General features: G+C 63.9%; 110 protein-coding genes and 1 tRNA gene (2 of these 111 cut by a window edge). 58 read left to right on the top strand and 53 right to left on the bottom strand.

Annotated features, from left to right (window positions below):
- The 5 genes from MUO32_RS10145 to MUO32_RS10125 form a co-directional block, all read left to right on the top strand.
- Positions 1-848, top strand: partial view of an amidase gene (locus tag MUO32_RS10145; RefSeq protein WP_257948098.1) — the 3' portion only. It extends 583 nt beyond the left edge of the window; 848 of the gene's 1,431 nt are visible here — the last part of the coding sequence; the start codon falls outside the window, past its left edge; it ends in the stop codon at positions 846-848.
- A 253-nt stretch (positions 849-1,101) separates the two neighbouring features.
- Positions 1,102-3,153, top strand: coding sequence for an ROK family protein (locus MUO32_RS10140; protein WP_257948096.1), 2,052 nt, complete (start codon positions 1,102-1,104; stop codon positions 3,151-3,153).
- Between the two features lie 138 nt (positions 3,154-3,291).
- Positions 3,292-4,416 (top strand): PLP-dependent cysteine synthase family protein, encoded by a 1,125-nt coding sequence (locus MUO32_RS10135; RefSeq protein ID WP_257948095.1) that lies wholly within the window; start codon positions 3,292-3,294, stop codon positions 4,414-4,416.
- A gap of 78 nt (positions 4,417-4,494) precedes the next feature.
- Positions 4,495-4,830 carry a hypothetical protein gene (locus MUO32_RS10130; protein WP_257948094.1) on the top strand — a complete coding sequence of 112 codons (336 nt, stop codon included), beginning with the start codon at positions 4,495-4,497 and terminating at the stop codon, positions 4,828-4,830.
- Between the two features lie 266 nt (positions 4,831-5,096).
- Positions 5,097-5,528 carry a cytochrome c gene (locus MUO32_RS10125; RefSeq protein WP_257948093.1) on the top strand — a complete coding sequence of 144 codons (432 nt, stop codon included), beginning with the start codon at positions 5,097-5,099 and terminating at the stop codon, positions 5,526-5,528.
- A gap of 39 nt (positions 5,529-5,567) precedes the next feature.
- Here the strand turns inward: MUO32_RS10125 and MUO32_RS10120 are convergent, their stop codons facing one another.
- Together MUO32_RS10120 and MUO32_RS10115 are read right to left on the bottom strand one after the other, a co-directional pair.
- Complete coding sequence (locus tag MUO32_RS10120; RefSeq protein ID WP_257948092.1) at positions 5,568-7,070, bottom strand: amidohydrolase family protein; 1,503 nt, start codon at positions 7,068-7,070, stop codon at positions 5,568-5,570.
- 74 nt (positions 7,071-7,144) lie between these two features.
- The gene (locus MUO32_RS10115) at positions 7,145-7,993 is read right to left on the bottom strand and encodes an AraC family transcriptional regulator (RefSeq protein WP_257948091.1); all 849 of its coding nucleotides are present in this window, start codon (positions 7,991-7,993) and stop codon (positions 7,145-7,147) included.
- A gap of 131 nt (positions 7,994-8,124) precedes the next feature.
- Between MUO32_RS10115 and MUO32_RS10110 the strand changes: the two genes are divergently transcribed.
- Entirely contained in the window at positions 8,125-9,063 is a 939-nt protein-coding gene (locus MUO32_RS10110) for a phytanoyl-CoA dioxygenase family protein (RefSeq protein ID WP_257948090.1), read from the top strand.
- 41 nt (positions 9,064-9,104) lie between these two features.
- Here MUO32_RS10110 and MUO32_RS10105 read toward each other — a convergent pair whose 3' ends face one another.
- The 6 genes from MUO32_RS10105 to MUO32_RS10080 all read right to left on the bottom strand — a co-directional run bounded on the left by MUO32_RS10105 (position 9,105) and on the right by MUO32_RS10080 (position 11,962).
- The gene (locus MUO32_RS10105; RefSeq protein ID WP_374708626.1) at positions 9,105-9,383 is read right to left on the bottom strand and encodes an amicyanin; all 279 of its coding nucleotides are present in this window, start codon (positions 9,381-9,383) and stop codon (positions 9,105-9,107) included.
- Positions 9,380-9,901: a DUF4142 domain-containing protein gene (locus MUO32_RS10100; protein ID WP_257948089.1), complete on the bottom strand. Its 522-nt coding sequence runs from the start codon at positions 9,899-9,901 to the stop codon at positions 9,380-9,382. Before MUO32_RS10100 ends, MUO32_RS10105 begins: the two co-directional genes overlap by 4 nt.
- 76 nt (positions 9,902-9,977) lie before the next feature.
- Positions 9,978-10,493 (bottom strand): RNA polymerase sigma factor, encoded by a 516-nt coding sequence (locus tag MUO32_RS10095; protein ID WP_374708625.1) that lies wholly within the window; start codon positions 10,491-10,493, stop codon positions 9,978-9,980.
- A 219-nt stretch (positions 10,494-10,712) separates the two neighbouring features.
- Positions 10,713-11,003: a DUF6522 family protein gene (locus tag MUO32_RS10090; RefSeq protein WP_257948088.1), complete on the bottom strand. Its 291-nt coding sequence runs from the start codon at positions 11,001-11,003 to the stop codon at positions 10,713-10,715.
- Complete coding sequence (locus MUO32_RS10085; RefSeq protein WP_257948087.1) at positions 11,000-11,467, bottom strand: group III truncated hemoglobin; 468 nt, start codon at positions 11,465-11,467, stop codon at positions 11,000-11,002. The genes MUO32_RS10090 and MUO32_RS10085 overlap by 4 nt, the downstream gene beginning before the upstream one ends.
- A 45-nt stretch (positions 11,468-11,512) precedes the next feature.
- A complete protein-coding gene (locus tag MUO32_RS10080; RefSeq protein WP_257948086.1) occupies positions 11,513-11,962 on the bottom strand; it encodes an Rrf2 family transcriptional regulator in 450 nt (149 codons plus the stop codon).
- Between the two features lie 406 nt (positions 11,963-12,368).
- Here MUO32_RS10080 and MUO32_RS10075 point away from each other — a divergent pair, with 406 nt between their 5' ends.
- From MUO32_RS10075 to MUO32_RS10055, 5 genes are all read left to right on the top strand, one after another.
- On the top strand, positions 12,369-12,959 hold the full coding sequence (locus tag MUO32_RS10075) for a DUF4360 domain-containing protein (RefSeq protein WP_257948085.1): 591 nt from the start codon (positions 12,369-12,371) through the stop codon (positions 12,957-12,959).
- 76 nt (positions 12,960-13,035) lie between these two features.
- Positions 13,036-14,430: a DUF4360 domain-containing protein gene (locus MUO32_RS10070; RefSeq protein WP_257948084.1), complete on the top strand. Its 1,395-nt coding sequence runs from the start codon at positions 13,036-13,038 to the stop codon at positions 14,428-14,430.
- A gap of 230 nt (positions 14,431-14,660) precedes the next feature.
- Positions 14,661-15,494 (top strand): MetQ/NlpA family lipoprotein, encoded by an 834-nt coding sequence (locus MUO32_RS10065; RefSeq protein ID WP_257948083.1) that lies wholly within the window; start codon positions 14,661-14,663, stop codon positions 15,492-15,494.
- A gap of 82 nt (positions 15,495-15,576) precedes the next feature.
- A complete protein-coding gene (locus tag MUO32_RS10060) occupies positions 15,577-16,647 on the top strand; it encodes a methionine ABC transporter ATP-binding protein (protein ID WP_257948082.1) in 1,071 nt (356 codons plus the stop codon).
- Positions 16,628-17,284, top strand: coding sequence for a methionine ABC transporter permease (locus MUO32_RS10055; RefSeq protein ID WP_257948081.1), 657 nt, complete (start codon positions 16,628-16,630; stop codon positions 17,282-17,284). Before MUO32_RS10060 ends, MUO32_RS10055 begins: the two co-directional genes overlap by 20 nt.
- A gap of 21 nt (positions 17,285-17,305) precedes the next feature.
- Here MUO32_RS10055 and MUO32_RS10050 read toward each other — a convergent pair whose 3' ends face one another.
- Entirely contained in the window at positions 17,306-18,550 is a 1,245-nt protein-coding gene (locus MUO32_RS10050; protein ID WP_257948080.1) for an LVIVD repeat-containing protein, read from the bottom strand.
- Positions 18,551-18,845: 295 nt separating this feature from the next.
- On the opposite strand from MUO32_RS10050, the gene MUO32_RS10045 reads away from it, so the two are divergent.
- Positions 18,846-19,481: an alpha/beta hydrolase gene (locus MUO32_RS10045; RefSeq protein ID WP_257948079.1), complete on the top strand. Its 636-nt coding sequence runs from the start codon at positions 18,846-18,848 to the stop codon at positions 19,479-19,481.
- An 18-nt stretch (positions 19,482-19,499) separates the two neighbouring features.
- Here the strand turns inward: MUO32_RS10045 and MUO32_RS10040 are convergent, their stop codons facing one another.
- From MUO32_RS10040 to tauA, 3 genes are all read right to left on the bottom strand, one after another.
- A complete protein-coding gene (locus MUO32_RS10040; RefSeq protein WP_257948077.1) occupies positions 19,500-20,336 on the bottom strand; it encodes an ABC transporter permease subunit in 837 nt (278 codons plus the stop codon).
- Positions 20,333-21,136 (bottom strand): taurine ABC transporter ATP-binding protein, encoded by an 804-nt coding sequence (locus MUO32_RS10035; protein ID WP_257948075.1) that lies wholly within the window; start codon positions 21,134-21,136, stop codon positions 20,333-20,335. The genes MUO32_RS10040 and MUO32_RS10035 overlap by 4 nt, the downstream gene beginning before the upstream one ends.
- Positions 21,137-21,228: 92 nt before the next feature.
- Positions 21,229-22,233, bottom strand: a complete 1,005-nt coding sequence (gene tauA, locus MUO32_RS10030; protein WP_257948074.1) for a taurine ABC transporter substrate-binding protein — start codon at positions 22,231-22,233, stop codon at positions 21,229-21,231.
- 498 nt (positions 22,234-22,731) lie between these two features.
- On the opposite strand from tauA, the gene MUO32_RS10025 reads away from it, so the two are divergent.
- Entirely contained in the window at positions 22,732-23,196 is a 465-nt protein-coding gene (locus tag MUO32_RS10025) for an Rrf2 family transcriptional regulator (protein ID WP_257948073.1), read from the top strand.
- 99 nt (positions 23,197-23,295) lie between these two features.
- Here the strand turns inward: MUO32_RS10025 and MUO32_RS10020 are convergent, their stop codons facing one another.
- Positions 23,296-24,357, bottom strand: a complete 1,062-nt coding sequence (locus MUO32_RS10020) for an acyl-CoA dehydrogenase family protein (protein ID WP_257948072.1) — start codon at positions 24,355-24,357, stop codon at positions 23,296-23,298.
- A gap of 415 nt (positions 24,358-24,772) precedes the next feature.
- Here MUO32_RS10020 and MUO32_RS10015 point away from each other — a divergent pair, with 415 nt between their 5' ends.
- The 7 genes from MUO32_RS10015 to MUO32_RS09985 all read left to right on the top strand — a co-directional run bounded on the left by MUO32_RS10015 (position 24,773) and on the right by MUO32_RS09985 (position 32,039).
- Positions 24,773-26,110 carry an FAD/NAD(P)-binding protein gene (locus MUO32_RS10015; protein WP_257948071.1) on the top strand — a complete coding sequence of 446 codons (1,338 nt, stop codon included), beginning with the start codon at positions 24,773-24,775 and terminating at the stop codon, positions 26,108-26,110.
- A 34-nt stretch (positions 26,111-26,144) separates the two neighbouring features.
- Positions 26,145-26,630 carry an Rrf2 family transcriptional regulator gene (locus MUO32_RS10010; RefSeq protein WP_257948069.1) on the top strand — a complete coding sequence of 162 codons (486 nt, stop codon included), beginning with the start codon at positions 26,145-26,147 and terminating at the stop codon, positions 26,628-26,630.
- Positions 26,631-26,692: 62 nt separating this feature from the next.
- A complete protein-coding gene (locus tag MUO32_RS10005; protein WP_257948068.1) occupies positions 26,693-28,009 on the top strand; it encodes an FAD/NAD(P)-binding protein in 1,317 nt (438 codons plus the stop codon).
- A gap of 224 nt (positions 28,010-28,233) precedes the next feature.
- A complete protein-coding gene (locus tag MUO32_RS10000) occupies positions 28,234-29,259 on the top strand; it encodes a sulfate ABC transporter substrate-binding protein (RefSeq protein ID WP_257948067.1) in 1,026 nt (341 codons plus the stop codon).
- A gap of 5 nt (positions 29,260-29,264) precedes the next feature.
- A complete protein-coding gene (gene cysT, locus MUO32_RS09995) occupies positions 29,265-30,128 on the top strand; it encodes a sulfate ABC transporter permease subunit CysT (protein ID WP_257948066.1) in 864 nt (287 codons plus the stop codon).
- On the top strand, positions 30,118-30,972 hold the full coding sequence (gene cysW, locus MUO32_RS09990) for a sulfate ABC transporter permease subunit CysW (protein ID WP_257948065.1): 855 nt from the start codon (positions 30,118-30,120) through the stop codon (positions 30,970-30,972). Before cysT ends, cysW begins: the two co-directional genes overlap by 11 nt.
- Positions 30,973-30,986: 14 nt before the next feature.
- Complete coding sequence (locus MUO32_RS09985) at positions 30,987-32,039, top strand: sulfate/molybdate ABC transporter ATP-binding protein (RefSeq protein ID WP_257948064.1); 1,053 nt, start codon at positions 30,987-30,989, stop codon at positions 32,037-32,039.
- Positions 32,040-32,096: 57 nt separating this feature from the next.
- Here MUO32_RS09985 and MUO32_RS09980 read toward each other — a convergent pair whose 3' ends face one another.
- The 6 genes from MUO32_RS09980 to MUO32_RS09955 form a co-directional block, all read right to left on the bottom strand.
- A complete protein-coding gene (locus tag MUO32_RS09980; protein ID WP_257948063.1) occupies positions 32,097-32,621 on the bottom strand; it encodes a MarR family winged helix-turn-helix transcriptional regulator in 525 nt (174 codons plus the stop codon).
- 109 nt (positions 32,622-32,730) lie between these two features.
- On the bottom strand, positions 32,731-33,408 hold the full coding sequence (locus MUO32_RS09975) for an ABC transporter ATP-binding protein (RefSeq protein WP_257948062.1): 678 nt from the start codon (positions 33,406-33,408) through the stop codon (positions 32,731-32,733).
- The gene (locus tag MUO32_RS09970) at positions 33,408-34,151 is read right to left on the bottom strand and encodes an ABC transporter ATP-binding protein (protein WP_257948061.1); all 744 of its coding nucleotides are present in this window, start codon (positions 34,149-34,151) and stop codon (positions 33,408-33,410) included. The genes MUO32_RS09975 and MUO32_RS09970 overlap by 1 nt, the downstream gene beginning before the upstream one ends.
- Entirely contained in the window at positions 34,148-35,080 is a 933-nt protein-coding gene (locus MUO32_RS09965) for a branched-chain amino acid ABC transporter permease (RefSeq protein ID WP_257948060.1), read from the bottom strand. Before MUO32_RS09965 ends, MUO32_RS09970 begins: the two co-directional genes overlap by 4 nt.
- 2 nt (positions 35,081-35,082) lie before the next feature.
- Positions 35,083-35,982, bottom strand: coding sequence for a branched-chain amino acid ABC transporter permease (locus tag MUO32_RS09960; RefSeq protein WP_257948059.1), 900 nt, complete (start codon positions 35,980-35,982; stop codon positions 35,083-35,085).
- Positions 35,983-36,064: 82 nt separating this feature from the next.
- Positions 36,065-37,360: an ABC transporter substrate-binding protein gene (locus MUO32_RS09955; RefSeq protein WP_257948058.1), complete on the bottom strand. Its 1,296-nt coding sequence runs from the start codon at positions 37,358-37,360 to the stop codon at positions 36,065-36,067.
- A gap of 251 nt (positions 37,361-37,611) precedes the next feature.
- On the opposite strand from MUO32_RS09955, the gene MUO32_RS09950 reads away from it, so the two are divergent.
- A complete protein-coding gene (locus tag MUO32_RS09950; RefSeq protein ID WP_257948057.1) occupies positions 37,612-38,298 on the top strand; it encodes a DUF2848 domain-containing protein in 687 nt (228 codons plus the stop codon).
- A gap of 195 nt (positions 38,299-38,493) precedes the next feature.
- Positions 38,494-39,195: a GntR family transcriptional regulator gene (locus MUO32_RS09945; RefSeq protein ID WP_257948056.1), complete on the top strand. Its 702-nt coding sequence runs from the start codon at positions 38,494-38,496 to the stop codon at positions 39,193-39,195.
- Positions 39,196-39,217: 22 nt separating this feature from the next.
- Here MUO32_RS09945 and MUO32_RS09940 read toward each other — a convergent pair whose 3' ends face one another.
- The 7 genes from MUO32_RS09940 to MUO32_RS09910 all read right to left on the bottom strand — a co-directional run bounded on the left by MUO32_RS09940 (position 39,218) and on the right by MUO32_RS09910 (position 46,753).
- A complete protein-coding gene (locus MUO32_RS09940) occupies positions 39,218-40,147 on the bottom strand; it encodes a MerR family transcriptional regulator (RefSeq protein ID WP_257948055.1) in 930 nt (309 codons plus the stop codon).
- Between the two features lie 122 nt (positions 40,148-40,269).
- A complete protein-coding gene (locus tag MUO32_RS09935) occupies positions 40,270-41,619 on the bottom strand; it encodes an amidase (RefSeq protein ID WP_257948054.1) in 1,350 nt (449 codons plus the stop codon).
- 26 nt (positions 41,620-41,645) lie between these two features.
- Positions 41,646-42,026 (bottom strand): cupin, encoded by a 381-nt coding sequence (locus MUO32_RS09930; RefSeq protein ID WP_257948053.1) that lies wholly within the window; start codon positions 42,024-42,026, stop codon positions 41,646-41,648.
- 66 nt (positions 42,027-42,092) lie between these two features.
- On the bottom strand, positions 42,093-43,580 hold the full coding sequence (locus MUO32_RS09925) for a 4-hydroxyphenylacetate 3-hydroxylase family protein (RefSeq protein ID WP_257948052.1): 1,488 nt from the start codon (positions 43,578-43,580) through the stop codon (positions 42,093-42,095).
- A 22-nt stretch (positions 43,581-43,602) separates the two neighbouring features.
- Positions 43,603-44,121 (bottom strand): flavin reductase family protein, encoded by a 519-nt coding sequence (locus MUO32_RS09920; RefSeq protein ID WP_257948051.1) that lies wholly within the window; start codon positions 44,119-44,121, stop codon positions 43,603-43,605.
- A 260-nt stretch (positions 44,122-44,381) separates the two neighbouring features.
- Positions 44,382-45,620: a saccharopine dehydrogenase family protein gene (locus MUO32_RS09915; RefSeq protein WP_257948050.1), complete on the bottom strand. Its 1,239-nt coding sequence runs from the start codon at positions 45,618-45,620 to the stop codon at positions 44,382-44,384.
- 32 nt (positions 45,621-45,652) lie between these two features.
- Positions 45,653-46,753, bottom strand: coding sequence for a carboxynorspermidine decarboxylase (locus MUO32_RS09910; RefSeq protein WP_257948049.1), 1,101 nt, complete (start codon positions 46,751-46,753; stop codon positions 45,653-45,655).
- A gap of 513 nt (positions 46,754-47,266) precedes the next feature.
- On the opposite strand from MUO32_RS09910, the gene MUO32_RS09905 reads away from it, so the two are divergent.
- A complete protein-coding gene (locus tag MUO32_RS09905; RefSeq protein WP_257948048.1) occupies positions 47,267-49,522 on the top strand; it encodes a heavy metal translocating P-type ATPase in 2,256 nt (751 codons plus the stop codon).
- Positions 49,519-50,088: an SCO family protein gene (locus tag MUO32_RS09900; RefSeq protein WP_257948047.1), complete on the top strand. Its 570-nt coding sequence runs from the start codon at positions 49,519-49,521 to the stop codon at positions 50,086-50,088. Before MUO32_RS09905 ends, MUO32_RS09900 begins: the two co-directional genes overlap by 4 nt.
- A gap of 100 nt (positions 50,089-50,188) precedes the next feature.
- Here the strand turns inward: MUO32_RS09900 and MUO32_RS09895 are convergent, their stop codons facing one another.
- The gene (locus MUO32_RS09895; RefSeq protein WP_257948046.1) at positions 50,189-50,605 is read right to left on the bottom strand and encodes a helix-turn-helix domain-containing protein; all 417 of its coding nucleotides are present in this window, start codon (positions 50,603-50,605) and stop codon (positions 50,189-50,191) included.
- Positions 50,606-50,964: 359 nt separating this feature from the next.
- Here MUO32_RS09895 and MUO32_RS09890 point away from each other — a divergent pair, with 359 nt between their 5' ends.
- From MUO32_RS09890 to MUO32_RS09880, 3 genes are all read left to right on the top strand, one after another.
- Positions 50,965-52,008 (top strand): L,D-transpeptidase family protein, encoded by a 1,044-nt coding sequence (locus MUO32_RS09890; RefSeq protein WP_374708624.1) that lies wholly within the window; start codon positions 50,965-50,967, stop codon positions 52,006-52,008.
- 17 nt (positions 52,009-52,025) lie between these two features.
- Entirely contained in the window at positions 52,026-52,733 is a 708-nt protein-coding gene (locus tag MUO32_RS09885) for a L,D-transpeptidase (RefSeq protein WP_257948045.1), read from the top strand.
- Between the two features lie 91 nt (positions 52,734-52,824).
- Entirely contained in the window at positions 52,825-54,024 is a 1,200-nt protein-coding gene (locus tag MUO32_RS09880) for an amidohydrolase family protein (RefSeq protein WP_257948044.1), read from the top strand.
- Between the two features lie 57 nt (positions 54,025-54,081).
- Here the strand turns inward: MUO32_RS09880 and MUO32_RS09875 are convergent, their stop codons facing one another.
- The 3 genes from MUO32_RS09875 to MUO32_RS09865 form a co-directional block, all read right to left on the bottom strand.
- Positions 54,082-56,643 carry an FAD-dependent oxidoreductase gene (locus MUO32_RS09875; protein WP_257948042.1) on the bottom strand — a complete coding sequence of 854 codons (2,562 nt, stop codon included), beginning with the start codon at positions 56,641-56,643 and terminating at the stop codon, positions 54,082-54,084.
- Between the two features lie 207 nt (positions 56,644-56,850).
- Positions 56,851-57,051 (bottom strand): helix-turn-helix transcriptional regulator, encoded by a 201-nt coding sequence (locus MUO32_RS09870; protein WP_257948040.1) that lies wholly within the window; start codon positions 57,049-57,051, stop codon positions 56,851-56,853.
- Positions 57,048-57,233: a hypothetical protein gene (locus MUO32_RS09865; protein ID WP_257948039.1), complete on the bottom strand. Its 186-nt coding sequence runs from the start codon at positions 57,231-57,233 to the stop codon at positions 57,048-57,050. Before MUO32_RS09865 ends, MUO32_RS09870 begins: the two co-directional genes overlap by 4 nt.
- Positions 57,234-57,624: 391 nt before the next feature.
- Here MUO32_RS09865 and chrA point away from each other — a divergent pair, with 391 nt between their 5' ends.
- Positions 57,625-59,001 (top strand): chromate efflux transporter, encoded by a 1,377-nt coding sequence (chrA, locus tag MUO32_RS09860; protein WP_257948248.1) that lies wholly within the window; start codon positions 57,625-57,627, stop codon positions 58,999-59,001.
- Here the strand turns inward: chrA and MUO32_RS09855 are convergent.
- Positions 58,998-59,567, bottom strand: a complete 570-nt coding sequence (locus MUO32_RS09855) for an XRE family transcriptional regulator (protein WP_257948038.1) — start codon at positions 59,565-59,567, stop codon at positions 58,998-59,000. The two genes, chrA and MUO32_RS09855, sit on opposite strands and share 4 nt — an antisense overlap.
- 64 nt (positions 59,568-59,631) lie before the next feature.
- Here MUO32_RS09855 and MUO32_RS09850 point away from each other — a divergent pair, with 64 nt between their 5' ends.
- The 5 genes from MUO32_RS09850 to modC all read left to right on the top strand — a co-directional run bounded on the left by MUO32_RS09850 (position 59,632) and on the right by modC (position 64,249).
- The gene (locus MUO32_RS09850; protein ID WP_257948037.1) at positions 59,632-60,768 is read left to right on the top strand and encodes an aminotransferase; all 1,137 of its coding nucleotides are present in this window, start codon (positions 59,632-59,634) and stop codon (positions 60,766-60,768) included.
- A gap of 162 nt (positions 60,769-60,930) precedes the next feature.
- The gene (locus tag MUO32_RS09845; RefSeq protein ID WP_257948036.1) at positions 60,931-61,077 is read left to right on the top strand and encodes a DUF1127 domain-containing protein; all 147 of its coding nucleotides are present in this window, start codon (positions 60,931-60,933) and stop codon (positions 61,075-61,077) included.
- Positions 61,078-61,640: 563 nt separating this feature from the next.
- Positions 61,641-62,414 carry a molybdate ABC transporter substrate-binding protein gene (gene modA / locus MUO32_RS09840; protein ID WP_257948034.1) on the top strand — a complete coding sequence of 258 codons (774 nt, stop codon included), beginning with the start codon at positions 61,641-61,643 and terminating at the stop codon, positions 62,412-62,414.
- A gap of 63 nt (positions 62,415-62,477) precedes the next feature.
- Positions 62,478-63,179 (top strand): molybdate ABC transporter permease subunit, encoded by a 702-nt coding sequence (modB, locus tag MUO32_RS09835; RefSeq protein WP_257948033.1) that lies wholly within the window; start codon positions 62,478-62,480, stop codon positions 63,177-63,179.
- Complete coding sequence (gene modC, locus MUO32_RS09830; RefSeq protein WP_257948032.1) at positions 63,176-64,249, top strand: molybdenum ABC transporter ATP-binding protein; 1,074 nt, start codon at positions 63,176-63,178, stop codon at positions 64,247-64,249. The genes modB and modC overlap by 4 nt, the downstream gene beginning before the upstream one ends.
- A 2-nt stretch (positions 64,250-64,251) precedes the next feature.
- Here the strand turns inward: modC and MUO32_RS09825 are convergent, their stop codons facing one another.
- Positions 64,252-64,611 (bottom strand): winged helix-turn-helix domain-containing protein, encoded by a 360-nt coding sequence (locus MUO32_RS09825; protein ID WP_257948031.1) that lies wholly within the window; start codon positions 64,609-64,611, stop codon positions 64,252-64,254.
- A 62-nt stretch (positions 64,612-64,673) separates the two neighbouring features.
- On the bottom strand, positions 64,674-66,011 hold the full coding sequence (locus tag MUO32_RS09820) for an aspartate aminotransferase family protein (RefSeq protein ID WP_257948030.1): 1,338 nt from the start codon (positions 66,009-66,011) through the stop codon (positions 64,674-64,676).
- Positions 66,012-66,156: 145 nt separating this feature from the next.
- On the opposite strand from MUO32_RS09820, the gene MUO32_RS09815 reads away from it, so the two are divergent.
- Positions 66,157-66,705, top strand: a complete 549-nt coding sequence (locus MUO32_RS09815; RefSeq protein WP_257948028.1) for a cupin domain-containing protein — start codon at positions 66,157-66,159, stop codon at positions 66,703-66,705.
- A gap of 59 nt (positions 66,706-66,764) precedes the next feature.
- Here the strand turns inward: MUO32_RS09815 and MUO32_RS09810 are convergent, their stop codons facing one another.
- Positions 66,765-66,953, bottom strand: a complete 189-nt coding sequence (locus MUO32_RS09810; protein WP_069059796.1) for a YegP family protein — start codon at positions 66,951-66,953, stop codon at positions 66,765-66,767.
- 359 nt (positions 66,954-67,312) lie between these two features.
- The gene (locus MUO32_RS09805; RefSeq protein WP_257948027.1) at positions 67,313-72,184 is read right to left on the bottom strand and encodes a hypothetical protein; all 4,872 of its coding nucleotides are present in this window, start codon (positions 72,182-72,184) and stop codon (positions 67,313-67,315) included.
- 599 nt (positions 72,185-72,783) lie between these two features.
- Here MUO32_RS09805 and MUO32_RS09800 point away from each other — a divergent pair.
- The gene (locus MUO32_RS09800; protein WP_257948026.1) at positions 72,784-73,440 is read left to right on the top strand and encodes a hypothetical protein; all 657 of its coding nucleotides are present in this window, start codon (positions 72,784-72,786) and stop codon (positions 73,438-73,440) included.
- A gap of 144 nt (positions 73,441-73,584) precedes the next feature.
- Here MUO32_RS09800 and MUO32_RS29370 read toward each other — a convergent pair whose 3' ends face one another.
- Together MUO32_RS29370 and MUO32_RS09795 are read right to left on the bottom strand one after the other, a co-directional pair.
- Positions 73,585-73,761 (bottom strand): DUF6538 domain-containing protein, encoded by a 177-nt coding sequence (locus MUO32_RS29370; RefSeq protein ID WP_374708623.1) that lies wholly within the window; start codon positions 73,759-73,761, stop codon positions 73,585-73,587.
- 100 nt (positions 73,762-73,861) lie between these two features.
- Positions 73,862-73,935, bottom strand: a tRNA-Gln gene (locus MUO32_RS09795).
- Between the two features lie 239 nt (positions 73,936-74,174).
- On the opposite strand from MUO32_RS09795, the gene MUO32_RS09790 reads away from it, so the two are divergent.
- The 3 genes from MUO32_RS09790 to MUO32_RS09780 are packed head-to-tail and all read left to right on the top strand — an operon-like array spanning position 74,175 to position 76,791.
- On the top strand, positions 74,175-75,695 hold the full coding sequence (locus MUO32_RS09790) for a Ppx/GppA phosphatase family protein (protein ID WP_257948025.1): 1,521 nt from the start codon (positions 74,175-74,177) through the stop codon (positions 75,693-75,695).
- Entirely contained in the window at positions 75,692-76,408 is a 717-nt protein-coding gene (locus tag MUO32_RS09785; protein WP_257948024.1) for an RlmE family RNA methyltransferase, read from the top strand. The genes MUO32_RS09790 and MUO32_RS09785 overlap by 4 nt, the downstream gene beginning before the upstream one ends.
- On the top strand, positions 76,408-76,791 hold the full coding sequence (locus tag MUO32_RS09780) for a VOC family protein (protein WP_257948023.1): 384 nt from the start codon (positions 76,408-76,410) through the stop codon (positions 76,789-76,791). Before MUO32_RS09785 ends, MUO32_RS09780 begins: the two co-directional genes overlap by 1 nt.
- A 6-nt stretch (positions 76,792-76,797) precedes the next feature.
- On the opposite strand, the gene MUO32_RS09775 is transcribed toward MUO32_RS09780, so the two are convergent.
- Entirely contained in the window at positions 76,798-78,207 is a 1,410-nt protein-coding gene (locus MUO32_RS09775) for a DHA2 family efflux MFS transporter permease subunit (protein WP_257948247.1), read from the bottom strand.
- A gap of 214 nt (positions 78,208-78,421) precedes the next feature.
- On the opposite strand from MUO32_RS09775, the gene MUO32_RS09770 reads away from it, so the two are divergent.
- The 6 genes from MUO32_RS09770 (at position 78,422) to MUO32_RS09745 (ending at position 83,627) form a co-directional block, all read left to right on the top strand.
- On the top strand, positions 78,422-79,417 hold the full coding sequence (locus MUO32_RS09770; RefSeq protein ID WP_257948022.1) for an MBL fold metallo-hydrolase: 996 nt from the start codon (positions 78,422-78,424) through the stop codon (positions 79,415-79,417).
- Positions 79,418-79,596: 179 nt separating this feature from the next.
- Complete coding sequence (gene guaB, locus MUO32_RS09765) at positions 79,597-81,093, top strand: IMP dehydrogenase (RefSeq protein ID WP_257948021.1); 1,497 nt, start codon at positions 79,597-79,599, stop codon at positions 81,091-81,093.
- A 141-nt stretch (positions 81,094-81,234) separates the two neighbouring features.
- Entirely contained in the window at positions 81,235-81,597 is a 363-nt protein-coding gene (locus MUO32_RS09760; protein WP_257948020.1) for a hypothetical protein, read from the top strand.
- A gap of 97 nt (positions 81,598-81,694) precedes the next feature.
- The gene (locus tag MUO32_RS09755) at positions 81,695-82,114 is read left to right on the top strand and encodes an MAPEG family protein (protein WP_257948019.1); all 420 of its coding nucleotides are present in this window, start codon (positions 81,695-81,697) and stop codon (positions 82,112-82,114) included.
- 97 nt (positions 82,115-82,211) lie between these two features.
- On the top strand, positions 82,212-83,087 hold the full coding sequence (locus MUO32_RS09750; RefSeq protein ID WP_257948017.1) for a dienelactone hydrolase family protein: 876 nt from the start codon (positions 82,212-82,214) through the stop codon (positions 83,085-83,087).
- Positions 83,088-83,270: 183 nt separating this feature from the next.
- Entirely contained in the window at positions 83,271-83,627 is a 357-nt protein-coding gene (locus MUO32_RS09745; RefSeq protein WP_257948016.1) for a hypothetical protein, read from the top strand.
- Positions 83,628-83,687: 60 nt separating this feature from the next.
- Here MUO32_RS09745 and MUO32_RS09740 read toward each other — a convergent pair whose 3' ends face one another.
- The gene (locus MUO32_RS09740; RefSeq protein WP_257948015.1) at positions 83,688-84,260 is read right to left on the bottom strand and encodes a GNAT family N-acetyltransferase; all 573 of its coding nucleotides are present in this window, start codon (positions 84,258-84,260) and stop codon (positions 83,688-83,690) included.
- Positions 84,254-85,207, bottom strand: a complete 954-nt coding sequence (locus MUO32_RS09735) for a LysR substrate-binding domain-containing protein (protein WP_257948014.1) — start codon at positions 85,205-85,207, stop codon at positions 84,254-84,256. The genes MUO32_RS09740 and MUO32_RS09735 overlap by 7 nt, the downstream gene beginning before the upstream one ends.
- Before the next feature lie 275 nt (positions 85,208-85,482).
- Between MUO32_RS09735 and MUO32_RS09730 the strand changes: the two genes are divergently transcribed.
- Positions 85,483-85,779 carry a DUF1127 domain-containing protein gene (locus MUO32_RS09730; RefSeq protein WP_257948013.1) on the top strand — a complete coding sequence of 99 codons (297 nt, stop codon included), beginning with the start codon at positions 85,483-85,485 and terminating at the stop codon, positions 85,777-85,779.
- A 324-nt stretch (positions 85,780-86,103) separates the two neighbouring features.
- Complete coding sequence (locus MUO32_RS09725; RefSeq protein ID WP_257948012.1) at positions 86,104-88,353, top strand: methyl-accepting chemotaxis protein; 2,250 nt, start codon at positions 86,104-86,106, stop codon at positions 88,351-88,353.
- 3 nt (positions 88,354-88,356) lie between these two features.
- On the opposite strand, the gene MUO32_RS09720 is transcribed toward MUO32_RS09725, so the two are convergent.
- The 6 genes from MUO32_RS09720 to MUO32_RS09695 form a co-directional block, all read right to left on the bottom strand.
- The gene (locus MUO32_RS09720; RefSeq protein WP_257948011.1) at positions 88,357-89,196 is read right to left on the bottom strand and encodes a DUF937 domain-containing protein; all 840 of its coding nucleotides are present in this window, start codon (positions 89,194-89,196) and stop codon (positions 88,357-88,359) included.
- A 92-nt stretch (positions 89,197-89,288) separates the two neighbouring features.
- Positions 89,289-90,662: a glutamate--cysteine ligase gene (locus tag MUO32_RS09715; RefSeq protein ID WP_257948010.1), complete on the bottom strand. Its 1,374-nt coding sequence runs from the start codon at positions 90,660-90,662 to the stop codon at positions 89,289-89,291.
- A gap of 170 nt (positions 90,663-90,832) precedes the next feature.
- A complete protein-coding gene (locus tag MUO32_RS09710) occupies positions 90,833-91,570 on the bottom strand; it encodes a 16S rRNA (uracil(1498)-N(3))-methyltransferase (protein ID WP_257948009.1) in 738 nt (245 codons plus the stop codon).
- 10 nt (positions 91,571-91,580) lie between these two features.
- Positions 91,581-93,083 (bottom strand): inorganic phosphate transporter, encoded by a 1,503-nt coding sequence (locus MUO32_RS09705; RefSeq protein WP_257948008.1) that lies wholly within the window; start codon positions 93,081-93,083, stop codon positions 91,581-91,583.
- Between the two features lie 69 nt (positions 93,084-93,152).
- A complete protein-coding gene (locus tag MUO32_RS09700) occupies positions 93,153-93,668 on the bottom strand; it encodes an NUDIX hydrolase (RefSeq protein WP_257948007.1) in 516 nt (171 codons plus the stop codon).
- Between the two features lie 80 nt (positions 93,669-93,748).
- Positions 93,749-94,543: a FadR/GntR family transcriptional regulator gene (locus MUO32_RS09695; RefSeq protein WP_257948005.1), complete on the bottom strand. Its 795-nt coding sequence runs from the start codon at positions 94,541-94,543 to the stop codon at positions 93,749-93,751.
- Positions 94,544-94,685: 142 nt separating this feature from the next.
- Here MUO32_RS09695 and MUO32_RS09690 point away from each other — a divergent pair, with 142 nt between their 5' ends.
- Positions 94,686-95,963, top strand: coding sequence for a DUF3422 family protein (locus MUO32_RS09690; RefSeq protein WP_257948004.1), 1,278 nt, complete (start codon positions 94,686-94,688; stop codon positions 95,961-95,963).
- Between the two features lie 28 nt (positions 95,964-95,991).
- On the opposite strand, the gene MUO32_RS09685 is transcribed toward MUO32_RS09690, so the two are convergent.
- Entirely contained in the window at positions 95,992-96,504 is a 513-nt protein-coding gene (locus tag MUO32_RS09685; RefSeq protein ID WP_257948003.1) for a hypothetical protein, read from the bottom strand.
- A 29-nt stretch (positions 96,505-96,533) separates the two neighbouring features.
- The gene (locus tag MUO32_RS09680; RefSeq protein ID WP_257948002.1) at positions 96,534-97,430 is read right to left on the bottom strand and encodes a LysR family transcriptional regulator; all 897 of its coding nucleotides are present in this window, start codon (positions 97,428-97,430) and stop codon (positions 96,534-96,536) included.
- Between the two features lie 106 nt (positions 97,431-97,536).
- Between MUO32_RS09680 and MUO32_RS09675 the strand changes: the two genes are divergently transcribed.
- The 5 genes from MUO32_RS09675 (at position 97,537) to MUO32_RS09655 (ending at position 102,715) form a co-directional block, all read left to right on the top strand.
- Entirely contained in the window at positions 97,537-98,973 is a 1,437-nt protein-coding gene (locus tag MUO32_RS09675; RefSeq protein WP_257948001.1) for an FAD-linked oxidase C-terminal domain-containing protein, read from the top strand.
- Positions 98,970-100,178, top strand: a complete 1,209-nt coding sequence (locus tag MUO32_RS09670) for an FAD-binding protein (protein ID WP_257948000.1) — start codon at positions 98,970-98,972, stop codon at positions 100,176-100,178. Before MUO32_RS09675 ends, MUO32_RS09670 begins: the two co-directional genes overlap by 4 nt.
- Positions 100,168-100,896: an endonuclease NucS domain-containing protein gene (locus MUO32_RS09665; RefSeq protein ID WP_257947999.1), complete on the top strand. Its 729-nt coding sequence runs from the start codon at positions 100,168-100,170 to the stop codon at positions 100,894-100,896. Before MUO32_RS09670 ends, MUO32_RS09665 begins: the two co-directional genes overlap by 11 nt.
- A 3-nt stretch (positions 100,897-100,899) precedes the next feature.
- Positions 100,900-102,198: a glycolate oxidase subunit GlcF gene (glcF, locus tag MUO32_RS09660; protein ID WP_257947998.1), complete on the top strand. Its 1,299-nt coding sequence runs from the start codon at positions 100,900-100,902 to the stop codon at positions 102,196-102,198.
- Positions 102,199-102,274: 76 nt separating this feature from the next.
- Positions 102,275-102,715: a hypothetical protein gene (locus tag MUO32_RS09655; RefSeq protein WP_257947997.1), complete on the top strand. Its 441-nt coding sequence runs from the start codon at positions 102,275-102,277 to the stop codon at positions 102,713-102,715.
- A 51-nt stretch (positions 102,716-102,766) separates the two neighbouring features.
- Here MUO32_RS09655 and MUO32_RS09650 read toward each other — a convergent pair whose 3' ends face one another.
- Both MUO32_RS09650 and MUO32_RS09645 read right to left on the bottom strand, forming a co-directional pair.
- Positions 102,767-103,474 (bottom strand): L,D-transpeptidase, encoded by a 708-nt coding sequence (locus MUO32_RS09650; RefSeq protein ID WP_257947996.1) that lies wholly within the window; start codon positions 103,472-103,474, stop codon positions 102,767-102,769.
- A 190-nt stretch (positions 103,475-103,664) separates the two neighbouring features.
- Positions 103,665-104,405 (bottom strand): L,D-transpeptidase, encoded by a 741-nt coding sequence (locus tag MUO32_RS09645; RefSeq protein WP_257947995.1) that lies wholly within the window; start codon positions 104,403-104,405, stop codon positions 103,665-103,667.
- 216 nt (positions 104,406-104,621) lie between these two features.
- Between MUO32_RS09645 and MUO32_RS09640 the strand changes: the two genes are divergently transcribed.
- Together MUO32_RS09640 and MUO32_RS09635 are read left to right on the top strand one after the other, a co-directional pair.
- Positions 104,622-105,257: a DNA-3-methyladenine glycosylase I gene (locus tag MUO32_RS09640; RefSeq protein ID WP_257947994.1), complete on the top strand. Its 636-nt coding sequence runs from the start codon at positions 104,622-104,624 to the stop codon at positions 105,255-105,257.
- Positions 105,258-105,409: 152 nt separating this feature from the next.
- A complete protein-coding gene (locus MUO32_RS09635; RefSeq protein WP_257947992.1) occupies positions 105,410-105,631 on the top strand; it encodes a hypothetical protein in 222 nt (73 codons plus the stop codon).
- 89 nt (positions 105,632-105,720) lie between these two features.
- Here MUO32_RS09635 and MUO32_RS09630 read toward each other — a convergent pair whose 3' ends face one another.
- The 3 genes from MUO32_RS09630 to MUO32_RS09620 are packed head-to-tail and all read right to left on the bottom strand — an operon-like array spanning position 105,721 to position 106,931.
- Complete coding sequence (locus tag MUO32_RS09630) at positions 105,721-106,092, bottom strand: DUF305 domain-containing protein (RefSeq protein WP_257947991.1); 372 nt, start codon at positions 106,090-106,092, stop codon at positions 105,721-105,723.
- A gap of 46 nt (positions 106,093-106,138) precedes the next feature.
- Positions 106,139-106,438: a hypothetical protein gene (locus MUO32_RS09625; RefSeq protein WP_257947990.1), complete on the bottom strand. Its 300-nt coding sequence runs from the start codon at positions 106,436-106,438 to the stop codon at positions 106,139-106,141.
- A 58-nt stretch (positions 106,439-106,496) separates the two neighbouring features.
- Positions 106,497-106,931, bottom strand: a complete 435-nt coding sequence (locus MUO32_RS09620) for a hypothetical protein (RefSeq protein WP_257947989.1) — start codon at positions 106,929-106,931, stop codon at positions 106,497-106,499.
- A gap of 248 nt (positions 106,932-107,179) precedes the next feature.
- Between MUO32_RS09620 and MUO32_RS09615 the strand changes: the two genes are divergently transcribed.
- The 4 genes from MUO32_RS09615 to hisG form a co-directional block, all read left to right on the top strand.
- On the top strand, positions 107,180-107,815 hold the full coding sequence (locus MUO32_RS09615) for a helix-turn-helix domain-containing protein (protein WP_257947988.1): 636 nt from the start codon (positions 107,180-107,182) through the stop codon (positions 107,813-107,815).
- A gap of 80 nt (positions 107,816-107,895) precedes the next feature.
- Positions 107,896-109,410, top strand: a complete 1,515-nt coding sequence (gene hisS, locus MUO32_RS09610) for a histidine--tRNA ligase (protein ID WP_257947987.1) — start codon at positions 107,896-107,898, stop codon at positions 109,408-109,410.
- Position 109,411: 1 nt separating this feature from the next.
- Complete coding sequence (locus MUO32_RS09605; RefSeq protein ID WP_257947986.1) at positions 109,412-110,545, top strand: ATP phosphoribosyltransferase regulatory subunit; 1,134 nt, start codon at positions 109,412-109,414, stop codon at positions 110,543-110,545.
- On the top strand, positions 110,542-110,773 hold the beginning of the coding sequence (gene hisG, locus MUO32_RS09600) for an ATP phosphoribosyltransferase (RefSeq protein WP_257947985.1). Its footprint extends 464 nt past the window's final position; the window shows 232 of its 696 coding nt (coding positions 1-232); its start codon is at positions 110,542-110,544; its stop codon lies beyond the right edge, outside the window. Before MUO32_RS09605 ends, hisG begins: the two co-directional genes overlap by 4 nt.

Raw genomic sequence — 110,773 nt, 5'->3', positions numbered from 1 at the left:
GGCCGGACAATCAGGATTCGCTCTTCGGTCTGGCGCGCGAATTCGTCGTCTGCCGCACGGTGCGCGACATGGCTGCAGCCCTCGATGTCTTTGCAGGCCCGGAGCCGGGCGATCCCTTCATCATCGCCCGGCCGGAACGGCCCTATCTGGAAGAGTTGCAGCGCCCGACCGGCAAACTCCGTGTCGGTCTGGCGCGCACGGCCTGGGGCAGGGTGCCGATCGCGGCGGATGTGCTTGCCGTACTCGACGAGACGGCGGCGTTGCTTGCCGCCATGGGGCACGAGATCGAAGAGATCGCACCGCCGGCCGATCCCGAGGATATCATGGTCGGGGTCATGGGCGGCTTCAATCTCGGCCTGGCCGACATGCCGGCACTTGCCCGTTCGCTGAACAGGCCGCTCGACGCCACCACGATGGAGCCGGTGCTGCTGAAGCTGACGGAGCAGACGCTCGCCATGTCGCCGGCCGAGATCGTCAACATCTTCGAGGTCATGCGCAAGATCCGCCACGACGTCGCCATCGCCACGCAGCGCTTCGATATCCTGCTGACGCCGACGACGCCGGTGACGGCGCCCGAGCACGGCCGGTTCGCCACGACGCGCGAGGATCTGACGGCCGCGGAATTTTCCGAAGGCGACACCACGCTCTTCACCTTCCTCGGCACTTTCAACGCCACCGGCCAACCCTCCGTCAGCCTGCCGCTCGGTCTCGACGGCAACGGCATGCCGATCGGCATCCAGGTCGTCGGCCGTTTTGCCGACGAGGCGACGCTGGTGCGCGTTGCCCGCGACCTGGAGGACGCGCGCCCCTGGAGCGCCTTGCGCGCCCCCGTCCACGCCGCCCGCTAAGGCGCATTGAACCCCGCCTTCAGGGCGGGGTTTTCTTTTTTCGCCGGTCAGGCCGCAGCCGGGGTGGAGAGACCGGAGCGCGAGGACCTGTCTACCGGCGGATGAGCGATGCGGCCGGCCGCAAGTAGCGCGACCCAACGGGCGGTCGCCTCGCGCCTCGCCGCTCTCCCTGATCGAGATCACGATAGGGTTGCCGCCATCGAGACGCCTGTTATCGTACCCGTCGCGTCGAGCCGATCGTAGAGAAGAGAAAATGAACCCGCATAGTGCTTCCCCTGTCGCCGAAGGCCTCGAACGCTGGGCGACCACCCGCGAAATCGCCCAGCAGCCCAGGGTGTGGCGTGCCTTCGCGCCGCAGCTTTCGGCTTTCGCGGTGGAAACCGGCGCATGGCTGAAAGCGCGTGCGCATGACGAAATCTGGTTCTGCGGCGCCGGCACCTCCGCCTTCATCGGCGAGACGCTGGCGGCCTATCTCAATCGCACGCCCGGCCCCGCGCGCTTCCGCGCCGTGCCGACCACCGATCTTGTCTCCAGTCCGCGCGGTTTCCTGCGCCCCGGCCTGCGCACACTCGTCGTCTCCTTCGGGCGCAGCGGCAACAGCTCGGAAAGCCTTGGCACGCTCGACCTGCTGAATGCGCACGCTCCGGAGGCCGACCGCCTGCACATCACCTGCAATGGCGACAGTGCTTTGGCGCAGCCCCGCATGCGGGGGCCGGGCGAACAGCGCACGCTGGTTCTGCCGCCGGAGACGAACGACCGCGGCTTTGCCATGACGTCGAGCTACACGACGATGCTGCTCGCCGCGCTCGCCTGTTTCGACCCCGCACCGCCGGAGGCGCCTGCCACGCTGCTCGCGCGGCTTGCCGATGCGGCAGAAGATATGATCGAGCGCGGCTTTCGCGATCTCGCGCGGCTGGAGGCGCCCGAGCGTGCCGTCTTCCTCGGCTCCGGCCCGCTCACCGGCTCGGCCCGCGAATGTGCCCTCAAGGTGCTGGAGCTGACCGCCGGAAAGATCACGACCTCATGGGATTCGACGCTCGGCTTTCGCCATGGCCCGAAGGCGGTCGTCAACGACAGGACGCTGGTCTTCGTGCTGCAATCGGCCGATCCCTTTACGCAGGCCTACGACATCGACCTTGCCGACGAGATCGCGTCACAGTTCAGCCCGCAGACAATCCTGCGCCTCGGCGCGGCGCAAACCGGCGCCGATATCGCCGTGCCCGCCATCGGCAACGACGCCTGGGGCTCCGTGCTGCATGTGCTTGTCGCGCAGATGCTGGCCGTGATCTGGTCGGAGCGCCTGGGCTTTGCCGTCGACGACCCCTTCGCCGGCCGAAACCTCACCCGCGTCGTCGCCGGTGTGAAGCTCTACGACCTGCCGAAACCGGTGCCGGCGACCTACGGTGCCATCGATGTGGGAGGTTCCAAGATCGAGGCGGCGCTCTTCGGCAACGATTTGCTGCCAATAGAGAAGCGCCGCATCGATACGCGAAAGGAAAGCTACGAGACCCTCGTGGAGGCAATCGTCGAGCAGGCCCGGTGGCTGGAAGCGAAAGACGCCAGTCTCGCCGGCATCGGCATTGGCCTGCCAGGTCTCGTCGATACCACCACCGGTCTTTCGATTACCTCCAATCTGCCGGCGACCGGCCGCAGCCTGAGCGCCGATATCTCGGCACGCCTCGGCCGCCGCGTGCCGGTCGAAAACGACTGCAAGTGCTTTGCCCTCTCGGAGGCCAATGGCGGGGCGGGGGCCGGTTATCGCACGGTCTTCGGTCTCATCCTCGGCACCGGTGTCGGCGGCGGCGTCTGCGTCGATGGCCGGCTGGTGAAGGGGTTGAACGGTTTGCCGGGCGAAGTCGGCCATTTCGGCCTGCCAGCAGAGCGTGTCGCGAAATACGGATTGCCGCTCGTCGCCTGCGGCTGCGGTCGCACCGGCTGCTACGAAACCTATGTCTCGGGTCCCGGCCTGTCGCGCATCGCGGCACATGTCACCGGCCGGCCTGTGGCGGCAGAGGAGATTGCCGGCGCGGCGGCAGGCGACGTGGCGATGCGGAACGTGCGAGACATCTGGCTCGATCTCCTGGCCGAGCTCGTTCACACGATCCAGCTGACCGTCGATGCCGATTGCGTCGTGTTCGGCGGTGGTCTTTCGCGGATGGCCGGTCTTGCGGAGGACCTGGCCAGGGTCTTCGAGGCCCACAAGTTGCCCGGCGTGCGCAGCCCGGTCTTCAGGATCGCCGACCATGGCGATGCCAGCGGCACACGCGGCGCCGCCATCCTTGCCCGCCAGTCGACAGGGGCTTGATCGCCGGCATGCGCGTGGCTGCGGTGAAGCCATGGACATCCCGGCGAGATCGCTCCGCCCATCGGAAGGCAAGCACAGGAACCTGTTGATCCTCCACGGAAAATACCGCACGATCTCTCTCTTCTCGGAGGACTTGCCATGGACACGACACCGGCCCTTTTCGACGCCGAACCGGCGCCCTCGCTCGATGATTGCGCCGACCGCGCCTGGGCGCGCCACGCCATCGGCATTCTGGAGGGCGATGCGCGCCGCTCGGCGGATACGCATCTCGTCAACCCGGTGTTCAAGGGCCTCAAGGGCATTTCGATCTACCTCAAGGATGAGAGCACGCACCCGACGGGCAGCCTGAAACACCGGCTCGCCCGCTCGCTTTTCCTCTATGGCATCTGCAACGGGCGGATCTGCAAGGGCACCACGCTGGTGGAGGCCTCCTCGGGCTCCACCGCCGTCTCGGAAGCCTATTTCGCCAATCTGCTCGAGCTGCCCTTCATCGCCGTGATGCCGCGCAGCACCAGCAAGACAAAGATCGATGTCATCGAGCGTTTTGGCGGACGCTGCGCCTTCGTGGATAGTCCGCGGGAGGTCTACGACACCGCGACACGAATTGCGGCGGAAACCGGTGGCCATTATCTCGACCAGTTCACCAATGCCGAACGCGCCACCGACTGGCGCGGCAACAACAACATCGCCGAGAGCATCTTCGGCCAGATGGAGCGGGAAGCGCATCCGGTGCCGAGCTGGGTGATCATGGGTGCCGGCACCGGCGGCACCTCGGCCACCATCGGTCGCTACATCCGCTACCGCAACCTCTCGACGCGGCTCTGCGTCACGGATGTCGAGAATTCCGTTTTCTACGATGCCTGGAAGGATCGCGACCTGGAGGCGACCTGCACGCAGCCCTCGCGCATCGAAGGCGTCGGCCGTCCGCGCGTCGAGCCGTCCTTCATCCCCACCGTCATCGATCACATGATCAAGGTGCCGGACGCGGCCTCCATCGCCGCCGCCCACGTCCTGTCCGACCGCCTCTTCCGCCGCGTCGGCGCCTCGACCGGCACGAATTTCTTCGGCCTCCTCTCGATTGCCAACGGCATGATGAAGGAAGGGCGCGAAGGCTCGCTCGTCACGCTGATCTGCGACAGCGGCGACCGCTATGCCGGCACCTATTTCAATGCCGACTGGCTGGCCAGCAACAACATCGATATCGCCCCCTGGTGTCATGCCATCGAGACTTTCCTCGACACGGGGATGTTTCCGGCGCCCTGACATCGATGGGCGCGGCATTTTGCGGCGATGGACAAGGCCGGATGATGCTCCTATTTTCCCGTCATGTTCCGGGCCACGATGTTTATCCTTACGGCTTTCCTGTTCGCGGTGGTCACCTTCATGGCCTCCGCGCATGAGACTGGCATGGCCGTTTCCGGGGAATTCGCCAACCGCATGCAGCATATGGAACATGCCGCTCCGATGAAGGCCGCCTGTGCCGAGGATGCGCGCTGCAAGGCCGATGCTGGCCTCTGTTCTCTCGTCTGCATGGGGGCGGGCGCGGTCCTGCTGGCGGAGCGGGCCTCCGAACGGCGGATGACCCTTCGCGAAGAATTTCGGCTCCAGCCCGGCAAGACACTGATCGCCACTGCTCCGTCCCGTCTTCACCGGCCTCCGATAGCGCACCTCCTGTGAACCTGCTGCGGGTTCTGCCCGCCGCTCCCCATCGGATTCAAACGGGACAGGCGTCCCGAGGTGACAGTTATGACAAATCTTTCCAGACGCGGCTCACCGGCCGCAGGCGCAGCCATGCCGGCCGCGTCGCAATTCCCGTCGCGTGCCTTCGGCGGCGCGGCTTCGCCGCTCCGGCTTGCGTGTTCGATCTCCAGCGGCGTTTTCGGGTTGATCAGAGCGACAGGCATGATGGCCGGATTCCGCGCTGCCGGGCGAGGGACAGGACGATGAACAAGGCAAAAATCGCCATCCTCATTGCCATTGCGGCCGGGATCGCAGCTGCTGCTTTCTGGACGGCGGGCAATTCGAAGAGGCCCGTTGCGGGTGCTGCCTCCGGCGCAGGCATTCCGGTGGAGGTCGTCGTCCCCGCCGCGTTTTCGGCGGAAGCGCAGATGGGCGAAAGGGCGTTCAACGCGGTTTGCGCCGCCTGCCACGGTGCCAACGGTGGAGGAAGCGAAACGGGGCCGCCGCTGGTGCACCGGATTTACGAGCCGTCGCACCATGGCGACCAGGCCTTCGAGATGGCGGCCGCCAATGGCGTGCGCGCGCATCACTGGCGGTTCGGCGACATGCCGCCGCAGCCGGCCCTGACAAAGGCGGATCTCAGGACCGTCATCGCCTATATCCGCGAATTGCAGCGGGCGAACGGCATCGAGTGAATGGACATTGCCGGCGGGGCGACCCGCCGGCAATCGCGGTCACGATGTCCGGCCGAAGCGCGGGTAGCTCGACGAAAAGATCGTTTCGAGCGGCGGGTGGCCGTAGGTGCGGTCCGGGTAACGGGTGAGCAGGCCGTCGAACTGCCGCTGGGCGCGATCCTGTTCGGCGGCCGCATCGAAGCCGGGGATTTTGCCGTCGACCATGACGAAGCGGCCGTCGATGATGACGGTGCGCACGTCGCGGCCGGAGGAATTCATCATCAGGCTCTGGATGGGATCGATGACATGGCCGATGCGGTCATGGCCCATGTCGATCACAACAATGTCGGCCTTGGCGCCCGGCTGGAGGCGGCCGAGATCGGGGCGGCGCAACGCATCGGCGCCGTGGATCGTGGCGGCGTCGAAATAGTGCTCCGAGCGCACGCTTTCGATGGAGGCGTCCATGACGCGCGAGATCATGATTCCGACCTGCATGTTCTGGATGAAATCCGGCGGCCACGTATCGGTGCCAAGCCCGATGCGTATGCCCTTCGCGCGGAACTTGCTGAAACTGTCCATGAAGCCGCCGTGGCGGGCGGATACGATGGGGCAATGCACCAGCGTTGCGCCGGCATTGGCGAGGATATCGAGGTCGCGCCCGGCGCGTGCCACATTGCGCGTGCCGGCGACGAGTTCACCATGCGGCAGCAGCATGCGCTCGGAGAGCACGCCGAGGCTGTCGAGCCATTCCAGCGGCGTCGCGTCATGGGCGCTGGTGATGCGGTCGAATTCCAGTTCGGACTGGCAGCAGTGCAGCCGCACCGGCACGTCGAGGTCGTTGCCGGCCGCGGCGGTGCGGCGCAGGAATTCGGCGGTGCCGGTCTCGATGCGGTCGGGCGCCAGCATGGCGCGCACCAGCGGCGAGGCCATAGCTTCGATCCGCTCGGCGAAGGCGACGGCGCCGGCGAGGTTTGCGAGGCCGCGCTCCTCGTCGAAATAGAAGTCGATCTTGCCGTTGTCGTCGACGAAGCTGTTGCCGGCGCGGTAGGCCGGGCCGAGATAGACGCGCAGGCCGAGGTCATGGGCGGCATGGGCGGCTGCGGAAAACTCGCCGTCCGTCTCGCCCCATTCGCGGTAGAACAGCGAGGCGATCGGCAGCGCTGTCGTCACCCCGTTGCGGATGAGCTGGGCGAAGGCGTAGCGCTTCTGGAAGGCCAGCTCCTCCGGCGTGTACATCTCGTAGGGGCCGCGATCCATATAGGTCTTCGGCCAGACACGGCCCGTGCGCCAGGAGGGCTGGTTGTCGAAGGCGAGCACCGTCGTGTCGAGATCGGACAACGCATCGAGATCGATGAAGCCAGGCGAGAGAATGGCATTGCCATAGTCGATGCGGTGGGCGACTTCGCCGGGATAGTCCTGGCCGACGAAGACGACCGTATCGCCCTCGAACACGACGACGCCGTCGTCATAGAGCACATGGTGGCCGTCCTGGTGGCCGACGACCCAGCGGGCCGTCACGAGCACCGGGCCGGCGAGACGTCCGGATTGAGGAAGTGTCGTCATGGTCTCCGCCCCTTATTGTACAAGATTAAGCCTCTTATTGCATACAATGAAATCCTGTCAATCTGATGCGCCCGTCAGCGGAAGAGCGCGCGATAGGCGCGTGGCGACAGGCCGCGCAGGCGCCGGAACTGCCGGTTGAAATTGGCAAGCGAAGCATAGCCGACCTCGGCGGCGATGTGCTGGATGGGCTGGCTCGTGCCTGAAAGCCGCGAGCAGGCTTCGCCGATGCGAAGGCCGATGAGGTATTCCGAGACGGTCGATTGCGTGTGCTTTCGAAACAGCCGATGCAGGCCCGATACGCTGAGGGCGGCGATCTCCGCCAACTCCTCCAGGCGCAAAGGCTGCTGGTAGGAGCGATGCAGGTGCTGCAGCACCCGGTCGATGCGCGCGCGGCCGGCCTCTGCCTGAGTTGGCGCCGTGGTGGAAAGCCGCTGGCCGTCGACCTCCGCGACACGCAGGAGAATGTCGAGCAGGCCGAAAAGGCGTTGTGCCGGCGGGCGGGCATAGATCGCTTCGAAATCTCCCGCCAGCGACAGGCCGAGCGCCGGGCCGAAGGCAAGGCCCGCGGCGGCGCGGTCGATGAGGCGGCGGATCGGCCGCAGCTCCACGGCCTCGCCGGTCAGCCGCTCGATCCACTCGCGGCCGAACCAGAAGACGAGCGCCACATGCGGCGCGCCGTCGTGGATCTTCTCCCGCGAGGCCCAGGTATGCGGCAGGTTGGGGCCGATCAGCACGAGGTCGCCGTCGTCATAGCTGCCGACATGGTCGCCGATGAAACGCTGGCCGCGCGAATTGCGCGTCAGCGTCAGCTCGAATTCGGGATGGTGGTGCCACTCGAAGGGAATGGCGTCCTCTAGCCGGCGGTCCAGCCGGCTCCAGGAGGCATCGGGTGAGGGGGGAAGATGTTCGAGATAGGGCCGCATAGCGCATAGAATGAGTTGAAGACGCCGGAATAGTATCAGAATTGGCCAGCCGCCGACAACATGCCGGCGCCGGAAAGCCTATCCTTCTTCCATCGCCCGCCATCTGGGGACGTCACGAATGGGAGACCGATATGCAGACCGAAACCGCCGCCAAGCGCGACAGCCATCCGACCACCAGCGCCTCCACGCAGCTCAAGGAGATCAGGAAGACCTTGCCGCTGCGCGTTTTGTCGAAGGCAGACTGGCTGCACTGGACGACGAAGGGCTATGTGATTGTCCGCCAGGCGGTGCCTGCGGCCAATGTCGAGCGGCTTGCCGACCTGCTCTGGCGTTTTGACGAGAAGGATCCGAACGACCCCGCCACCTGGTATGCGCCGCAGCGGCGCGAGCACAGGATGAAGGAACTGAACGGCACGGGCATGCTGGAGATCTACAATCACCAGTATCTCTGGGACAACCGGATGGAACAGCGCGTCTACGACGCCTTCGTCGATATCTGGGATCGGGAGGACCTATGGGTGACGATCGACCGGGCCAATCTCAACCCGCCGAAGAAGGTGAAGGGCAATCCGAACGGTTTCATCCACTGGGATGTCGATACCTCCATCCGCCCGCTGCCAACAGGCGTGCAGGGCGTGCTGAGCCTGAAGAAGCAGGATGGCGATGTCGGCGGCTTCCAGTGCGTGCCCGCTCTTTTCGAGCATTTCGAGACATGGGAAAAAAACCAGCCCGCGGACCGCGACCCCATGCATCCCGACATGACCGGCCTTGCCACCGTCAATATCGACATGGAGCCCGGTGACCTCATGATCTTCAATTCGCTGCTGGCCCATGGCGTGCGGCCCAACCACGCGGAAAACCGCGTGCGTATGGCGCAGTACATTTCCATGCATCCGGCGGAATGGGAAAACGCGGCGGAACGACAGGAACGCATCCGGCTGTGGCGGGAACTCGATCACCCCAGGCGCGACGCCTTTCCGGGTGACCCGCGCGAATGGGAGAAACACAATGCCGAGACCGCAAGACTGTCGCCGCTCGGCGAAAAACTGCTTGGTCTTGCCCGCTGGTAAGGGACGGGCCTGCCGGGCGTACGGCCCGGCAAGCCCTGTCATCAGCCGACGACCCTGATGTGCCCCTTCATGTTGGGATGGAAGCGGCAGTAGTACTCGACGGTGTCATCGGCGGTGACGACATGGGTCGCTTTCTGGCCGGGCGGGATCGTCACCTCCCAGCCGCCCTTGACGGTGGCGGTGTGGGCGAAGGGGTCGGTGTTCGTCCATTCGATCGTCACATGGACCGTGCCGTTATGCGCGCGGGCGAGCGCGGTGCTGGCCAGCATCGCCGCGCCGGCCACGAGCACCTGCCGCCGGTTGAGAAGGCCCGTCGTCATTTCAGGCCTGCAGCGACATGTTCGGCGTGCTGCTGATGGCCCTGGAAGAGTTTCAGGCCGGTTTCGAGCAGGCTCTTGAGCTCGGCGTTCTGCGCGGAGGGGATCAGCAGCGTCTCGAGCGCGCCGTTGACCTGTTTGTGATAGGCCACCTCGTTGTCTACATAGGCCTTGTCGAAGGCCGAGCCATCGAGCTTGCCGAGTTCGGCGCGCTTCTCTTCGCCGGCTTTGGCAAGCGCCTGGCTGGTGGCGTTGTCCTCAGGCGTCACGTTCAGTTTCTTGACCAGCGCCAGCGCCATGTCGTTGACGGCCTCGTGGTCCTTCTGCATCGATTCAGCGAAGGCCTTCACGTCGGCATTCTTCGTCTTGGAAAGCGCGAGCTTGGCGGCCTCCACGTCGATGACGCCGGCGCTGTAGGCGATATGGGCGATCTCAGGATCGCTTGGCGCATCGGCGGCGATGGCGAGCGGGGCGGTGAGCATGAGGCAGGCGGCGCTGACCGCGGCAATAAGCGTCTTCATCGGGTTCTCCCTGGCGCCATCAGGCGCCTGTTTCGGTTGACGCCTATTGGATGCCGGCGCGCCGGAGAGGTTCCCGTTATTTTTCCAGCCCGAGTTTTGCGATGACAGCCTCGGTCAGCCGCTCGCAGCGTGCGCCGGCAAAGGGGAAGGCGTCGATCAGCACGGGACCGATCTGCGCTTCCAGCCGGTCGCGGATCAGTTTTCGCGCCCGGTGAAGGCGTGTCTTCACCGTGGCGGCCGGCAGGTCGAGCAGCGACGCGGTCTCCTCCACGCTGAGCCCTTCGATGACGCGGGCCACGAAGACGAGGCGGAAGGTTTCGGGAAGCGCATCGGTCGCCTCCTCGACGAGGTGGAGAAGCTGTCGCTGCGCCATGGCGCGCTCCGGATCGACGGTGGGGGAGGAAAGCGGGAAGGGGATGATCTCGGCGTCGGCGGCTGTGAACGCCGGGGCCGCGCGCTTCACGCGCTTCTGGGAGCGTAGCCGCATCAGTGCGGCATTGAGGGCGATGCGCGACAGCCAGGTCGAGAGCGAGGCCTCGCCGTGGAACCCGTCGAGCCGGGCGAAGGCGTTGAGATAGGCCTCCTGCAACACGTCCTCGCATCCGCATTGTTGCGAACGACCGCCCGCACGAGCCGGTAGAGGCGCTGGTTGTGGGTCCTGATGATCTCCCTGACGGCGGCGGTATCGCCTGCGGCGGCGCGGCGCACGAGCGCTGTTTCGTCTCCGGCGACGGCGGGGCGGGTCTGCAAAGCTGGCATGTCGATGCTCCTTTCGCCCCATTGGATGCCATCGCGCCGGGAAAGTTCCCGCCTAGCGCTGTTTTCTCGCCGGGGCGGCGGGAAGGACATCAATCCGCTGCTGGCCAACGGTGCCGTCCGCTTCCACGATCGCCTGCCAGCGCCGGTTGCCGCAGCGGACGGAAAGCCGCCAACGGCCGGCATCCTCGCCTTCGCCACGCTCGACGCGGGAGGAAACGAGGCCGCGACGCATCATGTCGTGCAGGGTCTCGGTCGGCCAGCCGAAGCGCTCCGCCAGCATGTCCGCCGGCAGCAGGAATTCGCCGCTTTCGTCGCGGGCAAGGGTGAGGGCGGCGGCGGTCATGACAGGGCCTCCCGCGAGATCGGCAGGACCTTCATGGAGTCCTCGCCACGGTGGAAGGCGATGGCGAGGCGGAAGGAATGGGCGATGCGCAGCGCCCGGTCGAGGAAGAGATCGGCGACCTCGGGCGGGCAGAGCCGTTCGACGGTGGCGTGAAACAGCGAAAGCCAGCGCTGGAAATGCGCTTCTCCCAGCTCCGGTATGGAGAGATGCGGCGGCAGCGGGCGGCCGTCGTAGCGGCCGGTGCGCAGCAGCGTCGCGGACCAGAAGTCGCACATCTTGGCAAGATGCACCGGCCAGTCCTCAGCCGCGATGATGCCGTTGAAGACGGGACCGAGCAGGTCGTCCCGGCGGATCTCGTCATAGAATCCATGCACGACGGCATGGATCATCGCATCGTCGAGCACATCGGGCAAAAGCTTTCCATCGATGACGATGGTGCGCTCGGGTGCGGAGCGGCCTCTCATAGGGTTGCTTTCCATATCGTCCGTTTCATCGATCAATCCTTCGTTTCAGGCCGCGACCGTATCGAGACCGAGCAGCGGGCCGAGCATGGCGCGATTGCGCACGATGTCGGCGAGTGTGTATTTGTCGAGTACGGCGAGAAAGGCGGCGAGCGCCTCGTGCAGCATGCCCTTCAACCGGCAGGCCGGCGAGATGGCGCAGCAGGTGTCGCCCTGCGACTGCATGCATTCGGCCAGCGAAAACTCCGCCTCCGTCGCCCGCACCAGCGCGCCGACGCCGATCTTGTCGGGCGCCCTGGCCAGCCGGATGCCGCCCGCCCGCCCGCGTGTCGTTTCGACGAGGCCGATGTGGCGCAAGGTCTGCGCCACCTTGAGGAGATGGTTGCGCGAAAGCCCGTAGGCCTCCGCCAAGTCGTTGACGGTACAGAAGCGATCGGGTCGCGCCGCCATATAGATCAGCATGCGGAGCGCATAGTCGGTATGCAGCGTCAAGCGCATGGCGTGATCCTTCGGTGGCCGCTTGCCCGGATCGGTGGAGCGACATTGATAAACAGGTATTTGAGATGCCACTTTTATCGCAACTTGGGTCCGACCGGAAGTGCCAAGGCGTCGCAGCCGTTCCAGCGGGGTGCAGGCATAGAAAGCCGGCTCGGAATGTTCATGCGATATCGGCGATATGGCGCGAGGACGAAAATGCTGCAGGCTGGGCGGCCCGCATGTCGTGGCTCAAGGGGAAGTCGCCTTGGCAGGCAGCCCGGTCCTTAAAATGCTTAATACAATGTTTACCATCCGTTTATATCTCTCTTGCTGAACTCGCCCTGAATGATCCGCTCAGACATCGTTCAGGGTGCATGTCCGAATATGCAACGCAAGAAGCCGCTGTTGGCTTGCGAGAGGAAGAATCATGAAGATTGTTGGTGCTTTGATCGGCGTTCTCGGCTTTGCTGCCGTTGCCCATGCAGACGATATCGCGCTCGGCGTACCGGGTTATGGCGGCAGCGGCTGCCCGTCCGACAGCGTCTCGGCGACCCTGAGCCCGGACTCCAAGTCGCTCAGCCTGCTGTTCGACGAATACATCGTCCAGGCTGGCGGTGAGACCGGCAAATCGCTGGACCGCAAGACCTGCAACGTCGCGATCCCGGTTCACGTGCCGCAGGGCCGCAGCGTCTCGGTTCTGGCCATCGACTATCGCGGCTTCAACCAGCTGCCGCGCGGCGCCCGTTCGCAGTTCAGCGTGGAATACTTCTTCGCCGGCTCGCGCGGCCCGTCCTTTGCCAAGACCTTTGTCGGCCCGAAGGAAGACGATTACCTGATCACCAACAAGCTCGTCGCCGATGCGCTCGTCTGGTCGCCCTGCGGCCAGGACGTCAATCTGCGCACCAATTCCTCGATCCGCGTCAGCACCACGCGCAACAAGGAAGCCATGGCGACGGTCGACACACAGGACGTCAAGGCGGCCATCGTGTACCAGCTGCAGTGGCGCAAGTGCAATTGAGCCGCTAAGAACGGTAGTCGCAAATCGGGGCGGCCCTCGGGCCGCTCCTTTGTAATCACTAAGACCGGGTGAAGTTTTGACGGTTCTGAAAAAAGCAAATCGTGCCCTGATCCTCACGGGCCTCGTGCTCGCGGCGGGTTCCGCCCAAGCTGCCAACGGCTGTGCGCCGGGCACCTTCTCCACGACCCTGTCGCCGGACAGGAATTCCACGAGTTTCCTCTTCGATTCTCTCTTCGCCATCAGCGATCGCACGCAAGGCCCGGGCCGGACGACCTGTTCGCTCTCCGCGCCGGTCACGCAGGCGAAGGGCTATTCGGTGTTCTCCGTCGATTATCGCGGCTTCGCCACGAAGACCGGCGACCAGACGGTGACGCTCGACGGCGGCAAGAAGGGCGATCGCGTTCGTCTCTACAATCCGGACGGCGAGGTTTCGGAGGACTACGAAATCAACCGCCGCATGGGCACGGTCGATTCCGAAACGCTCGACCTCTCCATCCTGCTGACGGCCGGGGGCCGGGACGGCGATCCCGACGCCGCGCAGATCTTCCTCGACACGCTCGACGTCTCGCGCATCGGCTTTACGACGCGCGAATCCGTCGCCGGTTCGCTCGATGGAATTGCCGAGCAGCGCCGCTCGCTGATGACGGGCATCGATACCGTTGCAGGCCGCATCCTCGGCCTCACCGACCCCTTCGCCGGCGACGACTATATTTCCGCCTTTGCCGGCACCGAGGGCATGGTGGGCTTCAATGCCCGGTGGAATGCGACCGAAGAGATCACCCTGATGGGCGGCCTTGCCGGCTATGATGGCCGCCAGACCGGCACCGATGCGGACAACATGCTGATCGCTGCCGCCTCCGCGCGCTATGCCATGCCGCTCGATGGCGGCTGGAAGGCCTTTGGCGAAGTCGGCATCTGGGGCACGCCGGATGTCGAGGCGAAATACCGTCGTGACTATATCAATGCCGGCAGGCTGGTTTCCCGTACGACGGACGCTTCTGGCTCGCTGATCGGTGGTCACGTGCGCATGGGCGTTGCCTATGCGCCGGACACGCAGAACGAGTTCACCGCCGCCGTCAGGCTTTCGCGTTCCGCCCTGGACGTATCGTCCTATGCGGAAACGCCTGACGCCGACAACCTCTTCGCTGCAGCCCTTTCCGGCAAGAGTACGGTTGCCGATACGGCCGATGTCACGGTCATGTGGACGCATGCGCTGAATCCGGCGGTCGACTACTCGCTCTTTGCCACCGCCGGCCAGACTTTTGGCAATGGCGATGCGGTCAAGGCGGATGTCGACTGGGTCGGCCAGGCGACGGGTGGCTGGGAAGCACGGCGTTTCGGTTCGGTTGGCGCCCGCGTCGGCTGGAAGTTCCATGAGAACTGGGCGGTCGATACGCGCGCCAGCCTGACGGTCGCCGAGGAGAGCAAGCCGCGCTGGAATGCCGGCCTGCAGCTCAAGGCGAGTTTCTGATCTCGAACAGGAGAGCGGCCGAACGGGCCGCTCTTTACCTTTTTGAGTACTTCATAAAATCAGTAGAAATTATTTTCTCGTTCTTCCGCCGTTTCGGAGAGCGAAAGTTCCCGTTCGCGCTGCCCAATAAATCGCCATTCGTTGTTCACGAAAGCGGCATTTGCGATTTTGCTTGCAGAAACCGGGTCGGTTTCGAGCGTCGATCCTCCCAATCGCGAAAGCAGGCTATCATGTTGAATATCACCAAAAATCTTCTCTCTCGCCGCGTGGCGCTCGCAGCAATCGCCGTGGCCGCCGTTTCGGTCTCCGTCCTTTCCGTTTCGGGCCCCGCCGTCGCGGAAGACAAGAAGGACCTGAAGGTCGGCATCATCTCCGGCGAGGACGAGGATGTCTGGCGCGTCGTCACGGCGGAAGCCGCCAAGAAGGGCCTGACCATCGAGACCGTCGTCTTCAACGACTACACCCAGCCGAACGAAGCGCTGGAGCGCGGCGAAATCGACGCCAACGCCTTCCAGCACCTGCCGTATCTGGAAAACCAGATCAAGACGAACGGCTACAAGATCGTGCCCGTCGGCTATACCGGCGTCTGGCCGATCGGCCTCTATTCCAACAAGCACAAGACGCTTGCCGACCTGCCCGAGGGCGCCGTCGTCGGCGTGCCGAACGACCCGTCCAACGAAGGCCGCGCGCTGCGCGTGCTGCAGAACGAGGGCCTGATCAAGCTCAAGGACGGCACGGGCATTCTGGCGACCATCGCCGACATCTCGGAAAACCCGAAGAAGCTCGAGATCAAGGAACTCGACGCCGGCATCGTCGGCCGCTCGGTGGAAGACCTCGACGCCGCCGTCGTGAACACCGACTGGGCGCTGAAGAGCGGTCTCACCGCGGACAACCGCATCGCGCAGGAGCCGGTCGCCGACAATCCGTACCGCAACTTCATCGCCGTGCGTGAAGCTTCCAAGGACGAGCCCTGGGTCAAGCCGCTGGTCGAAGCCTATCAGAACGACGCCGTGAAGGCCGAGTTTGACCGCGTCTACAAGGGCACCGGCATCAGCGCCTACTAAGACGCCAGACAACCGTTCCGGCAGCCCGCGACGCGCCAACACGCCGTCGCGGGCTGTCTTGGCATTTGCGGAAGGACGCACAATGAACTCACATGTGACCTGGAGAGCGGCTTCCGCCACGACCGAAGAGGCGGATGTCATCCGTCTTGCGGACGTGCACCGGCGTTTTGGCGAAACGGCGGCACTGGACGGCGTGACGCTCAATGTCCGCCGTGGTGAAATCCTCGGCATCATCGGCCGCAGCGGTGCCGGAAAGTCGACCCTGATCCGCTGCCTCAACGGTCTCGAACGCCCCGATAGCGGCTCAATCGAGATCGAGGGCCGTGAGATCACCGGGCTCGGCGAGGCCGACCTGCAGCCGCTGCGCCGCCGTATCGGTATGATCTTCCAGCACTTCAACCTGCTTTCCGCCAAGACGGTGGAGGAGAATGTCGCACTGCCGCTGAAGATCGAGGGCTGGCCGAAGGCCAAGCGCCTGGCGCGCGCCGCCGAATTGCTCGAACTCGTCGGCCTCACCGGCAAGGCGAAGGCCTATCCGTCGGAGCTTTCGGGCGGCCAGAAGCAGCGTGTCGGCATTGCCCGCGCGCTTGCCGCCAAGCCTGCGCTGCTGCTTTCCGACGAAGCGACATCCGCACTCGACCCGGAAACCACCCGCTCGATCCTGGCGCTCCTGAAGGACATCAACCGCAAGCTCGGCCTCACCATCCTGCTCATCACGCACGAGATGGAAGTGGTGCGCGGCATCGCCGACCGCGTGACCGTGCTCGATGCTGGCCGGGTCGTGGAGGAGGGCCCGGTCTGGCAGGTCTTTTCGCGCCCGCAGGCCGAGACGACGCGCAGCCTGCTCAGCAGCATCCGTCCGCAACTCCCCGCCCATATCGCCGAAAAGCTGACGGCGGATGTCGGCGGCGAAGCGATCCTCGGCATCGATATTGCCGGCCCCGTCGCCACCGGTCCGCTGTTCCAGGGGCTTTCGCAGGAATTCCCCGGCGGCTACCGTCTCATCCATGGCGGCGTCGATCATATCCAGGAGCAGGCCGTAGGCCGCTTCTTCCTCGCGGTGCCGGCTGAGAAGACCGTCGGTCTCGTATCCTATGCAGAGCGCCTCGGCGCCCAGGTGGAGGTCCTCGGCCATGTCGCCGATCATGCTTGAACTTCTTTTCCGCTCGCTTTGGGAAACCGTCGTGATGACGGCCGCCTCCGGCATCATCTCGCTGGTCTTCGGCCTGCCGCTCGGGCTGGCGCTGGTGGCCACCGCACGCGGCGGGATCGCGGAAAACCTCTGGGTCAACCGCGTGCTCGGTGCCGTCATCAACGGCTTCCGCTCTGTGCCCTTCATCATCCTGCTGGTCGCGCTCATACCGGTGACGCGCCTCATCGTCGGTACGTCGATCGGCACCTGGGCGGCCATCGTGCCGCTGTCGATTGCCGCGACCCCCTATTATGCGCGCATCGCCGAAGTGTCGCTGCGCGAGGTGGACCGCGGTCTGATCGAGGCCGTGCGCGCCATGGGCGGCAACCGCTGGACGATCGTGCGCGAGGTGCTGGTCCCCGAGGCGCTTCCCGGCATCGTCGCGGGCTTCACCGTCACGTTGGTCACGCTGATCGGGGCTTCGGCCATGGCCGGAGCCATCGGTGCCGGCGGTCTTGGCGACCTTGCCATCCGTTATGGCTACCAGCGCTTCGAGACCTCCGTGATGGTCGCCGTCGTCGCCGTGCTCATCGTCATGGTCTGCGGCATCCAGTGGATCGGTGACCGTTGGGTCGCGCGGCTCGATCACCGCGGTTGAACAGACGATATGGCGGCCCGGTCAGCCGCCGTATTCGATAATCTCCAGGCCGGCATTGTAGTCGGTCGCGTAGATCAGGCCGCGCGCATCGACGAAGACATCGGCCGACTGGATGACTTTTGGCCGACCGGGGCGCCGGTCGGTCATCGTTCTCGGCGCGGCAGGCACCAGCGCCCCGGTCTCGATCGGCCGGTACGGGTCGGAAATGTCGAAGGCGCGGATGCCGGCATTCTGCCAGGTGGTGAAGACCAGCGTGTCGGAAACGAGCGATCCCGGCCGGTTCTCATGCAGGTTATGCGGTCCGAAATGGCCGCCCTTTTTCGTGTAGTCGATCTCGCCGGGGATCGGGAAGGTCGCGATGCTGATCGGGTTCGACGGTTCTCTGATGTCGAACACCCAGGTGTGCTTGCGCCCGTCCTCCTCATTGTCGGCCACGGCCTCGTCGGCAACGATCAGCAGGCCACGGTCCACCAGCGGCAAGGGCGAATGCGTACCGCCGCCATAGGGCGGGCACCAGTTGTGGTGCTTGATCAGTTTTGGCGCGGCGTGGTCCTTGATGTCGAGCAAGGTCAGCCCGCCGTCGCGCCAGCAGGCATAGGCGGTGTCGCCATGCACCAGAGCATGGTGCAGCGCATGGCGCCGGCCCTCCGGTGCCGCGGAAACCTCACCCGCCGCCGTGTGCATGCCCGGCAGCCACCAGCGGCCGACCAGTTCCGGCTTCGTCGGGTCGGCCATGTCGATGGTCACGAAGATGTAATCGCTGAAGCCCTCAAGCAGTGCCGAGGCATAGGCATAGCGCCCGCCGACATACCAGAGCCGGTGGAGGCCGACGCCATCCACGTCGAGCTGGCCGATCCTTCTCGGCCGGTCGGGTATGGAGATGTCATAGACCGTCATGCCGGCCGTCCAGGCCCGCGCCCGCTTCGCATTTGCGACCGTCTCGCCGACCGACTTGGTGTAGTAGGCCTTCTCGTCCGTGAAGGTCTCGACATCGGCAAAGAGATCGAGCGCGTTGATGACGAGCAGCAGGTCGTCGTGAGTCTGGAGGTGGATGTTCCAGGTGTTCGGAGGCGCGGGCACATAGGTGACGTTCCCCGGCCGCTTCGGGTCACGCACGTCGACGATCGAAAAACCCTGCGACCAGGGATGCGCCACATAGGCAAAGCCTTTGTTCACCATGAGCTGCAACCCATCGCCCCGCCCGCCGATATCGGAATGTCCAATCAGCGTCATGTTGCGGGCGAAATCGGGTTTCGGCAGGCTCATCGTGGCGGCTTTCTCTGAACGGGATGTGTGTCAGCTGCATGCGCTGGCATAGCCATTCTGGCAGTTGATCCAGCGACGGAACAAGCCTGCGTTTTGCGAAGAGAAACGGAGAAAAGGAAAATAATTCCAGGAGCTTGAGGTCGAGTTTCAGCCCGACCGCCGTTGTTTCCCAAGTGCGGGAATGGGGGCAATGAAATTCTATGTTTTTTAGAGACTATAGCAGCCGCTTTCTTATCAGCCCGGCCGTTTGCCCGCATCATTCGCCTATCCTGTTTGCGAAGAAAGGGGTGCCGCCATGCCGTCCATCGATATTCCCGTCGACACGCTGATCCTGCCTGGTCTCAACGGTTCGCCGGAAGGGCATTGGCAGCGCCATTGGGCGCAGGACAATCCGGGCAGCCGCGTCGTCGAGCAGGTCGACTGGGCCTGCCCGGATCGGCAGAACTGGTTTTCCGCGCTGGAACAGCAGGTGGAGATGACGGTCGGCGATATCTGGCTGGTCGGTCACAGCCTCGGTTGTGTGCTGGCGGCGCATTTCGCCGAAAGCCGGCTGGCATCCCGCATTCGCGGCGCGCTGCTCGTCGCGCCCTGCGACCTCGATACGACCGAGACGCTGCATCCCTGTATCATCCGGTTCGGCGCGATGCCGCGCCGCCGCCTGCCGTTTCCGTCGCTGGTCGTCGGCAGCCTCGACGATCCCTATATGCCGGTCGATCAGCTGCGCAGGGCGGCGCGTGCCTGGGGCAGCGATCTCGTCGATATCGGCAATGCCGGCCATATCAATGTCGCGAGCGGTTTCGGCCGCTGGACGGCCGGTTATGACTTTCTCGAACTCCTGAAGCTGCGTCGCGAGCGCGAACCCTTTGCCGCGACGGATGACGGCCGCCTTTTTACGGCGGCCGTCGCGGGTATGGGACTGGCGCTCAACTGAGCGCCGGCACATTTGCAGCTACCGGTGGGATGCCCAGGGCACCAGCCGGCGCTCGATGAGACGGGCGATATATTCCAGGAAAATCGCGATCAGCGCGATGACGATGATGCCGGATATCACGATGTCGGTGACGAGGAATTGTGCGGCCGACTGAATCATGAAGCCGATGCCGCTCGTCGCCGCCACGAGTTCCGCCGCCACCAGCGTCGTCCAGCCTGCGCCGAGCGCGATGCGGATGCCGGTGAGGATCGACGGCACGGCGCTCGGCAGCACCACTTCCGTGAGGACCTGTCGTTTGCCTGCGCCGAGCGAGCGGGCCGCGTTGATATGCTCCTTGGAGACGGCGCGCACGCCGGCCGAGGTCGACAGGATGATCGAGGGCAGCATGGACAGCGCGATGACCGTGATCTTCGAGGCCTCGCCGATGCCGACCCAGATGATGACGAGCGGCAGATAGGCGAGCGGCGGCAGCGGGCGCAGGAATTCGACGATGGGATCGAGGATGCCGCGGCCGACGCGGCTCGTGCCGATGGCCAGGCCGGCAGGAATGCCGATGATGATAGAGGCGATCAGCGCACCGAAGATGCGCGTGAGGCTCGCGCCGACATGTTCGGCGAGCGTCGCATCGACAAAGCCTTTCACCACGAGATTGTAGAGCGCGATGACCACCTGGCGGGGCGAGGGCAGGAAGACCGGCGAGACCAGCGCATAGGCCGAGGCAAGGCCCCAAAGGCCGAGGATGACGCCGACGGTGAGCGTGGAGATGAGCGCGGTGGGGATGGGCCGCGTGGCGCGCGCCGGCTCCGTGTCCTTCGCATCGATCGGCAGAACGTCAAGTTCGGTGGAAAGGATCATGCGGCAAGCTCCTCTTCGCCGGCGTGGATGAGACCGGTGAGCCCGGCATGCATGCGTTTGAAGATCGGCGAGGCCTTCACGTCCGCGACGGCGGCGCCGTTCAGGATTTCGGCATTGAAGCCGGCCTCGATCTCGGCCGTCAGACGGCCCGGATTGGGCGCAAGCACCACGACGCGCGTTCCGAGCAGCAGCGCCTCCTCGATACTGTGGGTGATGAGAACGGCGCCGGCACCGCTTTCAGCCTTGATGCGCAGGAGGAAGTCCTGCATGCGCGTGCGGGTCAGCGCATCGAGGGCGCCGAGCGGTTCGTCGAGCAGCAGGAAACGCGGTTCGGCGGCGAGCGCCCGGGCAATGCCGACACGCTGACGCATGCCGCCGGAAAGTTCCCAGATGCGCCGATCGCCGGCATCCGCAAGCCCGACGCGCGCCAGAAGCGCATCCGCCCTGGCGCGGCGTTCGGCGAGCGGAACGCCCTTCAGCTTCAGCGGGAAGGCGATGTTGTCGCGGGCATCCAGCCAGGGATAGAGCGCATCGTCCTGGAAGACGACGGCGCGGTCGGCGCCCGGCCCCGTGACGGGTGCGCCATCGACCGTGATGGTGCCTGACGTCGGCGTCAGGAAGCCGGCTGCAAGGTTCAGCAGGCTCGTCTTGCCGGAGCCGGAGCGGCCGATGATCGCCACCAGCTCGTCGGAGGCGACCTGCAGGTTGATGCCGTCGAGGACGCATTTGTCGCCCGTGCCGCCCCGGCCGGTTCTTGCCGGATAGGTGAGCGAGACGTTGCGGAATGTCAGGATGCTCATGGGGCCTCCGGGTTGGGATACCGTATCTCTGGCGATGGCCCGGCGGCGCTTGCGCGCAACCGGGCCACCTCCGCCGCAGGATTTTTGCCTGATCAGTAGGCGAGCTTGGTCGCGTCCGTGACCCAGCGGGTGGAGACGTAGGGCTTGTAGTCCGAGAGTGCGGCCGGGATCTTGCCCTGCTCGAGCAGGAAGGCCGAGGTGTCGGCAACCGCCTTCACGGTGCCGCCGCCGAGCAGCGCCTCGCCGGCCTGTTCTTCAAGCGTCGGGAAGATGTAGCCCTTGAGAAGGGCAGGAACCTCGTCCTGCTTGGCGCCGGTGAGGCGTGCGATCTTTTCGGCTTCCGGCGAGGTGGCGTTCCAGGCGTCCGGGTTGGCGCGATAGGCGGCGGTCGCGTCGCCCGTTACCTTGACGAAGGCCGTCACGACGTCGGGATGTTCTTCGGCGAACTTCTTGCTGACGATCCAGGCATCGAAGGTCGGGCCGCCCCATTCGGCGACGTCAGCCGAGGTCGCCAGAACCTTGCCGCTCTTCTTCAGCTCGGAAAGGACCGGATCCCAGACATAGGCGCCGTCGAGGTCGCCGCGTTCCCAGGCAGCCGCGATTTCCGGCGGGCGCAGGTTGAGGATCTCGACCGACTTCGGATCGACATTCCAGTGCTTCAGCGCCGTCAGCAGGCTATAGTGGGCGGTCGAGACGAAGGGGGTAGCGATCTTCTTGCCGGCGAGGTCTTCGGGCTTTTCGATGCCCTTGACCGCGAGCGCTTCCGCCTCGCTGATCAGGCCGACGACGAAGATCGTCTCGATCGGCAGTTCGCGGCTGGATGCGGCGGCGAGCGGCGAGGAGCCGACATAGCCGATATCGAGCGAGCCGGAGGCGATGGCCGCGATCACGTCGGCGCCGCCGTCGAATTTCTGCCAGTTGATCTTGGCGCCGGTCACCTTTTCGTAGGTGCCGTCGGCCTGGGGGACGCGCGACGGCTCGACGATCGGCTGGTAGCCGATATTGAGCGTCACCTCTTCGGCAAAGGCTGTGCCGAAGGATGCTGCCAGCGTCAACGCGGCGGTCGCGGCAAGCAGGGTTCTGCGGGTAATGGTCATGATGCTCTCCTCAAGTTGCCGTTGCCCGAGCGTTTTGGCGGGCCGGTAACTAGAGGTTATATATTCGATAAATTTAGTAGAGAAAATTTTGCCTCAATTTTCGGGCCGCGCGGCGATTGGTTTTGCGTTCATCCACGGCGGGAATGGAACAGGTTGTGCCCCTGAACCATTGCCCGCTGCAGGCGGCGAAAGCAAAAAGCTGCCTTCCAGGGGCCGGAGAGGGCGAAACATGATGCGGAATGATCACGTTGCAGGCGAAAACCCGCGAAAGGCTTGACAAGTCAGGCTGTTTTCCTTGCGACGCAGCGCACAAATAAATTATACCGTTTTTATATGTTTTTCGCACTTCGGTGCCTAGAATGAGCCGGAATCACCCGGCAAGAATGGATCCGGTCGATCTTCCCGAAGACGACGGACCGATCCGGGGACGCGACGTGCGCGTCCGCGCCGCCGGGCGTATCCGGAAAATGCAGATATGCTGATGGAAAGCAGGCGGACATGCTGACGAAAAAGGGAAAATACGGACTGAAGGCCCTGGTGGACCTGGCGCGGCTTGCGCCCGGTGAAACCGCTTTCGTCAGCGAGATCGCGCTGCGCAACAATATTCCGAAGAAGTTTCTCGACACGATCCTGCTCGAACTGCGCAATGCCGGCATGCTGCGTTCCAAGAAGGGGCCCGGCGGCGGCTATTCGCTCTCGCACGCGGCGTCCGAAATCCGCATCGGCCACGCCATCCGCGTGCTTGACGGCCCGCTCGCCCCCATCCGCTGCGCCAGCCGCACGGCGTTCGAGGCCTGCGAGGATTGCGCCGATCCGGATACCTGTCAGGTCCGCCGCGCCATGACCGATGTGCGCGACGCCATTGCCTCCATTCTCGATACGATGACGCTTGAACAGTTCGTCGCCGTTCCCGGCGCCGCCGCGATCATCGGCGAGGACGAGCTGGAAAAGCGCGCCGGCTGATTTGCTTTCACGGCCCGTCGGACGAGACGGGCCGAAGCGCTGCCGCCCGTCTGGAAATGCTTTAGCTTTCGTCCTCCGGCGCGTGCCGGTGCATCTCGATCAGCAGGCGGCCGCTTTGTTCCAGCGCGGCCAGCGACGCGGCCGAGAGCGCTGGCTCCGTTCCCGCCTTTTCAGATAACCCCGCTTGCCTGATGCCGTTCGTCGCCTCCTGCGCCACCGCCAGGGCGGCCGTCGCGGCGCGAAGGCGTTTGTCCGGTGCTGGCCGGCAAGGCCGATCTGGGCGGCGTCGATGGCGCGTCCGGCCTCTTCAGCCATGGCCTCCGCCGCGGCGAGGCGGGCGGAGAGGAGGCCGACGGCCAGCGGTTCCGGCGTGTCGTCCAGAACCTTTCGCAGCGCGCGGCGGCCGGCACCGAGATGGCGGCTTGCATCCAACAGGAGATCGAGCGCTTGCGGCACGGGCGGCTGCGGTGCATCGCCGGCCGCGTGGAGAAAGACGTCGCCGTCGATCAGCACGTCCTTGAACAGCACGGGCTCGGCGGGTTGCGCGCCGCCCGGTGCGGGCTCGCAGGTATTGGCAGCGTAGCGCAGACCCTCGATGCGCGTCGCAAGCAGAAGCCCCACCGTCTTGCCGGTATCGGCGCGCACGGGGATCAGCATCCAGTCGGCGTGGCGCGTGCAGGGTGTCGAGAGCGCCTCGCCGCTCAGCCGGTGCGTGAGGCCAATGATGGAGAGCGGCAGGGCGTCCAGTTCCACGCCATTGCGCCGGCCGGCGGCTCTCGCCAGCCGTGCGCCGGAGAGAGCGGCCGCAAAAAGCGTGTTGCGCTGTCCCTCCATGCCAAAACTGCGGATATGTTCGAGCGCGGTGAAATGCGCGGCGAGAATCTCGCCAAGCGCGGCCGAATGCGCCGCCGCCTCGGCGCAGACGCCGACGAGCACCGTGTTGGAAACATCGATGCCGCCATGTTCGGTCGGAACGGAAATGCCGAACAGACCGGAGCGGGACAGGAGATCGAGGCGGGCCTCGGCGGTGCTGTTGGCGGCCGGGCCTGAAAGGTCGAAGATGCCGGCGACCGTGCGGGCCACGGTCATCGCTTCGTCTTCGGTGCCGATAACGGCGGCGGTGCGGACCGGCCGGTCGAGCGCTGGTGAAATCGTACCCATGGCGTCAGCTCCTTGCGGAAGGTGGTTTCAGGGTGCGCAGGCTAGGTCGGGCAAAAGATCATATTCTATAGACATTGTATAGATCACTTTGGCGTCAGGCGCAAAGCCTGGGCCGCTTGACAGCGTGCGGCGCTCGCACTTTTCGCCGGGCAAATGCGGCCGCATCCCATGCCGGAAGAGAAAACCGGTAACCCGCCGCCTTGTTCCGGCTTCCGCTTCGCGCAGGTGAAAGCGCACACACAATAGCATCCGTCCCGACCGGTTCAAGCCACCCGATCGATCGGGCCTGACCCGCCCCGGAACCAAGTCGGCCATCTTGCCATTCCTCAGTCGAAAATCGCCATGGCAATAGTCTATAGATTTTATAGATATTAGTCGCTAGATTGATGACGTCATCCTCCGGGGAGGAAATGGTATGCGGAAAGACACGGATGTGGCGATCATCGGTTCCGGTTTTTCGGCCGTGGCGCTCGCGCTCAATCTCATTGAGCTGGCACCGCCGACGGCGCGAGTAAGCCTCGTCGGCGCAAGGGAACGGCAGGGCAGGGGCATTGCCTATGTAACAACGGCGGATTGCCATCGTCTCAATGTGCCGGCCGGGCGAATGAGCCTGTTTGCCGACCGGCCCGCGCATTTTACACATTGGCTGGTGGAAAACGGTCACGCCGCGACGGCGGACGATTTCGTGCCGCGCGGCCTCTATGGCGACTATGTCGGCGATTGCCTCGATGCCGCGTTGAAGCGCACGGCCAACCGCGCTGTGCTCACGCTCGTCGATGCCGAAGCGCTGCATGCGCAGGCGCTCGCGGACGGCGGACTGCTCTTCCAACTCTCTGACGGATCCGAACTTGCCGCGGGCATCTCCGCGCTCTGCACCGGGGCCGGCACGGGCCGGCTGCCGTTGCCGGACGAGGCCATTGCCGAGGAGGTTCGTCCGTTCATCGTGCAGAATCCCTGGATGGAACCGTGGTGGGACCGCATGCCCGAGGATGGCGACGTGCTTTTCGTCGGCACCGGTCTGACCATGGTCGATCAGTGCCTGCTGCTGGTGCGCAACGGTTTTCGCGGTAGGTTCCATGCCGTCTCCCGCAACGGTCTCCTGCCGGAAGCCCATCTCGGCCATCGTGCCGATCCGCTGCCGCCCGTGCTAGAGCCGGGGCGCGGCGAGGTCAGCGACATGCTGGCGACCCTGCGCGCAGCAGCGACGGCGACGCCGGACTGGCGCGCTGCGATGGATGGCCTCCGCCCCATCACACAGCAACTTTGGAAGAGCTGGACGCCGGGACAGCAGCGCCGGTTCCTCCGGCATGCCGCGCCCTTCTGGAATGTTCACCGCCACCGCATGGCGCCAGCGGTCGCGGCGGAAATCGCGACACTTCGCGAGACGGGCCGGCTTGTCGTGCATCGCGGAGGGCTGCAGGCCTTGAAGTCGGAAGAGAAGGGCATCGCCGCGACGGTGCAGGGCAAGGTCCTGTCGGCCGCTATGGTGGTCAATTGCACCGGTTTCGAGCGATGTACGGTGACGGCATCGCCGTTGCTTTCAAGCCTTGCCGCCCAAGGGATTGTCGAACCCGATCCGATCGGTCTCGGTATCGCGGTGGACGACAATTCCGCCGTTCCAGTCTCCGAAGGCCGCCTCTACGCGCTCGGCCCGCTCACCGCCGGCCGGCACTTCGAGATCACCGCCGTGCCCGATATCCGTGTTCAGGCCCGTGCCGTCGCGGGCCGCATCGCCGCCGGGGTCGCCGCATGAGAGGGCCGCGCCGCTGCAGGGATCGTCTTCGGCCATGATCTCGCAAAAATCCAAATATGCCCTGCGCGCGCTGCTTGCGTTGGCGCGGATCGCACCGGGCGAGACGATGCGCATCGCTGCCATCGCGGCGCGGGAGACGATCCCGAAGAAGTTTCTGGAACAAATCCTGCTCGAACTGAAACGGGCGGGTTTCGTCGCCAGCCGCCGGGGCAAACACGGTGGCTATCTCCTGCTGCGCAGCCCGGAAGAGATCGTCTTCGGTGATGTGCTGCGGTTGATGGAGGGGCCATTCGTGCCGCTCGGCTGCCTGTCGCGCGGCGGGCATCGCCCCTGCACGGATTGCCGCGACCGCAGGCTCTGCGCAGTCCGCCGCGTCTTTGCAAGGGTCGTCGCCGCGTCGGACGAAATCCTTGATGGCACGACGCTTTCCGACCTGCTTTCCGATCCCATGGGAGGGCTCGCCGGCGAGCCGGAAGAATGGTCGGGGGCAATGCGCCCTATTAGTCTAGTAAAAATGTAGAAAATGTTTGAAACTGCGCTATCATACCGTTCGGCTTCCATCGCGAAAGGAAAGGACAGGGCATGTTCTTTGAAAGAGGCGTAGGCGAAGACGGGCCTTGGCCGACAGGGGGGCCGATCCTGAAGATCGCCATCATCGGCGCTGGCCCGTCCGGCCTCGTCACGGCGATCGCGCTGATGAAGCGCCTGCACCGGCCCTTCGAGGCCTGGCTGATCGATGCCGAGGATGCGCCGGGCGCGTTCGGCAATGGCGCGGCTGGCATGGCGCCGACGACTGAGCCCGCGCGCGATCTATCCGTCGCGCCCGAACGGCCCGATGATTTTGCCGACTGGCTGAAGAGCAACTGGCTTGCCGATGGCACGATCGCGACGTTGCGTCGTCCCCAGGACCTGCATGTGCCGCGCGCGCTCTACCGCGATTATGTCATGGCGCGCTTCGGCGAGGCGCTCAGTTTGCGCAAGGACGTGCGCATCCGCACGTTTCGCGGCCATGTCCGGCACGTCGATATCGATGCTGCCATGCCGCGCCTCGTTTTCCGCGATGGCGAATGCGCCGATTTCGACCATGTCTTCGTCGCCACCGGTTTTGGCGTGGCGCAGCGCGAGGCTGCTTCCTGGCAGGCGGCCCATGCCGCCGCCGACCGGCTTTCCGGCCACGAGAATCCGCCGCCGCTGACACTCGTCGGCAACGGCCCGCGCCTTGCCGCCATCCTTCTTCACCTGCGGGCAAATGGCTATGCAGGCGACATCCATGTGGCCGCCGCAAGCGGCCGCCTGCCGCAACCCCATGTCCGGTCGCATGGCGGCATCGCCTTCGGCGAGCCGCCGGCCGGCCGGTCGCTCCAGGAGGCCTTTCGCTATGTCCGGCGCGAATGTCGAACGGCGGAGGCGCGCGAGGGCGGTCACTGGCAGGCCGTGGTCGATGCCGCTTCCGCCCGTCTTGCCGTCGTCTGGCGCAACTTGCCCCAGGCCGAACGCAACCGTTACCGCCGCCATCTCCTGCGCCTGCATCGCCATTTCTCCATCCGCCTCGCCGCCGACGTCCATCGGCGCCTCGGCACCGAAATCGAGACCGGTCGCACGCGCTTCGTTCCCCCGCGCTCCCTGAAATCCGCTGACGAGAACACCGTCGATTGCCGTGAGGTGCCATCCGCGCGGGCGCTTGCCGGCCTCTTGTCGCGCGATGCGGCGGCGCTGAGCATCGATGACGGCGGCCGTTTGTCGAACCATGGCGCGCCGGTGCCGGCACTTTCCGTGATCGGACCCATCGCCTCCAGCCTGCGGCCGGGGCCGTTCACCTTCGCGGAAACCGTGCGCCAAGCCTATCGCGCCGTCCTCGCTGCGACCCCGCACGGGCTTGCCCGGACCTCGCAGCCCTAAAAAAGTTTGGCGCGAGGCGCAAAAACGGTCATTTTCGGCGGATGCATTTTGCGCTTGGCAGGCGGTTTGCGAGATGAACCATGCGCGACCTGCGGGTAGAGGCAGGTCTTCCATTGCGTGGTTTCGGCTGGTTTGGAACCCGTTTTGCGAACTTTCCGGGCATTGTTGACTAACTCTACTAATTCAATAGGGTTTTGGTCGGGACAAGCATCCAGGAGGTTGAGATGTCGATTTTGGTAAAACGGGTGGGGGCATTGCTCCTGAGTGTCGGACTTGCGTTCGGCAGTGCAACGGCAACGCTGGCGGAGACGACGCTGCTCAACGTCTCCTATGACCCGACGCGTGAGCTGTACAAGGATTACAACGAGGCCTTTGCCAAACATTGGAAGGCCGAGACAGGCGAGGACGTCACCGTCCAGCAGTCGCATGGCGGTTCGGGCAAGCAGGCCCGCGCCGTGATCGACGGGCTCGAGGCCGACGTCGTGACGCTCGCTCTCGAAAGCGACATCAACGCCATCGTCGAAAAGAGCGGCAAGATCGCCAAGGACTGGCGCACGCGCCTTCCCAACAATTCTTCGCCCTACACGTCCACCATCGTGTTCCTGGTGCGTAAGGGCAACCCGAAGGGCATCCATAACTGGGGCGACCTCGTGAAGGGCGACGTGCAGATCGTCACCCCGAACCCGAAGACCTCGGGCGGTGCGCGCTGGAATTACCTCGCGGCCTGGGCCTGGGCGAACCAGGAATTCGGCGGCGATCAGGACAAGATCAAGGCGTATATCGCCGAACTCTACAAGCGCGCGCCGGTTCTCGACACGGGTGCCCGCGGTTCGCTGACCACCTTCGCCCAGCGCCAGATCGGCGACGTATTGCTGGCCTGGGAAAACGAAGCCTATCTCGCCGGTGCCGAATTCGGTGCGGACTCCTTCGACATCGTCGCCCCGCCGATCTCGATCCTGGCGGAACCCCCGGTCGCTGTCGTCGACGGCAATGTCGACGCCAAGGGCACCCGCAAGCAGGCGGAAGCCTACCTGACCTACCTCTATTCCGAGGAAGGCCAGAACATCGCGGCCAAGCATTTCTACCGTCCTTCGAAACGGGAAGTGGTAAAGCCCGAGTTGCTGCAACAGCTTCCCGACATTAAGCTGGTGACGATCGACGACCCGATCTTCGGCGGCTGGGCCAAGGCACAGCCCGAGCATTTCGGTGACGGCGGCGTCTTCGACCAGATCTACAAGCCGGGGAACTAAGTCCTTTGACGACATCTGCTGCTGCCTCCGGGCGGTGGCGACTGAGACAGCCGAGTGTCATTCCGGGTTTCGGACTGACGCTCGGCTTTTCGCTCGCTTACCTGACCCTCATCATCCTCATCCCGCTCGCCGGCCTCGTCTGGCGTTCCGCCTCGCTGACGGGTGCGGAGTTCCTGGCAATCCTTTCCGATGAGCGCACCATCAAGGCGCTCGAAGTGTCCTTCGGCACGGCCTTCGTCGCCGCGTTGATCAATGTCGTCTTCGGCGTGCTCGTCGCCTGGGTCATCGTGCGCTACGAGTTTCCCGGCCGGCGCATCGTCGACGCGATCGTCGACCTGCCTTTCGCGCTTCCGACGGCCGTCGCCGGCATCGCGCTTGCCGCGCTCTATGCGCCCAATGGCTGGGTCGGCCAGGTGCTGAACATCTTCGGCATCAAGGCCGCCTTCAACCCGACCGGCATCGTCATCGCACTCGTCTTCATCGGCCTGCCTTTCGTGGTGCGCACGGTGCAGCCGATCATGGAGGAGATCGACCGCGAGGTGGAGGAGGCGGCAGCAACGCTCGGCGCCAACCGTTTCCAGACCATCCGCCGCGTACTGCTGCCCGGTCTCGCTCCGGCAATCCTCACGGGCTTCGCGCTGGCCTTCGCCCGCGGTGTCGGCGAATACGGCTCGGTCATCTTCATTGCCGGCAATATTCCCTACGTCTCGGAAATCGCGCCGCTGCTCATCGTTATCCGGCTCGAAGAGTTCAACTACGGCGCGGCGACGGCGATTGCCACGATCATGCTGTGTCTTTCCTTCGCCATGCTGCTGGTGATCAACCTCATCCAGACGTGGAACCGCAGGAGGTACGGACATGGGGCGTAAAACCCTGCATTCGCCGACGACGGAAGTCCCGCTGGCGCGTTATGCGCTGATGGCGGCCGCCTTCCTGTTCCTGGCGCTCTTCCTCATCCTGCCGCTTGCGGCCGTCTTCATCGAGGCCTTTCGCAAGGGGCCCGGCGAGTTCTTCTCCTCGCTCGGCGATCCCGATACGCTGGCCGCCATCCGGCTGACATTGCTCGTCGCCGTCATCGCCGTGCCGCTCAACCTCGTCTTCGGCGTGGCGGCGGCCTGGGCCATCGCCAAGTTCGAGTTCAAGGGCAAGGCTTTCCTGACGACGCTGATCGATTTGCCGTTCTCGGTCTCGCCGGTCATTTCAGGCCTCGTCTACGTGCTGCTCTTCGGCGCCGGCAGCGTGCTCGGCCCCTGGCTGAAGAGCCACGGCATCGAGATCCTGTTTGCCGTGCCGGGCATCGTGCTGGCCACCGTCTTCGTGACCTTCCCCTTCGTCGCGCGCGAACTGATCCCGCTGATGCAGGAGCAGGGTACGGGCGACGAGGAGGCGGCGCTGTCGCTCGGCGCGAGCGGTTGGCAAACCTTCTGGTATGTGACGCTGCCCAACATCAAATGGGGCCTGCTCTACGGCGTGCTGCTCTGCAACGCCCGCGCCATGGGCGAGTTCGGCGCAGTCTCGGTGGTCTCGGGTCATATCCGCGGCCTCACCAACACGATGCCGCTGCATGTGGAGATCCTGTACAACGAGTACAATTTCGTCGCCGCCTTCGCGGTGGCGTCGCTGCTCGCTGCGCTGGCGCTCGTCACGCTCGTCGTCAAGACGGCCCTCGAACTTCACTACGGCGCGGAAATCGCGGCCGGCCGCAAGCATTGAAAGGCACGCCCTCTATGGACGTCAGTGTAAAAAACATCCGCAAGGAATTCGATCGATACCCGGCGCTGAACGACGTGTCGCTCGATATCCGCTCGGGCGAGCTGATCGCGCTTCTGGGGCCCTCGGGCTCCGGCAAGACGACGCTGCTGCGCCTCATCGCCGGCTTGGAGACGCCCACGCTCGGCAAGATCTATTTCGGCACCGAGGACGCCTCGCACCGCACGGTGCAGGAGCGCCATGTCGGTTTTGTCTTCCAGCACTATGCGCTTTTCCGCCATATGACCGTTGCCGACAACATCGCCTTCGGCCTGACGGTGCGCCCGCGCGGCGAGCGACCGCCAAAGGCCGAAATCCAGCGCCGCGTCGGTGAGCTTCTGGAGATGGTCCAGCTCTCCGGCCTCGAAAAGCGCTACCCGAACCAGCTTTCGGGCGGCCAGCGCCAGCGCGTGGCGCTCGCTCGCGCCATGGCGATCGAGCCGAAGGTGCTGCTGCTCGACGAACCCTTTGGCGCACTCGACGCGAAGGTGCGCAAGGAACTGCGCCGCTGGCTGCGCGAGTTCCACGACCGCACTGGTCACACGACGGTCTTCGTCACCCACGACCAGGAAGAGGCGCTGGAACTCGCCGACCGCGTGGTCGTCATGAGCCAGGGCAAGATCGAGCAGGTCGGTTCTTCCGACGACGTCTACGACCGGCCGAACTCGCCTTTCGTCTTTTCCTTCATCGGTGACAGCGCCAGCCTGCCGGTCAGCATCGAGGATGGTGCCGTGCGCTTCCAGAACGAGACGATCGGCATCGCCCCGCGCGGCGGCGATATCGCCTCCGGCGACGGCACGCTGTTCTTCCGTCCGCAGGATGTCGTGCTTGTCTCCGATCCGGCGACGCCGGCGCTGGAAGGCCGTGTCTCCACCTCCCGCCGCCTTGCCGGGACCCGCATAGCGGATATCGACGTCGGAAAGCCCGGTGAACCGCATCATGTGGAGATCGAGGTGCCGCTCGACGCGCAGGCCTCGACCGGCACGGTGCTCCGCTTCCGGCCGACCCGCTGGAAGACGTTCGCGGCATAAAACGGAAAGGCCGGCGGTGACGCCGGCCTCAGACGTCCGTGGCTCCATTCGGGGCTGTCAGGCGCGGCTGCGGCGTTGCTCGGCCAGATAGCGCAGCAGCGCCAGGCTTTCCTCCGTGCCGGAGACGAGTTTCGCGGCGATCTTCGCGAAGGCGCGGAATTCATCGGGGTCGAGCCCGGCGAAGATCGCGTCGTTGACGGGGCGCTGGGTTTCGGCAAGCTCGGCAAGCAGGGCGCGGGCCTTGCCCGTCACTTCGACGATGACACGGCGACCGTCTTCCGGATTGGCGAACTTGTCGACGAGCCCGGCTTTCACGAGCTTGGCCACCTCCAGTGTCACGAAGGCGCCGGACTGGTGCAGGTGATCGCTCACCTGGCTGATGCCGACATCGGCATCCTTGGACAGGTGCTCGATGGCGATGAGGATGGAGAAGGCCGGTCCCGAAAGACCGATCACCTCGCCGAGCCGGTTGCGGATCTCAAGCAGCCGGGTGCCGAAGCCCAGCGCATCGTGGATCATCTGGCGGAACGGCGCGTCATCGCCGTCCTGAAGCAGTTCGGGCCTGTTGATCGTCACTGGCATAAAAGCGTCCTTCAGCTTTGCGAAATACCTAGCTGAAACCGGTATATAGGGTAACCGCTGTCAAAACAAAGGAGGCCGAGCGGGCGTCGAACCCGCTCGATTGGCGCGATCATGCCGCCTCCGATTCACGCGACTGAAGCGTGACGGCGCCGCGCTCGATGAGCAGCGTCTCGTCCGCCACCGATTTCAGCAGGTTCGGGCTGGATTCGGTGATCAGCAGGGTGAGATCGCGCATGGTCTCGCGCAACCGCGAGAGCGTGCGGGCATAGTCGAGCGCCAGCGCCGGGGCGAGGCCCTGGAACGGTTCGTCGAGCATCAGCAGCTTTTCCGCCACCATCAGCGCCCGGCCGAGCGCCACCATCTTGCCCTGGCCGCCCGAGACGCCATTGCCGGGACGCGCCCGCATTGCGTGCAGTTCGGGCAGCAGCGCATAGACCTTTTCCAGCCGGCGTTTGATTTCGCCCGGCGGTAGCTTCAGCGCCTGTCCGGGTAGGATGATATTGTCCTCGACGGAAAACTCCGGGATCAGCCGCCGATCCTCCGGCGCATAGCCGATGCCGGCAGGGGCGCGGGCGAAGGCGGGCAGCGGCAACAGCTGCTTGCCGTCGAGGGTGACTGAGCCGGATTCGGCCGGCGTGAGTCCCATGATTGCGCGCAGCAGCGTGGTCTTGCCGGCACCGTTACGGCCGATCAGCACGGTGGTCGCACCGGGCTTCAGCGAAAAGGTGACGTCGCGCAGGATTTTTGCGCCCGCCAGCGAGACGTTGAGGGAAGAGACGGTCAGCATCAGGCCACTCCAATCACGTTTTCGATGACGCGGGCATCCTTGAACACGGTTTCCGGCTTGCCTTCCGCCATCACCCGGCCCGCTTCCCAGACGACGACGCGGTCCGCATAACGCTCGACGACATCCATGTCGTGCTCGACGAAAAGGGCGGAAACCTTGGCTTGTCGCAGCGCGCCCATCAGCGTTTCCATCAGTGCAAACCGCTCCAGCGCGCTGACGCCGCTGGTCGGCTCGTCGAGCAGCACCAGCCGGGGTTTTAGCGCGAGCGCAATCGCGATATCCACCAGCTTGCGCCGGCCTTCCGGCAGCGTCGAGGCGAGTGTGGGCGCGCAATCGGCAAGGTTGAACATGGCAAGCAGCGCCATGGCCTCGTCGCGGTAGGCAGGCCGGTCGAGTGCCTTGCCCATCTGCCACAGGCCCTCGCGCGAGGCGATCGCCAGCATCAGGTTGGTGAGCACGGTCTGGTCGAGGAAGAGCTGCGGGATCTGGAAAGCACGCGCGATGCCCTTGCGGGCAATGGTGCGCGGCGGCAGGCGGGTGATCGGCTTGCCGTCGAGGTAGACCTCGCCCTCGGACGGACGGATATAGCCGGTGCAGAGGTTGAGGAAGGTCGTCTTGCCGGAACCGTTCGGGCCGATGATGGCGAGGAATTCACCCTCGTCGATATGCAGGTCCACGCCATTGGCGGCTTTGACCGCGCCGAAGGTGATGTGCAGGTTCTTTGCTTCGAGAAGCACGGTCATGCGGCGTCTCCCTTCTTCGCCGGACGAATGAAGCCGATCAGGCCCTTGGGCATGAAGAAGATGACGCCGAGCAGGGCGGTACCGACGATCATGTTCCAGGCATCGGTGACGCCGGCGGCGAGCGTGTGCACCAGTTCGAGGAAGACGGCGCCGACGAAGGGGCCGCCAATGCCGCTGATGCCGCCGAGCACGGCGACGAGCACGAGATGGCCGGAATCTGTCCAATAGGCCATGTCGGGCAGCACATGGCCGATGGTCATGGCGGCAAATGTACCGCCGATGCCGGCGAGCAGCGCCGAGAGGCCATAGGCGATAAGCAGCACGCCGCGCACCGGAATGCCGAGATATTCGAGGCGGATTTCATTGGTGTGAACGGCCGACAACGCCTCGCCAAGCGGGCTCTTGAAATAGGCGTTGACGGCAAAGCCGGCGAGAACCATCGCGGCGATCGACGCATAAAACAGGAAGGTCGCAACGGCCTTGGCTTCGAGCACCATTCCGAGCACGGTCGGCGTGCCGACGCGCAAGCCGTCCGTGCCGCCGGTGACGCCGTAGAATTTGGAGAGCAGCGAGAACAGCACCATGGAAATCGCCAGGTTCAGCATGGCGAAGAAGATGGCGCGGTAGCGCACCACGTAGACGCCGATCAGCAGGCCCGCGGCAAGCGAGATGACGGCGGAAATCAGGATCAGGGCGAAGACATCGGTGATGCCGAAATCCCGCATGGCGAAGGCCGTGGCATAGGCGCCGATGGCGAAGAACATGGCATGGCCGATGGAGATCAGCCCGCCGCGCAACAGGATCGCGACGCCGAGGGCGGCAAGACCCTTGGCGATGGCGAGGGTCAGCACGAATTCGAGCCAGGGAAAGGCGAAGGTGGCCGCGACGAGGGCAATGATGGCGCCGCCAGCGAGGGGAAGAAGAGGCATGGTCAGATCTTTCTCGTCGTTGCGGAGCCGAACAGGCCGTAAGGACGGACCAGAAGCACGAGCAGCATCACCAGATAAGGCGCGACCGCATCGAGTTCGGGAGCGAAATAGATGGTGAGTACCCGGGCGAGTGCCACGATGACGGCGGCGACCGCCGCCCCCTCGATCTTGCCGAGCCCGCCGATGGCGGCGACCGCGAAGGCGAGCACCATCGTATCGGCGCCGAGCCCCGGCGAGACGCCGGCCTGCGGCACGGTGAGCGCGCCACCAAGGGCTGCGAGGAACACGCCGAGGCTGAAGGCGATCATGAAGACGCGGTTGGTGTTGATGCCCATCGCCTGCGAGATTTCACGGTCGGCGACGACGGCGGCGATCAGCTTGCCGATGCGCGTATGGCCGATGAAGAGCTTCAGGCCGACGAACAGTGCGGCGGCAAGCAGGATCAGCACGAGCTGGTAGGTGAGGTAGACCACACCGCCGATCTCGATGGAGCCGAGCAGTTGCACCGGCGTGTCCTCGTAGAAGGAATCGACGCCGAAGACGATGCGCTGCAGGTCTTCGAGGATGAGGAACAGGCCGAAGGTGACGAGGATCTGCACCGCCTCCGACTTGCCGTAGGTCCAGCGGATCAGCGTGCGCTCGATCACCGGACCGACGATGACGGCGACCAGCGCGGCACTCAGCACCAGGCTGACGAAGGTCAACCAGCCGGGGAGCCCCGCGCCGACCACCCAGAGACCGAGCGAAGCGGCCGCATAGGCACCGATCGAATAGAAGCTGCCATGCGCGACGTTGAGCACGCGCAGCACGCTGAAGACGAGGGTGAGGCCGACGGCGACCAGGAAGATGAGCGCCGCATTCGCCAGACCGTCGATGAGAAGAGGGACGATGGTTTCGAACATTTTGTGACCCCGCGCGCACGGCATCCTGCGCATGCGCTTGATGGAGGGCGCGGGGCAAAACCCCGCGCCGGCTGTGGCGTGCTTACTTGTAGGAGCCCGGCTGCGGCAGCTTGGCGGGCAGGTCGGCGGCGAGCGTGCCGATCCAGGCGATCGGGTCTTCGCCGGCCGGCGGCATCAGGTCGGCGCCCTTGTAGCGCACCATGTCGCCGATGACCGGACCGTCATGGCCGTCTGCCTTGGCGGTGACGCCGATGATCTGGTCGACCACGCCGTCATTGTCCGCGCGGGTCTGCATCGTGCCGGTCAGCGTCTTCACTTCGCTGCCCTTCATGGCGCCAGCCACCTCTTCGCGGGTGGGCCACTTGCCGCCATTGCCGGCCATCGCCTTCTCGTAGGCGGCTTGCACATAGAGGAAGCTGTTGGCCATCTTCATTGCCGGGAAGACCGGCCACTTGCCGTATTTCGCCTTGTAGGCGTCGGCGAATTCCTTGGTCTCCGGATTGGCGGCCGCATCCGGCGACATCCACCAGCCATCGCCCAGCACACCGACGATCACGCCCTCGGGGATCTGCACGTTCTGCATGGAGGATTCGCCAAGTGCGAGGACCGCCTGGGAAGAGCGGAAGAGACCGCGCGGGCTCGCCTGGCGCACGAAGTTTTCGAGGTCGCCACCCCAGAGATTGGAGAAGATCACATCGGGACGGGCGGCCGTCAGACGCGAAATTTCCGTCTGGTAGGTGCCGGCGCCGAGTTTTGGAAAGAGTTCGGCGACGACTTCGACGTCCGGCTTGAACGCCTTTATCGCACTCGTAAAAATCTTTGCCGCGTCATGACCGAAGGCATAGTCCGGGTTGATGATGGCAATGCGCTTCACATCGGGCTTCACGGCGATGAGATAGGCCGCATAGGCGACGAACTCCGGCACGGTATTGCCGTTCGGCCGGAAGAAATAGGGATGCGCGTCCTTGAGGTAGAGCTGGTGCGTGTCGCAATTCCAGCCGACGGTCGGGATCTTCATCTGGTCGCTGACCGGGGCAAGCGCCATGCAATTGCCGGAGGAAAGCGCGGCGATCATCACCTGGGTTGCGGCATCGCCTGCAAGCTTGCGGTATTCGGCGATCACACCCTCGGTGCCCTGGCCCTCGTCGACATAGGTGGCAGAGAGCGGCACCCCGCCGATGCCGCCCTTGGCGTTGATGCGCTCGATCATCAGTTCGGCGGCATCGCGGCCCGGCTTGCCATAGGCGGCGGTGCCGCCGGAGGTGAAGCTGAACACGCCGACGCCAAGCGCGGCCGGCTTTTCCTCAGCCAGCGCCGGGCCGACGAGCAAGGCGGCGGCCGCGACGGCCGAGCAAAGAATTTTTCGGTAGCTGATCATCTCATTCCCTCTTGTTGGCCCGGGTTGCACCGGGTTCCGGTTGTTTTCGGCCATGCGGCATCGCCGCCCGAAGCGGTGCTCCGGAGCTGAGTTCGGCGTCGGTTTTCCTCGTCCAGCGCTCTGTTTTTGATGATTGCGTAATCGCATTTCATATGCAAGATAAAACTGCAGTGAAATATCACTGACATTTAATTTTGTAGCAAAGCGATGTTAACAAGTAGCCGGGACGGCTGTCTAGGGAGTAACTGCGCATGACGACACTCAATCTCACGCTGGAAAGCCGCGACGGCCGCGCACCGGTCACCATCGACGTCGAAAATCTGGTGATCGCCGGCTGGGCCGGCCGCAACAAGGAGGCGATGGAGCATCACATCCGCGAGTTGGAGGCGCTTGGCATCGCCCGCCCCGCCGCAACGCCGACCTATTACCGCGTCGCCGCGGCGCGTCTCTCCACGGCTAAGTCCATCGAAGACGTCGGTGGGGCCGGCAGCGGCGAGGTGGAGGCTCTCCTGATTGCCAAGGACGGCAAGCTGCATGTCGGCGTCGGCTCCGACCACACCGATCGCAAGGTCGAGGCCTATGGTGTCACCGTCTCCAAGCAGGTCTGCGACAAGCCGGTCGCCACCACCGTCTGGCCCTTCGAGGAGGTGGCGGACCATTGGGACGACCTGATCCTGCGCAGCCATGCGGTCATCGACGGCGTGCGCGTGCTCTACCAGGAAGGTCGCCTCTCAGGCCTTCTGGCGCCGGCGAACCTGATCGGTGGCTGGGCGACGGATGGAACGCTTCCCGACGGCACCGCGATGTTCGGCGGCACCATGCCGGCCATCGGCGGCGTGCGCCCGGGCACGCGCTTCGAGGGCGAACTGGAGGATCCGGTTTTGCAACGCAAGATCGCTTTCGGCTATGACGTGAAGACGTTGCCCATCGCGGGGTGATTCCCGGCTGGAGCATTTCCAGCCGAAGCGGCATCGCTTTAGCGTCGGACAATGCGGTAGAAACAAAATCCTGTAGCACTTCCGCTGAGCCGATTTTCACCGGAGTTGCTACAGGCGCCCCGCTTGTCTCGGACCGGCAAGTCGATACTAATCGGCCTGCCGACCCTCACGGGCGGCGAGTGAAGGAAGGCGGACATGACAACGACGACCGATGCGATTGCGGAGACCGATGATGCACCGCTCGCCCCGCGCAGGCGCGGCGACCCCGTCGTTTCCCTGCGTGATACGGCCTATGAGGCCATCAAGCGCCGCATCATCACCTGCGACCTCAAGCCCGGCGAGGTGCTGAGCGAAGGCATGCTGAGCAGTGAGCTCAACATCGGCCGCACCCCCGTCCACCAGGCCATCGACCGGCTTGCGGCGGACGGGCTGATCGACGTGCTGCCGCGCAAGGGCATAATGGTGAAGCCCATAAGCCTCAACGAAATCTTTGACATCATCGACGTGCGCCTCGTCAACGAGGCCTTCTGCGTGCGAAAGGTGGCGGAACTGGCCGAGCCCGCCGATCTCGCCCGCCTTTCGGAAAACCTCGACGCCACCTGGCAGGCCGCAAAAGACCGCGCGATCGAGGCCATGATGAACCTCGACCGCGCCTTCCACGCCCTTCTTGCGACAAGCTCGCGCAATTCCATGCTGCCCGACATCATGGGCAACCTGCACGACCGCTCGACACGGCTGTGGTTCATCTCGCTGCGCTCCAACGAGCACCATGTGCGCGTCTGCGAGCAGCATGCAGCAGTGGTGGAAGGCATCCGCAAGCGCGATCCCGATCAGGCGGAGAGGGCGATTCGCGAGCATATCGAGGCGTTCAGGGAAAACATCGTCCGGCAGTTTTGAGGCGGCTTCAAAAACGGTTCGCTTATCGCTCCGGTAGCGCCTTCAAGGCGTCATTGAGCCAGGTCCAGGCCGTGAGGTCGGCCTCCGCCAACGGTTTGCCCTGCAAAATGGCATGCAGCTCGCGATAGCGGGCGGTTCGGCCAGCGTTCTTGTCATACTGGGCGATATGCCAGTCGATGAACGAACGATCGGCCTCCCGTCCCATCGCCAGAGCGGATTTTGCAAGCCAAGTCTCCGCGATTGCCCGGGCTTCGGCGCTCTGGGGCCGAATGCCGGTCGACACACCGTTTTTGGCCGCTTCATAGGCCTCGATCGAAGCGGCTTGATAGGCCGCGGGGTCGAGTGCGCCTGTCCAGAACGCCTGCATTTCAACACGCATTTCGCGCGCGAAATCCCTGTCGACCAGCAGGGCGGAAAGCTCGTCCCAGGCTTCGATCTGCTCGGCGGTCGGATCATCGGGCAATGTGGGCACGCTGGCCTCGATGAGGCTGCGCCGCTGTTCACCGTCAAGCTTGGTACCTTCTGCAATGACGCCTATGAAATTCTCCACGAGGGTCTGCATTTGCCGATGGCTGTGTTTGCTCATGGTCCAAATCCTTCTGAGGTCCTCGTGGGACGGGTTTGGAAAACGAAGAACAGCACGCAGAACGCCCGCCGCCCGCCGCTTGGAGGCAATCTCCGCCTCGAGGATATCGAGCCGTGTTTGCAGCAATTCACCAAGGGAAAGCTTTTGGCGGAACAGATTGCCGATCAGTTCCAGCCCGACGCCGGCCTCGCGAAGCGCTCGGATGAGCTCAAGCTTCGCAAGGTCCGTGTCGGTGTAGATGCGGTAGTTGCTTTCGGTCCGCAGGCTTGGGGGCAAAAGGCCCTTGTCGGAATAGAAGCGGATGCGCCTTACCGACTGCCCGGAAATGCTGGATACTTCGCCAATCGTGTAGAACTTCGTTTCCATGGCGAGGTCATTACGGCCTCCATCAGGTGGAGGGTCAATACCTGTTTCGACAAATCAACGCCCACGGGATGAAGCGATCCAAACCGCGGCTTTCCTTCATGGCATGACCTTTGTGGAAGGCGCTATCGTCCCCGCAGCACCGCCTCCACCGCCCGCGCATTGGCAAACAGCGCCGCGTCGCGCCGGCCGGCCGCTGCCAGCATCAGGCCGACCGGGGCCTCGCCCTCGGTGTGCGCGGGCAATGAGATCGAGCAGCCGTCCAGCATGTTGATCAGTGCGGGATTGCGCAGCAGCGTCAGGTTGGTCTTCACGAAGAGGTCGTTGTCGGCCTCGAGCGAAGCGATGGCCGGGGCGACCATCGGCACGGTCGGCATGGCGAGGACGTCGTAGGCGGAGATCGCCCGGTTCGTTTCCTCGATATAGGCGCGGCGCAGGTGCAGCATGTCGATATAGTCCGCCGCCGTCTGCTCCTTGGCGCGCAGGATGCGGGCGCGGACACGTTGGTCGTATTGCTCGCCGTGCTCTTCCAGCAGGTCGCGATGCCAGGACAGCGCTTCGGGGGCCGGGAAGCCGCCCTTGCCGTTGATGCGGCCGACCATCTCGAATTCCCTGAGCGGAATTTCCGTCACGATGGCGCCGGCATCGGCGAGGTGCTTGAGCGCGGCTTCAAAGGTTTTGGCGACATGCGGCTCGATGCCGTCGAAGACGACGGATTGCGGCACGGCGATGCGTAGGCCGGCGACGGAACGTTCCGCCTCGTTGTCAAGCGAGGTGCCGCTCAGGATTTCATGCAGGCTGGCGCAGCAATCGACGCTGTTGGCCAGCGGACCGATCGAATCGAGCGTGAAGGAGAGCGGCAGAGCGCCTTTGAGCGGAACGGCGCTGGCGGTCGGCTTGTAGCCGACGATGCCGCAGAGCGCCGCCGGGATGCGGCAGGAGCCGCCGGTATCCGAGCCGATCGCCGCAGCCGCCATGCCGTCTGCGACGGAAACGGCAGCACCCGAGGAGGAGCCGCCGGGAATGCGGCCGGTGGCGCGATCATAGGGGTTGGCGGGCGTACCGTAATGAGGGTTGATGCCGACACCGGAAAAGGCGAATTCGGTCATGTTGTTGCGACCGACGACGACAAAGCCTGCGGCCTTGAGGCGCGCGATGGCGGGCGCATCGGTTTCGGCGGGCGCCGCGTTCGCCAGCACTTTCGAGCCGGCGGGGGTGGGATCGCCCGAGAGGTCGAACAGGTCCTTGACGGCAATCGGAATGCCGGCGAAGCGCGAGGGGGCGAGGCCCGCCTTGCGGAGATCGTCGGCGGCCTTTGCCGCGGTTCGGGCCTTGTCCGCATGGACCTTGACGAAGGCGCGGGCGCCTTCGCCTGTCTCGTCGGCAATGCGCGCGAGCGATCCTTCGACCAGTTGCGACGACGTGATCTTGCCCGTCGCCAGATCGGCCGCAAGTTCGTTCAGTGTTGCGCGCATTGCTTTATCTCCTGCTTGTGCCCGAATCAGACCGGATCAAAATAGTGAATTTCGAGCAGTATGCAGCCCTTCTCCGACTTGAAGGGGCCGTGCGGCGCATGCGGCGGGCGGCAGGCATAGGTGTTGGGCGGGAAAGTCTCGCCGCCATCGCCGTTCTCGTCGTTGCCGACCGTCAGGTCGCCGGAGACGAGATAAACCTCTTCCCAATATTCATGCTCGAACGGCTTGGTGGTGAAGACGCCCGGATCGAACTTCAAGAGGCGCGTGCGCGTCCCGCCACGGTTCTCCTCATCGAGGGCACCGGAAATGATCTTCTGCTTGATGCCCTGCGGATAGCCAACGGGCACTTCCCAGCCTGTCGTCATGTCGAGTGTGTAGAATTCGTCGTGTTTCTTGTTGACCGGCATCGGGTCCTCCTGTGGTTGAAAGCGGGAGAGCGGGCGCGCCGGAAGGCACGCCCGCGAAGAACGGCGTCAGGCTGCCTCGGCGGCCTTCAGGCTGTCCTCGAGCGAATAGGAATCGAGCATGTTCTGCAGCAACCCGTCGGCGGCGGACCAGTCGTAGGTGCGGAAGGCGTGGTTCTTCGTCACGAAGGTCGCGCCGGCATAGAACATCTCGTACTGGTGATGGCGCGAGCCGAACTCGGAGCCGACGGCATCCCAGGCGAGCTTGTAGAATTTGACACGGTCCCGCGAGGAGGCGGCCGGCGACTGCTGCGTCTTGTCGATGAGGCGCGCCAGTTCCGGATTGCCGAAATCGTCGACCGAGGAGGGCAGCATGATCATGCCGCCACCGGCAAGTTCGCGCAGCGTATTCAGGATCTTCGGATAGAGCTGCTGGGTCAGCACCTGCGCGCTGTAGAGCGTTGCAGCATCCGGCACGAAATAGGCGCCGACCTGCTTGCCCTTGGCTTCCATCGCGGCGACCAACGCGTCCACCATGCCGGCCTCGGCGGCGAGCTGGCCAAGCATTTCGCGCACCTGCGGGAACTGCGAGATGCCGTTGACGTCGGTGGTACGCTTGGCAATGCCGACGAGGAAACGCAGCTTGACCGACAGGCGGATCATCGCCTGGTAGTTCTGGTAGACATGGGCCGGCGTCGCATGGAACTGCTTGGCGCACATGGCGACATCGCCATCGATGAAGACGCGGTCCCACGGAACCTTCACGTCATCGAAATAGAGCACGGCGTCGTTCTCGTCGAAGCGGCTCGCCAGCGGATTGTCGAAGACCGAGGGCGAGGCTGCCTCATAGGACTTGCGCGACAGGATCTTCAGGCCCTTGGCATTCATCGGAATGGCGAAGGACAGCGCGTAGTTCTCTTCACCCGCCTTCAGCGGCTGGATGCAGGTGACGAAGACTTCGTTGGCGACGACACCGCCGGTCGCCAGCATTTTTGCGCCGCGCACGGTGATGCCTTCCGCGTCGCGATCGACCACGCCGGCCGTCAGGAACGGATCGGCCTGCTCGGCGGCATTCTTCGAGCGGTCGGCCTGCGGGTTGATGATGACGTAGGTGAGATAGAGGTCGTTGTCGCGGGCATATTTGTAATAGTCGGCGAGGTTGCGCGCGAATTTCGGGTTGTAGTCCTCGAAGACGTCGCGGCCCATATACATGCCGGCGATGCAGGAGGCGACATGATCAGGCGCGCGGCCTAGGAAGCCGCCATGCAGGCCGGTCCAGGCTTCAAGGCCGGCGCGGCGCTTGACCAGTTCCTGGTAGCTGCCGGGCAGTTCCCAGATGCGGTTGGCGCGGCCGCCTTCCGGCGTCGCATAGGTCATCAGGTCGGCATTTTCCGGGGCCTTTGCGAAGTCGAACATCTTTTCGACCGAGCGCGCGACATTGGAGAAGGCGTCATGCGTCGTCACGTCGTTGACGCGCGCGCCGTTGATGAAAATCTCGCGGCCATCGCGCAGGCTGGCAAGGTGCGCCTTGCCGGATTTTGGTTCGGACTTGCTCATAATATGCATCCTCCAGAGGGTTTCAGTAATGCAGGGGCAGAGGCCAGGCATCGACGTCGATGCGCGGGCCGGCGACGCTGTGGTAGCGGCCGCGGAAGAACAGCAGCGGCTCGGCCGCCGTATCGGACGTCCGGAAGTTGACGACGCGGCCGAGGAAGATCAGGTGGTCGCCACCTTCGTGGCAGGCATAGGGCTCGCATTCGAACTGGGCGATGGCATTGGTCAGCCGTGGCGCACCCTTGTGGCCCTCGGTGTGGTGCACGCCGGCCCACTTGTCGCTCGAAGCGCGGGCGAACTGGTTGGAGAGGTTCTCCTGCGTGCGGGCGAGGATGTTCACCACATAGGCATCCGCCTCGCGCAGCGCATCGAGGCTCAGTGCCTTGACGCCGACGGAAAACAGCACCAGCGGCGGATCGAGCGAGACCGTGTTGAACGAGGTCATCGTCATGCCGATCTTCTCGCCCGATTTCGACCGCGCCGTGACGATGGTCACGCCGGTCGCGTATTCGGCAAGCGCATTGCGGAACTGCCGCTCGTCCATCGCCTGTCCTCCCTAGCGATTGTTTGTAATATAGCTAAGTTATAAAGCTATTTTTGGACGTGTCAAGGCTGTGATATTTCACTGTCATGGCAATTGCGTGGATGCAGGACGGTGCAACGGTTCAAAGCGAAGCCGTGAACCGGATGTGGCTGGTTTCGATGTGTTTTTCGGGGGAGGGGCCGGAACGGCCTGGCCGCGGGCCAAAGGCTGCCGGCGAAAAGACACCGGCCGCGCACGAGGCGCGGCCGGTGTTTTCAGGCTTAGAAGCTGACGGCGCGGTCGGCGTCTTCGTCCTGGATGCGGGTGGGCAGGCCCATGCCGTTGAGCAGGTTGATGAAGGGTTTGGGCGCCAACTCTTCGATGTTGGCCATCTTCTTCACGTCCCACTCGCCGGTGGCGACGAGCATTGCTGCTGCGACCGGCGGCACACCGGCGGTGTAGGAAATGCCCTGGCTGCCGACTTCCTCGTAGGCTTCCTTATGGTCGGCCACGTTGTAGATGAAGACGGTCTTTTCCTTGCCGTCCTTCATGCCCTTCACGTAGTCGCCGATGCAGGTCTTGCCTTCGTAGTTCGGCGCAAGCGACGACGGATCCGGCAGCACCGCCTTGACGACCTTGAGCGGCACGACCTCAAGCCCTTCGGCGGTCTTGACCGGCTGTTCGGAGAGCAGGCCGAGGTTCTTCAGAACGGTGAAGACGTTGATGTAGTGGTCGCCAAAACCCATCCAGAAGCGCACATTCGCGCCGTCCATGTTCTTCGCCAGCGAATGCACTTCGTCATGGCCGCAGAGATAGGCGCGGCGCGTTCCGACGACCGGCAGGTCGTAGTCCTTGCCGATTTCGAACATCTTGTTCGTCTGCCACTGGCCATCCTGCCAGGAATAGACGACGCCGGTGAATTCGCGGAAATTGATTTCCGGGTCGAAGTTCGTGGCGAAGTACTTGCCATGGCTGCCGGCATTGATATCGACGATGTCGACGTCGGTCACCGTGTCGAGATATTCGTCCTTGGCGAGCTTGGCATAGGCGTTGACCACGCCCGGATCGAAACCGGCGCCGAGAATGGCGGTGATGCCCTTCTCTTCGCATTCGGCGGCACGCTTCCACTCGTAGTTCCCGTACCACGGCGGCGTCTCGCAGATCTTGCCGGGCTCTTCATGGATCGCGGTGTCGATATAGGCGACACCCGTATCCATGCAGGCGCGCAGCACCGACATGTTGAGGAAGGCGGTGCCGACATTGATGACGATCTCAGACTTCGTGGACGTGATGAGCGCCTTGGTCGCCTCGATGTCGAGCGCGTCGAGCGCATGGCCTTCGAGCACGCCCGGCTGTTTCATCGCCTTCTTCTCATGGACCGACGCGATGATCTTTTCGCACTTCGCCTTGGTGCGCGACGCGATATGGATATCGCCGAGCACGTCGTTGTTTTGGGCGCATTTATGCGCGACCACCTGTGCGACGCCGCCGGCGCCGATGATGAGGACGTTCTTTTTCATATCGGGGGATATCTCCTTCTACCCGTATCGCCTCAGGAGAGGCTTTCTTCGTAGTCCGCGTAGGTGAATTCGCGGACCGTTGTGATGCTGCCGTCCAGTTCGCGGATGGCGATCGCCGGCATTTTCACGCCGTTGAACCAGTTCTTCTTGACCATGGTGTAGCCGGCCGCATCCTGGATGGAGATGCGGTCGCCGACCTTCAGCGGGGCCTCGAAATTGAATTCGCCGAAAATATCGCCGGCGAGGCACGACTTGCCGCAGACCATGGTGCGGTGCGGCCCGGTGTTCGGCAAAAGCTTGGCGTTTTCCCGGTAGATCAAGAGGTCCAGCATGTGGGCCTCGATCGAACTGTCGACGATGGCGAGGTCCTTGCCGTTGTTCAGCGTGTCGAGCACCGTCACTTCCAGCGTGGTGGATTTGGTGATCGAGGCTTCGCCGGGCTCCAGATAGACCTGTACGCCGTAGTCGCCGGAAAACCGCTTCAGCCGCTCGGCGAATTTTTCCAGCGGATAGGTTTCGCCGGTGAAGTGGATACCGCCGCCAAGGCTCACCCATTCGGCCTTCTTCAGGAGAGGCGCGAATTTCTCCTCGATCGTGCCGAGCATGCGGTCGAACAGGTCGAAATCGCCGTTCTCGCAATTGTTGTGGATCATGAAGCCGGAGATGCGGTCCATCACGGGTTCCACCTGCTTCACATCCCATTCGCCAAGTCGCGAGAACGGGCGGGCCGGGTCGGCGAGATCGAAGGTGGAGGAGGAAATGCCGGGATTGAGGCGCAGGCCCCGCACGATGCCGGATGCCTTGTCGCCGAAACGATCGAGCTGGCTCACCGAGTTGAAGATGATCTTGTCAGCGTGGCTGATGACCTCGTCGATCTCGTAATCGGCATAGGCGACGGAATAGGCGTGCGTTTCCTTGCCGAAACGCTCATGGCCGAGGCGCACTTCGTTCAGCGACGAGGAGGTCGTGCCGTCCATGTAGTCGCGCATCAGATCGAAGACCGACCAGGTGGCGAAGCATTTCAGCGCGAGCAGCGCCTTGGCGCCGGAAAGCTCGCGCAGGCGCGCGATCTTTTCCATGTTGGCGATGAGCTTCGACTTGTCGATCAGATAATAGGGTGTCGTGAGGGACATGCGGGACCTGTCTTCTTGGCGGGTGGAATGGCGCCGGCCCGGCCGGCAGCGCGATAGCAACGCGCAAAGCGGAGGCGCAAACCTCCTGCTTCAAACGGCTAAAAGGGGAGACCGATGTTACGGTATCGTTGTCCGGGCACGGCGATGTGACAGCGCTTTCGCGCTGTTGCCTCTGTCGCGGTGCTTGAGCGGAGAAAGGACGCGCAGGCGCGGCGCCCGCACCGGCGAAACGGTGTCAAAGCCCGATTGTGCCGCAAGGGCACCCATCAAAAAGCGTTCTTCCGTTCGGGGGGCATCAAGAGAGCCCATCCCCGATTGGAAGAGGGCGTGCCAAGACATGGCGTCCTCCCCAACCAGCAGATGAAACCTGCAAATAAAGTCGGCGCTCTCTAGCATGGCGATGCGGGAAATATCAATGCGCCTCTTTGCCCGGATTTTTTTCGTGTTCCCCTCTTGCACCTCTAGTCGCTAGAGGTCGTAGAACAGCCTCGACAGACTGAAGAGGATTGTATGATGTCCGATGTGAAAGAGACGCGTTTCCGGGTTGGCGGCATGGATTGCGCCTCCTGCGCCAGCAAGATCGATACGGCCGTGCGCCGCATGCCGGGGGTTTCGGACGTATCCGTTTCCGTGACCGCCTGCACCATGCGCGTACAGCACGACGTGACGAGCGACCTTGACGCGATCCGCAAAAAAGTCTCCGGCCTCGGCTATGCGGTGACGCCGGCGGCAGCGATTGCGGAAAAGCCGGCGGCGAAGCACGAGCATGGCCCCGGTTGCAGCCACGATCATGACCACGGGCACGACCATTCGCATGATCATGATGATCATGACCACGCCGGCCATGACCACAAGCCGAAGGCTGCGGCCATCGAGGGCCTGCACGGCCACGATCACGGCCCGTCCGAAGGTCCATGGTGGAAGGGCAAGAAGGGTCGGCTGACGATTCTCGCCGGTGCGTCGCTGGTCATCGCCTACGGCGTCGGCCATCTCTTCCCGGCCATCGAGACCTATGCTTTCGTCATCGCGATGTTCGTCGGTCTCCTGCCGATCGCGCGCCGCGCCATCATGGCGGCCCTCGCCGGCACGCCGTTCTCCATCGAGATGTTGATGACGATTGCCGCCGTCGGCGCGGTGGTCATCAATGCCACAGAAGAGGCCGCCGCCGTCGTCTTCCTCTTCCTCGTCGGCGAGTTGCTGGAAGGGGTTGCAGCCGGCAAGGCGCGTGACAGCATCCGCTCGCTCTCCGCCCTCGTGCCGAAGACCGCACTCCTCGAAGAGAACGGTCGCACCAAGGAAGTGCCGGCCGAATCGCTCGCGGTTGGCGCCGTCATTCTGGTACGCCCCGGCGACCGCATTTCCGCCGATGGCGTGATCATCGACGGCGAGAGCGCCATCGACGAGGCCCCGGTCACCGGCGAAAGCACCCCGGTCAACAAGGAAATCGGCGACACCGTCTTCGCCGGCACGGTGAATGGTGATGCGGCGCTGCGCGTGCGCGTCACCGCGGCGGCTGCGGACAACACCATCGCCCGCGTCATCAAACTGGTCGAGGAAGCCCAGGAATCGAAGGCGCCGACCGAGCGCTTCATCGATCGCTTCTCCAAATACTATACGCCTGGCGTGGTCGTCGTCGCGGCCCTCGTCGCGATCATCCCGCCGCTGTTCCTCGGCGGCATCTGGAGCGAATGGGTCTACAAGGGCCTCGCCGTTCTCCTGATCGGCTGCCCCTGCGCGCTGGTCATCTCGACGCCCGCCGCCATCGCCGCATCGCTCTCCGCCGGTGCCCGCCGCGGCCTGCTGATGAAGGGCGGCGCGGTGCTGGAAGGCCTCGGCAAGCTCACCGCCATCGCCTTCGACAAGACCGGCACGCTGACGGAAGGCAAGCCTGTTGTCACCGACATCGTCGCCTTCGCGCAACCGGCCGATGAGGTGCTGCGCCTCGCCGCCGCCCTCGAAGCCGGCTCCAGCCACCCGCTGGCGCTCGCCATCCTCGGCAAGGCCGCGGACGACGGCATCGTGCCGCCGGTGGCAAGCGGTTCGCGAGCGCTCGGCGGCAAGGGCGTCACCGCCACCGTCGAGGGCAGGCAGGTGTTCCTCGGCTCGCCGAAGGCGGTTGCCGAACAGGTCACGCTGTCCGACGAGGTCAAGGCCGCCACTGCAAAGCTCAACGATGATGGCAAGACCGTCTCCATGCTGGTCGTCGACGGCGTGCTCGTCGGGGCCATCGCCATGCGCGACGAGCCACGCGCCGATGCAGCGGCCGGCCTCAAGGCGCTGAAGGATGCGGGCATCAAGACGATCATGCTGACGGGCGACAATGCCCGCACGGCAAAAGCCGTCGGAGCCGAACTCGGCATCGAGGTGCGCGCCGAACTGATGCCGGAGGACAAGCAGCGCATCGTCGGCGAACTGCAGCGCGAAGGTTATGTCGTCGGCAAGATCGGCGATGGCATCAATGACGCCCCGGCACTTGCTGCCGCCAATGTCGGCATCGCCATGGGTGGCGGTACGGATGTGGCGCTCGAAACGGCGGATGCCGCCATCCTGCACGGCCGCGTCGGCGATGTCGCGCTGATGACGGACCTCTCCAAGCGCACCATGCGCAACATCGTGCAGAACATCGTTCTCTCGCTTGGCCTCAAGGGTGTGTTCCTGGTGACGACCATCGTCGGCATCACCGGCCTCTGGCCGGCGATCCTCGCCGATACCGGCGCCACCGTGCTCGTGACGCTGAATGCGCTGCGCCTGCTGCGGCCGATCAAATGAAGCGCAGGACATTCATTGGTCTTGCAGGCGTGCTGGCCGCGATCGTCGGAGCGACGGTCGCGGCACAGGTTCCTGCAACGGAAAAGCCAAAGCAGCGCATTTTCGCCTTGCAGACGGTCGACGGCAAAGCCTTCGGCTCGGCCGATCTCGCCGGAAAACCCTATCTCGTCTTCTTCGGCTTCACCCATTGCCCGGATGTCTGCCCGACGGCGCTGTTCGAGCTGAGTGCATTGCTGAAGGACATCGGCCCGGCGGCAGATCGCATCACGCCGCTCTTCATCTCCGTCGATCCCGAGCGCGACACGGCGGAGCTGCTGAAGCTCTACATGACCTCCTTCGACCCACGCATCATCGCGCTCCGCGGTGATGCGGCCGAGACGAAGGCGGCGGCGGATGCCTTTTCAGCTACCTACAAAAAGGTGCCGACGGCCTCGGACAGTTACACGATGGACCACACCGCCGGCCTCTTTCTCATCCGTGCGGATGGCCGGCTCCAGGGCATGCTGGACATGCACGAGCCGCGCGAAACGCAGCTTCAGAAGCTGAAATTGCTTGCAGCGTCCTAACGCATGTCGCGCAAAAGTGTGCAGCGGTTTTGCGCCAACGACATGCGAAAAATCAAGGGACTAGAGCGCAAGGAGCGAATCTGAAAGATCGCGACGCGCTTTAGTCGTGTTCGTCGTGGCAAAGGTCGTGATTGGCGAGCGCCCGGATGACGTAGCAGTCGCGGACCTGGTCGGTGTGGCAATGGCTGGTGATGCGCACCAGTTCCGCCTCCAGCTTCTGCAGGCGTTCGATCTTGCGCCGGACGGTCGAAAGCTGTTCGGCGGCGATGCGGTCGGCATCGTGGCAGGGGCGTTCCGGGTGCTGGCTGAGTTCGATCAGTTCGCGGATGGCGTCGATGGTGAGGCCGAGGTCGCGCGCATGGCGGATGAAGGTGAGGCGGTCGCGCTCGCCATTGGAGTAGCGCCGCTGGTTCCCCTCCGAGCGCTCGGCATGCGAGAGCAGGCCCATTTGTTCATAATAGCGGATTGTCGGAACCTTGACGCCCGTGGCCCTGGAAAGATCGCCGATCGTCAGCATCGTTTCGCCTCTTGAAATAGTCTCGCTCACAGATGTAGCGGGACGCCGTCCAAATCAAGTTTTCTTTGCCGAATGGGCCGTCTGGTTGGCTTGGGGCAAGTAACTAACGATTTTTTGTTCGCCGCGTGATCTCCGGACGAAAGAAAGCCGCAAAGCTGGCCTTGAAGCTTAGGCAGCTTGAGGGTTTAAGCTGCCGGAAATCGATACAGGATTCGCGGCATTCGACGTGGCATGAAGTCGCGCAACGGCCGTTTAGGTCACAAGATTAACGAAGTTCTAAGCAATCGCTTGGACTCTAGGCTGCAAAGGCGCCGCGCAGACCGCGACGCTCCCGAACCCCGAACAACCGAAACCGACCCATGTTTGCGCTTCGCCATCGCTCTTCGCCAGAAACCAACCGCTCGCGCCTGTCGCTGTTCGCGCGTCTTGCCGCCGCGACCGTCGCCGGCAGCCTGCTCGCCGGCTGCATGGCCATGGACGTCGCTTCGCTCGCCGAGGCGCCGCAGCTGTCCAACAAGGTCAAGGCGGAGATGTCGAAGAAGAAGATGCGGCCGGAAAGCCCGGTTCTCGTGCGCATCTTCAAGCAGGAGAGCGAACTGGAGGTCTGGAAGGTCAATGCCGGCGGCCAGTATGCGCTGTTCAAGACCTATCCGATGTGCCGCTGGTCGGGAAAGCTCGGCCCGAAGACGAAGAGTGGCGACCGCCAGGCGCCGGAAGGTTTCTACCATGTCTCCGAGGGCATGCTGAACCCGAACTCGCAATATTACGTCTCCTTCAATCTCGGTTATCCGAACCGGCTGGAATCGGCGCTCGGCTATTCGGGCGAGGCGCTGATGGTGCACGGAGCCTGTTCGTCGTCCGGCTGCTACGCCATGACGGACCAGGGCGTGGGCGAAATCTACGCCATCGTGCAGAAGGCACTGGATGGCGGCCAGGAGCGTTTCCAGGTGCAGGCCTATCCCTTCCGCATGACCACGGAAAACATGGCCAAGCACAAGGGCGATCCGAACATGCCGTTCTGGCGCACGCTGAAGGAAGGCTATGACGCCTTCGCCTTCACGCGGAAGCAGCCGAAGGTTTCGGTGTGCGGCGGCCGCTATGTGTTCAACAGGGAATTTGCGAACGGCGAGCCGGACGACCCGCTCGCCCAGTGCCCGGCAACGGCCGATGGCGCACAAAATGATATGATCGCGAAGATCGGTGCGGAACAAAAGAAGCTGGATGCGGCTTTTGCGAGCGCCACACCGGTTTCGAGCTTCGCCTATGTGGACGGCGGCATGCATCCGAGCTTCCGCTCGCTTCTGAAGCAGCAGGGTGCGAAGGGCATGGCCGCCCGCATTTCGCGCACGAAATATCCGGTCAGCCGGCCCGATGCCGCACTGGCCGACCCCTATGACGACTGAGGCGTGAGGAAATCGTATTGACTGGTCAAAGCGTAACCCGCCGGTCCTTCCTGCTTGGCAGCGCGGGATTGGCAACCACGGTTCTGGCCGGCTGCACCACGCCGGCGCGCGAGAGGATCGCGGTCAGGCCTGAACCGGTCGTCGATACGAGCATCTACGCCGCCATGTACGGCCCGAAGGATGACGAGCAGTTCCCGCTGCCGGCCATTCCCTATCAGAAGATCGATCCGCGCTTCTATCGCCAGATGGTGCCGAATCCCACGGGCGAGCGGCCCGGCGTGATCGTGGTCGATACGGCAAACCATTTCCTCTATCTCACCTATGAAGACGGGCAGGCGATGCGCTACGGCGTCGGCCTCGGCCGCGCCGGCTTCGAATGGGCCGGGCGCGGCGTCATCCAGTACAAGCGGCAATGGCCGCGCTGGACGCCGCCGGACGAGATGGTCGCGCGCCAGCCCGAGCTGGAACCCTACAGCATCCGCAATGGCGGCATGGAGCCGGGCCTGAAAAACCCGCTCGGCGCCCGCGCCATGTATATCTTCAAGGACAACGAGGACACGCTCTACCGCATCCATGGTTCGCCGGAGTGGTGGACGATCGGCAAGTCCGTCTCCTCGGGCTGCGTGCGCATGATCAACCAGGACGTGGTCGATCTGTTCAACCGCGTGCAGAACGGCACGCCCATCGTGGTGCTGGGCAGCGCGGCGGTTGCCGCGGCCTATTGACCGAATACGATTTTCGCGCGTTATTGCATACAATCATTGGCTCGCTCGTTGAAGGGCGGGCCGATCCGTGTGCAAATGGAGACGCGATATCATGGCCGGCATCGAAACCCTGTTCACCAATGCGAAGCTGGCGGATGGTTCGCTGAACGATGTCGGCGTTGCCGGCGGCCGCATCGTTTCGATTGCGCCGGCCGGCTCGACCGAGGTTGAAGCCAAGCGCGTGGACATCGCGGGCGCCTTGCTCGTGCCGGCCTTCGTCGAGGGCCATATCCATCTCGATACCAGCTTCTACGGCGACAAGTGGATCCCCCACAAAGCCTGCACCAACGGTTTCGACGTCCATGAGCGTGTGGCCTTCCAGGCTCAGAACATGGCACAGGCGGCCCCCATGGCGGAGCGCGCCCGCAAGCAGCTGGAGCTCTGCGTTGGAAACGGCTCTCTCCATATGCGCAGCCACGTCATGGTCGATGCCTCGGTCGGGCTGACGTCGCTGGAGACCATCCTCGGCATTCGCGAAGAGTACCGGGACATCATCGACATCCAGCTCGTCGCCTTCCCGCAGAACGGCATCCTGAAGAGCCCCGGCACGGCGGAACTGCTGGACGAGGCGGTAGCGCTCGGCGCCGATCTTGTCGGCGGTCTCGATCCGGCAAGCTTCGACCGGGACCTGCAAGGCCATCTCGACGTCGTCTTCGGGGTCGCCGAGAAGCGTGGCGTCGGCGTCGATATCCACCTGCACGATTTCGGCTCGCTCGGCGTCTTCACGGTGGAGGAGATTTGCGCGCGCACGGTGGCGCTCGGCCTGCAGGGCAGGGTGGCGATCAGCCATGCCTACGGCCTCGGCGACCTCGATGCGGATTCCGCCCGCCGCATCGGTGCCCGGATCGCCGCCGCCGGTGTCTCCATCATGACCAACGCCCCCGGCGACCACGCCTTCCCGCCCGTCGCGCTTCTGCGGGGCGAGGGCGTCAACGTCTTCGCCGGCAACGACAATATCCGCGATTCCTGGTGGCCCTACGGCGATGGAGACATGCTGGGCCGCGCGATGATGATCGGCTACCGCTCCGGCTTCTACACGGACGAGGAACTGAGTGTCGCCTTCGACGTGGTGACATCAGCCAGCGCCCGGGCTCTCGGTCTGGACGGCTATGGCATTGAGGTCGGTGCCAAGGCCGATTTCGTGACGCTCGACGCCGAGCATGTGCCGGAGGCGGTCGTGGCAGTGCCGAAGGGGCGTCTTGTGTTCAAGGCCGGGCGGCTTGTTGCTGAAAACGGCGCCGTATTCCGCTGATCCAAACAAAAGGGCGCGCCACCGGCACGCCCTTTCTTTTGGTCTTTCCAGCCGCGTTTACGTACGTGGCTTCAGGTTTTCGGGGTCATACAGCGGCTTGTAGCCGATGCTGACAACCTCGACCGGGTAGGTCTCGGCAAAATACTCGATGTTGAGCTTGCGGCCCTCTTGGCAATAGGCGTGCGGCAGGTAGGCCAGCGCGATGTTCTTGCCGATGGTCGGGCCGAAGGCGATGGACGTCGTGTAGGAGCGGCGGCCGAGGTCGTCGATGAGGACTTCGCCGGTTTCCGGGTCCATGACCGGCAGGTTGCCGAGCGGGTAGCGCTTCACACCTGATTTGTCGGTATTTTCGGTCATGACCAGCGTGCAGAGCATTGCCGGCTGGTGCGCGCGTGCCTTGTACTCCAGATGCTTCGCCTTGCCGCGGAAGTCGGCTTCCTTGACCTTCGGGCGGGCGAGGTCCGCCTCGATGAGGTTATACTGGGTGAGCAGGTCCGCATTCTGCAGGCGCAGGCTCTTTTCCATGCGGCGCGAGTTGGCATAGGTCTCGACACCGAAGGCCATGACGCCGGTGGCGCGCAGCGCATCCCAGACGGCCAGGCCGTCCTCGTACTTCATGTGCAGTTCCCAGCCCTGCTCGCCGACATAGGAGATGCGGAACGCTGTCACGCTCTTGCCGGCAATCTCGATCTGCTTGATCGCGGCGAAGGCGAAATTCTCCTGGTCGAGACCGGCGGGATCCGCCACCACCTTCTTCAGGGTCTCGCGGGCGTTCGGCCCCCAGATGCCGACGGTGATGTACTTTTCCGAGGTGTCGGTGATGGTGACGTCAAGGCCACGGTCCTCGGCGATGCGCTTCATGTAGTGGAAGTCGCGCGGGCCGGCATCGGCGCCGTTCACCAGGCGGCAGCGGTCGGCCATGCGGAAGACGGTGAAGTCGGCGCGCACCATGCCCTCATCGTCGAGGAAGTGGGTATAGACACCCTTGCCGATATTGCCGTCGCCGCCGATCTTCGCGGCGCACAGCCATTCCAGCAGCTCGACATGGTCAGGGCCCTCGATATCCACCATGTGGAAATGCGAGAGGTTGACGATGCCGCAATCCTCGCTCATCGCCAGATGCTCGGCATTCGAGACACGCCAGAAGTGGCGGCTGTCCCATTCGTTCTCGCGCACCGGAACGCGGTTGCCGTATTTTTCCAGCAGGTGCTCGTTGGCGGCGTAGCCGTGCGCACGCTCCCAGCCGCCGAGTTCCATGAAGTAGCCGCCGAGTTCCTTTTCGCGTTCATGGAAGGGCGAGCGCTTGGCGCCGCGGCCCGAGGCATAGGGTTCGCGGTTGTGCACGGCGGGGAAATAGATCTTCTGGGCGGCCTCGTAGCTGCGGCCCTCGATGAATTCTTCCGTCAGCTGATGCGGGTAGAAGCGCGAATAGTCGATCGAGTTGTGGTCGATCTCGGTGCGGCCGTCCGTCATCCAGTCGGCGATCAGCTTGCCATAGCCGGGGCCGTCCTTCACCCAGATGGCGACGCAGTACCACAGGCCGCGCACCTTCTGGCTCTCGCCGCAGGACGGGCCGCCGGCGGCGGAAACCTGCAGCAGGCCGTTGAAGGAATGACCTTCGTTATAGCCGAGTTCGCCGAGGATTGGCGTCAGTTCCATGGCCTTTTCGAGCGGCTCGAGGATCTGCTCCATGTCGAGGTCGCGCTGCGAGGGCGACAGGCGCGCCTCGTGCTTTTCCAGAATGTTGCGCGGATGGCAGAGACGCGGATTGGTGGTCTCGTAGTAGCCCCACTCGATCTGGCCGCCCTCGGTGGTCTTCGGGTCGCCGGTGTCGCGCATATAGGCGGAGTTGCCCTGGTCGCGCAAAAGCGGGTAGCCGATTTCCTTGCCGGTGCCCTCGAACTCGTTGTACGGGCCGAAGAAGGTGAGGGGGTGATCGACCGGCATGACCGGCAGGTCCTCGCCGACCATTTCGGCGATCAGACGGCCCCAGATGCCGGCGCAGACGATGACATGATCGGCCATGATGGTGCCGCGATGGGTGACGACGCCCTTGATGCGGCCGCCCTCGACGATCAGCGACTGGGCCGGCGTGTTGCCGTAGACCTGCAGCTTGCCGGACTTTTCAGCGGCATCGACCAGCTTGCCCGCAACCGTCTGCGAACGCGGCACGACGAGGCCGGCATCCGGATCGAACATGCCGCCCATCACCTGGTCCTGCTCGATCAGCGGGAACATGTCCTTGATCTCGGCCGGAGAGACATAATGCGCGCGGGTGCCGAAGGCCTTGGCGGAGGAGAGCTTGCGCTTGATCTCTTCCATCCAGGTGTCATCGCCGGTGCGCGCGACCTCGAGGCCGCCGATGCGGGCGTAGTGCCCCATCTTCTCGTAGAAATCGATCGAATACTGGGTGGTCCAGACCGACAGGAAGTCGTGGCTCGTCGTGTAGCAGAAGTCCGAGGCATGCGCCGTCGAACCGATATCGGTCGGGATGCCCGACTTGTCGATGCCTACGATATCGTCCCATCCGCGCTCGATGAGATGATGGGCGATGGACGCGCCCACGATGCCACCCAAACCGATGATGACGACCTTCGCCTTTTGCGGAAACTCTGCCATGTGCTGGACCCCGATGAAATATTGCGGCCGATCTTAGGGCCTGTGTTTGCGCCATTGCAGCCTGTCTGCGACGGGGCCGCGACCAGTTCCGACAGTCCCCGGGACGGATCGTGCCTGCGCGCCGCGCCATGGCCGCAAAACAGCGGGCTTCCCCTCCTTAGCAAATCCCGGCGATCTGCAAAGGGGCGGCGGCGGCCTCCGGGGCCTCTAACTCAAGGCGTCCACGATGAAAATTTCCTCGATCGTCAGGTCGAAGACGCGGGCGATCTTGAAGGCGAGCGGCAGGCTCGGGTCGTAGCGGCCGCGTTCCAGCGCGTTGATCGTCTGGCGGGACACGTCAAGCCTCGCGGCGAGTTCCATTTGCGACCAGTTCTTCCGGGCACGCACTTCCTGAATACGGTTGTTCATCGGTAGCGCAGGCGCCCCAACACCACACCGAGAAACCAGAACCCGCACATGATGGGCCAGACGACGAAGGCTTCCAATTGCAGCTTGCGCTGCATTTCGTCCATACGGCGGATGAGAAAGAGTATGGACCATCCGGGAAGGAGGGCCGGGATCATCGGTGCGTTGGAGATGGCTGTGCGCACCGTTCCGTCCGGAGTGCCGCGGGCCAGCAGCCGTATCGAAACAATCGGCGCGCGACATAGGCGGCCATGCTCAGGGTCGAGGCCCACAAGTAGCGACGGGCGGCGGAAAACACGTTTCGCATCGTTGAGGGCGCGAGATGTAAGGCTTGCTTTACATCGCGCGGCTCACGTTGAATGCCAAACATCCTTTACACGGGTTCCCTGTCGCATCACCGTTCAAAAAACATGAGAGGGTCGCGCCGCGCTTCGATTCGAGGACCTGTCCCGCTAGGCGTTATGTCAAATCCGGACTCTGCCCATGACCGCCGCATTGCCAGTTGTCTCGTCGAAGGCCGCCTTGACAGGGCACAAGGGCGCTGCGATCGATCGCGACGCGGAGGAAAACATCCCGATGAGCAACAATACGGCCGGCCCGCGCGAGCATGGCGTCTCCCTCGGCGAGGCGCTGCGCGTCTGGGCGCGCGTGGCGGCGCTGAGTTTTGGTGGCCCTGCCGGGCAGATCGCCGTGATGCATCGCATCGTCGTGGACGAGAAGCGCTGGATCGGCGAGAGCCGTTTCCTGCATGCCCTGAACTATTGCATGCTGCTGCCGGGCCCTGAAGCGCAGCAGCTGGCCGTCTATATCGGCTGGCTCATGCACCGCACGCTGGGCGGTCTTATCGCCGGACTGCTTTTCATCCTGCCCGGCTTTCTGTCGATCCTGGCGCTCAGTTACATCTATGTGATCTTCGGTGATGCCAGCGTGGTCGAGGGCCTGTTCTTCGGCCTCAAGGCGGCAGTGCTCGCCATCGTCGTGCAGGCGGTGTTCCGCATCGGCAGTCGCGCGCTCGTCAATCCGGCGATGCTCGCCATTGCGGCCGTTGCCTTCCTCGCCATCTTCGCCTTCAAGGTGCCGTTTCCGCTCGTCGTGCTCGCCGCCGCCGTTGTCGGCTATTTCGGCTCGAAATCCGGTTCGCGCCTGTTTCGCACATCCCCGGGCCATGCGGCGGCCAAGGGCGCGGTGTTGCAGGATCGCGATTCGCTGCTCGGCGAGGCGACGCCGGCCCATGCCCGGCCGGGCCTCGGCTGGTCGTTGAAGATCTCGGCGGTGCTGCTCTGTCTCTGGCTTCTGCCGGTGGCGCTCATCTGGTTCTTCGCCGGCGGCAACAGCGTTTTCAGCGAGATCGGCATCTTCTTCAGCAAGATGGCGGTCGTCACGTTCGGCGGGGCCTATGCGGCGCTCGCCTATGTCGCGCAGGAGGCCGTGCAGCACTATGGCTGGCTGAAGCCGGGCGAAATGCTCGACGGCCTCGGCATGGCCGAGACGACGCCGGGGCCGCTGATCATGGTTCTGCAATTCGTCGGCTTCCTTGGCGCCTACCGCGATCCCGGCAGTCTCAGCCCCATGACGGCGGCGACGCTGGCGGCGATCCTCACCACCTGGGTCACCTTCGTGCCCTGTTTCCTCTGGATCTTTCTCGGCGCCCCCTTCATCGAGCGGCTGCGCGGCAATGTGGCGCTGTCGGGCGCGCTCTCGGCCATCACCGCCGCCGTCGTCGGCGTCATTCTCAACCTCGCCGTCTGGTTTTCCGTGCACACGCTGTTTCGCGAGGTGACGGTTTTGACTGCCGGGCCGCTCCATCTCGAGCTTCCCGTGCCGTCGACGATCATCCTACCCGCAGCGCTGCTTGCCGCAGCCTCCGCCTTCGCGCTCTTCCGCCTCAAAGCCTCGGTGCTGCTGACGCTCGGCCTTGCGGCGCTCGCCGGCATGGCCTGGACGCTGCTCTAGGCAACCACGTTGCGCACGAAGCGGACGATGGTTTCGCCGGTGTTGAGATAGGCATAGGGCTGATCGGTGCCGTAGACGGCAAAGCTGCCGGCCGGATAATCCTTGCCTGCGCCTGACAGCTCGAGCCGGAGCGTGCCTTCGGTCACGAAAATCATCTCGTGCCAGCCGGCCGGGTCCGGTTCGGCATTGTAGCGTTCACCGGGGCCGAGCGACCAGTGCCACATCTGCGCCTCGGTGGTCGCCGGCGCGGAGCCGAGCAGCACGGCGGCGCTTTCGTCGCTCGCCCCCCGCCAGGTCACCTCGTTGATCTCTGCCGACGACGGGCGGGCCGGGTCGCGCACCAGGTCGACGAAGCCGACGCCGATGGCGACCGCGAGCTTGTCCAGGCTGGACAGGCTGATATTGGCATCGCCCCCCTCTACCGCCACGATCATGCGCCGGCTGATGCCGGATGCCTCCGCCAGCGCTGCCTGGCTGAGGCCGGCCTTCTGGCGCAGGCGACGCAGGTTGCCCGAAACATGGGCGAGCACGCCGCCGCGTTCTTGACTGTGCAATATACTGCTCATATCTTTCCGTATTGAAAGGGTCGGCGCTGCCGTATCCTGCCTTCTAACCCGAAAGGAGCCCGCTATGAAGATACGCGATTTCGGCGTCGAGATCTGGATGAACCGCTACGAGAACCATTGCGAGCTGAACCTTGCTGAAACCTGTGTGGAATCGCTGACGGTGGAAGAGCTGCTCGACATGGCCGGCAAGAAGGAGACCATCCTCTCCGAACTCCTGCCGATGAAGCTGACCTATGGGGCGATCGAGGGCAGCGAGCGGCTGCGCAAGCTGATCGCCGGTCTGTACGAGAAGCAGGCGCTGGAAAACGTCGTTGTCACGCACGGCGCGATCGGCGCCAATGCGCTGGTGCACGAGACGCTGGTGGAGCCGGGCGACCGCGTCATCTCGGTCCTGCCGACCTACCAGCAGCACTATTCCATCCCCGAAAGTTATGGCGCCGACGTGCAGATCCTGAAGCTGACGGCCGAGCACGGCTTCCTGCCGGATCTCGAAGAGCTTCGCCGGCTCGCCACGCCGGGCACGAAGCTCATCTGCCTCAACAACCCGAACAACCCGACTGGCTCGCTGATGGACCGCGATTTCCTGCTCGAAGTCGTCGAAATCGCCCGCGCCGCCGGCGCCTGGATCCTCTGCGACGAGGTCTATCGCGGCACGGATCAGACGGGCAACGGCATGACCGCCTCGATCGCCGATCTCTACGAGAAGGGCATTTCGACCGGCAGCATGTCGAAGACCTATTCGCTCGCCGGCCTGCGCCTCGGCTGGATTGTCGGGCCGAAGGACCTGTTGCATGCCGTTTCCATCCACCGCGACTACAACACGATCAGCGTCGGCATGCTGGATGACCATTTCGCCGCCATTGCGCTCGAAAACCGCGACAAGATCCTCGCCCGCAGCCATGCGATCACCCGAACCAATCTTGCCATCCTGGCCGAATGGGTGGAGGGCGAGCCGCTGATTTCCTGGGTGAAGCCGAAATCCGGCACGACGGCTCTTCTGAAGTACGACCTGCCGATGAGTTCGGAAGCCTTTTGCACGAAGCTTCTGGACGCGACCGGCGTCATGCTGACGCCGGGCAGCGCGATGGACATGGAGGGGCATCTGCGCATCGGCTATACCAATGGGGAGGAGGTCCTGGAGGAGGGGCTGAAGCGGATCTCCGCCTTCCTGCGCAAGGAGCAGGCCTCCCGCGCAGCCTGAATGGATCCTTAATGGATGCTTACGACACCCATGCGCAAGCCGCATGGGTGTTCTGCTATCTGAGCGCTGTTCTGCACTGCAGCATAACGCTATAAACGGTCATCGAAAGACGCGGCGCCACGGAAAGGTGCCGAACAGAGAGCCTCCTGAAAGGGGATCATCATGAACATGGCACGTTCCTTCAACAATTGGCGCAAGTATCGTCAGACCGTCAACGAACTCGACCGCATGACCGCGCGTGAACTGCGCGACCTCGGCATCGAACGTTCGGAAATCAAGACTGTCGCCCGCGCTGCCGTCGGCTTCTGATCGACGCGCTGCCCCGCAGCAGAATTTCGAAGACGCCCGCCTTATGGCGGGCGTTTTTGCATGTGCGAAGAGATTGGCTGGGTCTGGAGTTCCTTCGGGCAGTTGAGATATTCGATACGCGCATGACGCATAGCTGCTTTGCAAAACAATGCCTATGAAATGACCAGGAATCGCATATAGTCATATTTATCGAAGCAACGTACCTCCTCCCACGAAGCTTCGATTGTGCAGAAGGCCCACTCCTCCTCCCAGGGCCGACTGCGGGAATGGCGGCACTCCTCCTCCCAGTCGCCATTCGGTTCTATCGGAAAGCCTGCCGCACCTCCTCCCGCGGCAGGCTTTTCCATTTCTGGACCCCGCTTTCCCAAATCAGAAACACTCGGCTCGCTTCCATTCACCGAATCGCCGGTGAAACCGCATTGCTTCTTCCGGCCGTGATCAGCCGCGTCCCGCCGCAGTCTGTTTCCCTATATTTTTGAAAATATAGCGCTGGCCAAGCCGTAAACGTCGATATATTCAAATAGATATCACGCTGCCTCGGGGCAGAAAAAGGGAGAACAGGAATGAACCGCCGTCTGCTGCTGAAACTTGTCGTCGCCGCCTTCGCGGCCCTGCCGCTCGCTTTGCCGGCCGCGGCCGCCGAAAAGGTCACCGTCTTTGCCGCCGCAAGCCTGAAGAATGCGCTGGATGCCGCCAACGCCGCCTGGCAGACGGAAACCGGCAACGAGACGACGGTCTCCTATGCGGCAAGCTCGGCGCTCGCCAAGCAGATCGAGGCCGCAGCGCCCGCCGATCTCTTCATCTCGGCGGACCTCGCCTGGATGGACTACGTTGCTGAAAAGAAGCTGATCAAGGACGACACCCGCGTCAACCTGCTCGGCAACCGCATCGTGCTCGTTGCGCCGAAGGACAAGGCCTCGACGATCGAGATCAAGGACGGCTTCGATCTCTCTGGCCTGGTCGGCGACGGCAAGCTCGCCATGGGCGCTGTCGATAGCGTGCCGGCCGGCAAATACGGCAAGGCGGCGCTCGAAAAGCTGGGCGTCTGGTCCAGTGTCGAAGGCAAGGTTGCCGGTGCGGAAAGCGTGCGCGCAGCGCTTGCGCTGGTCTCGCGCGGCGAAGCGCCCTATGGCATCGTCTACCAGACGGATGCCGCTGCCGATCCGGGCGTTGCCGTCGTCGGCACCTTCCCGGAAGACAGCCACCCACCGATCATCTACCCGGTCGCCATCCTCTCGGAATCGAAGAGTGCCGCCGCTGCCGCCTATCTCGACTTCCTGAAGTCCGACAAGGCCGCCCCCTTCTTCACGGAGCAGGGTTTCACCATCCTGAAGTAACACGAGCCTCACGACAGCCCCGGCCGCTAAACCCGGGGCTGTTTGCATGTCGAGGAATTGCACGTGGACTGGCTAGTGCTCAGCGATGAGGAATGGACGGCGATCCGGTTGAGCCTCAGGGTTTCGTCCGTGGCGGTGCTCGTCAGCCTGCCGCTCGGCATTCTCGTGGCTCTTGCGCTTGCGCGGGGCCGCTTCTGGGGCAAGTCGCTCCTCAATGGCGTGGTTCATCTGCCGCTTATCCTGCCGCCCGTCGTCACCGGTTTCCTTCTGCTCATCCTGTTCGGCCGGCGCGGCGCCATCGGCTCTGTGCTCGACGAATGGTTCGGCATCGTGCTGTCCTTCCGCTGGACGGGGGCGGCGCTTGCCTGCGGCGTCATGGGCTTTCCGCTGATGGTGCGTTCCATCCGCCTCTCCATCGAGGCCGTGGACCGCAAGCTGGAGGAGGCGGCCGGCACGCTCGGAGCAAGCCCCTTCTGGGTCTTCCTCACCGTCACCCTGCCGCTGATTTTCCCCGGCGTGCTCGCCGGCATGATCCTCGCCTTCGCCAAAGCCATGGGCGAATTCGGCGCCACCATCACCTTCGTCTCCAACATTCCCGGCGAGACGCAGACGCTGTCGGCCGCCATCTATACCTTCACCCAGGTGCCGGGTGGCGATGCCGGCGCGCTTCGCCTCACCCTCGTCGCCATTGCCATTTCCATGGCGGCGCTGCTCGCCTCGGAAGTTCTCGCCCAGCGCATCGGCCGCAAGGTGCATCTCGAATGAGCCTGATCGTCGAAGCCCGCCACCGGTTCGGCGATTTTTCGCTGGAGGCCGCCTTCACCTCCGATGGCGGTGTGACGGCGCTGTTTGGCCGTTCCGGTTCCGGCAAGACGTCGCTCATCCGCATCATCGCCGGCCTGACGCGCCCGGTGGAAGGCCGCATCCAGCTTGGTGACGACATGCTGGTCGACACCAGCCGGCGCCTCCTCACCCCGCCGCACCGCCGCCGCTTCGGTTATGTCTTCCAGGAGGCGCGCCTTTTCCCGCATCTGACGGTCCGCCAGAACCTTCACTACGGCCGCTGGTTTTCACCGAAGGGCGCGCGGGCGGAAAACCCCGATCGCATCATCGACCTGCTTGGCATCGGCGACCTGCTCGACCGCCAGCCGACACACCTCTCCGGCGGCGAAAAACAGCGCGTCGCCATCGGCCGTGCACTGCTCGCATCTCCGCGTCTGCTGCTGATGGACGAACCGCTCGCGGCCCTCGACGAGGAGCGCAAGGCGGAAATCCTTCCCTATCTCGAACGCCTGCGCGACGAGGTCGGCATTCCCATCGTCTATGTCAGCCATTCCATCGCCGAGGTCGCGCGTCTTGCCGACAAGGTCGTGCTGATGGCAGGCGGCCGCGTCGAGGCCGCTGGCCCCGTCTCGGATGTGCTCGGCGGCCCCCGCCTGGCGTCTGCCGCCGACCGCCGCGAGGCGGGTAGCGTTCTGTCGGGCCATGTCGAGACCCGCGACGCCGCACGCGGCCTTGCCACCATCAGGCTCGACGGCGGCGCGATCATCCTGGTGCCGGGGGCTGCGGTTTCGCCCGGCGAGATGGTGCGCCTGCGCATCCCCGCCCGCGACGTCATGGTGGCGACGGTCCGCCCGGAAGGGCTCAGCGCCCTCAACATTCTTGAGGGCGCGGTCGAAAGCATCGATCCGGACGGGGAGGGCATGGCGAGCGTGCGTATCGCCTGCGGCGGCGATCATGTGCGCGCCCGAATCACCGCGCTGTCGGTCGAGCGGCTCGGCCTGGCGCCGGGGTTGCCCGTCCACGCCGTGATCAAGACGGTCGCTTTGGAATAGGCTTAGTCGGCGAGATTGGCGACGATCCAGCCGATATCGTCGGCAAGGGCCAGTCGGGCCTTCTCTTCCATGGCATGGTAGTGCGCAATCAGCGCCTCTCCGAAGGGTGTCAGGACCGCCCCGCCGCCCTGCTTGCCGCCACGCTGCGATTCCACCACCGGCTCTTTGAACAGCCGGTTCATCTCGTCGACCAGTAGCCAGGCGCGCCGATAGGACATGTCCATCGCCCGCCCGCCGGCAGAAATCGAGCCGGTCTGCTTGATATGCGCAAGCAGCTCGATCTTGCCGCGCCCGATGCGCCCTTCCGGGTCGAACTGCAGGCGGAAGATGAGTTTCGGTTCTGCTTTGGCGGATGCTGACATGAAAATGGGCCCGTACTGAAAATACGGGCCCAGATATAACAGCGTTTTTTGTCGAGGAAAGCTTAAGCGGCGCGCTTCAGCGCGTCGCCGAGGATCGAGACGATGTCCTCGAAGTGCTTCTTCTCGGCGATCAGCGGCGGCGAGAAGGCGATGATGTCGCCGGTCACGCGGATGAGCAGGCCCTTCTCGAAGCAATCGACGAAGACGTCATAGGCGCGTGCGCCGACAGCGCCGTCGCGCGGCGCAAGCTCGATGCCGGCGATGAGACCGATCGTGCGGATGTCGATGACATGCGGCAGGCCCTTCAGCGAGTGCATCGCCGTCTGCCAGTCGTCTTCAAGTTCGGCGGCGCGGGTGAGCAGGCCCTCGTCGCGGTAGATGTCGAGCGTCGCGATGCCGGCGGCGCAGGCGGCGGGATGACCCGAATAGGTGTAGCCGTGGAAAAGCTCGATTGCGTTTTCCGGACCATGCATCAGCGCATCGTGCACCTTGCGGCTGGAGAAGACCGCACCCATCGGGATCGCGCCGTTGGTGAGGCCCTTGGCGGTGGTGACGAGATCGGGCGTCACGCCGAAATAATCGGTGGCGAAGGCGGCGCCCAGGCGGCCGAAACCGGTGATGACCTCATCGAAGATTAGGAGGATGCCGTGCTTGTCGCAGATCGCGCGCAGCTTTTCGAGATAGCCCTTCGGCGGGATCAGCACGCCGGTGGAGCCGGCGACCGGTTCCACGATGCAGGCCGCGATGGTTTCCGCGCCGTGCAGCGCCACCAGCCGCTCGAGATCGTCGGCAAGCTCCGCACCATGCTCCGGCATGCCCTTCACAAAGGCGTTTTTGGAGAGGTCATGCGTGTGGCGCAGGTGGTCGGAGCCGGCGAGCTGCGGGAAGACGCGGCGGTTGTTGAGGATGCCGCCGACCGAGATGCCGCCGAAGCCGACGCCGTGATAGCCGCGCTCGCGGCCGATGAGGCGCGTGCGCGTGCCCTGGCCGATAGCGCGCTGGTAGGCGATGGCCATCTTCAAGGCCGTATCGACCGATTCGGAACCGGAGCCGGTGTAGAACACGCGGTCGAGCTTCGCACCCTCGGGACCGGGCGCGATTTCGGCAAGCCGTTCGGCGAAGTCGAAGGCGATCGGGTGGCCCATCTGGAAGGAGGGCGCAAAATCCAGCTGCGTCAGCTGGCGCTCGACGGCAGAGGCGATTTGCCGGCGGCCGTGGCCGGCATTGACGCACCACAGGCCGGCGGTGCCATCCAGAACCCGGCGGCCGTCGGCACTGGTGTAATACATGCCTTCGGCGCTGGCGAGCAGGCGGGGTGCCGCCTTGAACTGGCGGTTGGCGGTAAAGGGCATCCAGTAGCTGTCGAGCACGGGTGCATTGGGCTTGTTGTGAGCGTTCATGGCAGATCTCCTCTGGCTGGCGCGATAGACGCCATGATTTGCCATGCCGAACAAGTCCTTTTCTGGTTGACGTCAAGCATTTGAAATTAAAGGATATGGAAAGAGCAGTTTTCGATATTTCGAACATCTAGAACAGGGAAACGGCATGTCGGTCGATATCGGGGGCAGGCTGCGCCACCTGCGCATGGCCCACAATCTCTCCCAGCGCGAGCTTGCCAAGCGCGCCGGCGTCACCAATTCGACGATCTCGCTGATCGAATCGAATGCCTCCAATCCTTCGGTCGGCGCGCTGAAGCGTATCCTCGACGGCATTCCCATCGGCCTTGCCGAGTTCTTCGCCTTTGAGCCCGACCGTCCGAAAAAGGCGTTCTACCGCGCCGATGAACTGGTGGAGATCGGCAAGGGACCGATTTCCTTTCGCCAGATCGGAGAAAACACCTTTGGTCGCAGCCTGCAGATTCTGAAGGAATGTTACCAGCCCGGCGCCGACACCGGAAAGGTGCCGCTCGTGCATGATGGCGAGGAGGGCGGCATCGTGCTGTCAGGCCGGCTGGAAGTGACCGTCGACGACGAGCGCCGCATCCTCGGCCCGGGCGATGCCTACTATTTCGAAAGCCGCCGCCCGCACCGGTTCCGCTGCGTGGGCCCGGTGCCCTGCGAGGTCATCAGCGCCTGCACGCCGCCGACCTTCTGACCGACCGCCTGAAATGCAAAAAGCCCGCCGGAGGCGGGCTTTTCAAGAGGTCAAGCCGATCAGGCTTGCGGCGTCGTGTTGTCTTCGACGGGCGCGCCGGGGCCGTTCTTCTTGATCGAATCGATGGCGTTCTGTGCGCTCGCCTTGCTGGAATAGCCTTCGGTCGCGAACATCACTTCGCTGTTGTACTTGAAGCGAACGCGATATTCGCCGGCCTTGTCCTTGTAGATCTCGAACTTGTGCGCCATGGGCTCTAGCCTCCGTGCGTGTGTGAATCAGGCAGTCGCAACGTGCCAGCCACCGAGAGCGCTGACAAGAGCGCATGGTGGTTCAGAACACTTGTTTGTTGTTTGGGTCGGATGGCGATACCGCCATGGTTCTCAAGGACGAATACTTGGCAGGTCCACCACGATTGACAGCAGGTCACAGTAGAGCTTGCCGACGTGGTTGCGCGGGTCGTGTTGATAGTATCGATCTAGCCCCATGTCGCTGCACTCTTGGCGCCGTTCCCAATCCGCGATGCCGCTCTTGTTACGGATGTTGAACGTCGCAGCCGCCTGCCTGTTGGTAACGCGCTGTCGCCTCGGTTTGTGATCGACGCAACGGATCACAGCAGGAAGTCTCCCGTCTTGAGGGTCAGCGCGGCATCGATATGCAGGACGAAGTCAGCGTTGCCGTTGCCGTCGATGTCGCCATAAACATAGGTGCCGGCCTTCGTTTTCTCGTACCGTAGTTCGCCGGCGCTGTTTGAGAACTTGGCGGTGCCGATGAAGCTGAAGGCCTGATCGCCGGTTTTCATCAGGTTCGCGTCGACTGCGGCGAAGTCGATGACATCCTTGTCCTTCTGGGAGAAATCGAAGATCGTGTCCGTTGCCGTCTTCGAAACGCCGAGGTCCTTGACCGATCGGAAGACAAAGCGATCGCTGCCTGCACCGCCATAGAGGTCGTCAAAGCCGAGCCCGCCGATCAGACGGTCGTTGCCAGCCCCACCGGAAAGCACATCGTTGCCGGTGCCGCCATCGATCACGTTGGCCTCGGCATCGCCCGTGAGCTTGTCTGCATGAGACGAGCCGGTGAGGCTTTCGATGGAGGAATAGGTGTCACCCTTGGCGTCTCCTGTATTGATCGAAGGCGTGGCAAGGCTGGCGACCACACCTGCCTTCGCGCCGGCATAGGAGGCCGTGTCCGTGCCGTTGCCGCCGAGAAGCCGGTCGATCCCGTCCCCGCCGATCAGCACGTCATTGCCGTCCCCGCCTTCGAGCGTGTCGTTACCGGCATAGCCATGCAAGGTATCGTTGCCGGCAAGACCCAGCAGCCGGTCCATGCCGATACCACCCTTCAGGATGTCACTCTTCGCTGTGCCGCTGATCGTTTCCAGCAGGTCGGTAACGGTGATGGTAAAAATCTTCGTCACCTTGTGCACGCCGTCGGAGACTTCGATCGTCACCGTATCCTTCTGCACCTTCTCATAGTCGATGGCTGCCGCCGTCACGAGCTTGGCGCCCGAGAGCTTGAAAAGGCCGCCCGCCGTGTCGAGGAGCTTGTAGGTGAGTGTCCTGCCTTCCGGGTCCTTCGACGAAAAGGTACCGACGACCGTGCCGGTCGCGACGTTCTCCTTCACCACCGTCCCGGTCAGGACCGGAGCAGAAGGCATCTCGTTGACATCCTTTACGCCGATGGCGAGGGTCTGGATGTCGATCAGCTTGCCGTCGCTCACCTGGACGATGAGGTCGTAGACGTTGTTCTTGCCATTGTCCTTCGGGCTCTCATGGTCGGGTGCGGCCTTGAAAACGAGCGCCCCGGTGGTCGCATCGATGGTGAAGAGCGCCTTGTCGGCGCCGCCGACGATGGAATATGTGAGCTTTGCCGCCTCCTTGTCCGTCGCCCTGACCGTCGTGATGCCCGTGGTGTTCTCAGCAACGGCAACGCTGGCCGTGGTGCCGCCGCCATTGGAGGTGATGACGGGGTTGTAGTTCACCGTGTGGGTGACGAGGTCATAGGTGAGGTTCGAGAAGGTGACGGACGTCAGTCCCGCGATGCCATCGACACCGGCAGCGACAAAGGCTTTCAGCTCCACATAGGTGAGCGCCTTCAGCTCCGTGGCGGTCATGTCGATTTCGATGCGGTCGACACCGGCGTTGTGTAGCGCCGTTCCCGCAGCCTTGGCAAACGTCCTTGCATCGGCATAGCTGAGCTTGACGGTAACAATATCCGCCGCGACGAAGCCGATACCCGCGCCGACATAGGCGTTGGCCTGCATCAGCGAGAGTGTCAGCGCGGTGTCGGAGACATCGATTCTGTCGACATTGATCGACTTCAGCGCCGGGATGTCGATGATGTCGGGGTCCTTCAGGGACGCCGCCGTGGCGGTCACGGTGACCGTATCGGCCGCATCGAACACAAGGCCATTGGAGGCAAAGCTCATTGCGCGTGCCATGGTAAGGCTGACCGCACCGTCGGTCACGTCTATGTTGGCGACGCCAAGCCGGCTCAGGGCTGTGATGTTGGTGATTGTCAGCGCTGCAATCGCGCTTCCGCTGTCTGCCAGCGCGACCTTGTCCAGCCCGATGCCCGCATAGAGGTCGAGCCTTCCGCTCGTGAGCGTCAAAAGTGCCGCGCCCTTGTCGGTGAGCATTGCGGTGTAGCCAGCCGCGAAGGCCATGCCGTTCGCATGGATTGACGCGACCTGCGCCGCCGTGAAGGCGAGGTTTGCCTGGCTGGAGGCGAGGGACTTGACGCCGAGGTCGGCAAAGGCGGTCAGCGTCGTATCCGTGAGCGAAACCGCCTGGTTGGGGCTAAGGGAGAGGGTGATGATATCGTTCGCGGCAAACCGGACGCCGGCGCTGCGAAAGGCATTGAGCTGTGTCAGGGACAGCGTGAGCTGATTGTCGCTCGCATCGAGCGACACGATGCCAAGCGCCTGGAAATAGGCGATCGCGCCTGTGCCAAGCGCAGCGATGTTCGTCGCCGTGTCCTCGACCGTCACGCCGCCGCTGCTGGCAGCGACCGAAAGGCCCTTGGCGCCGAAGGCCGTGAGCTGGGCGATGTTCAATACGACGGCGCCGTCGAGCGAGCGCACGCCATCGATACCCCCCGCGGCAAAAGCCGCGATATCGGCGGCGCTGAGCCCCTGGATGGTTGCCGCACTGTCCGCAATGACAACGGCATCATTCGCCGCGAAGCGGATGCCGGCCGCAAGGAATTGGCCGATCGTGCCAGCCGACGCCGCGAAGGCACCATCTGTCAGGTCGATGACCGAAACGCCCCAGCCGCCGAGCGCGGCGATGTCGGCATTGGCAAGGTTGGCGACGCTGGCGGACGTGTCCGCAATCGCGATGACATCGCCTGCCGCAAAATGCAGGCCGGCATCCATCAGCAGCCCCGCATGCGCAATCGTCAGGGAGCCTGCATTCTGCGACAGGTCGAGAACGGTGGTTCCCATCTGGGCAAGCGCTTCGATCTTCCCGGCCGTGAGATCGGCAAGGTCGCTCGCCGCAAGCCTGACGGTCACGATGTCATTGCCCGCAAAGCTGATGCCGGCCGCCACGAAAGCTTCCGCGAGGTCGAGCGTCAGCGCGATCATCTGGTCCGTGACATCCATGGCTTTCACGCCCATCGCCTTCAAGGCAACGACCTGGCTCACCGAAATGTTGCCGAGCGCGGCGCCTGAGCCGGTCACCGTCACCGAGGCGGCGCCAGCGATCTTGAGGCCGGCGATGGCGCTGAGTGACAGGGCCGCGTCCGTTGCAAGGCTTACGGCGCCGGTATCGGAAACCTTGACCGTGGTCACGCCAAGTTCGGCGAGATCGGCGACATCGCCGGCCGTCAACGCCGAGACGGCATCCGCGTCCGCCTTGAACGAAACGGCCTCGGTGTCCTGCGTCAGGCGCTTCGTGAAGATTCCGGTGCCGCTGCCGTCGAAGGCCCGCCATGCAATAGCGATGTCGCCGTTTGCCAACACGCTGACCTGAGGGACTGCTTCGGACCCGCGCCCGCCGGGGTTGACACGGGTTTCTCCGCCGACCTTGTTGCCCTCGGCATCCATGATCTGAAGGAGGATTTCGCGGTTGACGCCGACCATCGACACCCAGCTGACCGCGAAGCCGCCATTCGGCAGAGCCACCACGTCCTGCTCATATTGTTTGTCATCCGTCGTGGTGTTGACGCCTGTCTGCACGCCTACCTTGCCGCCGTCAGCGTCGAAGATCTGCGAGTGGATGCCGGTCGATGATCCGTCGTCCGAAATCCAGGTGATCACATAGCCGCCACCGGCGAGCGCCGTGACCGTCTGTCCGCTTTGCTCGAAGTCGATATTGGTCGCGACCTGGGTTTCTCCGCCGATCGGATTGCCCGACCCGTCGAACAACTGGGCGTAGACGCCGCGCTGATCGCCCTCCTGCTGCAAGGACTCCCAGGTGACGACGAAGCCTCCGCCGGGCAGCGCGGAGAGCTTCGAATTGGTTTGCACGAACAGCGTGTGGGAATTGACGCGGAACGCATCGCCGAACGTGCTGCCGTTGGCATTGAAAAGCTGGGCGCGCACGTCCCCGGAGCCGTCGTCACCGGGAACCGGCCAGACGATAACGAATTTGCCGTCGGACAGAAGCGTTACGCCGAGAGGCTGGAGGCCATTCTCCTGATAGCCGGTGCCGGCCACGATCTCGCTGCCGATGGCATGGCCGTCCGCGCCGAATATCTGGGCTCGGACGGTTTCGTCACCATTGTTGGGCCAAGTCACGACATATTGGCCATCACCCAGCGCCGTCACATTGGTCCACCGCGATGCGGTAGACAATTCCGTCGTGAGCCGGATTCCGCCGCCGGCCGGATTGCCCGCACCATCGAATTTCTGGGAATAGATTCCCGTGTCGGCGCCGGACTGAAGCCAGGTGATGACATAGCCGCCGTCCGAAAGCTTCGCGATCGCCGGAAAGGCCTGGCTACCTTGATAGCTGTTGATTCGCGCCTCATTGCCAACCTTGTGCCCATCGGCATCGAAGCGCTGCGTATAGATGCCGTCCGTGAGTACGTCGTTGTTGGCCGATTGCCACAGCACCACATAGCCGCCGCCGTCCAGCGCGATGATCTCTTGCCGGGACTGGGGGCCGCTCGTGGACGTATTGACCTGCGTGTCGTCCGGCGACGCCTGGCCAAAAGTTTCATAGCGGCTGATTGCGGTGATATCGGCACCGGCAAGTGCCTTGATCTGGGCAAGCGTAAGGTCCAGCGCGTCGTTGGTGGCGACGAGCGAGGATGCCCCCATTCCCGAGAGGGCGCTGATTGCGCTCCCGCTGAGGGCTTCCAGATTGTCAGTATTGTCCTTGATGGTGATAGTGTCATCTTCGCCGAAACGCACGCCCGCCGCGATAAGATCGGCCGCCTCGGCCACCGTCAGCGTGGCGCTGTTGTCGCCAAGGTCGATCTCTTGCGAGGGCAGACCGGACTGGATTCGGGCGCAAATTTCGGCGAACGTGCTCACGTTGGAACCTCTAGTTATGTGAACCGGGCGGCATAGCTGTCAGGAGCCGCTGCAGCATCAAGGGCAGACGTTTCCGGCTGCGATGCCGCCGGGATGGTGGGGTGGCATTCCTGCCTGGTATCTGAATGAGGGAGGCTTGCCCTTAAACCGGCAAAGCGGCGTCCGGGTCGGGCAGCAAGCGCCAAATAATTGATTTCATGACGTTTCCTAAAAGGCTATGCACTCATAGCTAGAGAGAAAGTTGGGATCAACACAAGAAGCGGGCGGCAGGCCGATGCACCCAAAATTGAGTCACCCGGATGACGAAGCGACATCACAATGCAAAACTGGCCTGCTAGGAATGCCGGGAGGGATATCCGATATCTGATGCAATCGAGACCATGAGGCCTTCAGAACCGAACGTTGATTTCAATCCGATGACACGGAGCGGTGGTCCTGCATTCTTCGCAGTTTTGCGCGATGCTGCCGAACAGCTGCTGGCGATGCATGATGATGCGCCGAGAGTGGTGCGCTATGTCGCCAGCATGCAGAAATGGTTGATCACGCAGGCAATCGTCGCCCTTCATTTCGAGCGAAAGCACGACAAGGAGCGCCCGCCATTGACCGCCGGCTCGCTCATCGAATTCTTCGCCGAACAGCAGACCTTCAGCAAGAACACGTTGACGGCCCATCTGGCGGAAATGCACGCTTACGGACTGCTCGTCTTGCAGGAAAGCAGGGACAAGCGTGTCAAGCCGCTGCAACTGAGCGCCCATGGCGAGACCTTGATCGCTCAATGGCTGGAAAGCCATCTTTCCGCCCTCGACCGGCTGGATGGCGGCGATCGCGCCTCTCGGCTTGTCGATGATCCGCGCCTTCTGGCTTGCATCCATCCGCTGGCTGTTCGAGCCCTTGTCTTCGATCCGGGCTGGGCTGAGCCGCCCGCAAGCGTGGATCTGTTCGTCCGCACCGAATCGGGAAGCAATATCCTCCACGAACTCATCTGCCGGCTGCCGGCCATCAACAGCCTTGATAAGGCTGTCTGCGTCGGCCGGCTCCATGCAAGCGAGGTCTCTACCCGGCACACCCTGTCGCGCGGTCATGTGCAGAGAGTGTTTTCTCGGGCGCGGGCGGAAGGGCTGCTTGTCTGGAGCCTTCCCGGCAATCAGGGCGACCTGTCGGTCTCCCCGGTTTTGCTCCAGGACTACGCGCGTTGGCAGCGCGTCAAGTTCGACGCCATATCTACCGCTTACGGGCAGGCGCGAAAGCAATTTTGACCGGAGAGGGAAGACAATAGCCTCAGGCGCTGACGGGTTGCCATCGCTCGACGCGGAGCCAGCCGCTTGCCTGAAAACCCTTGACGAGAGCACCTCAGCGGCAAGGCGCCCCGTCCCGCAAGCGGGCCTCGATCCGGTATTCGATCAGGAAATCCCCGTCGAACTAGACAGCCGATCCGAAAGCCGCCGGGCAGTCTTCGCGTTGCAGCTTCCGAGGCTCAGGACCAGCTCGCGTCTGCCGATGCGTTCTTGAAGCTCGGCCAGAACGACTCGCCGGAAATGATAGATTCCGCCATGGCGGGCGACGTTCGATATCGCCAAGGGGGCCGCCAGCCGCCGTGAGACGGTTTTGTAGCAAATGCCTGCATCCGCCGAAATTGACGTGAGGCATTTGAACGATTTCAGTGAATTAGGAGGAGATTGGCTGGGGAACCTGGATTCGAACCAAGATTAACGGAGTCAGAGTCCGTCGTTCTACCGTTGAACTATTCCCCAGCATGGCTGGTTCCGGTATGGCCGGGGGCCTGTGAGGCGGGCTTATAAACAAACGGCGGCGAGATGCAAATGGTTTTTTTGGGAAAATTGCATCGAGGTCGTGGCCGGCCCGATCGTCGCGGTCTCGTCATAAAAAGAATTTGGCGAACGGGCCGGGCGCTGGTAATGTCGCGCCAACGAAGATCGAGAGAGCGCCTGCTTGCAGCCCAAGGGCTTTGCGCGGCGCCATAGGCAGTAACGTGAACGACCCCGACAGCGGCGAAAAGCCGCCCGTTTCCGGGGCGCGAGTTGCGGACGATACGGGACGACCCAAGCGGTCGCGCCGTCGCAAGGGGAAGCAGAAGGCCGCAAGTCCGTCTGCCGTTTCTCCGTCCGCAGGCCAGGCAGCCGGGTTGTCCCCAGCCGCCGAGCGCTCCCAGACCGCACCCAGCGGCGCAAATGCGCGCCGGAACAAGCGCCGCAAGCACGCCAAAAGTGTTGGCGCGGAGAATGTGCGTCCGCTTGCGCCCGTTGGCCAGCGGGAAGGCGCCCAGCAGAATCAGGCAGATGGCCACAAGGGCCGGCGCAAGCATCGCGGCCGGAAACCCGGTGCGCGGCCCGTGCCCGGTGGCGACGCTGTGCCGGTTGCCGCGGAGGCTGCCGCCGAGCAGCGCCCTGCCGTGCAGGAGCCGCGTCGCGAGGCCGCGCCGCAGCGGGCAGCAGAGCGTGAGGGCTATGATGCGCCGCTCTATGCCGCGCTTGACCTTGGCACCAACAATTGCCGCCTGCTGATTGCCCAGCCGACGCGGCCGGGCCAGTTCCGTGTCGTTGATGCGTTTTCCCGCATCGTGCGGCTTGGCGAAGGGCTTGCGGCGAGCGGCCGTCTCTCGGACGAGGCAATGGACCGTTCCGTCGAGGCGCTGAAAATCTGCGCCGCGAAACTCAAGACCCGCAACATCCGCCGTGCCCGGCTCATCGCCACGGAGGCCTGCCGCGCGGCGACGAATGGCGAGGCTTTCCTTGAGCGGGTGCGGGAAGAGACGGGGCTGGACCTCGAGATCATCAACCGCGAGACCGAAGCGCGGCTGGCCGTGTCCGGCTGCTCGTCGCTCGTCGGGCGCGAGGCGAAATCCGTCGTGCTCTTCGATATCGGCGGCGGCTCGTCGGAAATCGCGGTCATCCGCATCGGCGACAACCGTTCCAGCCGGCTTGCCAACCATATCACGCACTGGACATCGCTGCCGGTCGGCGTCGTCACGCTGTCGGAGCGCCATGGCGGGCGGGATGTGACGCCCGAGGGTTTTGCGGGCATGGTCTCGGAAGTCGAGGGCATGCTGGCGAATTTCGATTGCCCCGGCGACGGCATCCATGCGCCGGAGGATTTTCATCTCATCGGCACCTCCGGCACGGTGACGACCCTCGCCGGCGTGCATCTCGACCTGCCGCGCTACGATCGCCGCCGGGTCGATGGCGTGTGGCTCTCGGACGACGAGGTCACGGCCATGCAGGCGCGTCTGCTTTCCTGGGATTTCTCCGCCCGGGCGGCCAATCCCTGCATCGGGCCCGACAGGGCCGACCTCGTGCTGGCCGGCTGCGCCATCCTGGAAGCGATCCGCAAGCGCTGGCCCTCGCGCCGCATGCGTGTCGCCGACCGCGGCTTGCGGGAGGGGCTGCTCACCGACATGATGGCCGATGACGGCGTCTGGCGCCGTGGCCGCCACCGCCGCAACAACCGCAGCGCTCCCCGGTATCCGGCAAAGCCCGAAGGACAGGCGTCATGACCAAGCCCCCCATCGGCCGCAAACTTGGCCAGAAGGTCAAGAAGGGCAAGCTGAAGGCGTCGTCGCGCCGCTGGCTGGAACGCCATATCAACGATCCCTATGTGCAGCGCGCCAAGCTGGAGGGCTATCGCGCCCGTGCGGCCTTCAAGCTGCTGGAGATCGACGAGAAGCATCATATTCTCGACGGCGCCCGCCGCATCATCGACCTCGGTGCCGCGCCCGGAAGCTGGTCGCAGATCGCCGCCAAGGTGACGAATTCGACCGACGCCGATCCGCGTGTCGCGGCCATCGACTTCCTCGAGGTGGACCCGCTGCCCGGTGTGCGCATCCTGCAGATGGACTTTCTGGAGCCGGATGCCCCCGAAAAGCTGATCGAAGCCGTCGGCGGCACACCGAATCTCGTGATTTCCGACATGGCCGCGCCGACCACCGGTCACCGTCAGACGGACCATATCCGCACCATGCATCTGTGCGAGGTCGCGGCACATTTCGCGATCGAGGTGCTGGCCGAGGGCGGCCACTTCCTGGCGAAAACTTTTCAGGGCGGGACGGAGCGCGAGCTGCTTAATCTGCTCAAGCAGAATTTCAAGCAGGTCATCCATGTGAAGCCGGGCGCCTCGCGCGCCGAATCGGTGGAGATGTTCCTGCTCGCCAAGGGCTTCAAGGGCCGCAAGGCGCGAGACGAGGCCGCCGAGACCGAAGAGGAAGCGTGATGCTTCTCTACACGACCGTCGGCACGAACGATCTCGAGCGCGCCGGCCGCTTCTACGATGCCGTCCTGCCGCTCCTCGGCTATGCCAGGCAGAAGGAAGCACCCGGCGAAATCGGCTACGCGGCGGATGAGGATGTGCGCTGCCGCTTCTGGGTGGTGGAGCCGTTCAACCGCGAGCCCGCCACTTTCGGTAACGGCGTTACCATCGCCTTCGACGCACCGACCCGGGCCGCCGTCGATGCCTTCCATGCGGCGGGTCTTGCGCAGGGCGGCACGGATGAGGGCGCGCCGGGCATCCGCCCGTTCCACGCCAATTTCTATGCGGCCTTCGTGCGCGACCACGACGGCAACAAGCTCGTCGCCGTCTGCGAAAAGCCGGAATAGGGTCTCCTACTTCACCGCTATCGTTTCCTCTTCCTCGCCCGCCATCCGGTGGCCGGAAACGGAGGCGCCCGCGTTCTTCGCCATGGTGAGGAAGGGGAGCGCTGCAAGGAGGGTGATGGCCGAAATCACCATGAAGGCGATCTGGAAATCGCGCAGTTCGAGCGGCGAGCCCGTCAGCGCGGTCTCGATTTCGAGGATCGCGCCCGCGACGGCAACACCCATGGCAAGGCTGATCTGCTGAAGCACTGCGCTCATCGAGGTCGCCTTGCTGGCCTCCGCGTCCGGAATGTCGGCGAAGGACAGCGCGTTTACGCTGGTGAAGAAGAACGAGCGCACGAAGCCCGCGATGAGAAGGACGCCCGCGATGAGCCAGAAGGGCGTCGTGGGCGTGAAGAGGCCGTTCACGAAGGTGAAGGCCGCGCCGAAGACGCTGGCGAGGATCAGTGTCGTGCGGAAGCCGGCGATCGTCAGGACCCGCTTGGCGATGACCTTGGTGGTGATGGCGCCGATCGCCCCCGTGAAGGTGACGAGACCGGACTGGAAGGGCGTCAGCCCGAATCCGACCTGCAGCATCAGCGGCATCAGGAAGGGCACGGCACCGATGGAAATGCGAAACAGCGTGCCGCCGATGGAGGCCGCGCGGAAGGCGCTGTCGCGGAAGAGTTTCAGGTCCAGCAGCGGCGTCGGGTGGCGCCGGGCGTGACGCACATACAGCACGCCGCAGACAAGGCCGATGACGGTCGCGACGATGCCGATGGCCGGCGGCAGGGCTGGCAGGCTCATGACGGAGAGGCCGAACATCGTGCCCGACGCTGCGACCGCGCTCAGGAAGAAACCGAGCCAGTCGAGCGGCGGCGGTGCTGCGGCGCGGATTTCCGGCAGGTAGATGCCCGAGAGGATGTAGCCGACGATGCCGACCGGTACGTTGATCAGGAAGATCCAGTGCCAGGAGAAATAGGTGGTGATGAAGCCGCCGAGCGGCGGGCCGGCCAGCGGGCCGACGAGGGCGGGGATGGTCAGGAGCGCCATGGCCGAGACGAGTTCGGAGCGCGAGGTGCTGCGCACCAGAACGAGGCGGGCGACGGGTGTCATCATCGCGCCGCCCATACCCTGCAGGAAGCGCGACACGACGAAGGCGAGAAGGCTGTCGGCGACGGCGCAGAGGATCGATCCGGCGACGAAGACGAGGATGGCGAGGCGGAAGATGCGCTTGGCGCCGAACCGGTCCGCCATCCAGCCGGAGAGCGGAATGAAGGTCGCGAGCGACACCATATAGGCGGTCAGCGCCAGCTTCAGCGTGATCGGGCCGACGCCGAGATCGGCGGCGATGGCCGGCAGCGACGTGGCGATGACGGTGGAGTCCATCTGCTCCATGAAGAGCGCGACGGCGAGAATGAGGGGAACGATACGGTTCATCGGCAATTCGGGGTGGGAGACCTTCATGCAGGCCCATCCGTCTTCTGCGCCCCTCGTTGCCATCTGTCAAATCGCGGGGATCACAAGCCCGTGATGCGGCGGGACGGGATCGTGACAGCGCCCTAGATCGTCGCATGTCATCTTCATGTCGATGCCGGCTTCTACAACGGCCCGGCTTCTACAACGGCGATGCAGCTTTCAGAAGGGAAGATCCATGGCAGACCATTCGACGATCTCGCGCCGGTCCTTGTTTCTCGCGGCGGGCGTGACGACATTGGCCGCACCGCTGGTGCTGAACCGTGCGGCCGCCCTTGCGCAAACAACAAGCGATGCCACCGATATGAGAGTAAGTCCCCTCGAAGCCCGCAGCTTCAAGCTGGGCAGTTTTCGCGTTCTGGCCATCCGCGACGGTATGCGCGCATCCGACAAGCCGAACGAGACCTATGGCCTCAACCAGCCCGCCGAGGCCGTCAGCGCGCTTCTGGCGGAAAATTTCCTGCCGGCCGACAAGTTCGTCAACAGTTTTACGCCGACGCTCGTCGATACCGGCTCCGAGGTCGTGCTGTTCGATACCGGCATGGGCGAGGGCGGGCGCGAGGCCGGCATGGGCCGTCTCGTCGAAGGCCTGAAATATGCAGGCTATACGCCGGACCAGATTTCCGTGGTCGTCATCACTCATATGCATGGCGATCATATCGGCGGTCTGCTGGAGGGCGGCAAGCCGGCCTTCCCGAATGCGCGCTACGTCACCGGCCGAACGGAATACGATTTCTGGGTCAATCCGGAACGCATGGGCACGCCCGCCGAGCAGGGCCATCAGGGCGTTCTCGCCAAGGTGCAGCCGCTGGCCGAAAAGCTCACCTTCATCGAGGATGAGGGCCAGGTCGTGCCCGGCATTACCGGTCTCGATGCGTTCGGTCACTCGCCGGGCCATATGATCTTCCGCGTCGAATCGGAGGGCAGGGCGCTGATCCTGACGGCCGATACCGCCAACCACTATGTGCTTTCCCTCCAGCGCCCGGACTGGGAGGTTCGCTTTGACATGGACAAGGCGCAGGCCGCGGCGACACGCAAAAAGGTCTTCGACATGATCGCGACCGACAAGCTCGCCTTCATCGGCTACCACATGCCCTTCCCGGCGGCAGGCTTCGTGGAGAAGGTCGGCGAAGGCTACCGCTTCGTGCCGGTCAGCTATCAGTTCGATATCTGAGCACGCCGTCTGTGTGCAGGGCGAAGCCCGGAAGGCATTCCGGGCTTTTTGCTATTTCCAAGCCGTCATGAACGTGTTACCAGCCCTCGCCAACTTCCAAGAATTTCTTGCAAGCGACCGAGGCGAACATCTCCCAGTGTTCCCCTTGGTGCGTAAGCTTTACCCTGAGGAAACTGGCCATGGCGCGTATCATTGAAACGGCAACCGGTCTCGAAGCCCTGACCTTCGACGACGTTCTCCTGCAACCCGGTCACTCCGAGGTCATGCCGGGCCAGACGAACATCGCGACCCGCATCGCCCACGATTTCGAACTCAACCTTCCGATCCTCTCCTCCGCCATGGACACGGTGACGGAAAGCCGTCTCGCCATCGCGATGGCGCAGGCCGGCGGCCTTGGCGTCATCCACCGCAACCTGACGCCGGCCGAACAGGCCGAACAAGTCCGCCAGGTCAAGAAGTTCGAAAGCGGCATGGTCGTCAATCCCGTGACGATCGGGCCGGACGCCACGCTCGCCGATGCGCTGTCGCTGATGAAGTCGCATGGTATTTCCGGCATTCCGGTCGTCGAAAACGGCGGCAGCGGCAAGGCCGGCCGTCTCGTCGGCATCCTGACGAACCGCGACGTGCGCTTCGCTTCCGACCAGAGCCAAAAGATCTACGAACTGATGACGCGTGAAAACCTCATCACGGTGAAGGAAAGCGTCGACCAGCAGGAAGCCAAGCGTCTCCTGCACACACACCGCATCGAGAAGCTGCTGGTGGTCGACGGCGACGGCCGTTGTGTCGGCCTCATCACGGTCAAGGACATGGAGAAGTCGCAGCTGAACCCCAACGCGTCGAAGGATGCGCAGGGCCGGCTTCGCGCCGCCGCCGCGATCTCCGTCGGCGATGACGGCTTCGAGCGTGCCGAACGCCTGATCGACGCCGGCATCGACCTGATCGTCGTCGATACAGCGCATGGCCACTCGCAGCGTGTTCTCGATGCCGTCGCCCGCGTCAAGAAGCTCTCCAATTCCGTTCGCATCATGGCCGGCAACGTTGCGACATCCGATGGCACCAAGGCGCTGATCGATGTCGGCGCCGACGCCGTCAAGGTCGGTATCGGCCCTGGCTCGATCTGCACCACCCGCATCGTCGCAGGCGTCGGCGTGCCGCAGCTTGCGGCCATCATGGCGTCGGTCGAGGCCGCGCAGGCCCAGGGTATCCCGGTCATCGCCGATGGCGGCATCAAGTTCTCCGGCGACCTTGCCAAGGCGATCGCCGCCGGCGCCTCGGCCGTCATGGTCGGCTCGCTGCTTGCCGGCACGGATGAAAGCCCGGGTGAAGTGTTCCTCTACCAGGGCCGCTCCTTCAAGGCCTATCGCGGCATGGGCTCCGTCGGCGCCATGGCGCGCGGCTCGGCAGACCGTTACTTCCAGGCGGAAGTGCGCGACACGCTGAAGCTTGTGCCTGAGGGCATCGAAGGTCAGGTGCCGTACAAGGGGCCGGTTTCGGGCGTGCTGCACCAGCTTGCCGGTGGTCTCAAGGCTTCGATGGGGTATGTCGGCGGCAAGGATCTCAAGGAATACCAGGAGCGCGCCACCTTCGTGCGCATCTCTGGCGCCGGCCTGCGCGAAAGCCATGCCCACGACGTGACAATCACCCGCGAGAGCCCGAACTATCCGGGTGCCGTCTGATCTGTCCGGTCAAAAATGGACGCCTTGGAATGCCCGGTTTTGCCGGGCATTTTCATTTTGAGCGCTTGATCCCTGTTCCGTTTTTTCAGGCATGCGCTAGGATCGGGCATCGGCAATAGTGCCGGCTATCTGGGGGATATCATGAAGAAATTTTTGGCTGGTGCCGTTCTGGCCCTGGGGCTGGTTTCGTCCGCGCATGCGCAGACAGTCAGCGCCGGTACGTACAACGTTGAAGGCACGAATCTCGACGGTTCCGCCTACAAGGGCACTGCAACGATCGAGCTGACCAGCGAGACGACCTGCTCGATCGAATGGCAGACCGGCGGGACCACTTCGAACGGCATCTGCATGCTCTATGGCGACGCCTTTGCAGCCGGTTATGTGCTGGGCGATGCCGTCGGTCTCATTGTCTATCAGGTCAAGGGCGAAGGCGTTCTGCAAGGCGCCTGGACGATCAGCGGCAAGGACGGCTCGGGCACCGAGAACCTGACCCTGCAGCAGTAAGCCTCTTTCCTTCGGCTTGTCGCAAGGCCGTTTCCGGTTGAGCCTTTGACCGGAAACACCTATCAAAGGGCCCGAAACGACAAGCCGAAGGATAAACATGTCTCCCACGGAAGCCACGATCTGGCCTGTCATCGCGCATGTCGCGCTGGTCTTCATTCTCTATTTCCTGCTGTCTTCACGCCGTATGGCGGCGGTGAAGTCGGGGCAGGCAAAACCTGAGCAGTTCCGTGAGAACCGTGACGAGCCATTGGAAAGCGTGACGGTCCGCAACGCCATCGCCAACCAGTTCGAACTGCCCGTCCTTTTCTATGCCGTCAGCATCCTGCTTTATCTCGTCGATGCCGATAATCCCGTGACCGTCGCGGGCGGCTGGCTGTTCGTGGCCCTGCGCTACGCCCACGCCTATGTCCACGTCACCAGCAACCGCCTGCGCTATCGCAGACCGCTGTTTATCGCCGGCTTTGCGGTCCTCGGCCTTCTGTGGATCTGGCTCGGCATCTGGCTTGCCTTCACCTGATCGGAGACGATTGTCCCCGGCGGTAACGCAGATGTGTTGAGCGTCGGATGGCGTGAGGCCTATCTTATCCTCCGGCTCGACACGCGGAGGATCCATCATGGACAAGCCACCCGTCACGCAGGCGATGATCGACGCCTATGACGAATACACGCATCTGACGCTCGATCGCCGCCGCTTCATGGAGCGCCTGACGGCGCTTGCGGGTTCTGGTGCGGCAGCGGCCGCCATCGCCCCGCTGCTTGCAGCCAGCTCTGCCAGTGCCGAGATAATCGCGGCTGACGACCAGCGCCTGACGGCCGAGGACGTCGTCTATGGCGGCAGTTCCGGCGAGATGAAGGGCTATCTCGTGCGCCCCGAGGCGGCAGCCGGCCCGCTCGGCGCCGTGATCGTCATCCATGAGAATCGCGGCCTCAATCCGCATATCCGCGACGTTGCCCGGCGCATGGCGCTCGAAGGCTTTGTCGCCCTTGCACCCGACTTCCTCTCTCCTTCGGGCGGGACGCCTGAAAACGAGGATCAGGCGCGCGAAATGATCGGCAAACTCGACCCGGCTGTGACTGTGGCCAATGCTGAGACGACCCTGCAATTTCTTGCCGGGCTCGATGACGCGAACGGCAAGGTCGGCGCCATCGGTTTCTGCTGGGGTGGCGGGCTGGTCAATCGTTTCGCCACCAAATCATCGGAGCTGAAGGCGGGTGTCGCCTATTACGGCGCACAGCCGCCGACCGAGGACGTGCCGGCCATCACGGCGGCGCTGCTGCTGCACTATGGCGGGCTCGACGAGCGCATCAATGCCGGCATCGACGCCTATCGCAAGGCGCTCGAAGCGGGAGGCAAGACCTTCGAGATTCACGTCTATGACGGCGTCAACCATGCCTTCAACAACGATACGTCGGCGGCCCGCTACGACAAGGCGGCAGCCGATCTCGCCTGGCAGCGAACAGTGGCGTTTCTGAAGAAAAATCTCGCCTGAACGCGCGAATCCGCATCGGCGTCGAATAAAGCAAATAACTGATCCGTATGAGAAAATGAGGCCGGGCTCTGACGGATCCAGCCTCCAATTTTTTAGGGGCAAAGCAACATCGCGATCCAAAGGCCAAGCAAAATATTGCGGCATGCGGCGCGCGAACTGATTACTCATAACGGGATCATTTTCGTGAAATCTCTTGCGACCAAAACCTTTGCCGCGTTTGCTGCGGCAGCCATGCTCGTCTCCACGCCGGCCGCCTACGCCGCCGGCCAGAAGTTCGATATCAAGAACGACTCCGGATACATCATCGACGGTTTCTACACCGGCGAGGGCGATGAATGGAGCGCCAACTGGATGAACTTCAAGCTCAATGGCGGCGAAAGCGCCAATATGGAGTTCAACTACGATGGCCCGTGCGACATCGAGTTCTACGTCACCTGGGAAGGCGAGGACGGCTCCAGCATCAAGGGTGACGAGACGACGATCAACATTTGCGAAGCCAATACGATCTATTTCGACGGCAAGCAGGCGACCTACGACTGATCGAATCCGCCGTAAGGCAGGATAGGCGTAACCCCGGCATGTCGAACATGCCGGGGTTTTTTACTGCGCGAGATCGAGGCGCATGGCGCAGCGCGTATCGCGCCGCAGCCCCTGTGTATCTTCGAGGTCGAGCAGCTCCCGCAACCGTGGGGAAAGCGCATCCTCGTCAAGAATGTAAAAGCCGAGCCGCTCGTAGAACGGGCAGTTCCAGGGAATGGTGCGGAAGGTCGTCAGCGTCACGGCGTCAAGGCCGCGCGCCGATGCGGCCTCGATGGCATGGGCGATCAGCTTGCGGCCGATGCCGAAACCCTGATGCAGGTGATCGACGGAGATTTCGCCGATATGCAGGTCCCGGCCGGATATCTCCGCGCTGAGAAAGCCGAGCGGATGATCGCCGTCATCGACCGCCACCCAGTTCGTGCCGGCCTCGATGAGGGCATGATGTACCTCGGCACTCTGCACCTCGCCGACCGATAGCCAGGAAAAAGCTTCAATCAGCCGGAAGGCCTGGGCGGCCGAGCGCTCGATCTGGCGAAGCGTTTCCACTTCGTCTTCGCGGGCAGGGCGGATCGTCACGCCGGACGGGCCGGTCTTGACGAGGGGAACGCCGTCGAGCGGCAGCTGCGTCACCATCCGGGCAGGATGTTCCCGGTCCGCATGCGCGCCACGCGCGGGAACACCTTCACTTCAGCCTCGGTCATGTCATCGCTCGCCGCCAAAGGCGTGATGTTGTCGAGGCAGGCGGTGATGTGGCTGGTAATGGCATTGGAGAGCGACGGCGAAAGGCCGGGCCTGCGCATGATGCCGATCTGCACCGGGGCGAGCGGCGGAAAACCGTCCGCCTGTGTCAGCACCTTCATGCCGGGGCGCAACGCCGATTCCGGCAGCACCGAGACGGCCATGCCCGCCATGACGGCGGCGGCGACGACGGTGGAGGACCAGCTGGTGAACAGCACCTGATAGTCGCGCCCGACGGAATCGAGCGCCGCGCAGGCGATCTGCCGCCACTGGCAATCGCGCCTTCCCACGGCGAGCGGCACCGGGGCGTTTTCCGGCAGCGGGTGGTTGGCGGACATGACCCAGCAGAGCGGTTCGGTGCGCACCACATCCGACTGGCGCTGGCGCGGATTGTGCGTCACGAGCGCGATGTCGAGTTCTCCCTTGGCCATCTTTTCCGCGAGGTCCACCGAGGGCTCGCAGACGATATAGAGTTCGACATTCGGATGGGTTTTCGCAAACCGCATGATGATTTCGGGCATGTAGCGGTCGGCATAGTCATCCGGCGTACCGATGCGCAGCATGCCTTCCAGGCGGTTGTCGTCGAAGGCGGCGATGGCCTCGTTGTTGAGACGCAGCATGCGGCGGGCATAATTCAAAAGACGCTCGCCCTCGGCGGTCAGCCGGTTGCCGCGGCCGTCCTTCATGAAGAGCTGCTTGCCGATGCGCTCTTCCAGGCGCCGCATCTGCATGGAAACGGCCGACTGGGTCTTGAACACCCGCTCGGCCGCGCGCGTGAAGCTTCCGGTATCGGCAATCGCAACGAAGGTCTGGAGCTGGTCGATGTCTAGCGGAGCGGACATAAAGGCACCCATAAGATTGTTTGATTGATACTATTAGAAACATTCGTTGGACTGATCAATGAGATTCTGCGAAAAAGCAATTGTTGAACGATGGATCTCAAGTTGATCCACCGCTCGACGGGATTTGCCGTCCAGCTTCGACCTCCGCCGGATGGCTCCACTTGAAACCTGACTTTTGAACCGCCGCTCATCCCTGTGAGCGGTGAACAATCACGGGTGTCGCGCGAAACCCCATCGAAGGACGATGGATCGCCGAGCCGGAAAGGAGAAATGCCATGCGCATGATCGACCGCAAGATGGAAATCGATATCCTCGCAACGCGCCGTCCGGCCCCGACCCTCTTTGCCCGCGTCAGCAATGCCGCCGCCAAATTTGTCCGCGCATGGCAGAACCGCCGCGTGATCAACCGGCTGAACGAACTCGACGACCACCAGCTCTACGACATGGGGCTGTGCCGGAACGATGTTCAGGACGTCCGCGCCGCATCCTTCTTCACGGATGCCGGTCTGTACCTGACCATCGCCTCGCGCGAACGTGCCCGTCGTCACCTGCGCAGCGGCCGTCTGGATTGATTTTCGATGGTGCCGGCCTATCCCTCCCGGGCCGACACCGCAGCATTGACGCAATTCCGGACGCGAAATCGCTTCGCGCTTTTGCTGGAATTGCTTTCCTTCCCCGCAGGGTGAGAGCCAATAACCCTGCTGCTTGCCCGGCGTGCGACTCCCAAGGTCCGCGTCGGGCTTTTTCATAAGCAGATCTCACAAAATCGGCTTTACCTTAGGTAAACCTCCCTTCGCTACCGTTCCCCTGGCAGCCGCGAAAGCCTTTTCGCGGGCATGATGCCGTCTGCTTTCCGGATGAGCCGGACCAACGCCCCTGTTGTCGGACGGATCGCCATGCGGATTTCGCGTAAACTGCCCATCGCTGCTGCCGTGCTCACGCTGCTTTCCATCGGTGCCGCCAGCGCCGTGTCGCTGGTCGTATCCGCCGAAACCGTTACCGAGCAGGTGATGCAGAAACTGGAGGCGACGGCCGATGGCCGGCGCAACGAGGCGCGCGCCTATCTCGAGGGCATGAAGCTCGATCTCATCAGCCTGTCCAGCGCCATGCCGACGACGCAGGCGTTCTACGGGTTTGCCGGCGCCTGGGGCGCGCTCGGCAAGGATCCGGCCGGCGAGCTGCACGACCGCTATATCAAGAACAATCCGAACGCCCCCGATCAGCGCGCGCTGCTCGATACCGCCAAGAAGGACAATTTCGACCGCTCGCACAAGCAGTACCACGTGACCTTCCGCAAGCATCTGGAGTCACAGGGCTATGCCGATCTCTACATGATCGATCCCAAGGGCAATGTGCTCTATTCCGTCGCCAAGGCCGAGGATTTCGGCACCAATGTGCTGACCGGCCCCTACAAGGACAGCGGCCTGGCGAGGGCTTTCAACGATGCCATGGCCCTCAAGGAGCCGGGCAAGATCGTCTTCTCCGATTTCTCGGCCTACGCCGCCCTCGACGGCGCACCGGCAGCCTTCGTTGCGGCGCCCATCACCATGAACGGCCGCACGCTCGGCATCATGGCGATCCGCGTGCCGAACGCCAAGATCGACGGCATCTTCGGCAACAGCAAGGGCCTCGGTGAAACCGGCGAAACCCTGCTGGTGCGCGGCGATGGCACGGTGCTGACCGATTCCGCCCGCACGCCGGAAGCCGATGCGCTGAAAACCCGCCTCGACCTTGCCGGCCTGCCCGCCGGCAGCGAAACCCACGGCACGATCACCGACGCGGCCGGCACGGAGCTCTATGCCGCCGCCGCGCCGCTTTCCTTCGGCGGCGCCGAATGGTCCGTTATCGCCAAGATTGCCCGGGCGGAAGCGACGGCCGGCCTGATGCGCGGCACGCTCATCGTGCTGGGCCTCACGGCGGCGATCATCGGCCTTGCCATCCTCGCGGCCATCGTCTTTTCCCGCGCGCTGACACGGCCGATCCACCAGCTCGTGGACGCCATGACCGAACTCGCCGCCGGCAACACCGAAATCGCGCTGCCCAGGGAGAACCGCGCCGACGAGATCGGGGATATGGTTCGCTCGGTCGCCGTCTTCCGCGCCGCCGTGCTGGAAAAGGACGCGCTGGAACGCGCGACCGCCGAGAATCGCGACCAGGCCGTCCGTGAACAGCAGACGCAGGAAGCGGCCAAGGCCGAACAGCAGCGCCAGGTGCAGGAGGCCGTCGAAACGCTGGGTGCGGCGCTGGAGCGCCTGTCGGCCGGCGACCTTTCCACCGTCATCCAGCACGAATTCGCCGACGGGCTCGACGAACTGCGCATCGACTTCAACACTTCGGTGCGCCGCCTCGCCGAAACCATCGCCGCCGTCTCCTCCAATGCCCGGTCGATCGACGGCAAGGTCGCTCATGTCGACGCCGCAGCGCGCGACATCGCCACGCGCACGGAAAGTCAGGTCGAGGCGCTGGAGCGCACGACGGAGGCCGTAAGCCAGATGATGCAGGCGATCCGCAGTTCCACCGAGCGCGCCGACCAGGCCTCGCGCATGGCGACGGAGGCCAAGGGCAGCACGGACCTGTCCGGCCGTGTCGTCTCGGATGCCGTCTCGGCAATGGAGCGCATCGAGGGCGCGTCGCGCGAAATCTCCAGCATCATCAACGTCATCGACGAAATCGCCTTCCAGACGAACCTGCTTGCCCTGAATGCCGGCGTGGAAGCGGCGCGGGCCGGGGAGGCGGGTAAGGGCTTTGCCGTCGTCGCGCAGGAAGTGCGCGAGCTGGCGCAGCGCTCGGCCAATGCCGCCAAGGACATCAAGGCGCTCATCACCAAGTCGGGCGTCGAGGTCGCCAAGGGCGTGGAACTCGTGCAGCAGGCGGGTTCGGCTCTGTCGGGCATCGCCGAGCAGGTCACTCGCATCAACGATCACATCCACTCGATCGCGACGGCCGCCAACCAGCAATCCTCAAGCCTCGGCGATATCAGCCGCTCGATGAGTGCCATGGAACAGGTGACGGCGCAGAACCGTCAGGCCGTCTCGCAGACGGCGGCTGGCATGTCCGGCCTCGCGGGCGACACGCGCTCGCTGGCCGCCATCGTCGAACGCTTCAACGTGCCGGCGGAGGCTGCGCGGACGAGGGCTGCGGCGTAAGCCTCAGCCTTTCTTGCCGTTTGCCTCCATGCCATTGCGCATGGTCTCGAAGATCGATTCGATGTTGCGCTGGTAGTCCTTCTGCATGTCGAGACCGGTGTCGAACATCGTGTTGACGAAGCTCTTGAGCGTGTCCGCCGGCGTGGCTTCCGGTGCGCTCGGCTTTTCGCTTGCCGCCGGCTGGCCGGTCATGCTTCCCATCATGTCCTGAAAGGCCTTGGCGAAGGGATTGTCGGTGAAGGGATTGGCGGGTGTCGCCTCCTTCTTCGTGCCGAAGAACTCCTGCGCGGCCTGTGTGAACGGGTTGTCGGTGAAGGGATTGGCCGGTTCCTGCTTCTTGGCAAAGCCCGTCGCTTCCGCCCACTGCTGCATCATGTCGGCGAAGGGGTTGGCCTGCGTGGATCCGCCGCCGGGGAAGAAGGGGGCAAGCGACTGCTTGAAGATACCGCCCATCAGCGCGCTCGCCATGACGGGCAGCATCTGCTTGTAGACTTCCTGGCCGATGCCGGTCATCTGTGCGGCCTGCGCGGCGATGGCGCGCGAGACGTCCTTGTTGCCGAAGAGATGGCCGAGGATGCCGTTGCCTTCCGCCAGCCCTTGCGGCGTGAAGGCCTTGGAGACGTCTTCAAAATATTTCGCGTGCTCGCCGGTGGTCAGCGCCTTCATGAAGGCGGCCATGTCGTAAGGATTGGCAGCGTTGCGCTTGAAACCTTCGGAAAAGGCCGGCATCAGCGCGGCGACGGCCTTTGTCGCCTGTTCCTGGGCGAGACCAAACTGGCGCGCCATGGTTTCCACGGCATTACCGTTTTGCGCCTGCATCATCATGTCGTAAAGCGAAAGCATCAGCGGACCCCTCTCCAGTATGTGCAGGCACATGCATGTGCCTGCACTATAACGGGAATTTTGGCGGCGCAAACCGCTTTTTGGCGTGATGCTCAGTACTGGTAATCGGTAAAGACCGGCTCGACGGACCCGTTCCAGCGGCCGTTGTAGAGCGCCAGCATGTCCTCTGCGAGCGTTGCCTTCTTGGCCAGCACTTCGTCGAGCGGGGCGAGGAAGATCGTCTCGTCGACACCGTCGCCATTGAGGCGGGCGCGGGCGGCAAGGCCCTGGCGCGAGATGGAAACGACTTCGCGGGCGACGTCGAGCAGCGGCTTGCCGCGGAAATCGGCCTTGAGGCCCCGCGCCGGCACGGCATCGCGCAGTGCCGAGACTTCCTCGACGGTCCAGTCGCGCGTCAGGGCTTCGGCCGCGTCCAGCGCGCCGTCGTCATAGAGCAGGCCGACCCAGAAGGCCGGCAGCGCACAGATGCGGCGCCACGGGCCGCCGTCCGCGCCGCGCATTTCGAGGAAGCGCTTGAGGCGGACATCCGGGAAGAGCGTCGAAAGATGGTTCGTCCAGTCGCCGATATTGGGTTCGTAGTCGGCGATCTCGCCCTTCAGCGCGCCGGCCATGAACTGGCGGAAGGTGACATGGGTGCAATCGTGATACTTGCCGTCGCGCACGACGAAATACATCGGCACGTCGAGCGCCCATTCGACATAGTTCGCAAAGCCGAAATCCGGCTTGAAGGCGAAGGGGATGAGGCCGGAGCGGTTGTTGTCGGTGTCGCGCCAGATATCGCCGCGCCAGGACAGCAGGCCGTTCGGCTTGCCATCGGTGAAGGGCGAGGAGGCGAAGAGCGCGGTCGCCATGGACTGCAGCTTCAGCGACACCTGCATCTTGCGGCGCATGTCGACTTCCGAGGAGAAGTCGAGATTCACCTGGATCGTGCAGGTGCGATACATCATGTCGAGGCCCTGGCTGCCGACCTTCGGCATGTAGCGGGTCATGATGTCGTAACGGCTTTTCGGCATACGGGGCGTTTCCGGGAACGTCCATTTCGGGCTGCCGCCCATGCCGAGGAAGCGGATGCCGAGCGGTTCGGCGATCTCGCGCAGCGTCGCGAGGTGCTGGTTGGATTCCTTGCAGGTCTGGTGCAGCGTTTCGAGCGGCGCGCCCGAAAGCTCGAACTGGCCGCCGGGCTCCAGCGAAATCGCGCCCATGCCGGACGGCTCTGCCAGGCCGATGATGTTGCCGGCATCGATGATCGGTTCCCAGCCGGTCTTGGCCTGCATGCCGTTCAAGAGCGCCGAGATGCTGGCGTCGCCGAAATAGGGTACGGGACTGTTATCGGCCGTAAAGAAGACGAATTTCTCGTGCTCGGTGCCGATGCGGAACCTTTCCTTCGGCTTGTTGCCGTCGGCGAGGTATTCCGCCATGTCCGCGACGGTGCGGATCGGCGTCTGGTCGGTGGTATCACGGGCCATGGGCGTCTTCTTCTGAACGGATGGCGCCCGGCGGAGCGCCGGGCTTGGGAGGGTGCTTGGACCGGAAATAGATGCGGTGCAAGCGAATTCCTTTCAAGGCAGATTCAAAAAATCCCATTCGACTTTTCGGGAAAAATCTTCCTTGCGGGCAGGCAAGCGCAAAAAATTGCCTAATGCCAATCACCGATTGCCGCCTGGATGACCGCCATCGCCGCGACCGCCGCCGTATCGGCGCGCAGGATGCGGGGGCCGAGCGGAATGGGCGTGACGAAATCGAGATTGCGCAGGAGCGTCCGCTCCTCATCGGAAAAGCCGCCCTCCGGGCCGACGAGCAGCGCCAGCTTGCGCTCCGTGATCGCCTGAAGCACCGGCAGCGGGTTCTGGCTGCCATGACCCTCGTCGCAGAAGACGATGCGGCGTTCGCGCGGCCAGTCGGAGAGCAGATCCTCCAGCTTGCGGGGCGCCGCGACGCGCGGGATAGCGAGAATGCCGCATTGTTCCGCGGCCTCGGTGGCATTCGCCTCAAGCCGCTCGATGCTGGTGATCTTGCCCTGCACATGCTGTGTCATGACGGGTTGCAGCACGCCCGCACCCATCTCCACGGCCTTCTGCACGAGATAGTCGAGCCGGCCGACTTTCAGCGGCGCGAAGAGATAGTGCAGGTCCGACGGAGCCGGCTGCGGGCGGGTCTGTTCGACCGGCGTCAGGAGCAGGCGCTTGCGGGTCGGCAGCGACAGGTCCGCACGCCACTCGCCGTCGCGCCCGTTGAACAGCAGCACGGCATCGCCGTCCCCCATGCGCAGCACATTGGCGAGATAGTGGAAGTGTTCCTTCGAGGCCTCGAAAGCCTGTCCTTCCACAAGGCCGTCGCCGACGAAGAGGCGCTGCATCCGGTAATTGGCACGCATGGTCTGGTTCTCAGGTGAAGAGTGCGTTGAGCGCGAGGAAGACGAGGGCCGAGAGCATGGCGGAGACGGGCAGCGTCACGATCCAGGCCGAGATGATCGTCATGAAATGCGAGCGGCGCACGAGATAGCGCCGACGGGTCTCGTCGAGATTGGCCGGTTCTTCCTCGGGCGCGATGCCGTTGCCGCGGCTGCGGATATAGTCGATCCGGCGCTGCGAATTGCGCGTGTACCACTCACGGAAAAGCCCGACACCGAAGACTGCGCCGACGGCTATATGGGTGGAGGAGACGGGAACCGCGAAAGCGGAGGCGGTCAGCACGGCGACGGCGGAGGACAGCGCCACGCAGAAGGCGCGCATCGGATTGAGCTTGGTGATCTCGTTGCCGACGATGCGGATGAGGCGCGGGCCGAACAGCAGCAGGCCGAGCGAGATGCCGAAGGCGCCGATGATCATCACCCAGAGGGGGATCGCCGCCCCGCTGCCGCTGTCGCCCGAGCGTAGCGCGGAGACGACGCCATAGAGCGGGCCGACGGCGTTCGACACGTCGTTGGCGCCATGGGCGAAGGAGAGCAGTGCCGCCGAACAGATCAGCGGAATGCGAAAGAGCACGCGCAGCGACTGGTTGCGGTTGTCGAGGCCTTCCGCGGTGCGGCGGATGATCGGGCGCGTGACGACATAAGTGGCGATGCCGAAGCCGAGGCCGACGAGGAGCGCCTTGCCGATCGGAATGTCATAGAAGCCGTTTGTGCCGCCATTGACGAGAAACGCCGCGAAGGAGCCGGCCATGACGGCGACGAGCACGGGAACCCAGGTCTTGGCCGCTTCGATCTTGTCGTCGCGGTAGATGATGAATTCCTTGATGAAATAGAGGCATGCCGCCGCGATCACGCCGCCGAGGATCGGCGAGACGGTCCAGCTGACGACGATGACGGCGATGGCGTCCCATTGCACGCTGTGAAAACCGCTCGCCGCCGCGCCTGCGCCGATGACGCCGCCGATGATGGAGTGGGTGGTGGAGATCGGCGCATTGGCGAGCGTGGCGATATTGATCCACAGGGCCGCGGAAATGAGGGCTGCCATCATCGCCCAGGCGAAGACGTCGGGGCTCGGGAAGACGGCGCGATCGACGATGCCCGACGCGACGGTCTGGGCAACGCCCTGGCCGGCGAGCAGGGCGCCCGCAATCTCGAAGATGGCGGCGATGGCGAGCGCCACGCCCATGCTCATGGCGCGCGCGCCGACGGCCGCACCCACATTGTTCGTCACGTCGTTCGCGCCGATGTTCATGGCCATGTAGGCGGCAAGGGCGGCCGTGACGGCAACGACGAGAACGCCCGGCGTGCCGGTCGCGAATGTGTTGGCAACGGCCATGGCGATGAGCAGGAAGACCAGCGAAATGCCTACACCCGTCCACGACCGCAGCACGAAGTGCGTGGCCTGTTCGGTGAAGGTCAGTTTTTCCAGATCCTTGTCCAGCGTCGGCTTGCGTAGCTGGACCTGAGAATTCGCCATTCATGCTGCTCCGTAATTGCCAAAAGGCAGTATCGCCTCAGGGCATCGGCGGCAATATGACGATGCGCGCTATTGGGCGCCGGTCGTGCCGTTTTTGGCCGCGGGAGCGACGTCAGCGAGAATTTTCTGTTCGAAGGCAAGAAGCAGCGCCTTGAGGCCCGGCTCATGCACGCGGGCGGCAGCCTCGGTGCAATCGACCCATTCGGCGCGACGCTCGCCCTTTTCCGGAAAGTTCTTGCAGATGTCATCCACCTCGAGCGCGAAAACACGCACGCGGCAATCGACCTTCAGCCCTTCCGGCATGCCCTTCAGGTAGTGATAGCTGCCGATCGAGGCATCGGCGACCTTGCCCTTCACGCCGGCCTCTTCCCAGGCCTCGCGGGCGGCGGCGGCGGCGGCGCTCTTGCCGTCCATCGGCCACCCCTTGGGAATGACCCAACGACCGGTGTCGCGGCTGGTGATGAGGAGAACCTCGACCGCCGAACTCCTCTTCTTCAGCCGATAGCACAGTGCGCCATACTGCTCGCGCATGGGTCTGCGGAACATGAGTTGGACGTCACTTGCGATACGGTTGAGAATGTTCAAGGTCTTGTGGTTCCTCTCGCGGCATGGATCTGCCGACTCGTTTATCGTTCATCATGCTTGCGTGAGATTTACGGCGCAAGTCAGGCTTGTGGGGGAATACCGCGTTTTTGCATGCGCAGCTGTGCAATTCTTTGCCATTCTCCGCTGCGTTCGGCGTCGCGGATTGCGACGGCGATATAGTCCATATGCGCCTGTGCGGCATTTCGTGCCGCATTTCCGTCGCCTTCCATGACGGCCGCATAGATCGCCTCGTGTTGTGCGAGAAGATGGCCGCGCGCCTCTTCGGAGGAGAAAACGAGGTGACGGTGGAAAAAAATCCCCTGTTCCAGCAGCCGGTAGCACGCGCGCAGCGTGTGCAGCAGGATGATATTATGCGCGGCTTCGCCGATGGCGTTGTGCAACTCAACATCGGTTTCGAGTTCGGCGTCGAAGGAGCCGCTCTCATGGGCCGCGCGCATCGCCTGCATGATGCGGGTCAGCATCTGCCGGTCGTATTCCGTGGCGCGGCGGGCGGCGAGCTCGGCGGTGATGCCTTCCAGTTCCCGGCGGTACTCGACATAGTCCTCCGTCGCCCGCTGGTGCCGGGCGATGAGATCGACGACCGGGCGGGAAAATATCTGCCCGATAATGTCGGCGACATAGGTGCCGTCGCCATGCTGGCTGATCAGCAATCCGCGATTTTCCAGTTCCTTCAATGCATCGCGCAGGATCGGGCGCGACACGTCGAGCCGCTTGGAAAGCTCGCGTTCGCCGGGCAGTCTGTCGCCGTCGCGCAGCACGCCTTCGAGCAGCAAAAGCTCGATCTGCCGCACGACCTCGTCGGCGGTGCGGCTGTGGCTGATGCGGGCAAAAAGGTCGAACGGGGTTTCGGTCACATCGCAAGTGTATCAACCTGCGCGGAAACTGGTCAATAATCTTGTCCACTGTATTCCGATGGCCTGCGTCAATGCGCCCTATCTCTCGGCGCCTGACATTTGTTAAGACTGTGCTGTTGCACGAAGGGGGACGGTGCAGAACATGGGTAAGGGAAGCTTCGCCTTTCCGCAGGCGACTGCGCGTGCGCAGGCGCTCGGGGAAATACATTCGCGACCATATGCGCTGGTGCCGTCGCCGCGCGTGATCTTCCAGCTCGCCTTCCTCACCGAGGGCGGTTCGGCGGTTGATCATGCGGTGATGGGGGAACTGTCGCGCTCGCGCGGCATCTCGCCGCCGGGACGCGACTCCAGCCACCATGCGCTGAGCTGGGGCCAGGGCACGCTGCGCTGGGAACGGCATACGGAATTCTCGACCTACTTCTGGGACGGCCCGGTGCCGGAGAAATTCGGCGGCGAAGTGCCCGTCCACCCGTTCGGCGACAGCTTTTCGCCGCCCGGCACGCTGATTTCGGGCATCCGGCTGGAAATCCGCCCCGACACGCCGGAAACCCGCGAGGCGATCGCCAGCTTCGACCCGACGAGCCTCTGTTACAGCGAGATCAAGAACGGCCAGGGCGTCGTGCTCACCGACTTTCGTCAGGACGGCGACGGGTTGACGCAGATCCTCGTCATCGATCGCGGCATGACGGAGGCCGGGCGGGGCGCGCTCGTCCAGCGCCTGCTCGACATCGAAACCTATCGCACGCTCGCCATGATGGGCCTGCCGCTCGCCCAGTCGCTCTCGCCGGATATCCGGCGCATCGAGGACGGATTGACGGGCATCACCAATGCCATGAAGCAGCACGCCCGCGACAGGGCCGACGAACTCCTGACCGAGATCACCCGCCTTGCCGCCGAGCTGGAGGCGAACGCCGCGCTCAGTCTCTACCGGTTCGGCGCCAGCCGCGCCTATTACGGCATCGTGCAGGAGCGCATCCGCACGCTCGCGGAGACGGCCGTGCCCGGTTACGAAACGCTCGGCTTCTTCCTCGAACGCCGCCTGGCGCCCGCCATGCGCACCTGTCAGTCGGTTGAGGAACGACAGGCGAACCTGTCGCGCAAACTCGCCCGGGCGACAGCACTGCTTCGAAGCTGGATCGACGTGGAACTGGAGCAGCTCAACTCGACGCTGCTGAACTCGATGGACCGCCGCGCGAAACTGCAGCTGCGCCTGCAGCAGACCGTTGAAGGCCTCTCGGTCGCGGCGATCTCCTACTATGTCGTGGGTCTCTTCGGCTATGTCGCGAAGGCGGCGCATGGTCTCGGTCTGGAGGTGAAGCCGGAAACCCTGACCGGCATCGCCGTGCCCTTCGTCATCGTCGGCATGTGGTTGCTCGTGCGCGCGATCCGCAACAAGCATGCGGAAGAGGACAAGCACTAAAGACGGCTGGCGCTGAGCGTGGGTGGCGCTACGTCGACAGGTCGCACTCATAGCGCGGAACGCCGTCGCGCACGAAGAAGCCCGTCTGCCAGCCGAAGCCACCGTCGTCCTGCTTGGCCAGCTTTTTCTGGGCCGCGAGACCGCGCTTCTTGAAGGCGGCTTCTGCCTTTTTCAGCGCCTTCGTCTCGAAGATGATGGCATGCGCGCTGAGGCCGCTTTCGAGCGGGGTGATCAGGATCTCGATTTCCTTGACCGGTACGCCGCGCCAGGTGCCGCCGATGACCGGCATGGTGATGTGCAGGTACTCGTCCACAGGCTTGATGGAAAGTTCGCCGAAGACGTCTTCGTAGCCCTTGGGCCGCATCAGCTGGCCTTCCTTGCGGGCAAAGGCATAGATCGACTGGAACATGTTTCCGAAGGGCTCGGTGTATTCGCAGGCATCGTCGAGCCCCTTGAACAGGGCGTCGAGTGACCGATCCGCCGCAGTTGCCGGCAGTGCCGACCCCAGAAGGGCAGCCGTCAGTGCGATCTTGCCTATCATGCGTTTCCTCCTTGTGGCGGGGCGGGAATTCAGCGCTCCCAATAGGGCAGGGGGCCGTAGAGGTCTGCGAGATAATCGATGAACAGCCGCACCTTGACCGGCAGGAACTGCCGGCTCGGATAGACGGCCGACAAGACCACGTTGCGCGATCCTTCATATTGCGGCAGCACCTGCACAAGGTCGCCGCTCTTCAGCGCCGGGCCGACGTCCCAGGTGGAGCGCAACGCGATGCCCATGCCGGAGAACACCGCCTCGCGCACCACTTCGCTCGAATTGGTATAGAGTGGCCCCTGCGGGCGATAGGTGACGCCGCCTTCCGGGCCCTCGAGCCGCCAGACATCCTGCGTGTGCGGCGGCAGGCAGACATGGCCCGCCAGGTCCTCCAGCGTGGCGGGCGTGCCGCGGCGGGCAATGTAATCCGGCGAGGCGCACAGCACGCGCCGCACCGATGCGAGCCGCCGGGCGACGAGCGAGGAATCCGACAATTCGCCGATGCGGATGGCGAGATCGAAGCCGCCGCCGACGATATCGGAAAAGTCGTCGGTAAGGACGAGGTTCACGACAAGCTCCGGATGGACATCCATGAAGCCCTTGAGGTTGGGTGCGATATGCATACGGCCGAAGGAGGTCGGCGCGGAAATGCGCAATGTGCCGCGCATGGCGCCGGAGCGGCCGGAAACGAAGGATTCGGCCTCCTCGATGCCGGCGAGGATGCCGACGATGCGTTCGTAAAACCCTTGTCCGGCCTCGGTCAGCGAAATCTGCCGCGTGGTGCGCTGGAAGAGCCTTGTGCCGAGGCGTTCCTCCAGTCTTTTCACGCGCTTGGAGATGACGGCAGGGGATAGACCGAGCGCCCGCCCTGCTGCCGACATACTTCCCATGGAGATCACGCGAGAGAAGATTTCGAGATCGCCGAGGTTTGTCATTCAGTCGCGTCCAATTGTTGCCGAAGCGGACAAAATGCTTAGCATTTGCGCCTCTCGATAGGAAGTGGTAAAGAAAACAGACCACTGAGCGCGGAGGCTGAAGAGGATGGATCAGATCGGGTTTCTGGAGCCGCGGCAGGCAGTGCTTTCACGCCGTCGCGAGATCGTCGCCGACCTTCTCGACCTCCTGCCGCAAGGCTGCCTCGTGCATGAGCCGCGCGAACTCGTGCCCTTCGAGACGGATGCCTTCGTATCCTATCGCCGCCTGCCGCTCGCCGTCGCCCTGCCGGAGACGACCCAACAGGTCGCGGCGGTGATGAAATATTGCAACCGCTACGGCGTGCCCATCGTGCCGCGCGGTGCCGGTACGTCGTTGTCAGGTGGTGCGATCCCGCAGGAGGACGCCGTCGTGATCGGCCTTTCCAAGATGTCGCGTATCCTGGAGGTGGATTTTGCCAACCGCGCCGCCACTGTGCAGGCCGGGGTCACAAACCTCGCCATTTCCGAGGCGGTTTCCGCCGATGGCTATTTCTATGCGCCGGATCCCAGCTCGCAGCTCGCCTGCACGATCGGCGGCAATATCGGAATGAATTCCGGTGGCGCGCATTGCCTCAAATATGGCGTGACGACCAACAACCTGCTCGGCGTCAAGCTCGTGCTGATCGATGGCACCATCGTCGAACTCGGCGGAAAGGCGCTCGATGCCGGCGGGCTGGACCTGCTCGGTGTCGTCTGTGGCGGCGAAGGCCAGCTCGGCATCGTCACGGAGGCGACTGTGCGTCTCGTCGCCAAGCCCGAGGGCGCGCGACCCGTGCTGTTCGGCTTCGACAGTTCGGAGGAGGCAGGCGCCTGCGTCGCCGATGTCATCGGCGCCGGCATCATCCCGGTCGCGATCGAGTTCATGGACAAGCCGGCCATCGAGATCTGCGAGGCGTTTGCCCATGCCGGCTATCCGATGGATGTCGAGGCGCTGCTGATCGTCGAGGTCGAGGGCTCCGAGGCGGAGATGGAGGCGATGCTGGCAAGCATCATCGAGATCGCCGGCCGCCATGGCGTGAAGGTCGTCAAGGAAAGCCAGTCTGCGACGGAGGCGGCCCTTATCTGGAAGGGCCGCAAATCCGCGTTCGGCGCCACCGGCCGCATCGCCGACTATATCTGCATGGACGGGACAGTGCCGCTCGGCCAGTTGCCCGCCGTGCTGCGCGGCACTGCGGAGATCGTCGAAAAATACGGCCTGCGTGTCGCCAATGTGTTCCATGCGGGTGACGGCAACATGCACCCGCTCATTCTCTTCAACGCCAACGATCCGGAAGATGCCGCCCGCGCGGAAGCCGCCGGCAACGAGATCCTGAAACTCTGTGTCGATGTCGGCGGGTGCCTTACCGGCGAGCACGGTGTCGGCATCGAGAAGCGCGACCTGATGCGCCATCAATACAGCGATACCGATCTCGCCCAGCAGATGGCCGTGCGCGCCGCCTTCGATCCGCAATGGCTGCTGAACCCCTCCAAAGTCTTCCCGCTCGAAGGGCGCCCCTCCGCATGACGCCGATCCACGAACCGCTTTCCGAGGAGGCTGCCAGCCGCCTCGTCCAGGTCGCGGCCCTCTCGGGGTCGCCTTTCGTCATCCGCGGCGGCGGGACGCGCAGCCTGCACGGCGTGCCCGACGGGGCCGAGGTGCTTTCGGCGCGGGGCCTTAGCGGCATCGTTGCCTACAACCCGGCCGAAATGACCATGACCGCCCGCGCCGGCACGCCGCTGGAGGTGGTGGAAGCGGCGCTCGCCGAAAAGCGCCAGATGCTCGCATTCGAGCCGAACGACCTGCGCGGCGTGCTCGGCGCCTCCGGCATTCCCACCATCGGCGGCGTCTTCGCCACCAACGCATCCGGCCCGCGCCGTTTCGTGGCAGGGGCTGCACGCGACAGCCTGCTCGGCCTGCGCTTCGTCAACGGCAGGGGCGAGGTGGTGAAGGCCGGCGGGCGGGTCATGAAGAACGTCACGGGTCTCGATCTCGTCAAACTGCTCGCCGGTTCGCACGGTTCGCTGGCGCTCCTGACGGAGGTCACCTTCCGTCTTCTGCCTGTGCCGGAAACCGCTGTCACCATCGTCGTCTCGGATCTCAATGACGCCGAGGCCGCCGCCGCCATGGCGACGGCCATGTCGATGTCGGTTGAAGTCTCCGGCGCGGCGCACCTGCCCGAGAGCGTGCGCGGCCGTTTTGCCGGCGGCGCGCTGCCGCAGGGTGCTGCCACCGTGCTGCGTCTCGAAGGCCTTGCCGCCTCCGTCGCCGTGCGCGGCGAAAAGCTCGCCGCAGCCATGGCCCGCTTCGGCGCCGTCTCCCGCCTCGAGGTCGAGGGGACACGCCGCCTCTGGCGCGAAATCCGCGACGGCGCGCCCTATGCCGATGGCACGCCGCGCCCGCTCTGGCGCGTCTCCGTCGCCCCCGTTGCCGGCCAGCAGCTCGTCGCGGCGCTGCGGCTCGAAACCGGCGTCGATGCCTTCTACGACTGGCAGGGCGGCCTCGTCTGGCTGCGCATGGAGGCCGATCCCGAGGCCGCGCTGCTGCGCCGCTACGTCAAGGCCGTCGGCGGTGGACATGCGACGCTTCTCAGGGCGCGTCCCGAGGTGCTGGCCGCAACACAGGCGTTCCAGCCGCAGACGGAGGCCGTGACGGCGCTCCAGGCGCGGGTGAAGGCGGCCTTTGATCCGCACAATTTGTTTCGCATGTCGGGAGGCGCCATTGCGCAGTGACTACAAGGACTGGCTGCTTGCCCAGGAATACGGTGAAAACACCCGAGCCGCCCAGCTTCACCGCGTCGCCAAGGTCGAACAAAGCTATGGCAGTCTGGACGATTGCTGGACCAACGGAGGTTTCGATGCGTTGATCGCGGATCTCACCTATTCAAGCGCGGACGAGCGGGCCGGCAAACCCAACCTCAGCAAGATCCAGTTCGACGGAAATATTCGCAACAATCTGCAATCCTACAAGAATGCCGTGGTTCGATATGGCAAGTTTCTCTCGGATGGCCCAGCCTTGAACATCGCTGCAACGAGCCCTCCGGCGGATGTCCTGAACGCGGCTCTTGTCGACCAGAAGCAAAAGCTGTCCCTCGAGCGGGATATGCAGGCGGCATTGCGTCGAGAAATCACGAAGCTGGAGCCTGGCCTGACAATCCTCGACGATGGGGCGGAGCGGGCGGTCACATCCGGTTTCATAGACATATTCTGCCGGGATGCGGAAGGACGCAGCGTCGTCGTGGAGCTGAAGGCGGGAAAGACCGATGCTCGGGTCGTCGGCCAGATACTGGGTTATATCGGCGATATCATGGACGAGGACGGAACGACGCAGGTGCGGGGTATCGTCGTTGCCAGCGACTTCGACCAGCGCACCATCTCCGCGGCCCGGGCCGTCCCGAACCTTACTCTGGTCCGCTATGCGGTTTCCTTTACGTTCGAGGAGTTGGCCTGAACGATGCAAACCAACTTCACCGCAGATCAGCTTGCCGATCCCCACGTTGCGACATCCGAAAAGATCCTGCGCAAATGCGTTCATTGCGGTTTCTGCACCGCAACCTGTCCGACCTATGTGACGCTCGGCAACGAGCTCGACAGTCCGCGCGGGCGCATCTATCTCATCAAGGACATGCTGGAAAACGACCGGCCGGCGGATGCGCAGGTGGTGACCCATATCGATCGCTGTCTCTCCTGCCTCGCCTGCACGACCACCTGTCCCTCCGGCGTCGACTACATGCATCTCGTCGACCATGCGCGCATGCATATCGAAGCCACCTACAAGCGCCCGTTCTGGGACCGGCTGACACGCGGCGTCCTTGCCGTCACGCTGCCCTATCCGCGCCGTTTCCGCCTCGCGCTGAAGGCGGCAAACCTCGGCCGGCCCTTTGCAGGCCTTCTGAAGCGCTTCAAGCCGCTCGAACCGTTTGGCGTGATGCTGGATCTTGCGCCGCGCAGGTTGCCGAAGGCATCCGCCGGCGCGGGGCCCGGCACGCATCCGGCCACAGGCCCGCGCCGCGGGCGGGTCGCGATCCTGTCCGGCTGCGCCCAGCCGGTCTTGAAGCCGGAGATCAACGCGGCAACGATCCGGCTTCTGACGCGTCTCGGCGTCGAGGTCGTGGCCCCTGTCGGCGAGGTGTGCTGCGGCTCGCTCGTCCATCACATGGGCCGCGAGGAACAGGCACTGGAGGCCGCGCGCCGCAATGTCGATGTCTGGCTCGGCGAAATCGAGAAGGGCGGGCTCGATGCGATCGTCATCACCGCTTCGGGCTGCGGCACGACGATCAAGGACTACGGTTTCATGCTGCGCCTCGATCCTGCCTATGCGGACAAGGCGGCGCGGGTTTCGGCGCTCGCCAGGGACGTGACGGAATATCTGTCGACGCTCGATCTGCCGGAGCAGGAGGCGAAGGGCCTGACGGTCGCCTATCATTCGGCCTGTTCCATGCAGCACGGCCAGAAGATCACCATGGCGCCGAAAGTGCTGCTCAGGAAGGCGGGTTTTGCGGTGCGCGATCCGGCGGAGGGGCATCTCTGCTGCGGATCTGCCGGAACCTACAATATCCTGCAGCCGGAGATTTCCGGAAAGCTGAAGGCACGCAAGGTCAGGAACATCGAGGCGACGAAGCCGGACCTCATCGCGACGGGCAATATCGGCTGCATCACGCAGATCGCGACGGGAACACAAATCCCCATTCTGCATACGGTGGAACTGCTGGACTGGGCCTATGGCGGAAACAAGCCGGCCGTGCTTTCCTGAGCCCTGTCACACCGGGAACAGCCGCAGCGCCCTGCGTTTGCTAGAGGAGCGGCATCGTTCCGGTCAGGAGATCCTCATGCGCCGCTTTCTGCTTTCGCTCACAGCCTTTGCCGCCCTCTCGTCGCCTGCGCTCGCCACCGGTGGGTTCAGTTGCGCGGTCGAGGACAAGAACGTCTCGTTCGAAGCGGAGGCCGGCTTCAGCTACAGCCTTGGCGGCATCCTGAACTTCCGCGGCACGCTGACGCTTCCCGCCGATCTTGCCCAGAAGGGGCTGGACAAGGTGGCGCTCGACCAATCGTCGCTGACGCACCACTGGCTGCACGACGGCGAGCTGCGTCTGCTCGTCCATGCCGAGGCCGGCGAGAACCAGCCGTTTGCGACCCTCGATTTCGTCGTGCTGACGACGGTGGACGAGGACGGTCTGAACTTTGAGGGGACCTATACGCTGAAGGTCGAGGGCGAAAAGTTCGACGAAGCGGTCAGGCGCACCGGAAAGATATCCTGTTCGGCTGGCTGAAACGACGATGCCGGCGCAAGGCCGGCATCGTGAGCATGTTGGGACGGCTGTTCAGCCGCCGAAGCCGAAGAGGTTGCCGAAGAAATCGACGCCCTTGTCGTTGTAACTGACCGCGCCCTGACGGTTGCCAGGGCCGACGACGACGACCTTGGTGCCGACATCGGCGCGGGAATAGAGATGCTCCACGTCCTTGTTCATCATGCGGATACAGCCTGACGACATGTTCTGGCCGATCGTCCAGGGCTGGTTCGTGCCATGGATGCGGAAGATCGTGTCGCGTCCGCCCTTGTACAGGTAGAGCGCGCGGGCGCCGAGCGGGTTGTCCTCGCCGCCTTCCTGCACGACGGGCAGGATGCGGCCCTTCTTGGCCTCGCGCTGGCGCATCTCGGCCGGCGGCGTCCAGCTCGGCCATTCCGCCTTGCGGCCGACCTTCACCACGCCCGACCAGCCGAAGCCGTCACGGCCGACGCCGATGCCGTAGCGCGTCGCCTTGTTGTTGCCCTCGACATAATAGAGGAATTTGTTGTTGGTATCGACGATGACGGTGCCGGGCGCCTGATCGGTGACGAAGCGCACCTTGGTGCGCTTGAACTTCTGCGCCACCTGTTTCTTGCTCTGCTGGACGACCAGCGTGACGTCGGACGTCGTTGCGGCCTGGCTCCCCGTGACGGCGCCGGGGAAGGCACTCGCCGAGGTCGCCGGCATGACCGCCGTGGCGGCGATGGTCGCTGCCAGCAAGATCGATGCGTATTTCCGCATGTTGAATTCCCTCTCAATCCCTGAATGCCGCGAGGCTAGCCGAGTTTTGACCGATTTCAAGTCGGCTTTCCCGCAGTAAGACGAATGTGAGGGCGGTTTTCTTCGTTCTGTTGCCGAAGAGGCGGCGATAAATGCAGACATCTCCGGCCGCGGGGCAGCCGGAGATGCTTTGTTGCAGCGGACATTCGTCTCAGATCACGACGACCTTGGTGCCGACATCGACGCGGTCGTAGAGATCGACGACATCCTCGTTGCGCATGCGGATGCAGCCCGACGAGACCGCGTAACCGATCGTCCAGGGGGCGTTCGTGCCGTGGATGCGGTAGAGCGTCGAGCCGAGATACATGGCGCGCGAGCCGAGCGGGTTTTCCGGGCCGCCTTCCATGGAGGCCGGCAGGTAGTGGCCCTTCGCAGCCTCGCGGGCGACCATTTCCTGCGGCGGCGTCCAGGTCGGCCATTCGGCCTTGCGGGTGATCTTGTGGGCACCCGCCCATTCGAAGCCCGGCTTGCCGACGCCGACGCCGTAGCGCCGTGCCTTGCCGTCGCCGATCACGAGGTAGAGGAAGCGATTGTTGGTGTCGATCACGATCGTGCCGGCCTTGTGCTCCGTCTCGTAGGACACGGTCTGAGGCAGGTACATCGGGTCGAACTTCGACTTGATGACGTTGCGCGCCTGGCCCGTTGCCGAGACCTGCTCGACGCGGGCCGCATTGTCGCGGCGGATGACGCGGCGCTGCTGCACCTGCTGGCGCTGGATGATGCGGCGCGTGACGACGGCCGGCTGCACGCCTTCGCCCGTCAGCTGCATCACCCAGGGAGCGGTGAGGTCGGGGCTGATGATGACGGGCGGCTTGCTTATATACCGGTCATTGGCATGGGCCACGGTCGTCGTGGCAAGAAGGGTGGTCGCCAAAAGCATTCGTATCAACATCGGACGTACTCGCTACTGATCGTCGCCGGTCTGCGCCGCCAGAAAACATTGCGGCGCCGGTTCGGGAAAATGCTTGCACCCTCAGATGAAGCGAATGGTAAACGGCCGTTCATGAAACATGCGCCGATCCGATAAAGCTTTGAGTAGGGTTATTGCCGGCTTTCCAAATGTGGTTGACGAGTGGTAAAGCGGAACAAAAGGAAAACGGAGACGGCGATGACGGGACGAGGTTTGCTGGAAGGCGACGATGGGCGCACGCGCTGCGCATGGCACGGCAATCTGGAGGACTATCGCCGCTACCACGACGAGGAATGGGGCCATCCCGTCACCAGCGATATCAGGCTCTTCGAGAAGATTTGCCTCGAAGGATTCCAGTCCGGCCTGTCCTGGCTGACGATCCTGCGCAAGCGGGAGGGGTTCCGTGCGGCTTTTGCCGGCTTCGATCTCGACAAGGTCGCGGCCTTCGACGATGCGGATATCGCCCGGTGCCTTGCCGACGCCGGCATCGTGCGTCACCGCGGCAAGATTGTTTCGACGATCAACAACGCAAAACGGGCGCAGGCACTGCGTGAAGAATTCGGCACGCTCGCCCGCTATTTCTGGGGCTTCGAGCCGACGCCGGAGGAACGGCCCGAGCGCGTGGAGTGGGACATCATCGTCGCCAATCCCACGACACCCACCTCCGTGCGCCTGTCGAAGGATCTGAAGAAGCGCGGCTGGACTTTCGTCGGCCCCACCACCGTCTACGCCTTCATGCAGGCGATGGGCCTCGTCAACGACCATGTCGAGGGGTGTTTCTGCCGCCCGGAAGTCGAAGCAAACAGAAATAGGCTGGCGCGACCCCAATTCTAGGGATGCCGTCACAAATATATCTTTGATTCTACAACGAATCATGTAGCTTTGGTTCAAGCGGCAAATACATATATTGTAGAGTCTGGGGTCGACATACGCGTGCGTAGTCGCAGCGTGCCGCTTTGTGCTGAATGATTTGGCATGAGGGGAACATGGCGCCAAAAGCATCCGCATTCGACGATTCTCGTCTTGAGAACTGGGCCTGCGACAAGGCCCAGGAAATCATGCTCCGGGAGGGCTTTCGCCTCATCCGGTCCGCCCGCAGCGGCAACAGCACCGAACTTCGCGAAACAAGCCTTCTGATGGCCCGGGTCATCGCGGCCACGCTCGTCGAGGCCTCGGCGACCCAGCGGGCACTTTCTGCTGGCGAATAGGCCGCCCGCAAGGGCTGAGCGGCAATGTAGAAAGACCCGCCGGTTTCCCGGCGGGTCTCCATTCTTCTAAACTTGGTTTTTCGCAAGTTTTACTTGGCGTTTTTCGCCAGCCATTCCTTCATCATGGCGATCTCGCCTTCCTGGGCGGTGATGACGTCTTGGGCAAGCTTGCGGATCTCGGCATTCTTGCCGTGTTCCAGCTCCACCTTCGCCATGTCGATGGCGCCCTGGTGATGGGCGATCATGCCGCGCACGAAGTCCACGTCGGCGTTGCCGGTGAACTCGATGTCCATGCCCTTATGCATCTTCGCATTGGCATCGATGAAGGCCTGGGTGGAGGCGCTTTCGCCACCGGCCGGCGCGCTCATCTGATGGGCGGAATGATCGGCCTCCTGGGCGAAAGCGGGCAGGGTGAAGGCGAGCGAAAGCGCTGCGCCGAGAAGCAAAGTCTTTGCGTTCATTGGTTTTTCCAGTTCTGAACAGATTGAGGGATGTCTCTTGGTTCGTTCAGGACCGGGGAGGAGGATCGAGCGGATGCGGCTCGAGGCCGACAAGGGCCGGCGGGGCGATGGCGGTGCGTTCCGAAAGAACGGAGATGCGGCCGGCGGGCTCGAGCCGCTCGGCCTCTATCGCGAAACAGGCGGAACAGGCGACGGGATGAGCCATGGGCTTCGTCTTGCCATGCTCGCCGCCGTTCTTTCCAGCCATGTCATGCATGGCATGTGCGCCGGCCGGCTGCGCGGCATTCAGCGTCGCCGCCATCGCCGGCAGCCAGCCGGAGAAGAGGGCGCCCAGAATGGCGAGCATCAGAAGAACCTGTCTCATGAGAGAGGAGATAGGTGGCCGCCGCACAAAAGAAAAGGGGTCAGTTCAACGCTTCCGGCTTAGCACTCATGGCAAAACACAGCCGGGCAATGGCAAAGGTGCCGCGAATGGCACCGTTCACGCCATCCGTTTCGGACTGGCCGGAACAGAAGACGGGCCGATACAGGTTCGGCGCCGGGCGGATGCTAGTAGCGAAGGTGAAGGTTGTCGACATCGTCGCCGCATCCTCCAGCGCCTGCAGCACCTTCGTCAGATCGGCCGGATCGTAGAGGCGGATGAGATCCATGATGCCGCAGGACATGCGGGCCGTGCCGTGCAGGACGGCCGTTTCCGGCCCGAGCGTCAGCAGCCCCGTCGCCAGCTCCGCACTCCAGTCCTCGCAGACGAAGGCGGTTTCGAACGTACGGGAATCGATGCCGACGATTTCGGCCATGGAGGCCAGATGGAGTGAAGAGGTGGTCGCTTTCAATGCCATTCGTCCGGTCCGCGCAGGGTGCCAGCCATGCCCGGGGGACACGCGACTGGCGAGGCGCTTGGCCCTTGCGGGCCGGCACCTCCGGAAAACGTGCCCGATTCCGGTCGAGCCGCTTGCCAAACGGCAATCATGGACGTTTACCTAACCTTAAGGGTAGCCGACATCGCAATCCGCCGAAAGCGGGGCGACTGGTCGTTTACTCTGCTTCAGGTTGCGGATTTGTCTTTTATCATGTCCAGGGATTGAATTTGCGGCATTTTGTCCTCAGCACCCGCAACGACCTCATCGATCAATTGCGCGCCTATCGCGTCAAGGTCGGGCTCACCCAGGATGACGTTGCCTGGAAGCTCGGCTTTTCCGCAACGACGGTTTCGCGCTGGGAGCGCGGCATGGCCCAGCCGGACCTGCGGGCGACAGGCGCCATCGTCGATTTTCTGCGCCGCGCGGATGCCCAGACCGAACGGCGCCTGCTCGCCTCCATTCTCGCCTCCGGGGAAAGCCGCAATCTCTGGGAAGGCCGCGACATCCGTTATCTCGGCGGCTCGCAGCTGGAATATCGCGAGAGCCCGGAAATGCGCGCCGTCGTCGGCACCAGCATCCGCCGCTATATCACCGGTCACTACCGGAATTGCATGGAGGACCAGGCGCTGGTCGCCAGCCTTTGTGCCCGTGAGATTGCCAGCATCGATATCTACGGCGGCACCGCGCTGTCGGTGACGTCAATTCCGGAAGGCTATGTCCAGATGAAGCGGCTTTCCTTCCAGTCGGAGATGCGCGGCGTCATCCGCGGCGACACCCATTCGATCCTCATTCCGAAGGCGCAGGCGCAAACGGCCTCTGCGGTGATCGTGCACAGTTGGGATACGCTGTCCCGGCGACCCTGAAGGGGCTTTTGCGCCTTGCCGCTGCCCGCCCAATCCGCTAGGAAACCGGCAACGGAAATACAGGAATTTCGGGTATCCCGATGAGCGAAAAGCAGAAAAAACCACAGAAGCTGAGAGCCCGCCTGCCGCGCGGCTTTGTCGATCGTGACGCGATGGATATCCGCGCCGTCAACGAGATGACGGCGAAGATCCGCGCGGTCTACGAGCACTACGGCTTCGACCCCGTCGAAACGCCGCTCTTCGAATATACCGACGCGCTCGGAAAATTCCTGCCCGACAGCGACCGCCCGAACGAGGGCGTCTTCTCGCTGCAGGACGATGACGACCAGTGGATGTCGCTCCGCTACGACCTGACGGCGCCGCTCGCCCGCCATGTCGCGGAGAATTTCAACGAAATCCAGCTGCCTTATCGCACCTATCGCGCCGGTTACGTCTTCCGCAACGAGAAGCCCGGCCCGGGCCGCTTCCGCCAGTTCATGCAGTTCGACGCCGACACGGTCGGCGCTGCCGGCGTCCAGGCCGATGCCGAAATGTGCATGATGATGGCCGACACGATGGAAGCGCTCGGCATTGCCCGCGGCGACTACGTCATCCGCGTCAACAACCGCAAGGTTCTGGACGGGGTCATGGAGGCGATCGGCCTTGGCGGCGATGACAAGGCGGGCGCCCGGCTCAACGTGCTGCGTGCCATCGACAAGCTCGACAAATTCGGCCCCGAGGGCGTGAAGCTGCTGCTCGGCGCCGGTCGCAAGGACGAATCCGGCGACTTCACCAAGGGCGCCGGCCTTGCCGACGACCAGATCGAGAAGGTGCTCTTCTTCGTCGGCATCAAGGACTATGCCGAAAGTGCCGCCGATCTCGCCAAGCTGCTCGAAGGCAGCACGCGCGGCGGCGAAGGCGTCGAGGAACTGAACCAGATCGGCCATCTCGTCACCTCGGCGGGCTATGGTTCGGATCGCATCAAGATCGACCCCTCTGTCGTGCGCGGCCTCGAATACTATACCGGCCCCGTCTTCGAAGCCGAACTCCAGTTTTCCGTCACCAACGAGAAGGGCGAAAAGGTCGTCTTCGGTTCGGTCGGCGGCGGCGGTCGTTATGACGGCCTCGTCTCGCGCTTCATGGGCCAGCCGGTGCCGGCCACGGGCTTCTCCATCGGCGTCTCGCGCCTGATGACGGCGCTGAAGAACCTCGGCAAGCTCGGGCAGGATGAGGTGATCGCTCCTGTCCTCGTCACCGTCATGGACGGCGATATCGAGAGCATGGGCCGCTACCAGCGCTTCACGCAGGAACTGCGCGCCGCCGGCATCCGCGCCGAAATGTACCAGGGCAACTGGAAGAAGTTCGGCAACCAGCTGAAATATGCCGACCGCCGCAACGCCCCCGTCGCCATCATCCAGGGCGGCGACGAGCGCGCCGAAGGTCTCGTGCAGATCAAGGATCTGATCGAGGGCAAGCGCCTTTCCGGCGAGATCGAGGACAACACGACCTGGCGCGAGGCGCGCGTGGCGCAGGTTTCCGTGCCGGAAGCCGACCTCGTCGCCAAGGTGCGCGAAATCCTCGCCGCACAGGCCGAAGACCGGGCACGGGCCGGCTGAGATGCCTCTCGTCAACCTCCCCGCCTTCGCGCCCGATCTGATCGCCGATCTTGAAAAGCTCGGCACGGAGCGCGTGGATATGCCGGTCATCCAGCCCGCGGAACCCTTCCTCGACATGGCGGGCGAGGACCTGCGCCGGCGCATCTTCATGACGGAGAGCGAGACGGGCAAGAGCCTGTGCCTCAGGCCGGAATTCACCATTCCCGTCTGCCTGCGCCATATCGAGACCGCGACCGGAACGCCGCGGCGCTACGCCTATCTCGGGGAGGTTTTTCGCCAGCGCCGCGAGGGCTCGAACGAGTTCTACCAGGCCGGTATCGAAGACCTCGGCGAACCCGACGTTGCCCGCGCCGACGCGCGCGCCGTCCGCGATGCGCTGAACGTCCTTGCGAACCGCCTGCCGGGCAAAAAACTGTCCGTCGTGCTCGGCGACCAATCGGTCTTCGAAGCCGTCGTCGCGGCCTGCGGCCTGCCCGCCGGCTGGCAGAAACGCCTCGTTCATGCCTTCGGCAACCAGGCGCAGTTGCAGCGCCTGATGGATGACCTTTCCGATCCGGCACCCTCCGGGGTCTTCGGCCCGGAGGTCGAGCGCCTCGCCATTCTCGGCAAGCTCGACGACGAAACGACGCTGATCGCCCATATAGACGAGACGATGGAGGCGACCGGCTATTCCACCAATGCCAGCCGCAGCCCGGCCGATATCGCCCGGCGCCTGCGCGAGAAGATGGAACTCGCCAACACCCGCCTCGACGGCCGCACGCTCGCGCTGCTCAGGGAGTTCCTGGCGCTGGAACTGAGCCTTGCCGAGGCACCGGAAGCGCTTGCCGTCTTCGCGGACAAGGTCGGGCTGTCGCTCGGCGAAGCGCTCGCCCGTTTCGAAAGCCGGGTGACGGCGCTTCGGGAAGCCGGCGTTGATCCGTCCGGGATCATCTATCGCGCCGCCTTCGGCCGCCCGCTCGACTATTATACCGGCCTCGTCTTCGAGATCACGCCGGAGGGAGACGGGCTCGTGCTGGCCGGCGGCGGCCGTTTCGACCGGCTGCTGACGCTGCTCGGCGCCAGGGAGCGTATCCCGGCCGTCGGCTTCTCGCTGTGGCTCGACCGCATCGCCAGCGTGAAGGGGGCCGCCGCATGACCATCACCATCGGCCTTCCTTCCAAGGGGCGCATGAAGGAAGACAGTTCCGCCGTGCTTGCCCGCGCCGGTTTTTCCGTCGTCGCCGTCGGCAACGACCGCTCCTATCGCGGTCGCGTCGAAGGGCGTGACGATATCGAGATCGCCTTCCTCTCGGCGTCCGAAATCTCGCGCGAGATCGCCAACGGCACCGTCGATTTCGGCGTGACCGGCGAAGACCTCGTGCGCG

The sequence above is a fragment of the Shinella sp. CPCC 101442 genome, assembly GCF_024704725.1.
GTDB lineage: Bacteria > Pseudomonadota > Alphaproteobacteria > Rhizobiales > Rhizobiaceae > Shinella.
This window is presented reverse-complemented; position numbering and strand designations above follow the sequence as displayed.

What these genes read in the sequence shown, in the direction of transcription:
- MUO32_RS10140 (WP_257948096.1), top strand. Translation starts at nt 1,102, where the DNA reads ATGAACCCGCATAGTGCTTCCCCTGTCGCCGAAGGCCTCGAACGCTGG.
- MUO32_RS10135 (WP_257948095.1), top strand. Translation starts at nt 3,292, where the DNA reads ATGGACACGACACCGGCCCTTTTCGACGCCGAACCGGCGCCCTCGCTC.
- MUO32_RS10130 (WP_257948094.1), top strand. Translation starts at nt 4,495, where the DNA reads ATGTTTATCCTTACGGCTTTCCTGTTCGCGGTGGTCACCTTCATGGCC.
- MUO32_RS10125 (WP_257948093.1), top strand. Translation starts at nt 5,097, where the DNA reads ATGAACAAGGCAAAAATCGCCATCCTCATTGCCATTGCGGCCGGGATC.
- MUO32_RS10120 (WP_257948092.1), bottom strand. Translation starts at nt 7,070, where the DNA reads ATGACGACACTTCCTCAATCCGGACGTCTCGCCGGCCCGGTGCTCGTG.
- MUO32_RS10115 (WP_257948091.1), bottom strand. Translation starts at nt 7,993, where the DNA reads ATGCGGCCCTATCTCGAACATCTTCCCCCCTCACCCGATGCCTCCTGG.
- MUO32_RS10110 (WP_257948090.1), top strand. Translation starts at nt 8,125, where the DNA reads ATGCAGACCGAAACCGCCGCCAAGCGCGACAGCCATCCGACCACCAGC.
- MUO32_RS10105 (WP_374708626.1), bottom strand. Translation starts at nt 9,383, where the DNA reads ATGACGACGGGCCTTCTCAACCGGCGGCAGGTGCTCGTGGCCGGCGCG.
- MUO32_RS10100 (WP_257948089.1), bottom strand. Translation starts at nt 9,901, where the DNA reads ATGAAGACGCTTATTGCCGCGGTCAGCGCCGCCTGCCTCATGCTCACC.
- MUO32_RS10090 (WP_257948088.1), bottom strand. Translation starts at nt 11,003, where the DNA reads ATGACCGCCGCCGCCCTCACCCTTGCCCGCGACGAAAGCGGCGAATTC.
- MUO32_RS10085 (WP_257948087.1), bottom strand. Translation starts at nt 11,467, where the DNA reads ATGAGAGGCCGCTCCGCACCCGAGCGCACCATCGTCATCGATGGAAAG.
- MUO32_RS10080 (WP_257948086.1), bottom strand. Translation starts at nt 11,962, where the DNA reads ATGCGCTTGACGCTGCATACCGACTATGCGCTCCGCATGCTGATCTAT.
- MUO32_RS10075 (WP_257948085.1), top strand. Translation starts at nt 12,369, where the DNA reads ATGAAGATTGTTGGTGCTTTGATCGGCGTTCTCGGCTTTGCTGCCGTT.
- MUO32_RS10065 (WP_257948083.1), top strand. Translation starts at nt 14,661, where the DNA reads ATGTTGAATATCACCAAAAATCTTCTCTCTCGCCGCGTGGCGCTCGCA.
- MUO32_RS10060 (WP_257948082.1), top strand. Translation starts at nt 15,577, where the DNA reads ATGAACTCACATGTGACCTGGAGAGCGGCTTCCGCCACGACCGAAGAG.
- MUO32_RS10055 (WP_257948081.1), top strand. Translation starts at nt 16,628, where the DNA reads ATGTCGCCGATCATGCTTGAACTTCTTTTCCGCTCGCTTTGGGAAACC.
- MUO32_RS10050 (WP_257948080.1), bottom strand. Translation starts at nt 18,550, where the DNA reads ATGAGCCTGCCGAAACCCGATTTCGCCCGCAACATGACGCTGATTGGA.
- MUO32_RS10045 (WP_257948079.1), top strand. Translation starts at nt 18,846, where the DNA reads ATGCCGTCCATCGATATTCCCGTCGACACGCTGATCCTGCCTGGTCTC.
- MUO32_RS10040 (WP_257948077.1), bottom strand. Translation starts at nt 20,336, where the DNA reads ATGATCCTTTCCACCGAACTTGACGTTCTGCCGATCGATGCGAAGGAC.
- MUO32_RS10035 (WP_257948075.1), bottom strand. Translation starts at nt 21,136, where the DNA reads ATGAGCATCCTGACATTCCGCAACGTCTCGCTCACCTATCCGGCAAGA.
- tauA (WP_257948074.1), bottom strand. Translation starts at nt 22,233, where the DNA reads ATGACCATTACCCGCAGAACCCTGCTTGCCGCGACCGCCGCGTTGACG.
- MUO32_RS10025 (WP_257948073.1), top strand. Translation starts at nt 22,732, where the DNA reads ATGCTGACGAAAAAGGGAAAATACGGACTGAAGGCCCTGGTGGACCTG.
- MUO32_RS10020 (WP_257948072.1), bottom strand. Translation starts at nt 24,357, where the DNA reads ATGGGTACGATTTCACCAGCGCTCGACCGGCCGGTCCGCACCGCCGCC.
- MUO32_RS10015 (WP_257948071.1), top strand. Translation starts at nt 24,773, where the DNA reads ATGCGGAAAGACACGGATGTGGCGATCATCGGTTCCGGTTTTTCGGCC.
- MUO32_RS10010 (WP_257948069.1), top strand. Translation starts at nt 26,145, where the DNA reads ATGATCTCGCAAAAATCCAAATATGCCCTGCGCGCGCTGCTTGCGTTG.
- MUO32_RS10005 (WP_257948068.1), top strand. Translation starts at nt 26,693, where the DNA reads ATGTTCTTTGAAAGAGGCGTAGGCGAAGACGGGCCTTGGCCGACAGGG.
- MUO32_RS10000 (WP_257948067.1), top strand. Translation starts at nt 28,234, where the DNA reads ATGTCGATTTTGGTAAAACGGGTGGGGGCATTGCTCCTGAGTGTCGGA.
- cysW (WP_257948065.1), top strand. Translation starts at nt 30,118, where the DNA reads ATGGGGCGTAAAACCCTGCATTCGCCGACGACGGAAGTCCCGCTGGCG.
- MUO32_RS09985 (WP_257948064.1), top strand. Translation starts at nt 30,987, where the DNA reads ATGGACGTCAGTGTAAAAAACATCCGCAAGGAATTCGATCGATACCCG.
- MUO32_RS09980 (WP_257948063.1), bottom strand. Translation starts at nt 32,621, where the DNA reads ATGCCAGTGACGATCAACAGGCCCGAACTGCTTCAGGACGGCGATGAC.
- MUO32_RS09975 (WP_257948062.1), bottom strand. Translation starts at nt 33,408, where the DNA reads ATGCTGACCGTCTCTTCCCTCAACGTCTCGCTGGCGGGCGCAAAAATC.
- MUO32_RS09970 (WP_257948061.1), bottom strand. Translation starts at nt 34,151, where the DNA reads ATGACCGTGCTTCTCGAAGCAAAGAACCTGCACATCACCTTCGGCGCG.
- MUO32_RS09965 (WP_257948060.1), bottom strand. Translation starts at nt 35,080, where the DNA reads ATGCCTCTTCTTCCCCTCGCTGGCGGCGCCATCATTGCCCTCGTCGCG.
- MUO32_RS09960 (WP_257948059.1), bottom strand. Translation starts at nt 35,982, where the DNA reads ATGTTCGAAACCATCGTCCCTCTTCTCATCGACGGTCTGGCGAATGCG.
- MUO32_RS09955 (WP_257948058.1), bottom strand. Translation starts at nt 37,360, where the DNA reads ATGATCAGCTACCGAAAAATTCTTTGCTCGGCCGTCGCGGCCGCCGCC.
- MUO32_RS09950 (WP_257948057.1), top strand. Translation starts at nt 37,612, where the DNA reads ATGACGACACTCAATCTCACGCTGGAAAGCCGCGACGGCCGCGCACCG.
- MUO32_RS09945 (WP_257948056.1), top strand. Translation starts at nt 38,494, where the DNA reads ATGACAACGACGACCGATGCGATTGCGGAGACCGATGATGCACCGCTC.
- MUO32_RS09940 (WP_257948055.1), bottom strand. Translation starts at nt 40,147, where the DNA reads ATGGAAACGAAGTTCTACACGATTGGCGAAGTATCCAGCATTTCCGGG.
- MUO32_RS09935 (WP_257948054.1), bottom strand. Translation starts at nt 41,619, where the DNA reads ATGCGCGCAACACTGAACGAACTTGCGGCCGATCTGGCGACGGGCAAG.
- MUO32_RS09930 (WP_257948053.1), bottom strand. Translation starts at nt 42,026, where the DNA reads ATGCCGGTCAACAAGAAACACGACGAATTCTACACACTCGACATGACG.
- MUO32_RS09925 (WP_257948052.1), bottom strand. Translation starts at nt 43,580, where the DNA reads ATGAGCAAGTCCGAACCAAAATCCGGCAAGGCGCACCTTGCCAGCCTG.
- MUO32_RS09920 (WP_257948051.1), bottom strand. Translation starts at nt 44,121, where the DNA reads ATGGACGAGCGGCAGTTCCGCAATGCGCTTGCCGAATACGCGACCGGC.
- MUO32_RS09915 (WP_257948050.1), bottom strand. Translation starts at nt 45,620, where the DNA reads ATGAAAAAGAACGTCCTCATCATCGGCGCCGGCGGCGTCGCACAGGTG.
- MUO32_RS09910 (WP_257948049.1), bottom strand. Translation starts at nt 46,753, where the DNA reads ATGTCCCTCACGACACCCTATTATCTGATCGACAAGTCGAAGCTCATC.
- MUO32_RS09905 (WP_257948048.1), top strand. Translation starts at nt 47,267, where the DNA reads ATGTCCGATGTGAAAGAGACGCGTTTCCGGGTTGGCGGCATGGATTGC.
- MUO32_RS09900 (WP_257948047.1), top strand. Translation starts at nt 49,519, where the DNA reads ATGAAGCGCAGGACATTCATTGGTCTTGCAGGCGTGCTGGCCGCGATC.
- MUO32_RS09895 (WP_257948046.1), bottom strand. Translation starts at nt 50,605, where the DNA reads ATGCTGACGATCGGCGATCTTTCCAGGGCCACGGGCGTCAAGGTTCCG.
- MUO32_RS09890 (WP_374708624.1), top strand. Translation starts at nt 50,965, where the DNA reads ATGTTTGCGCTTCGCCATCGCTCTTCGCCAGAAACCAACCGCTCGCGC.
- MUO32_RS09880 (WP_257948044.1), top strand. Translation starts at nt 52,825, where the DNA reads ATGGCCGGCATCGAAACCCTGTTCACCAATGCGAAGCTGGCGGATGGT.
- MUO32_RS09875 (WP_257948042.1), bottom strand. Translation starts at nt 56,643, where the DNA reads ATGGCAGAGTTTCCGCAAAAGGCGAAGGTCGTCATCATCGGTTTGGGT.
- MUO32_RS09870 (WP_257948040.1), bottom strand. Translation starts at nt 57,051, where the DNA reads ATGAACAACCGTATTCAGGAAGTGCGTGCCCGGAAGAACTGGTCGCAA.
- chrA (WP_257948248.1), top strand. Translation starts at nt 57,625, where the DNA reads ATGAGCAACAATACGGCCGGCCCGCGCGAGCATGGCGTCTCCCTCGGC.
- MUO32_RS09855 (WP_257948038.1), bottom strand. Translation starts at nt 59,567, where the DNA reads ATGAGCAGTATATTGCACAGTCAAGAACGCGGCGGCGTGCTCGCCCAT.
- MUO32_RS09850 (WP_257948037.1), top strand. Translation starts at nt 59,632, where the DNA reads ATGAAGATACGCGATTTCGGCGTCGAGATCTGGATGAACCGCTACGAG.
- MUO32_RS09845 (WP_257948036.1), top strand. Translation starts at nt 60,931, where the DNA reads ATGAACATGGCACGTTCCTTCAACAATTGGCGCAAGTATCGTCAGACC.
- modA (WP_257948034.1), top strand. Translation starts at nt 61,641, where the DNA reads ATGAACCGCCGTCTGCTGCTGAAACTTGTCGTCGCCGCCTTCGCGGCC.
- modC (WP_257948032.1), top strand. Translation starts at nt 63,176, where the DNA reads ATGAGCCTGATCGTCGAAGCCCGCCACCGGTTCGGCGATTTTTCGCTG.
- MUO32_RS09825 (WP_257948031.1), bottom strand. Translation starts at nt 64,611, where the DNA reads ATGTCAGCATCCGCCAAAGCAGAACCGAAACTCATCTTCCGCCTGCAG.
- MUO32_RS09820 (WP_257948030.1), bottom strand. Translation starts at nt 66,011, where the DNA reads ATGAACGCTCACAACAAGCCCAATGCACCCGTGCTCGACAGCTACTGG.
- MUO32_RS09815 (WP_257948028.1), top strand. Translation starts at nt 66,157, where the DNA reads ATGTCGGTCGATATCGGGGGCAGGCTGCGCCACCTGCGCATGGCCCAC.
- MUO32_RS09810 (WP_069059796.1), bottom strand. Translation starts at nt 66,953, where the DNA reads ATGGCGCACAAGTTCGAGATCTACAAGGACAAGGCCGGCGAATATCGC.
- MUO32_RS09785 (WP_257948024.1), top strand. Translation starts at nt 75,692, where the DNA reads ATGACCAAGCCCCCCATCGGCCGCAAACTTGGCCAGAAGGTCAAGAAG.
- MUO32_RS09780 (WP_257948023.1), top strand. Translation starts at nt 76,408, where the DNA reads ATGCTTCTCTACACGACCGTCGGCACGAACGATCTCGAGCGCGCCGGC.
- MUO32_RS09775 (WP_257948247.1), bottom strand. Translation starts at nt 78,207, where the DNA reads ATGAACCGTATCGTTCCCCTCATTCTCGCCGTCGCGCTCTTCATGGAG.
- MUO32_RS09770 (WP_257948022.1), top strand. Translation starts at nt 78,422, where the DNA reads ATGGCAGACCATTCGACGATCTCGCGCCGGTCCTTGTTTCTCGCGGCG.
- guaB (WP_257948021.1), top strand. Translation starts at nt 79,597, where the DNA reads ATGGCGCGTATCATTGAAACGGCAACCGGTCTCGAAGCCCTGACCTTC.
- MUO32_RS09760 (WP_257948020.1), top strand. Translation starts at nt 81,235, where the DNA reads ATGAAGAAATTTTTGGCTGGTGCCGTTCTGGCCCTGGGGCTGGTTTCG.
- MUO32_RS09755 (WP_257948019.1), top strand. Translation starts at nt 81,695, where the DNA reads ATGTCTCCCACGGAAGCCACGATCTGGCCTGTCATCGCGCATGTCGCG.
- MUO32_RS09750 (WP_257948017.1), top strand. Translation starts at nt 82,212, where the DNA reads ATGGACAAGCCACCCGTCACGCAGGCGATGATCGACGCCTATGACGAA.
- MUO32_RS09740 (WP_257948015.1), bottom strand. Translation starts at nt 84,260, where the DNA reads ATGGTGACGCAGCTGCCGCTCGACGGCGTTCCCCTCGTCAAGACCGGC.
- MUO32_RS09735 (WP_257948014.1), bottom strand. Translation starts at nt 85,207, where the DNA reads ATGTCCGCTCCGCTAGACATCGACCAGCTCCAGACCTTCGTTGCGATT.
- MUO32_RS09730 (WP_257948013.1), top strand. Translation starts at nt 85,483, where the DNA reads ATGCGCATGATCGACCGCAAGATGGAAATCGATATCCTCGCAACGCGC.
- MUO32_RS09725 (WP_257948012.1), top strand. Translation starts at nt 86,104, where the DNA reads ATGCGGATTTCGCGTAAACTGCCCATCGCTGCTGCCGTGCTCACGCTG.
- MUO32_RS09720 (WP_257948011.1), bottom strand. Translation starts at nt 89,196, where the DNA reads ATGCTTTCGCTTTACGACATGATGATGCAGGCGCAAAACGGTAATGCC.
- MUO32_RS09715 (WP_257948010.1), bottom strand. Translation starts at nt 90,662, where the DNA reads ATGGCCCGTGATACCACCGACCAGACGCCGATCCGCACCGTCGCGGAC.
- MUO32_RS09710 (WP_257948009.1), bottom strand. Translation starts at nt 91,570, where the DNA reads ATGCGTGCCAATTACCGGATGCAGCGCCTCTTCGTCGGCGACGGCCTT.
- MUO32_RS09705 (WP_257948008.1), bottom strand. Translation starts at nt 93,083, where the DNA reads ATGGCGAATTCTCAGGTCCAGCTACGCAAGCCGACGCTGGACAAGGAT.
- MUO32_RS09690 (WP_257948004.1), top strand. Translation starts at nt 94,686, where the DNA reads ATGGGTAAGGGAAGCTTCGCCTTTCCGCAGGCGACTGCGCGTGCGCAG.
- MUO32_RS09685 (WP_257948003.1), bottom strand. Translation starts at nt 96,504, where the DNA reads ATGATAGGCAAGATCGCACTGACGGCTGCCCTTCTGGGGTCGGCACTG.
- MUO32_RS09680 (WP_257948002.1), bottom strand. Translation starts at nt 97,430, where the DNA reads ATGACAAACCTCGGCGATCTCGAAATCTTCTCTCGCGTGATCTCCATG.
- MUO32_RS09675 (WP_257948001.1), top strand. Translation starts at nt 97,537, where the DNA reads ATGGATCAGATCGGGTTTCTGGAGCCGCGGCAGGCAGTGCTTTCACGC.
- MUO32_RS09670 (WP_257948000.1), top strand. Translation starts at nt 98,970, where the DNA reads ATGACGCCGATCCACGAACCGCTTTCCGAGGAGGCTGCCAGCCGCCTC.
- glcF (WP_257947998.1), top strand. Translation starts at nt 100,900, where the DNA reads ATGCAAACCAACTTCACCGCAGATCAGCTTGCCGATCCCCACGTTGCG.
- MUO32_RS09655 (WP_257947997.1), top strand. Translation starts at nt 102,275, where the DNA reads ATGCGCCGCTTTCTGCTTTCGCTCACAGCCTTTGCCGCCCTCTCGTCG.
- MUO32_RS09650 (WP_257947996.1), bottom strand. Translation starts at nt 103,474, where the DNA reads ATGCGGAAATACGCATCGATCTTGCTGGCAGCGACCATCGCCGCCACG.
- MUO32_RS09645 (WP_257947995.1), bottom strand. Translation starts at nt 104,405, where the DNA reads ATGTTGATACGAATGCTTTTGGCGACCACCCTTCTTGCCACGACGACC.
- MUO32_RS09640 (WP_257947994.1), top strand. Translation starts at nt 104,622, where the DNA reads ATGACGGGACGAGGTTTGCTGGAAGGCGACGATGGGCGCACGCGCTGC.
- MUO32_RS09635 (WP_257947992.1), top strand. Translation starts at nt 105,410, where the DNA reads ATGGCGCCAAAAGCATCCGCATTCGACGATTCTCGTCTTGAGAACTGG.
- MUO32_RS09630 (WP_257947991.1), bottom strand. Translation starts at nt 106,092, where the DNA reads ATGAACGCAAAGACTTTGCTTCTCGGCGCAGCGCTTTCGCTCGCCTTC.
- MUO32_RS09625 (WP_257947990.1), bottom strand. Translation starts at nt 106,438, where the DNA reads ATGCTCGCCATTCTGGGCGCCCTCTTCTCCGGCTGGCTGCCGGCGATG.
- MUO32_RS09620 (WP_257947989.1), bottom strand. Translation starts at nt 106,931, where the DNA reads ATGGCATTGAAAGCGACCACCTCTTCACTCCATCTGGCCTCCATGGCC.
- hisS (WP_257947987.1), top strand. Translation starts at nt 107,896, where the DNA reads ATGAGCGAAAAGCAGAAAAAACCACAGAAGCTGAGAGCCCGCCTGCCG.
- MUO32_RS09605 (WP_257947986.1), top strand. Translation starts at nt 109,412, where the DNA reads ATGCCTCTCGTCAACCTCCCCGCCTTCGCGCCCGATCTGATCGCCGAT.